Source organism: Sphingomonas psychrolutea (genome assembly GCF_014636175.1).
GTDB lineage: Bacteria > Pseudomonadota > Alphaproteobacteria > Sphingomonadales > Sphingomonadaceae > Sphingomonas > Sphingomonas psychrolutea.
Window position 1 is genome coordinate 1 of sequence record NZ_BMDW01000014.1, and the last position, 100,271, is coordinate 100,271.

General features: G+C 64.4%; 92 protein-coding genes, 1 tRNA gene and 3 pseudogenes. 47 read left to right on the forward strand and 49 right to left on the reverse strand.

Annotation, left to right across the window (positions count from 1 at the left end):
* Positions 1-303: 303 nt before the first annotated feature.
* On the forward strand, positions 304-2,757 hold the full coding sequence (locus IEV62_RS11785; protein ID WP_188447701.1) for an AAA family ATPase: 2,454 nt from the start codon (positions 304-306) through the stop codon (positions 2,755-2,757).
* 1,294 nt (positions 2,758-4,051) lie between these two features.
* Here IEV62_RS11785 and istB read toward each other — a convergent pair.
* The 8 genes and pseudogenes from istB to IEV62_RS11825 form a co-directional block, all read right to left on the reverse strand.
* Positions 4,052-4,912: an IS21-like element helper ATPase IstB gene (istB, locus tag IEV62_RS11790; protein WP_188447703.1), complete on the reverse strand. Its 861-nt coding sequence runs from the start codon at positions 4,910-4,912 to the stop codon at positions 4,052-4,054.
* Positions 4,909-6,398 (reverse strand): annotated as a pseudogene (gene istA / locus IEV62_RS11795) (IS21 family transposase). Before istA ends, istB begins: the two are co-directional and overlap by 4 nt.
* A gap of 449 nt (positions 6,399-6,847) precedes the next feature.
* Positions 6,848-6,923, reverse strand: a tRNA-Lys gene (locus IEV62_RS11800).
* A 124-nt stretch (positions 6,924-7,047) separates the two neighbouring features.
* Positions 7,048-8,175, reverse strand: coding sequence for a rod shape-determining protein RodA (rodA, locus tag IEV62_RS11805; protein WP_188447705.1), 1,128 nt, complete (start codon positions 8,173-8,175; stop codon positions 7,048-7,050).
* Positions 8,172-10,274 (reverse strand): penicillin-binding protein 2, encoded by a 2,103-nt coding sequence (mrdA, locus tag IEV62_RS11810; RefSeq protein WP_188447708.1) that lies wholly within the window; start codon positions 10,272-10,274, stop codon positions 8,172-8,174. The genes rodA and mrdA overlap by 4 nt, the downstream gene beginning before the upstream one ends.
* Positions 10,271-10,780 carry a rod shape-determining protein MreD gene (gene mreD, locus IEV62_RS11815; protein WP_188447710.1) on the reverse strand — a complete coding sequence of 170 codons (510 nt, stop codon included), beginning with the start codon at positions 10,778-10,780 and terminating at the stop codon, positions 10,271-10,273. The genes mrdA and mreD overlap by 4 nt, the downstream gene beginning before the upstream one ends.
* Positions 10,777-11,676 (reverse strand): rod shape-determining protein MreC, encoded by a 900-nt coding sequence (locus IEV62_RS11820; protein WP_188447712.1) that lies wholly within the window; start codon positions 11,674-11,676, stop codon positions 10,777-10,779. Before IEV62_RS11820 ends, mreD begins: the two co-directional genes overlap by 4 nt.
* A gap of 137 nt (positions 11,677-11,813) precedes the next feature.
* Positions 11,814-12,860 carry a rod shape-determining protein gene (locus tag IEV62_RS11825; protein ID WP_188447714.1) on the reverse strand — a complete coding sequence of 349 codons (1,047 nt, stop codon included), beginning with the start codon at positions 12,858-12,860 and terminating at the stop codon, positions 11,814-11,816.
* A gap of 158 nt (positions 12,861-13,018) precedes the next feature.
* On the opposite strand from IEV62_RS11825, the gene mutL reads away from it, so the two are divergent.
* Positions 13,019-14,848, forward strand: a complete 1,830-nt coding sequence (mutL, locus tag IEV62_RS11830) for a DNA mismatch repair endonuclease MutL (RefSeq protein ID WP_188447716.1) — start codon at positions 13,019-13,021, stop codon at positions 14,846-14,848.
* A 331-nt stretch (positions 14,849-15,179) separates the two neighbouring features.
* On the opposite strand, the gene rplI is transcribed toward mutL, so the two are convergent.
* The 4 genes from rplI to IEV62_RS11850 all read right to left on the reverse strand — a co-directional run bounded on the left by rplI (position 15,180) and on the right by IEV62_RS11850 (position 17,023).
* The gene (rplI, locus tag IEV62_RS11835; protein WP_188447717.1) at positions 15,180-15,785 is read right to left on the reverse strand and encodes a 50S ribosomal protein L9; all 606 of its coding nucleotides are present in this window, start codon (positions 15,783-15,785) and stop codon (positions 15,180-15,182) included.
* A gap of 12 nt (positions 15,786-15,797) precedes the next feature.
* Positions 15,798-16,022 (reverse strand): 30S ribosomal protein S18, encoded by a 225-nt coding sequence (rpsR, locus tag IEV62_RS11840; RefSeq protein WP_010186331.1) that lies wholly within the window; start codon positions 16,020-16,022, stop codon positions 15,798-15,800.
* Positions 16,023-16,035: 13 nt separating this feature from the next.
* Positions 16,036-16,470, reverse strand: a complete 435-nt coding sequence (gene rpsF, locus IEV62_RS11845) for a 30S ribosomal protein S6 (RefSeq protein ID WP_188447719.1) — start codon at positions 16,468-16,470, stop codon at positions 16,036-16,038.
* Positions 16,471-16,648: 178 nt separating this feature from the next.
* Complete coding sequence (locus IEV62_RS11850) at positions 16,649-17,023, reverse strand: RcnB family protein (RefSeq protein WP_188447721.1); 375 nt, start codon at positions 17,021-17,023, stop codon at positions 16,649-16,651.
* Between the two features lie 185 nt (positions 17,024-17,208).
* Here IEV62_RS11850 and fabD point away from each other — a divergent pair, with 185 nt between their 5' ends.
* From fabD to mltG, 6 genes and pseudogenes are all read left to right on the forward strand, one after another.
* Positions 17,209-18,144, forward strand: coding sequence for an ACP S-malonyltransferase (gene fabD, locus IEV62_RS11855; protein ID WP_188447723.1), 936 nt, complete (start codon positions 17,209-17,211; stop codon positions 18,142-18,144).
* 42 nt (positions 18,145-18,186) lie between these two features.
* Positions 18,187-18,606, forward strand: a pseudogene (locus tag IEV62_RS11860) (GxxExxY protein).
* A gap of 11 nt (positions 18,607-18,617) precedes the next feature.
* Complete coding sequence (fabG, locus tag IEV62_RS11865) at positions 18,618-19,355, forward strand: 3-oxoacyl-[acyl-carrier-protein] reductase (protein ID WP_188447725.1); 738 nt, start codon at positions 18,618-18,620, stop codon at positions 19,353-19,355.
* 94 nt (positions 19,356-19,449) lie between these two features.
* On the forward strand, positions 19,450-19,686 hold the full coding sequence (locus IEV62_RS11870) for an acyl carrier protein (RefSeq protein WP_010186338.1): 237 nt from the start codon (positions 19,450-19,452) through the stop codon (positions 19,684-19,686).
* A gap of 144 nt (positions 19,687-19,830) precedes the next feature.
* Positions 19,831-21,090 (forward strand): beta-ketoacyl-ACP synthase II, encoded by a 1,260-nt coding sequence (fabF, locus tag IEV62_RS11875; RefSeq protein ID WP_188447727.1) that lies wholly within the window; start codon positions 19,831-19,833, stop codon positions 21,088-21,090.
* 141 nt (positions 21,091-21,231) lie between these two features.
* On the forward strand, positions 21,232-22,197 hold the full coding sequence (gene mltG, locus IEV62_RS11880; RefSeq protein ID WP_188447729.1) for an endolytic transglycosylase MltG: 966 nt from the start codon (positions 21,232-21,234) through the stop codon (positions 22,195-22,197).
* Between the two features lie 27 nt (positions 22,198-22,224).
* Here the strand turns inward: mltG and eda are convergent, their stop codons facing one another.
* From eda to IEV62_RS11920, 8 genes are all read right to left on the reverse strand, one after another.
* Complete coding sequence (gene eda / locus IEV62_RS11885; RefSeq protein ID WP_188447731.1) at positions 22,225-22,833, reverse strand: bifunctional 4-hydroxy-2-oxoglutarate aldolase/2-dehydro-3-deoxy-phosphogluconate aldolase; 609 nt, start codon at positions 22,831-22,833, stop codon at positions 22,225-22,227.
* A complete protein-coding gene (gene glk / locus IEV62_RS11890; protein ID WP_188447733.1) occupies positions 22,830-23,798 on the reverse strand; it encodes a glucokinase in 969 nt (322 codons plus the stop codon). The genes eda and glk overlap by 4 nt, the downstream gene beginning before the upstream one ends.
* A gap of 139 nt (positions 23,799-23,937) precedes the next feature.
* The gene (gene edd, locus IEV62_RS11895) at positions 23,938-25,761 is read right to left on the reverse strand and encodes a phosphogluconate dehydratase (protein ID WP_188447734.1); all 1,824 of its coding nucleotides are present in this window, start codon (positions 25,759-25,761) and stop codon (positions 23,938-23,940) included.
* A gap of 112 nt (positions 25,762-25,873) precedes the next feature.
* Positions 25,874-26,593 carry a 6-phosphogluconolactonase gene (gene pgl / locus IEV62_RS11900; protein ID WP_188447736.1) on the reverse strand — a complete coding sequence of 240 codons (720 nt, stop codon included), beginning with the start codon at positions 26,591-26,593 and terminating at the stop codon, positions 25,874-25,876.
* A gap of 107 nt (positions 26,594-26,700) precedes the next feature.
* On the reverse strand, positions 26,701-28,167 hold the full coding sequence (gene zwf / locus IEV62_RS11905) for a glucose-6-phosphate dehydrogenase (protein ID WP_188447738.1): 1,467 nt from the start codon (positions 28,165-28,167) through the stop codon (positions 26,701-26,703).
* A 70-nt stretch (positions 28,168-28,237) separates the two neighbouring features.
* On the reverse strand, positions 28,238-29,167 hold the full coding sequence (gene argC, locus IEV62_RS11910; protein ID WP_188447740.1) for an N-acetyl-gamma-glutamyl-phosphate reductase: 930 nt from the start codon (positions 29,165-29,167) through the stop codon (positions 28,238-28,240).
* Positions 29,164-29,466, reverse strand: coding sequence for an SH3 domain-containing protein (locus IEV62_RS11915; RefSeq protein WP_229733077.1), 303 nt, complete (start codon positions 29,464-29,466; stop codon positions 29,164-29,166). Before IEV62_RS11915 ends, argC begins: the two co-directional genes overlap by 4 nt.
* A 10-nt stretch (positions 29,467-29,476) precedes the next feature.
* Positions 29,477-29,824 carry a MarR family transcriptional regulator gene (locus IEV62_RS11920; protein ID WP_229733079.1) on the reverse strand — a complete coding sequence of 116 codons (348 nt, stop codon included), beginning with the start codon at positions 29,822-29,824 and terminating at the stop codon, positions 29,477-29,479.
* 238 nt (positions 29,825-30,062) lie between these two features.
* Between IEV62_RS11920 and secG the strand changes: the two genes are divergently transcribed.
* The 3 genes from secG (at position 30,063) to IEV62_RS11935 (ending at position 32,514) form a co-directional block, all read left to right on the forward strand.
* Complete coding sequence (gene secG / locus IEV62_RS11925; RefSeq protein ID WP_188447861.1) at positions 30,063-30,464, forward strand: preprotein translocase subunit SecG; 402 nt, start codon at positions 30,063-30,065, stop codon at positions 30,462-30,464.
* A gap of 95 nt (positions 30,465-30,559) precedes the next feature.
* The gene (pyrG, locus tag IEV62_RS11930) at positions 30,560-32,194 is read left to right on the forward strand and encodes a CTP synthase (protein WP_188447744.1); all 1,635 of its coding nucleotides are present in this window, start codon (positions 30,560-30,562) and stop codon (positions 32,192-32,194) included.
* A 101-nt stretch (positions 32,195-32,295) separates the two neighbouring features.
* The gene (locus IEV62_RS11935) at positions 32,296-32,514 is read left to right on the forward strand and encodes a hypothetical protein (RefSeq protein ID WP_188447746.1); all 219 of its coding nucleotides are present in this window, start codon (positions 32,296-32,298) and stop codon (positions 32,512-32,514) included.
* 39 nt (positions 32,515-32,553) lie between these two features.
* On the opposite strand, the gene IEV62_RS11940 is transcribed toward IEV62_RS11935, so the two are convergent.
* Positions 32,554-33,024 carry an Hsp20 family protein gene (locus IEV62_RS11940; RefSeq protein WP_188447748.1) on the reverse strand — a complete coding sequence of 157 codons (471 nt, stop codon included), beginning with the start codon at positions 33,022-33,024 and terminating at the stop codon, positions 32,554-32,556.
* 261 nt (positions 33,025-33,285) lie between these two features.
* Here IEV62_RS11940 and IEV62_RS11945 point away from each other — a divergent pair, with 261 nt between their 5' ends.
* From IEV62_RS11945 to IEV62_RS11980, 8 genes are all read left to right on the forward strand, one after another.
* Positions 33,286-35,709, forward strand: a complete 2,424-nt coding sequence (locus IEV62_RS11945) for a TonB-dependent receptor (RefSeq protein ID WP_188447750.1) — start codon at positions 33,286-33,288, stop codon at positions 35,707-35,709.
* A gap of 502 nt (positions 35,710-36,211) precedes the next feature.
* A complete protein-coding gene (locus IEV62_RS11950) occupies positions 36,212-37,462 on the forward strand; it encodes a lipoprotein-releasing ABC transporter permease subunit (RefSeq protein WP_188447752.1) in 1,251 nt (416 codons plus the stop codon).
* On the forward strand, positions 37,455-38,129 hold the full coding sequence (locus IEV62_RS11955; RefSeq protein WP_373868590.1) for an ABC transporter ATP-binding protein: 675 nt from the start codon (positions 37,455-37,457) through the stop codon (positions 38,127-38,129). Before IEV62_RS11950 ends, IEV62_RS11955 begins: the two co-directional genes overlap by 8 nt.
* Positions 38,126-38,716 carry a GNAT family N-acetyltransferase gene (locus IEV62_RS11960; protein WP_188447753.1) on the forward strand — a complete coding sequence of 197 codons (591 nt, stop codon included), beginning with the start codon at positions 38,126-38,128 and terminating at the stop codon, positions 38,714-38,716. The genes IEV62_RS11955 and IEV62_RS11960 overlap by 4 nt, the downstream gene beginning before the upstream one ends.
* A gap of 11 nt (positions 38,717-38,727) precedes the next feature.
* Complete coding sequence (locus IEV62_RS11965; RefSeq protein ID WP_229733081.1) at positions 38,728-39,207, forward strand: glutathione peroxidase; 480 nt, start codon at positions 38,728-38,730, stop codon at positions 39,205-39,207.
* Between the two features lie 57 nt (positions 39,208-39,264).
* On the forward strand, positions 39,265-39,564 hold the full coding sequence (locus tag IEV62_RS11970) for a GIY-YIG nuclease family protein (RefSeq protein WP_188447867.1): 300 nt from the start codon (positions 39,265-39,267) through the stop codon (positions 39,562-39,564).
* A 127-nt stretch (positions 39,565-39,691) separates the two neighbouring features.
* Positions 39,692-43,351 (forward strand): DNA polymerase III subunit alpha, encoded by a 3,660-nt coding sequence (dnaE, locus tag IEV62_RS11975; protein ID WP_188447755.1) that lies wholly within the window; start codon positions 39,692-39,694, stop codon positions 43,349-43,351.
* Between the two features lie 44 nt (positions 43,352-43,395).
* Entirely contained in the window at positions 43,396-44,979 is a 1,584-nt protein-coding gene (locus tag IEV62_RS11980; RefSeq protein WP_188447757.1) for a long-chain fatty acid--CoA ligase, read from the forward strand.
* A gap of 9 nt (positions 44,980-44,988) precedes the next feature.
* Here the strand turns inward: IEV62_RS11980 and IEV62_RS11985 are convergent, their stop codons facing one another.
* Both IEV62_RS11985 and IEV62_RS11990 read right to left on the reverse strand, forming a co-directional pair.
* Positions 44,989-45,282 (reverse strand): DUF167 domain-containing protein, encoded by a 294-nt coding sequence (locus IEV62_RS11985; RefSeq protein ID WP_188447759.1) that lies wholly within the window; start codon positions 45,280-45,282, stop codon positions 44,989-44,991.
* A 72-nt stretch (positions 45,283-45,354) separates the two neighbouring features.
* Positions 45,355-46,428, reverse strand: a complete 1,074-nt coding sequence (locus IEV62_RS11990) for a PA0069 family radical SAM protein (protein ID WP_188447761.1) — start codon at positions 46,426-46,428, stop codon at positions 45,355-45,357.
* A 57-nt stretch (positions 46,429-46,485) separates the two neighbouring features.
* Here IEV62_RS11990 and IEV62_RS11995 point away from each other — a divergent pair, with 57 nt between their 5' ends.
* On the forward strand, positions 46,486-46,824 hold the full coding sequence (locus tag IEV62_RS11995; protein ID WP_188447763.1) for a VOC family protein: 339 nt from the start codon (positions 46,486-46,488) through the stop codon (positions 46,822-46,824).
* A 9-nt stretch (positions 46,825-46,833) separates the two neighbouring features.
* On the opposite strand, the gene IEV62_RS12000 is transcribed toward IEV62_RS11995, so the two are convergent.
* Genes IEV62_RS12000 through IEV62_RS12015 form a run of 4 tightly spaced genes read right to left on the reverse strand, consistent with a single transcriptional unit; the run spans position 46,834 to position 50,220 of the window.
* On the reverse strand, positions 46,834-47,166 hold the full coding sequence (locus IEV62_RS12000; protein ID WP_188447765.1) for a hypothetical protein: 333 nt from the start codon (positions 47,164-47,166) through the stop codon (positions 46,834-46,836).
* Positions 47,163-47,690 carry a molybdenum cofactor biosynthesis protein B gene (gene moaB / locus IEV62_RS12005; RefSeq protein WP_188447766.1) on the reverse strand — a complete coding sequence of 176 codons (528 nt, stop codon included), beginning with the start codon at positions 47,688-47,690 and terminating at the stop codon, positions 47,163-47,165. The genes IEV62_RS12000 and moaB overlap by 4 nt, the downstream gene beginning before the upstream one ends.
* Before the next feature lie 5 nt (positions 47,691-47,695).
* Positions 47,696-49,471, reverse strand: a complete 1,776-nt coding sequence (locus IEV62_RS12010; RefSeq protein WP_188447768.1) for a lytic transglycosylase domain-containing protein — start codon at positions 49,469-49,471, stop codon at positions 47,696-47,698.
* A complete protein-coding gene (locus IEV62_RS12015) occupies positions 49,468-50,220 on the reverse strand; it encodes a uracil-DNA glycosylase (RefSeq protein WP_188447770.1) in 753 nt (250 codons plus the stop codon). Before IEV62_RS12015 ends, IEV62_RS12010 begins: the two co-directional genes overlap by 4 nt.
* A 159-nt stretch (positions 50,221-50,379) precedes the next feature.
* Between IEV62_RS12015 and IEV62_RS12020 the strand changes: the two genes are divergently transcribed.
* The 6 genes from IEV62_RS12020 (at position 50,380) to IEV62_RS12045 (ending at position 58,084) form a co-directional block, all read left to right on the forward strand.
* The gene (locus tag IEV62_RS12020; protein WP_188447772.1) at positions 50,380-52,032 is read left to right on the forward strand and encodes an electron transfer flavoprotein-ubiquinone oxidoreductase; all 1,653 of its coding nucleotides are present in this window, start codon (positions 50,380-50,382) and stop codon (positions 52,030-52,032) included.
* Between the two features lie 210 nt (positions 52,033-52,242).
* On the forward strand, positions 52,243-53,067 hold the full coding sequence (locus tag IEV62_RS12025) for a 4-(cytidine 5'-diphospho)-2-C-methyl-D-erythritol kinase (RefSeq protein ID WP_188447774.1): 825 nt from the start codon (positions 52,243-52,245) through the stop codon (positions 53,065-53,067).
* A 275-nt stretch (positions 53,068-53,342) separates the two neighbouring features.
* Complete coding sequence (gene ilvD, locus IEV62_RS12030) at positions 53,343-55,064, forward strand: dihydroxy-acid dehydratase (RefSeq protein ID WP_188447776.1); 1,722 nt, start codon at positions 53,343-53,345, stop codon at positions 55,062-55,064.
* Entirely contained in the window at positions 55,051-55,449 is a 399-nt protein-coding gene (locus tag IEV62_RS12035) for a hypothetical protein (RefSeq protein ID WP_308510976.1), read from the forward strand. Before ilvD ends, IEV62_RS12035 begins: the two co-directional genes overlap by 14 nt.
* Positions 55,446-56,906, forward strand: a complete 1,461-nt coding sequence (locus IEV62_RS12040) for an NAD(P)H-hydrate epimerase (protein WP_188447780.1) — start codon at positions 55,446-55,448, stop codon at positions 56,904-56,906. Before IEV62_RS12035 ends, IEV62_RS12040 begins: the two co-directional genes overlap by 4 nt.
* Positions 56,903-58,084 carry a class I SAM-dependent RNA methyltransferase gene (locus tag IEV62_RS12045; RefSeq protein WP_188447782.1) on the forward strand — a complete coding sequence of 394 codons (1,182 nt, stop codon included), beginning with the start codon at positions 56,903-56,905 and terminating at the stop codon, positions 58,082-58,084. The genes IEV62_RS12040 and IEV62_RS12045 overlap by 4 nt, the downstream gene beginning before the upstream one ends.
* Before the next feature lie 103 nt (positions 58,085-58,187).
* Here IEV62_RS12045 and truA read toward each other — a convergent pair whose 3' ends face one another.
* Positions 58,188-58,937: a tRNA pseudouridine(38-40) synthase TruA gene (gene truA / locus IEV62_RS12050; protein WP_188447784.1), complete on the reverse strand. Its 750-nt coding sequence runs from the start codon at positions 58,935-58,937 to the stop codon at positions 58,188-58,190.
* The gene (fmt, locus tag IEV62_RS12055) at positions 58,934-59,878 is read right to left on the reverse strand and encodes a methionyl-tRNA formyltransferase (RefSeq protein WP_188447786.1); all 945 of its coding nucleotides are present in this window, start codon (positions 59,876-59,878) and stop codon (positions 58,934-58,936) included. The genes truA and fmt overlap by 4 nt, the downstream gene beginning before the upstream one ends.
* 181 nt (positions 59,879-60,059) lie before the next feature.
* On the opposite strand from fmt, the gene recR reads away from it, so the two are divergent.
* The 3 genes from recR to IEV62_RS12070 all read left to right on the forward strand — a co-directional run bounded on the left by recR (position 60,060) and on the right by IEV62_RS12070 (position 61,899).
* Positions 60,060-60,656 (forward strand): recombination mediator RecR, encoded by a 597-nt coding sequence (gene recR, locus IEV62_RS12060; RefSeq protein ID WP_188447788.1) that lies wholly within the window; start codon positions 60,060-60,062, stop codon positions 60,654-60,656.
* A gap of 273 nt (positions 60,657-60,929) precedes the next feature.
* The gene (def, locus tag IEV62_RS12065) at positions 60,930-61,460 is read left to right on the forward strand and encodes a peptide deformylase (protein ID WP_188447790.1); all 531 of its coding nucleotides are present in this window, start codon (positions 60,930-60,932) and stop codon (positions 61,458-61,460) included.
* Between the two features lie 148 nt (positions 61,461-61,608).
* Positions 61,609-61,899, forward strand: a complete 291-nt coding sequence (locus tag IEV62_RS12070) for a hypothetical protein (protein ID WP_188447792.1) — start codon at positions 61,609-61,611, stop codon at positions 61,897-61,899.
* A gap of 33 nt (positions 61,900-61,932) precedes the next feature.
* On the opposite strand, the gene IEV62_RS12075 is transcribed toward IEV62_RS12070, so the two are convergent.
* Positions 61,933-63,594, reverse strand: coding sequence for a formate--tetrahydrofolate ligase (locus IEV62_RS12075; protein WP_188447794.1), 1,662 nt, complete (start codon positions 63,592-63,594; stop codon positions 61,933-61,935).
* A 202-nt stretch (positions 63,595-63,796) separates the two neighbouring features.
* On the opposite strand from IEV62_RS12075, the gene IEV62_RS12080 reads away from it, so the two are divergent.
* Positions 63,797-65,269, forward strand: coding sequence for a DNA recombination protein RmuC (locus tag IEV62_RS12080; protein WP_188447796.1), 1,473 nt, complete (start codon positions 63,797-63,799; stop codon positions 65,267-65,269).
* Positions 65,270-65,455: 186 nt separating this feature from the next.
* Here IEV62_RS12080 and IEV62_RS12085 read toward each other — a convergent pair whose 3' ends face one another.
* The 7 genes from IEV62_RS12085 to IEV62_RS12115 form a co-directional block, all read right to left on the reverse strand.
* Entirely contained in the window at positions 65,456-66,250 is a 795-nt protein-coding gene (locus tag IEV62_RS12085; protein ID WP_188447798.1) for a TrmH family RNA methyltransferase, read from the reverse strand.
* Between the two features lie 126 nt (positions 66,251-66,376).
* Entirely contained in the window at positions 66,377-66,661 is a 285-nt protein-coding gene (locus tag IEV62_RS12090) for an HPr family phosphocarrier protein (RefSeq protein WP_188447800.1), read from the reverse strand.
* Positions 66,661-67,068: a PTS sugar transporter subunit IIA gene (locus IEV62_RS12095; protein ID WP_188447802.1), complete on the reverse strand. Its 408-nt coding sequence runs from the start codon at positions 67,066-67,068 to the stop codon at positions 66,661-66,663. Before IEV62_RS12095 ends, IEV62_RS12090 begins: the two co-directional genes overlap by 1 nt.
* 13 nt (positions 67,069-67,081) lie before the next feature.
* Positions 67,082-68,035 carry an RNase adapter RapZ gene (rapZ, locus tag IEV62_RS12100; protein ID WP_188447803.1) on the reverse strand — a complete coding sequence of 318 codons (954 nt, stop codon included), beginning with the start codon at positions 68,033-68,035 and terminating at the stop codon, positions 67,082-67,084.
* Entirely contained in the window at positions 68,032-68,457 is a 426-nt protein-coding gene (locus tag IEV62_RS12105) for an HPr kinase/phosphorylase (RefSeq protein ID WP_188447806.1), read from the reverse strand. Before IEV62_RS12105 ends, rapZ begins: the two co-directional genes overlap by 4 nt.
* Positions 68,454-70,082, reverse strand: coding sequence for a sensor histidine kinase (locus tag IEV62_RS12110; RefSeq protein WP_188447808.1), 1,629 nt, complete (start codon positions 70,080-70,082; stop codon positions 68,454-68,456). Before IEV62_RS12110 ends, IEV62_RS12105 begins: the two co-directional genes overlap by 4 nt.
* On the reverse strand, positions 70,051-70,758 hold the full coding sequence (locus tag IEV62_RS12115) for a response regulator transcription factor (protein WP_188447810.1): 708 nt from the start codon (positions 70,756-70,758) through the stop codon (positions 70,051-70,053). The genes IEV62_RS12110 and IEV62_RS12115 overlap by 32 nt, the downstream gene beginning before the upstream one ends.
* Positions 70,759-70,927: 169 nt before the next feature.
* On the opposite strand from IEV62_RS12115, the gene IEV62_RS12120 reads away from it, so the two are divergent.
* From IEV62_RS12120 to IEV62_RS12130, 3 genes are read left to right on the forward strand one after another with little or no spacing between them, the layout of a single operon-like run.
* The gene (locus tag IEV62_RS12120) at positions 70,928-72,535 is read left to right on the forward strand and encodes a phosphoenolpyruvate carboxykinase (protein WP_188447812.1); all 1,608 of its coding nucleotides are present in this window, start codon (positions 70,928-70,930) and stop codon (positions 72,533-72,535) included.
* 56 nt (positions 72,536-72,591) lie between these two features.
* Positions 72,592-73,059: a hypothetical protein gene (locus IEV62_RS12125; RefSeq protein ID WP_188447814.1), complete on the forward strand. Its 468-nt coding sequence runs from the start codon at positions 72,592-72,594 to the stop codon at positions 73,057-73,059.
* 37 nt (positions 73,060-73,096) lie between these two features.
* Positions 73,097-73,411 (forward strand): hypothetical protein, encoded by a 315-nt coding sequence (locus IEV62_RS12130; RefSeq protein ID WP_188447816.1) that lies wholly within the window; start codon positions 73,097-73,099, stop codon positions 73,409-73,411.
* 18 nt (positions 73,412-73,429) lie between these two features.
* On the opposite strand, the gene IEV62_RS12135 is transcribed toward IEV62_RS12130, so the two are convergent.
* Together IEV62_RS12135 and IEV62_RS12140 are read right to left on the reverse strand one after the other, a co-directional pair.
* Complete coding sequence (locus IEV62_RS12135) at positions 73,430-73,879, reverse strand: NfeD family protein (protein WP_188447818.1); 450 nt, start codon at positions 73,877-73,879, stop codon at positions 73,430-73,432.
* On the reverse strand, positions 73,876-74,850 hold the full coding sequence (locus IEV62_RS12140) for an SPFH domain-containing protein (RefSeq protein WP_188447819.1): 975 nt from the start codon (positions 74,848-74,850) through the stop codon (positions 73,876-73,878). Before IEV62_RS12140 ends, IEV62_RS12135 begins: the two co-directional genes overlap by 4 nt.
* 446 nt (positions 74,851-75,296) lie before the next feature.
* Here IEV62_RS12140 and guaB point away from each other — a divergent pair, with 446 nt between their 5' ends.
* The 3 genes from guaB to IEV62_RS12155 all read left to right on the forward strand — a co-directional run bounded on the left by guaB (position 75,297) and on the right by IEV62_RS12155 (position 78,601).
* Positions 75,297-76,754: an IMP dehydrogenase gene (guaB, locus tag IEV62_RS12145; protein WP_188447821.1), complete on the forward strand. Its 1,458-nt coding sequence runs from the start codon at positions 75,297-75,299 to the stop codon at positions 76,752-76,754.
* Between the two features lie 133 nt (positions 76,755-76,887).
* A complete protein-coding gene (locus IEV62_RS12150; protein ID WP_188447823.1) occupies positions 76,888-78,060 on the forward strand; it encodes an RsmB/NOP family class I SAM-dependent RNA methyltransferase in 1,173 nt (390 codons plus the stop codon).
* 34 nt (positions 78,061-78,094) lie between these two features.
* Positions 78,095-78,601: a tetratricopeptide repeat protein gene (locus IEV62_RS12155; RefSeq protein ID WP_188447825.1), complete on the forward strand. Its 507-nt coding sequence runs from the start codon at positions 78,095-78,097 to the stop codon at positions 78,599-78,601.
* Here IEV62_RS12155 and rsmA read toward each other — a convergent pair.
* From rsmA to IEV62_RS12175, 4 genes are all read right to left on the reverse strand, one after another.
* A complete protein-coding gene (rsmA, locus tag IEV62_RS12160; protein WP_188447827.1) occupies positions 78,598-79,437 on the reverse strand; it encodes a 16S rRNA (adenine(1518)-N(6)/adenine(1519)-N(6))-dimethyltransferase RsmA in 840 nt (279 codons plus the stop codon). The two genes, IEV62_RS12155 and rsmA, sit on opposite strands and share 4 nt — an antisense overlap.
* Positions 79,434-80,432: a 4-hydroxythreonine-4-phosphate dehydrogenase PdxA gene (gene pdxA, locus IEV62_RS12165; RefSeq protein WP_188447829.1), complete on the reverse strand. Its 999-nt coding sequence runs from the start codon at positions 80,430-80,432 to the stop codon at positions 79,434-79,436. Before pdxA ends, rsmA begins: the two co-directional genes overlap by 4 nt.
* Positions 80,433-80,439: 7 nt before the next feature.
* Positions 80,440-81,765, reverse strand: coding sequence for a peptidylprolyl isomerase (locus tag IEV62_RS12170; RefSeq protein WP_188447869.1), 1,326 nt, complete (start codon positions 81,763-81,765; stop codon positions 80,440-80,442).
* A 137-nt stretch (positions 81,766-81,902) separates the two neighbouring features.
* On the reverse strand, positions 81,903-84,137 hold the full coding sequence (locus IEV62_RS12175; RefSeq protein WP_373868592.1) for an LPS-assembly protein LptD: 2,235 nt from the start codon (positions 84,135-84,137) through the stop codon (positions 81,903-81,905).
* 215 nt (positions 84,138-84,352) lie between these two features.
* Between IEV62_RS12175 and IEV62_RS12180 the strand changes: the two genes are divergently transcribed.
* From IEV62_RS12180 to IEV62_RS12195, 4 genes are all read left to right on the forward strand, one after another.
* A complete protein-coding gene (locus tag IEV62_RS12180; RefSeq protein WP_188447833.1) occupies positions 84,353-85,825 on the forward strand; it encodes a leucyl aminopeptidase in 1,473 nt (490 codons plus the stop codon).
* Between the two features lie 52 nt (positions 85,826-85,877).
* Entirely contained in the window at positions 85,878-86,318 is a 441-nt protein-coding gene (locus tag IEV62_RS12185; RefSeq protein WP_188447835.1) for a DNA polymerase III subunit chi, read from the forward strand.
* A gap of 78 nt (positions 86,319-86,396) precedes the next feature.
* A complete protein-coding gene (ndk, locus tag IEV62_RS12190; protein WP_188447837.1) occupies positions 86,397-86,819 on the forward strand; it encodes a nucleoside-diphosphate kinase in 423 nt (140 codons plus the stop codon).
* Positions 86,812-87,339, forward strand: coding sequence for a GNAT family N-acetyltransferase (locus tag IEV62_RS12195; protein WP_188447839.1), 528 nt, complete (start codon positions 86,812-86,814; stop codon positions 87,337-87,339). Before ndk ends, IEV62_RS12195 begins: the two co-directional genes overlap by 8 nt.
* Here IEV62_RS12195 and IEV62_RS12200 read toward each other — a convergent pair.
* The 4 genes from IEV62_RS12200 to purM form a co-directional block, all read right to left on the reverse strand.
* Positions 87,336-88,001, reverse strand: a complete 666-nt coding sequence (locus tag IEV62_RS12200; protein ID WP_188447841.1) for a phage holin family protein — start codon at positions 87,999-88,001, stop codon at positions 87,336-87,338. The two genes, IEV62_RS12195 and IEV62_RS12200, sit on opposite strands and share 4 nt — an antisense overlap.
* Entirely contained in the window at positions 87,998-88,387 is a 390-nt protein-coding gene (locus IEV62_RS12205) for an MmcQ/YjbR family DNA-binding protein (protein WP_188447843.1), read from the reverse strand. Before IEV62_RS12205 ends, IEV62_RS12200 begins: the two co-directional genes overlap by 4 nt.
* Positions 88,384-88,893, reverse strand: a complete 510-nt coding sequence (gene purN / locus IEV62_RS12210; RefSeq protein ID WP_188447871.1) for a phosphoribosylglycinamide formyltransferase — start codon at positions 88,891-88,893, stop codon at positions 88,384-88,386. The genes IEV62_RS12205 and purN overlap by 4 nt, the downstream gene beginning before the upstream one ends.
* Before the next feature lie 180 nt (positions 88,894-89,073).
* Positions 89,074-90,183: a phosphoribosylformylglycinamidine cyclo-ligase gene (gene purM, locus IEV62_RS12215; protein ID WP_188447874.1), complete on the reverse strand. Its 1,110-nt coding sequence runs from the start codon at positions 90,181-90,183 to the stop codon at positions 89,074-89,076.
* A gap of 62 nt (positions 90,184-90,245) precedes the next feature.
* Between purM and IEV62_RS12220 the strand changes: the two genes are divergently transcribed.
* The 5 genes from IEV62_RS12220 to IEV62_RS12240 are packed head-to-tail and all read left to right on the forward strand — an operon-like array spanning position 90,246 to position 96,094.
* Positions 90,246-91,514 (forward strand): heavy-metal-associated domain-containing protein, encoded by a 1,269-nt coding sequence (locus tag IEV62_RS12220; RefSeq protein ID WP_188447844.1) that lies wholly within the window; start codon positions 90,246-90,248, stop codon positions 91,512-91,514.
* Between the two features lie 19 nt (positions 91,515-91,533).
* Positions 91,534-92,157, forward strand: coding sequence for an HdaA/DnaA family protein (locus IEV62_RS12225; protein ID WP_188447846.1), 624 nt, complete (start codon positions 91,534-91,536; stop codon positions 92,155-92,157).
* Entirely contained in the window at positions 92,154-94,331 is a 2,178-nt protein-coding gene (locus IEV62_RS12230; protein ID WP_188447848.1) for an RNA degradosome polyphosphate kinase, read from the forward strand. The genes IEV62_RS12225 and IEV62_RS12230 overlap by 4 nt, the downstream gene beginning before the upstream one ends.
* A gap of 7 nt (positions 94,332-94,338) precedes the next feature.
* Complete coding sequence (locus tag IEV62_RS12235; RefSeq protein WP_188447850.1) at positions 94,339-95,835, forward strand: Ppx/GppA family phosphatase; 1,497 nt, start codon at positions 94,339-94,341, stop codon at positions 95,833-95,835.
* A gap of 1 nt (position 95,836) precedes the next feature.
* The gene (locus IEV62_RS12240) at positions 95,837-96,094 is read left to right on the forward strand and encodes a hypothetical protein (RefSeq protein WP_188447852.1); all 258 of its coding nucleotides are present in this window, start codon (positions 95,837-95,839) and stop codon (positions 96,092-96,094) included.
* A 3-nt stretch (positions 96,095-96,097) separates the two neighbouring features.
* Here the strand turns inward: IEV62_RS12240 and rnd are convergent, their stop codons facing one another.
* On the reverse strand, positions 96,098-97,273 hold the full coding sequence (gene rnd, locus IEV62_RS12245) for a ribonuclease D (protein WP_188447854.1): 1,176 nt from the start codon (positions 97,271-97,273) through the stop codon (positions 96,098-96,100).
* A 172-nt stretch (positions 97,274-97,445) separates the two neighbouring features.
* On the opposite strand from rnd, the gene aspS reads away from it, so the two are divergent.
* Together aspS and IEV62_RS12255 are read left to right on the forward strand one after the other, a co-directional pair.
* Positions 97,446-99,239 carry an aspartate--tRNA ligase gene (gene aspS, locus IEV62_RS12250; protein ID WP_188447875.1) on the forward strand — a complete coding sequence of 598 codons (1,794 nt, stop codon included), beginning with the start codon at positions 97,446-97,448 and terminating at the stop codon, positions 99,237-99,239.
* Between the two features lie 112 nt (positions 99,240-99,351).
* Complete coding sequence (locus tag IEV62_RS12255) at positions 99,352-100,125, forward strand: polyphosphate kinase 2 family protein (RefSeq protein ID WP_188447857.1); 774 nt, start codon at positions 99,352-99,354, stop codon at positions 100,123-100,125.
* Between the two features lie 12 nt (positions 100,126-100,137).
* Here IEV62_RS12255 and IEV62_RS12260 read toward each other — a convergent pair.
* Positions 100,138-100,271 (reverse strand): annotated as a pseudogene (locus tag IEV62_RS12260) (IS630 family transposase); the annotation flags it as partial.

A 100,271-nucleotide genomic window follows, 5' to 3' on the forward strand; every position in this document is an offset into this window, starting at 1 on the left:
CTGAATCGCTTCTCCGAAATAGGAACACCGGTGACCGTCCGCCTCTCATAACATCTTCAAGTAAAAGCGCGGTTATGCTCTCGCGACGTTATGCAACAAAGCCATGCGACAGTCACAGCTTACAAACACAATTGGCGCTGCCCTCTACGTAGGCCTTGCAGCATCTACACTGGAAAAGCTCAGAGTTACCGGTGCCGGACCGCGATATCGCAAATTGGGTCGCGCCGTTCGATATCATTTTAGTGACCTAGACAATTGGGTTGACGCTCGCTCAATTGCGAGCACGTCACAATGTGTGAAGTCGTGCTAGCCGACCATGCGGCGCCGACTGCCGCTGCGGAGCCGCAACCGATCGATACGTCGGAGATGAGAGAGCTGGTCGTAAGTCATTTTACCCCGTCATCTGGTCGGCTTGGGAAAATCCGCGGCTTGGACACGAACGGCGAGCTCCGTAAAGCAACACACGGATTCCTTTACGACGGCGTCGTCGAGCGTAAGCGTTTTAGCTCGGTTCGCGAGTTCGCTGAATTCGCGAACAACCTTCCGGCTGGTCAGGCTATCGGGTTCGGCTTGGTCGATGGCGTTAGCGCGAATATCGTCACTTCTGCCGCCAAGAGCCTTTTGCCCGACGACGCGGCGATCGTATCGAGAACGAAACGATATTTTCAGTATAGGTCCGTGCCGGGCGTTTTAACGATCGACTACGATCCCAGGCCCGATCAGCAGCCATTCACGCCGGTTGAGCTTGTCGGTATTCTGAGGTCCTCAGTGCCGGAGCTCCGGCAGGTGGCGATCGCGGGGAAGTCGTCGTCCTCAGCCTATCTTTTTGGGCCGGACGGCCAAACGCTCGTTGGGGCGGCGGGCTTTCACCTCTCCGTTCCGGTTGCGGATGCCTCACTGATTCCGCAACTCGGCGCGATTATCCAAGACCGCCTTTGGTTAAATGGCCACGGTTACGCAAAAATCACTTGTGCGGGAACGATCAAGTTGTGCACGCCCATCGATGGATCGGTCCTCTCTCCAGAACGGATATTTTTCACTCGAGCAATGTGTGAAGATGGAGTCACGCAGCGTCTGCCCGACATCGATTATTTCCCTGGCGCTTTCGATGAGGTCCTCGAACGCGAAGGGTTCCTCGAAAGGTTGCCCCGCTTGACGGCCGAGGAGCAAGGCGCCGTCACCCTTCTGAAAAATGCGGCAAGCCATGAGGCTGCGCCAGAAGCGCGCGAGATAAGGAGGCAGTGGGCTGAAGGACAAGCAGATCTCCGCTTAAAGCTTGCGGCTGATCGAGGCGAACCAATAAATCGTGCGGACGTCCTCACAGAGATACTCATGTCAGCCGGTTCCGCTCTCCCCAAAGATCTGGTTTTATACCCACAGGGGCATGCGCCCATCACAGCGTGGGAGGTCTATTCTGATCCTGAGCGATGGGCCGCGGCGCGTTTTGCGGATCCCTTCGAACCTGATTATGGCGACGATCCGCGGATTGCCTGCGCCGTGTTCGATTCGGGTGAGCCGTACATTTACAGCCATGCCCACGGCGGCTCCAGTTACTTCTTTAGAACGGAGAGCGAGTGGGTTTCCGGCGCCGACGCGTTCTTTCCGCTGGCTCAAAGTCGGCGGCGGTTCGAGGCTGTGCCGGCGTCTGAATTTGCGGAGGGTCATCCAGCGCGGTGGTTAGTGAAGGGATTGCTTCCAGACGCCGCGCTTGCCGTAATTTATGGTGCGCCCGCCTCCGGGAAGTCATTTTTTGCCCTAGACGTTGTATGTAGCATTGCGCTCGGTGCCGAGTGGAACACGCGAAAGGTCGTCCAGACGACGGTGGTCTATATTTGCGCCGAAGGCGCGATGGGATTTCGGAAGCGAATTCGCGCTTACGAGCAACGGTTTGAAGTGAAGTTGGGGGAGCGGCTCCGAATCATCGGCGATCAACCTGATTTGCTTGGTGACCGCGACGTAACTGGTTTGATCGCTGAATTGGTAAGAGTCGAGCCAAGAGTAATCGTCATCGACACGCTGGCACAGGTCATGCCGGGGGGCGATGAAAATAGTGCGGTCGATATGGGAAAGGTATTGAAGCGCTGTCGCGAAATTCAAGCTGCGACGCAGGCTACTGTAGTCCTTATTCATCATGCCGGAAAGGACGCAACCCGTGGTCCCCGAGGTTGGTCTGGTCTTTTAGCGGCGGCTGATGCGGTAATCGAGGTATCTCGTTGTGCAGTCGGCAACGAGGCAAAAATCTCAAAAATGAAAGACGGCGAGGATAGCCTGACTTTTCCGTTTCAGCTTATTTCTGAATCCTTGGGGATGGACGAGGATGGCGATCCAATTACGAGCTGTACTGTTTCCTATAATCAGGTAGCAGATGGGGGCATTAGAAAGAGCCCACAGCCAGTCGGCGCGAATCAAATCGCACTGTATTGTGCTATCCATAAGCTATCCGAGCGCCGAAAACGGGTCACCGTTACCGAGGCTATAGAGAAGGCATGCGAGTCCGTCCCATACGATCGTGGAAATGATAAGACAAAATCCAAGCGAGATCAGCGGCGCGATCGTTTAATGAGGGCCATGGAGACGATGATCGTCCGGAATGTCCTATCGCTAGAGGGCGATAATATCGCCATTGCTGCTGCACCACACGCTTCATTGTCGGCATTTGAAGCAAATGAAGCGCCTACCACGGTTGCTTCAGCTGCTTCACCACCCCTTAGGGGTGAAGCTGGTGAAGCGTCTGGCTCACCGACCGCATTGACGTAAAGTTCGTTCTTGACGCCCCCACGCTTATCGTCGGGTGTACGATTTGGTGGATCGATAGGGGGTAGGGCCCAGGTCTGCTGTCGACCTTCGGTGCAGGTCGAGCAGAGCGTCGGAGATCCGGGCGCTAGCGGAGTGCGCCGGTCATTTTGGTGATTTTGGGGCGTGACGCAGCGTTGGCAGCATCTGCGCAATCCCGAACTCAAGAAAGCGAATTCAACATCACATAGCATTAACAGACGTCGTGGGTGATCCGAGCTGCAACACGATCTCGCCTGCGCGGGCGCGCAGGCGCACACGTACCGGTCGGGAAATTGCCCTGGCATCTGCTGGAAGCTGTATTTGCCTGGGTCACTTTTTAGGTGCGGGGCGGCGCCCGACGACAGCAATCCAAAGTGCGCAGCATCGGTCGACGAGGGAAATTGCAGAGCGATCTCGCGCGCGCTCGTACACGCGCGCGCGTACTGATGTCGAAACTGTTGTGGCTCGATGTCGTCGGTTGAATGCAGTTTTCGCGTCGCAGCTCACAGTCACTCCGGAAAGAATGCCGACCCCACAAATCCGGTGCTGTGCTCAGCACATGCAGATTCGACATTTTTGCAGTTAAGAGAACGCACTGGTTCGCCGACGACGGCCGCCGGTATGGTGATTAGAGCGTCGTGCCGTTAATTTGACCCATATCCTGCTGCCTTGAAGTAGTTTTGGCATTCGCTGGGAAGACACCCCCGACACATCAACAACGGGACGCAGGAGCGCGGCGAATGACGCTTTGTCTTAGCAATGGTGATCACCCGGACATCCGGGAGCATCGACGAGTTTTCCGTGGCGGCGGATACTGTGCAAGTTTTCCGCTCGAAAGCGCCTGGGAAAGGTCACCCGCAAATGCGGATCTTGTGGTTGCTGTGGCCTGGGATATTGGCCCTGGCAGCGAAAGGCGCGATGGCTATTTCATCCAGCGGCGCCGGTCGAAGACTTGGCCCTGGGCTCTCTGGGCTTACGTTTTCGATGACAACTGGGAAAGGTGGAGCTGGGTGCTGCGGGCAACGCCCAATTCGGCCTACACCGATGCCGCGACGGCTGGGCGCTCGCTTCTCGAGGCTTCATGGGCGTGGGAACGAGAGCAGTGGCAAACTGGACAGTTTGACGAGGTCGGATTCGCAGGACTCCTCACAGATTGTCAACGCCGGTCGGATTCCAGGCCAGCGGGGCGGAGTAAAAGCAGGCCATTGTTGATGCGGGCCTGACGATATGAAGAGGGCCCCGATCGGGGCCCTCTTCATATCGTTGTCGTCGTCGATCAGGCGGTGGTGATCTCGCCGGTTTCGGGGTCGATGATCTCAGTGGCCTGGTTTTGCTCCGCCCTGGCGGCGGAGCGTCGGCGCCCGGCGGACTCCTTCAGCCGGTAGCTATCGCCATTCATCGTCAGGATGCTGACGTGGTGGGTGAGCCGGTCGAGCAGCGCGCCGGTGAGCCGCTCGCTTCCCAGCACCTGGGTCCAGTCCTCGAACGGCAGGTTGGAGGTGACGATAGTGGAGCCACGCTCATATCTTTGGGAGAACACCTCGAACAGCAGCTCGGCGCCCGTGGGCGACAGCGGCACATAGCCAAGCTCGTCGATGATCAGCAGCTTCACCGCGGCAAGGTCGCGCTGCATTTTCAGCAGGCGGCGTTCGTCGCGCGCTTCCAGCAGCTGGCTGACCAGCGCGGCCGCGGTCGTGAACGTCACGGTAAAGCCCTTCTGGCAGGCAGCCAGACCGAAGGCGAGCGCGACATGCGTCTTGCCCGTGCCGCTGTTGCCCAGCGCGATGATGTTCTCGCGCCGCAGGACATACTCACAGCGGGCAAGCTCCAGGACGAGCATCTTGTTGAGGCTCGGGATGGCGGTAAACTCGAACGTGTCGAAGCTCTTCACCGCCGGGAACCGTGCCGCCCTGATACGCCGCTCGATCGTGCGCCGTTCGCGGTCGATCAGCTCGAGCTCGATAAGCCGCAACAGATAGCGCGGGTGATCGGTGCCATCGCGCGCGCACTCGCGGGCCACCTTGTCATACTCGCGCAGCACGGTGGGCAGCTTCAACTGCTTGAGGTGATGGGCCAGCAGCACCTGCGGCGTGCCGCTCATCGTGCCGCCCGGCATCGTATCGGGTGCGCCGCTCATGCCGCCAGCACCGCATAATCGGCGGCCGAGGTCGTCTTCACCGCCGTTCGCGGCAGGTGCGGATACGCCGCCAGGTCGAGCCGGGCGGGTCGCCGCTCGATGCGCGCCAGCGCGATCAGCTTGATCGCATCGAACCCGACCGCACCGATCTGGATCGCATGGGTCACCGCGCCCGTGACGACGTCGAGCGGCAGCGCCTCCAGCAGGCGCAGCTACCCAAGATAAACTCACGCTTGCCCCGGTTGCCCATCCGAGCTTCGAGCAGGTGTCGCAGGTGCTGGAACACATCCGGCAACGCCCAGCCCTGCAACGCTGCGGCTTGGTCGAGCGCGCCGGGCTTGGTCTCGATCAACGCCAGATAGTGGAGCGGGTTGGCGACGAACACGCCCTCGCCATAGCACCGCTGGTGGCGAGCGATCTCCTTGCCGCCGCACAGGATCACCACCTCGGCGACGAAGCCCTTCACCACCACGTCCTGGAAGCCGTAAGCGGTCGGCACCGAGTAGTCGTTGGTCCGATAGCGCACGAGCGCCATCGACGAGACCCGCCCGCTGCGCTTCTCGCAGGGCTCCAACGGCACCGCCGGCAGCGGCCGCAGCGCTGCGTGATCGGCCACCAGCCGCTCGCCGATCGTCTCGGCATGGCGGCCGGCATGATCGCGCTGTCGAGCGCGGCAGCGCTCTTCCAGCATGGCGTTCAGATCGTCGAAGCTGGCAGCGTGCGGGACCGGCACCATGAAGTTGGCGCGCGAGAACTTGACCAGCCCTTCGACCTTGCCCTTGTCGTTGCCCTTGGCCGGTCGCGCGAACCGATCGCGGAACAGGTAGTGGCTGCACAACTCGGTGAAGGCACGCGTGCGTTCGCGCCTCCCGTCGCCCAGGATCTTTGCCACCGCGATCGTCGTGTTGTCGTACAGGATCGATAGCGGCACGCCGCCGAAGAACGCGAACGCCGACACATGCCCGTCGAGGAACGCCTCCGTCGTCTCGCGCGGATAGGCCTTCACAAAGCAGGCATCCGACTGCGGCAGGTCCATGCACAGGAAGTGGATCTTCTGGCGCACCCCGCCGATCACGCCGACCGCCTCGCCAAAATCTACCTGCGCATGGCCCGGCGGGTGTGCCAGCGGCACGAACGTCTCGCGGCCGCGCGCCCGGCAAAGCCGGACATGATCCTTCACCACGGTATATCCGCCGGCAAAGCCATGCTCGTCGCGCAGCCGTTCGAAGATCCGCTTGGCCGTATGCCGCTGCTTCACAGGCGCTGTCCGGTCAGCCTCCAGGATCGCATCGATCACCGGCAGCAGCGGCCCCAGCTTCGGCTTCGCCGCCGGTTCCTTGCGCGTATATCCCGGTGGCAGCGAGAACCGGCACATCTTGGCCACCGTCTCTCGGTTGAGCCCGAAAACCCGCGCCGCCTCGCGACGGCTGTGGCCCTCCACGAACACGAAGCGCCGAACGGCGGCATAACTCTCCACCCCAAACATCCCCGGCCGCTCCCAAAAGAAGCAACCTTACCAACGGCTGGATTTTACTCCGCCACGCTCAGCACCGCGCCGGCGTTCCGATGGCCTGCTTTGTCACCGGCGCTTCCACCATGGTCAGCCGATATCCGCGCCGCTGAAAATTGATCAAGCCCCCGATGCAGCGGCGCTGCGCTGGCACAACGAGCACTGCTATCGGGGGTGACGGTCAACCAATCCGCGCCTTCGCGGTCTTTCGAAACACCACCCCGCCAATACCGTTTATGGCCTGCACCAGGGTCAGCACCTCGGTCTGGCTGATGGGCGGGGGGAGTCGCAGTCACCGTCCTTCCGCCGGACGGTTAGCACCACCTTCCCCGGGGCGGTGCAATGCCGTGCTTACAAGGTGCTTATATGCGAGCGCGAGCCCAATTATCCCGACTCATAATTGGCCACTAAGTCACTGAGAATTATGGTGGACGCACTTGGGCTCGAACCAAGGACCCGCTGATTAAGAGTCAGCTGCTCTACCAACTGAGCTATGCGTCCGAGTCCCGGCGATCTGGCGAGGCGCGTGGTGGCGCGACCGCTGCGGGAGGCGGTCGGTTAGCAGCGTAGCGGCCCGATGCAAACCCTTTTTTCATGTCCCCGCCCAAAATCGGTGCGTGCTGCGTTACCAGCGCGTCGTCTGGCGGTTGCTGCGGTCGATTGACATCAGGATCCCAAGGCACAGCATGAAGGTCATCTGGCTCGACCCGCCATTGCTGATCAGCGGCAGCGGCACGCCGACTACGGGCGCCATGCCCATCACCATCGCCATGTTGATCGAGACATAATAAAAAATCGTCGCGGCCAGGCCCGCCGCGGTCAGGCGGGCGAAGCGCGATTGCGCTTGCAGCGCGGCCGCCAGGCCCCATTGCACAATCACGAAGAAGGCGAGGATCAGCAGCACGCCGCCGATCAAGCCCCATTCCTCCATCATCGTCGCGAGCGCAAAGTCGGTATGGCCTTCAGGCAGGTAATCCAGATGGCTTTGCGTGCCGTTCAGAAACCCCTTGCCGAAGATGCCGCCCGATCCGATCGCGATCTTGGACTGGCTGATATGGTACCCAATCCCGAGCGGATCGCTTTCGGGATCAAGGAAGACCAGAATGCGGTTTTTTTGATACCCGTGCAGCACGAAATTGATCGCAAGCGGGATCGCCGCGCCCAACGCCAGCGCGCCGCCGATGAAGAGGCGGAGCGGGACGCCCGCCAGAAACATTACGGTCACCCCGCCAATCGTGATCATTAACGCGGTGCCGAGATCGGGTTGCTTCATCACCAACGCTGCGGGCAACAGGATCAGCAGCGCGGCAGGCCAGATCGCGCCGAAGCGTCGTGTCTCATTGGGCGGCAGCAGGTCGTAAAACTTCGCGCAGGCAAGCACGATGCACGGCTTCATCAGTTCCGATGGCTGCAACCGGATAAACCCGACGTCGAGCCAGCGTTGTCCGCCGCCACGCACCGCGCCGACCAATTCGACCAGCACGAGCATCACGCACAGGATGCCATAAGCAGGCAGCGCGATCTGGCCCCACGTCTCTTCGCGGATGCGTGACAGCGCGATCGCGCCGGCCAGCAAGACGAAGAAGCGAATACCCTGCGAAAGCGCCCAGGGCCGAATATTCCCACCCGCCGCCGAATAAAGCACGAGCAGGTCGAAACAGCCGATCGCCAGCACCAGCAGCAGGATCTTCCACGGAAGCTGTGCGAGGGGCGCAGGCACGAAGGCAAGCCCATTGGCGGGACGCGTGCTCATTGCGGATCGGTTTCGGTCGAGCCGTCTTCGGCAACGGTATTGCCGGGGGCGGCGGAATTGGCGAGCGCTTCGGACGCGGCGACATCGGCCGCGGTGGCGGCGCGGACGGCGGGTGCGTCGGTTGGCGCGGTTGCGCCGAGTTCGGTCTGGGCCCCGATCGCGAGCGGTGGCGCACCCGCGGCGACGCGATAGGCGGCGCTCTCGGCCGCCATCCGCGTCTTGATGTCGCCGCCCCAGGTCGGCTCAGCCTCGGCGAGCGACGCCAGCGCGCGGTCCTTGTCGAACAGATAGGTCATGATGTCGCGGGCGATCGCCGGAGTGTCGAGGTTGCGAACGGTATGCCCGCCATGTTCGAGCACCACGGCGATCGCGTAGCGCGGGTTATCGTGCGGTGCGAAGCCCTGGAACAGCGCGTGATCGCGCAACTTGAAGGGGAGCGCGCCGTTCTTGAGCACGCCGCCGGCCCGCTCGCTCATCGTGATCCGGCGAACCTGCGCGGTTCCGGTCTTCCCCGCGAGCGCGATACCCGGTGTCAGCATCCGCGCAGCGCCGCCCGTTCCCCCGCCATTGACGACGCCCCACATCGCTTCGTGGATGAGGGCGAGGTGATCGGGCTGTACCGCCAGCGCCGGGGCAGGGTGAACATGATCGGCCAGGATACGCGGCTGTAGTCCGCGGCCGGATGCAAGACGCGCGGCCATCACCCCAAGTTGCAGCGGGTTGGTCAGGACATAGCCTTGCCCGATCGACGCGTTGAGTGAATCCGCGACGGTCCAGGACGTCTGATACTTGCGTTGCTTCCACGCGCTGTCGGGTACGGTGCCGAAGCGTTGGCTGGAAAAGGGTAGGTCGAATTTCTGCCCCAACCCGAGCGCGCGTGCGACGGGCGCCACATTATCGTAGCCGAGCCGTCGCACCATTTCATAAAAATAGATGTCGCAGCTCTGCATGATCGCGTTTTTGAGGTCGAGCGAACCGTGGCCGCGTTTTTGGTGACAGTGGAAGATGCCGGTGCCTACACGCAATGCGCCCGAGCAGAACACGCGCTCGTCCGCGCTCACCCCGGCGTGTAGCAAGGCCAAGCCATTCATCGGTTTCACGGTCGAGCCCGGGGGATACAGACCTTGCAGAACCTTGTTCATCAGCGGAACATGGTCGTTATCCGACAGCATCTTCCATTCGAGATGGCTGATCCCGTCGGAGAAGCTGTTGGGATCATAGGCCGGCATCGATACCATCGCGAGCATCTCGCCGGTGCGGCAATCGAGCACCACGACCGATCCGGATTGCGTGCCGAGCCGCCGCGCGGCGTAATCCTGCAGGCCAATGTCGATGGTGAGCCGCGCATTGGCGCCGGGTTCGTCGGGCTTGGTCGCGAGTTCGGCAACGATCTTGCCACGCGCGGTTACTTCGACGCGCTTTTGCCCCGCGACCCCGCGCAACGTGTGTTCGAGCGTCTTTTCGAGGCCATCCTTGCCGAGCTTGAAGCCCGGCGTCACCATCAGCGGGTCGCGGGTCTGCTTGAACTGTTCGGCCGACGCAGCGCCGACATAACCGGTCAGGTGCGCGACTGCGGCACCCGTCGGGTAACTGCGCGAAAAACCGCGTGTGGGCGCAACGCCGGGCAATTCGGGCAAGCGCACGCTGACTGCGGCGAAACGCTCCCAATCGAGGTTCTGGGCGACCTGTACCGGCTGGAAACCCGCGGCATTCTCCAGATCGGTGACGATCCGGTCCATTTGTTCGGGCGGCAGTTGCAGGATTTCGCGCAGCAGCCCAAGCACCCGGCCCTTATTTTCCAGCCGATCGGGGATGATGTCGACGCGGAAATCGGTACGGTTGTTGGCAATCGGCGTGCCATGCCGATCAACGATCCAGCCACGCCGCGGCGGAACGGGCGTGGTGTTGACGCGGTTGCTTTCGGACTTCAGCGTATATTGCGCGTTCTCGACGATCGAGAGCCAGCCCATCCGTCCCGCAAGCGCCAGCCCGAACACGCCTTGTGCCGCGCCCAGCGCGACCGCGCGCCGTGAGAAGCTGTAGCTTTGCGACGCTTCGGTCACCATGCGCTGCGATTGCCCGAAGATCGGCCGGTTCATGCCTCCTCCTCATCGCCGGCCAACATGGCGCAGAGGCGCGCGGCAAGCGGGAAAAGGAGGACTGAAATCGCGATCTGGAGTAGTAACACCGTATCGACATGCGCGTCGATCGGCGTCGCGACCAAGCGTCCGAGGATCAGGCAAAAGCCGATCGAGCCCGCGGCAACCAGCCAGTCCTGCCAGAACGTGCGATAAACCACGCGCTGGTCGATCAAGTCGATCATGAAGAAGCACAGCGTCCAGAACAGCATCGCGCTGCCCAGCGGCTGTCCAGAGACCAGGTCGTCGAACAGGCCAAGCGGTAGCGGCGCCCAGACGCGCAGGCTTTCCGACCGGGTCAGTCGCCAACCAAGCAGCATCAGCAAGCCGAAGGGTGGAAGGATCTGCACGCTCGCAATCAGCGGCCATAGCGTCAGTGCGGAGCCTGCCATGACCGACAATGTCGGGACGAAGCGCGCAAAACTACGGTCGGGCGCCTCGTCGAAAGGTCCGCGGACCGCCCTCACGGCGCTGGCTTGCTGGCAGGTGGCGTCGCTGATGACGTCGGCGTCGGCGGCGGCGGCGGCAGGAAGGCGCGTTGGACAAGCGCGTAGTCGACCGTGTCGGGCTGCGCGAAGCTGCGCCCGATCGCTGCATCGCGACCACGCCGGATAATCCGCGCGACGGGCACGTTGGGCGAATAGATCCCGCCGATCCCCGAGGTGACGAAGACATCGCCCGGCCCGAAATCGGTGGTTGCGAAGGCGACCGACTTTACGTCGAGCAGCCCGTCGCCGCGCCCGGTGGCGAGCGCTGGCATACCGTCGCGCGTGCGGCGGACCGGCACGACGCTTTCCGGATCGGTCAGCAGCAGCACGCGCGCGCTGTTCGGCCCGGTTTCGAGAACGCGCCCGATCAACCCTTCGGGGCCGCGCACCGGCTGCCCCTGCGCGACGCCTTGCCACGATCCCGCGTTGAGCACCGCAAAGCGACGCGTACTGGAGGCCGAGGAACTGACCAAGCGCGCCGCGACGACTGGCTCCGCGATCCGTTCGCGTACGCGCAGCAGCGCCAGCAAGCGATGATTGTCGTACGATAGCGAACGCGCGCGCATGAACAGCGCATGCTGATCGGCAAGCTGTTTACGCAGCGCCGCATTCTGATCGCGCACCGCGAGATAGTCACCGATCCCGCCAGGGATCGAGCCGAACCAGCGCCCGACGCCGGAAACGCCCGAGGAGACAGGCGTGGTCACCTCACCGACGCTCGCGCGGAGCGTAGCGAAAGCGGGCGGGTCGAGCGTCGAGAGCGCGAGGAGGACCGCAGCGACGAGCGAGCCCGCCACCGCGATAACATATCCCAAAAAGAGGCTATATTGCGCCCGCCGCGAAAAACCCGGGCGCCGAGTGCGAGGCGGCGCCATTTTACCCCCATCCAATAGCCCGAGGGCCGCCAAAACGTATCGTCGCTTTACGCGATGTAGAGCGGGCTGAGTAGAGGGGAACCCCGCTGTTTCAGCCCGCTGGTCGTGTCATTTCAGTGCGCCGGGCACGGTTTGCATTACGCGCTGTGCAAGACGCCGCGGAACACCGGATCTTCGAGCGCGCGACCGGTGCCGAGCGCGACGCACGTCAGCGGATCGTCGGCGATCGTCACCGGCAGGCCTGTCTCGTCACGCAGCACTTCGTCGATGCCCTTCAGCAATGCGCCACCGCCGGTCAGCACGATGCCCTGATCGACGATGTCCGCCGCCAGTTCTGGCGCGGTGTTTTCGAGCGCGATGCGGACGCCCTCGACAATCTGTCCGACCGGCTCGCTCAGCGCTTCGGCGATCTGGCCCTGGTTGATCTGGATTTCCTTGGGCACGCCGTTGACCAGATCGCGCCCCTTGACGTTGATCGTCAGGCCGATGCCGTCGGCCGGTGGCTTGGCGACGCCGACTTCCTGCTTGATCCGCTCGGCCGTGGCATCGCCGATCAGCAAATTGTGGTTGCGGCGGACATAGGAGACGATCGCTTCGTCCATCTTGTCACCACCGACACGCACTGACGTGGTGTACGCAAGGCCGCGCAACGACAACACCGCGACTTCGGTCGTGCCGCCGCCGATATCGACCACCATCGACCCGATCGGCTCGGTCACGGGCATGTCGGCACCGATCGCGGCGGCCATCGGCTCTTCGATCAGCCAGACCTGGCTGGCACCGGCGTTCGACGCGGCATCGCGGATCGCGCGGCGCTCGACCGAGGTCGAGCCCGAGGGCACGCAAATCACGATTTGCGGCCAGCGCATGAAGCGGCGTTGCCCGCCATGCACCTTGTGGATGAAATGCTTGATCATTTGCTCGGCGACATCGATGTCGGCGATGACGCCGTCGCGAAGCGGGCGGATCGCCTGGATGCTGTCGGGGGTCTTGCCCATCATCAATTTGGCGTCGTCGCCGACTGCCTTGACGCGCTTGACGCCATTCAGCGTCTCGACCGCGACGACCGAAGGTTCATTGAGCACGATGCCCTTGCCGCGCAGATAGACGACGGTGTTGGCGGTGCCGAGATCGATCGCCATGTCATGGGAAGAAAAGCGGAAGAGATTCGAGAAAAAGCCCATGGATCGTTCCGTTTCGCGCCGGACTTGAATGTCGCCGACAGGTCGCACAATGCCCGTTCGTCGCTTACATCCGGGGCTTTCAGGGCGGGAAAACCACGCTCTGATACTCGGTTGAATGCGGGTCGCGGGATGCCCTCGCTTGGGCTAGAGAAAAACGCATGTCAATACGCCGCCTGCCCGAACATCTCGTCAATCGTATCGCCGCCGGTGAAGTGGTCGAACGGCCCGCCAGCGCGTTGAAGGAACTTGTCGAAAACGCGATCGACGCCGGTTCGACGCGCATAGCGGTCAGGCTGGCCGGTGGCGGAACCGATTTGGTCGAAGTGACCGATGATGGCTGTGGCATGACACCGTCCGACATGGCGCTCGCGCTCGAGCGACATGCCACCTCGAAGCTGCCCGACGAGGCAATCGAAAACGTCGCAACGCTCGGATTTCGCGGCGAGGCGTTGCCCTCGATCGCGAGCGTGGCGCGGATGACGCTGGAAAGCCGGCCGCTTGGGCAACAGGGCTGGGCGCGGGTGGTCGACAATGGCGTGCTGGTGTCCGAGGGTCCCGCTGCGATTCCGCCCGGTACGCGCGTGCGGGTCGAGGCGCTGTTCGAGCGCGTGCCGGCGCGGCGTAAGTTCCTGCGCTCGCCGCGCAGCGAATTCGCGGCGTGCATCGATGTCGTGAAGCGGCTGGCGATGGCGCGGCCTGATATCGGCTTTTCGGTCGAGCATGATGGGCGGCGGTCGCTCGGCGTGACCGGCGGCGAAAGTTTGCCCGACCGCGTCGCGGCGCTGACCGATCGCGGGCTGATCGACAATGGCGTCGGCGTGGATTTCGTGCGCGAGGGGATCGGGCTGGGCGGGATCGCAGGTTTACCGACGTTCAATCGCGGCGTGGCCGATCACCAATATCTGTTCGTCAACGGGCGGCCGGTGAAGGATCGGCTGCTGATCGGCGCCATCCGCGGCGCTTATGCTGAAATGATGCCGCGCGACCGCCATGCCGTGGTGGCGCTGTTCCTCGACGTGCCGCCGGACGCGGTCGATGTGAACGTCCATCCTGCGAAGACCGAAGTGCGCTTCCGCGATCCGGCTTTGGTACGCGGGTTGATCGTCAGTGGCTTGCGCCGCGCGCTGGATGAAGCGGGGCATCGCTCGCAACATGCGCCGAAGGAAGCGATGGCGGCGTGGACTTCCGATCTAAGCCCCTCCCCTTCAGGGGAGGGGTTGGGGGTGGGGCCTCTCCGCGAACTCGACCTAGGGTATGTCGCACGGCCCCACCCCAACCCCTCCCCTGAAGGGGAGGGGCTAGCCCTCGATCGGCGCTCCTACGCCCTCAACGACCGCCGCACTTTCTTCACGCCACCGCCGCAAGCGCGCGCCGAACCCGCATACGCGCCCCCGCCGGAAACGACCGATTACCCGCTCGGCGTCGCGCGCGGACAGGTCGCCAAGACCTATATCGTCGCCGAAAGCCCCGACGGCCTGATCCTTGTCGATCAACACGCGGCGCACGAACGCCTCGTGCTCGAGCGGATGCGCAAGGCGATGGCGAACGGCGGCGTTGCATCGCAGGCGCTGCTGCTCCCCGAAGTGGTCGAACTCGATGAACCGGCGTGCGACCGGCTCGAAGCACGCGCCGCCGAACTGAGCGAATTCGGGCTCGACCTCGATCGCTTCGGCCCGCGCGCGATGCTGGTGCGCGGCGTACCGGCGCTATTGGGGCAGGGCGACGTGATCGGCCTCGTCACCGATCTCGCCGACGAACTCGCCGCCTTCGACGAAGCGCTCTCGCTGAAGGAGCGGCTCGACCATGTTGCGGCGACGATGGCGTGCCACGGCTCCGTGCGGGCGGGGCGGGTGTTATCGGTCGCCGAGATGAACGCGCTGCTCCGCGAAATGGAGGTCACCCCGCACTCGGGGCAATGCAATCACGGTCGCCCGACCTGGGTGAAGCTGGCGCATGGCGATATCGAGAAGCTGTTCGGACGCCGCTGAAGCTTCCACCTTGGTTAAGCTGGAACAGCATGTCGTAACGCTTCACCGCTAAAATAAAACGACTCATCGTATTGAAAGCATTTGGGCGCATACGCATTTGGGGGTCAGAGGTTCTGATCTTCAGACCCACAAAACAAAGCGACCGCAACAATGTCCAAGGTTCTTCCCGTTTTCCTCGCCCTCATCCCGTTCGCGGCCTTGGTGAGCGCGTGCGTGGTGACCGGGTAACAACGCTCCGCTCCAGCCCCCCAATCCCCGGGGCGGAGACACACGAAAAGGGCCGCCCGGATCACTCCGGGCGGCCCTTTTACGGGATAGCGAGCGGTAACGCTCAGGCTTGGGCTGGTGCCTCGGCCTGATTGTCGTCGCTGCTGACTTCAGCAGTCGCGCCCGGCTCGGCATTCGGATCGTACGCTTCGACGAAGCCTGCCTCGTCCTTCTCGAACAACGCTTCCATGACGTTGACGCCATCGGCCTGCATCTTCGCCTCTTCGGGCGAGCGTGCGATGTTGACCTTGATCGTCACCGAAACTTCCGGATGCAGCGACACCTTGATGTCGTACACGCCGATCGCCTTGATCGGCTTGTTGAGCACGATCGCCGACTTCGAGACCTTGTGACCCTCGGCCTCCAGCATTTCGATCAGATCGCGCACTGCGACCGAACCATAGAGCTGGCCGGTGTTCGACGACTGACGGATCAGCGTCAGCGTAATGCCGTCGATCGTCTTGGCTTCGATCTCGGCATGGCCGCGACGTTCCGCATTCTCAGCGACGATCGTCTCGCGGTTCTTTTCGAAGACCTTGCGGTTGGCTTCGTTGGAGCGAAGCGCCTTCTTGTTCGGCAGCAGGAAGTTACGGGCGAACCCGTCCTTCACCTTGACGACATCGCCAATGTTGCCGAGCTTTTCGACACGCTCCAGCAGGATGATATCCATGGGGTGCGCTCCTTACTTAACGATGTAGGGCAGCAAGCCCAGATGGCGCGAACGCTTGATCGCCTGGGCGAGCTCGCGCTGCTTCTTGCCGCTCACCGAGGTGATGCGGCTCGGGACGATCTTGCCACGCTCGGACACGAAGCCCTGCAGCAGACGGACGTCCTTATAGTCGATCCGGGGGGCATCCTTGGCCGAAAACGGGCAGGACTTGCGACGGCGGAAAAATGGGCGTGCCATGGTCTATAGCTCCTTATTCGCCGTCAAAGCTGCGACGCGGGCGATCTTCGCGATCACCGCGGTCCGGGCGATCGCCACGGCCTTCACGGCCGCCTTCGCGATCACCACGACGCTCACGGTCGCGGTCCGACTTGCGCATCATGACGCTCGGGCCTTCTTCCGAAGCGTCGATCTTGACGGTCATGTAACGAATGATGTCTTCGTTGATCTGAACCTGGCGCTCCAGCTCTGCGATCACGCTGCCGGGGGCATCGATCTCGAGCATCACGTAATGCGCCTTGCGGTTCTTCGCGATCTTATAGGCGAGGCTGCGCAGGCCCCAATTCTCGGTCTTGACGACGCGGCCGTCATTCCCGTTGATGATTCCGGCGGCCATTTCGGCCAGTGCGTCCACTTGCGCTTGTGCCAGATCCTGGCGCGCAAGGAACACGTGCTCGTATAGAGCCATGTTGCTTTCTTTCATTCTTGGCCGATCGCTGACGCCCGCACCATGCGAAACGCCCCTCCGGCTATCGTCTTCCGCTGAAATAGCGACCGGGGCGGAAAGCGTGTGCTTCCCACCCCGATGGCAGTTCCCTTAGCGAAATCCAGGCAGAAGGCAAGCCTGCCGCCCGAACTGGCGCGTCTTAATTGAACGCGCCGCCCAGCACCGCGCCGATCAGGCCGCCGGTGAGTGCCACGAGCACCGCGTCATTCCCCGAGCGGACCCAATGATAGCCACGCGGCGGAGCGTAGAGGCGACGACCGCGATACTGCCGCCAATCGCGGATTTCCTGATAGTTTTGCGCATAGCGACGGTCGAAACGCTGGCCCTTGTTCCAGCGGCGCTGCTGGTTGGGACGCGTGACGGTGCGCTTGGTGACGACGGTGCGGCCGTTGGGCTGCTGCCGGATGACCGTCGTCTGGCGATCGTTGCGATCGTTGCGATTTTGTTGCGCCTCGGCGGCGATCGGGCTGGCGATGGCCGCCGTCGCAAGCAATGCGATGAAAAGTTTCTTCACGGTTCAAATCCTTATGAAACGGCGCCAAGCTCCCGGCGTCGAACCCTATTTGGGGTGCGATTGTCGCACACCCGTACCGGGCTAAACACAAAAGGGTCGCAAAGTGTCCCGGTCGGGTCGGTCCCGTTCAGGTTGACGGCATGCATTGCCCGCGCCTAACCGCCGCGCCGAAGGAGTTTCAGCGGATGCGTGCGTTCATCTTTCCCGGGCAGGGAAGTCAGTCGGTCGGTATGGGCAAGGCGCTTGCCGCCGCGAGCCCGGTCGCGCGAGCGGTGTTTCAGGAAGTCGACGATGCGCTCGGTCAGCATTTGTTTCGTCTGATGACCGAGGGGCCCGAGGACGAACTCGAGCTGACCGAAAATGCCCAGCCGGCGATTATGGCGAATGCGATCGCGACGCTCAGGGTGCTCGAACAGGAAGGCGGCGTGCGGCTGGCCGACACGGCGGACTATGTCGCGGGCCATTCGCTCGGCGAATATACCGCCTTGTGTGCAGCGGGCGCGATCGATCTGGCGACGACGGCGCGGCTGTTAAAGCATCGTGGCCTTGCGATGCAGAAGGCGGTGCCGGTCGGGATCGGCGCGATGGCGGTGCTGCTGGGCGCTGACCTCGCCAAGGCGCGGGCAATTGCCGAGGCGGCCGCGGACGGCGAGACGTGTACCGTCGCCAATGACAATGATCCGTCGCAAGTCGTGATCTCGGGCCATCGCGGCGCGATCGAGCGCGCGGTCGCGCTTGCCAAGGACATGGGCGCCAAGCGCGCGCTCATGTTGCAGGTCTCCGCACCGTTCCACTGCCCGCTGATGCAGCCCGCCGCCGATGCCATGGAAAAGGCGCTGGCGGAGGCGCGGATCGACGCGCCTTTGGTTCCGCTTTTCGCCAATGTTACGGCGGCGCCGGTTGCCGACGCTGACACGATCCGCCGCCTGCTGGTCGAACAGGTCACCGGCATCGTCCGCTGGCGCGAGTCGGTGCTGGCGCTGCACGCGGCGGGGGTCGACCGCTTCGTCGAATTCGGCGGCAAGGTGCTAACCCCGATGGTAAAGCGCATCGCCCCCGATGCCACGGGGATGAGCGTCGTCACGATGGACGACGTCGAGGCTTTGGTTAAGGTGCTCTAAGAAGGGATTGGTCACGCGGAGACGCGGAGACGCGGAGAAGAAGTGAAAGATATAGACGAGATCAGCGGGGACGTGCTCGACTTGGCGTTGCGCTTGCATCGCGATCTCGGGCCCGGGCTGCTCGAAAGCGTCTATGAAATGGTTATGGCGGGAAAATTATCCGCGCTCGGCTATGAGGTAGCGCGCCAGCGCGCCGTAGACGTCGAGTTCGAGGGTATGCGATTCGACGCTGCGTTTAGGATCGACTTGCTCGTCGACCAGCGACTCCTCGTCGAAATCTAGTCAGTGGAGCGTTTCAACATCGCGCATGCGAAGCAGCTTTTGACGTATCTGCGACTGACACGGCAGCCCGTCGGGCTGCTGATCAACTTCGGAGGCGCGACGCTGAAGGAGGGAGTGCGACGGATCGTCAACGATCACCACTCCTCCGCGTCTCCGCGTCTCCGCGTGAATCAAATTTGATGGAGAATAGCATGTTCGACCTAACAGGCATGACCGCGCTGGTGACGGGCGCTTCGGGGGGGATCGGGTCGGCGATCGCCCAGGCGTTGGCGGCGCAGGGCGCGCGGTTGGCGGTTTCGGGGTCGAACCTCGCCAAGCTGGAGGCATTTCGCGACGGTCTCGGTGGCGATCATGTGGCGCTGCCGTGCGATCTTTCCGACGGTGCTGCGGTCGATGCGCTCGTGCCCACCGCGGTCGAGGCGCTCGGCAAGATCGATATCCTCATCAACAATGGCGGCATCACGCGCGACAATCTCGTCATGCGGATGAAGGATGAGGAATGGGATGCGGTGATCCGCGTCAATCTCGAGGCCGCGTTCCGCTTGGCGCGTGCCGCCGCGCGCCCGATGATGAAGGCGCGCTTTGGCCGGATCGTCTCGATCACGTCCGTTGTCGGCACGACCGGTAACCCCGGCCAGGCCAATTACGCCGCATCGAAGGGCGCGCTGACCGCGATGTCCAAGGCGCTGGCACAGGAACTCGCCAGTCGCGGGATCACGGTCAATTGCGTGGCACCCGGCTTCATCGCCTCGCCAATGACCGATGGCTTGCCCGACGCGCAAAAGGACGCGCTCAATGCGCGGATCCCGATGGGCAAAATGGGCGAGGGCGCTGACATCGGCGCGGCTGTCGTCTATCTGGCAAGCCGCGAAGCGGGATACGTCACCGGCCAGACCTTGCACGTCAATGGCGGGATGGCGATGATCTGAGCGCCGATTTGATCTGCCCTACTTGCAAGCCCCCCACGCCCGTTCTACGTGCGTTCAGGAATTCCCAAAACCCCCATCATAGAGGGACGATACAATGAGCGAGACCGCAGACCGCGTTAAGAAAATCGTTGTCGAGCATCTCGGCGTAGAAGCCGACAAGGTGACCGAGGACGCAAGCTTCATCGACGATCTGGGCGCAGACAGCCTCGACATTGTCGAGCTGGTGATGGCGTTCGAGGAGGAATTCGAAGTCGAAATCCCCGACGATGCCGCCGAAAAGATCACGACCGTGAAGGACGCCATCACCTTCATCGACGAGCATAAGAGCTGAGCATTCCGCTTTTGGTTGGGGCATTGGCATAGCCCCACGGCTGAACACATAGAACGGCTCCCCGTCCCAGGCAAAGACCGGGGGCAGGGGGCCGTTCCCATTTTACCCGCGTTTTATCGAAGACGTACAGAAACGGAGATCGCCATGCGGCGTGTTGTCGTAACCGGATTGGGCCTCGTGACGCCGCTTGGCGCCGATGTGGAGACCGCTTGGGCGAACCTTCTCGCATCCAAGTCGGGGGCGGGCACGATCACGCGCTTCGACGCGACCGATTATAAGTGTCGGATCGCTTGCGAAGTGAAGCCGGCCGATCATCCCTATGGCTTCGATCCGAACAAGCGCGTCGACCACAAGGTCCAGCGCCAAGTCGATCCGTTCATCATTTACGGCATCGATGCGGCGGGTCAGGCGCTCGAAGATGCCGGACTGCTCGATATGACGCAGGAGCAGAAATATCGCGCCGGGTGCTCGATCGGGGCCGGCATTGGCGGTCTGCCGGGGATCGCGTCCGAATCGATCGTGCTGCATGAAAAGGGCCCGAGCCGCGTCTCGCCGCATTTCGTGCATGGCCGTCTGATCAACCTGATCACCGGTCAGGTGCAAATCAAATACGGGCTGATGGGCCCCAACCACGCGGTCGTCACCGCCTGTTCGACCGGTGCACATTCGATCGGTGACGCGGCGCGGATGATCGCAATGGACGATGCCGACGTGATGCTGGCGGGCGGTTCCGAGGGCGCGATTTGCCCCCTGGGCATTGCCGGTTTTGCGCAGGCGCGCGCGCTGTCGACCCATTTCAACGACACGCCTGAACGCGGCAGCCGCCCGTATGACAAGGACCGCGACGGCTTTGTGATGGGCGAGGGCGCTGGCGTCGTCTGCCTTGAGGAATATGAGCACGCCAAGGCGCGCGGCGCGAAGATTTACGCCGAAGTCATCGGTTATGGCCTGTCGGGCGATGCCTATCACGTCACCGCGCCACACCCGGAGGGATCGGGCGCGTTCCGCTCGATGGAAATGGCGATGAAGAAGTCGGGGCTTCAGCTCGGCGACATCGACTATATCAATGCACACGGCACCTCGACTCCGCTTGGCGACGAACTCGAGCTGAACGCGGTCCGGCGTTTGTTCGGCAATGCGATCGGCACGCTGTCGATGAGCTCGACCAAGTCGGCGATCGGGCATTTGCTCGGCGGCGCGGGCGCGGTCGAGAGCATTTTTTGCATCCTGGCGATGCGCGATCAGGTCGTACCGCCGACGCTCAACCTCGATAACCCCAGCGACAATTGCGCGGGCGTCGATCTGGTGCCGCACGTCGCCAAGAAGCGCTCGGTCAAGGCGGTGCTCAACAATTCGTTTGGCTTTGGCGGCACCAATGCCAGCCTCGTCATGAAAGCGATGTGATGACTGGGCCGCGACTCCCCTCTTGCTTCCCCGGCGAACGCCGGGGCCCAGTTGCGCCTGTCGATGTGATTGAGTGCAGCGTTTTCCAATCTGTGCTGCGATACTGGGCCCCGGCCTCCGCCGGGGAAGGAAATTAGGTTAGTGCGCAAGCTCGGCTGCCTCGGTCTGATCCTGGGTCTCGCGGTCATCGCGGGGGCGTTTTTCGTCGTCCAGATGTGGGGTGGTCGCGGCCCGCTGGCGCATCCGATCAGCGTCGCGATCGCGCCCGGCAGCAGCCTGGCCAGCGCATCGGTGCAGCTGGAAAAGGCGGGGGCGATTTCCTCGGCCAGCAATTTCCGGATGTTCGCGAAGGTGTTCGGCTCCGACGCGCCGATCAAGGCCGGCGAATATCGCATCCCGGCGCATCTGAGCCAGGCCGACATTCTGAAAGTCCTGCAAGGCACCAAGACGATCCAGCGCTTCGTGACCATTCCCGAGGGCTGGGCATCGGTGCAAGTGAAGGACGCGATCGACAAGACGACCGGCTTGACCGGAACGATCTCAGTCCCGGCCGAGGGCAGCATCCTCCCCGACAGCTACGCATTCCAGCGCGGCGATACGCGCGCGTTCATCGTCAAGCGCATGCAAAGCGTGATGACGCGCTACCTCGCCAAGGCCTGGGCAAAGCGCCAGCCCGGCATCGCGGTGACGACGCCCGAACAAGCGCTGATCCTCGCCTCGATCGTTGAGAAGGAAACCGGTAAGCCGAGCGAGCGCGCAATGGTGGCGGCGGTCTATTCCAACCGGCTGAAGCAGGGGATGAAGCTGCAGGCCGACCCGACGATTCTCTATCCCCACACCGCCGGCCGCGCGCTCGGTCGCCGCATTCCGGGGCCGTGGGTGAGCGAGGTCAACGAATACAATACCTATGCAATGGTCGGCCTGCCCAAGGGCCCGATCTGCAATCCGGGTCGCGCGAGTATCGATGCGGTGCTCGATCCGGCGAAGACCAATGCGCTGTATTTCGTGGCGGATGGGTCGGGCGGGCACGTGTTCGCGGACACGCTGGAGCAGCATAACGCGAATGTCGCGAAATGGCGGGCATATCGGGCGGCTAACGGGATTTAGCTTTCCCTCTCCCACAGAGAGAGGGAATTAAGCGCGCAGCTCGCTCGCCGCGCGCGCCAACGCCTCGACCTCCGCCATACTCGCGCCCTTCGGCGTCACCCAGCTTCCGCCAACGCACAACACGGGAACGAACCCAAGCCATTCCGGCGCGCTTGCCTCGGTGATGCCGCCGGTCGGGCAGAAGCGGCACTGGTAGAACGGCGCGGCCAGCGCCTTCAGTGCCTTCAACCCGCCATTCGCCTCGGCCGGGAAGAATTTGAAATGGGCAAGGCCCAGATCGAGCCCCAACATGATGTCCGCCGCATTGGCGATGCCGGGGAGGAACGGCACGCCGCTCGCGATGATCGGCTGTGCGAGGCGCTCGGTCAGGCCCGGCGAGACGATGAACTCGGCACCCGCATCCATGGCGGCTGCGAACTGTTCCGGGTTCACCACCGTGCCCGCCCCCACGATCGCGCCGGGGACCTTTTTCATCTCGCGGATCGCGTCGAGCGCAGCCGGCGTGCGCAGTGTCACTTCGAGCACCTTGAGGCCGCCCGCGACGAGCGCCTCGGCGAGCGGTCGTGCGGTCGCGGCATCGTCGATCACGAGCACGGGGATGACCGCGCTGGTGCGCATGATCTGTTCGATACTCATCGGGCATGTTCCTGTGCAAACGCCGCCGCCGCGCCGAACAGGCCGGGTTGCGGGTGCGTGATGATCTTGACGGGCACCGACTTCATCAGCCCCTGAAAGCGCCCCTTGGCGGTGAAGCGCTGTTCGAACCCCGATTGCAGCAAGCGATCTTTCAGCCGCAGCCCAAGCCCACCGGCAATCACCACCGCATTCGGCCCGTGCGCCAGCGCCAGATCGCCCGCCACAGCGCCAAGCGCCAGACAGAAACGGTCGAGCGCGGCGAGTGCGAGGCTGTCGCCGCCCTCGAGCGCCAGCGTCCAGATCGCCTTGTCGTCGATCTGCTGGATCGCGCGGCCCTCGATTTCGGCGAGCGTCTGGTAGATCGCGACGATCCCGGGGCCAGCGACCACGCGCTCCATCGAGACGCGCGTAAACGTCTTGCGCAGCCGCTTGAGCAAAGCATCCTCGATCCCATCGAGCGGTGCAAAATCCTGATGCCCGCCTTCGGTTTCAATCACATGATAGCCGTCTTTCACCCGCAGCACCTGTGCGACGCCCAGACCCGTGCCGGGGCCGCAGACGGTGATCGATCCGCTTTGCGGCAGCGCCACGTCAGGGCCGCAGACATGCGTAAAATGCTCGGGCGCGACTTGCGCCACGGCATGGCCGATCGCGCCGAAATCGTTGATCAGCACATAGCTGTCGACGTTCAATCGCTCCGGGATCAGCGCGGGGCGGATGATCCACGGATTGTTGGTCATCTTGATCAGCTCGCCACCGATCGGGGAGGCGATCCCGATCGCGGCGGCGCGGGGCAGGGGGGTGCCCACGTGCTGCCCGAACGCCTCCCAGGCGGTCTGCAAGCTTGCATATTCGGCGGTCTTGAGCGTGACCGGCTCGCCAAGCGAGACGACACAGCCCTCGGCCACCTCGGCCAGCGCGAAGCGCGCGTGCGTGCCGCCAAGATCTACTGAAACTAACTGCATGGAAACTCCGCTGCTTCCACCCCGGCGAAAGCCGGGGCGCAGTTGCGAGACATGCGGGGGGATGCACAGCGCGCGGGAACGACAATCTTCGCTACTGGGCCCCGGCCTTCGCCGGGGTGGAGCACATTGTGAGACATACTCACCACCCCATGCCCGTCAGCAATGGCGAGGCACCGCGTTCGGCTTCATTGGCATTTGCGCGGAACAGCCCGAACAACTCGCGGCCCATGCCTTCGGCCTCGGGCGGCGCGGTGGCGGGGGTGCGCGCCGCCCATTCCGCCGGATCGACCCGCGCGAACAGGTCGCCCGCGGCGGCATCGAGCCGAATCACATCGCCATCACGCACGCGCGACAGCGGTCCGTCACCCAAGGCTTCAGGCGAGCAATGGATTGCGGCGGGTACCTTGCCGCTCGCCCCCGACATGCGCCCGTCGGTGACGAGCGCGACCCGGAAGCCGCGATTTTGCAGAACGCCGAGCGCTGGCGTGAGCTTGTGCAATTCGGGCATGCCATTGGCGCGCGGGCCCTGAAAGCGCATCACCACGACGACATCACGGTCGAGCTCGCCCGCCTGGAACGCGGCGAGGACGGCAGCTTGGTCCTGAAAGACGCGCGCCGGCGCTTCGATCGTCCAGCGATCGCGCTCGACCGCCGAGACCTTGATGCAGGCGCGGCCGAGATTGCCGGTAAGGATGCGAACCCCCCCCTCGGGCGCGAAGGGTGCGGCTGGCGCGCGGAGGATCGTATCGTCGCCGCTCGCGCCGGGATCGACCCAGGCAAGCGCTTCGGAGTCATCGAGCACCGGCTTGCGCCCGTAATCAGTCATATCCTCCCCGGCGACCGTCAGCAGATCGCGGTGCAACAGTCCGGCATCGGCGAGTTCGCGGATCACGAAGGCCATCCCGCCCGCCTGCTCGAACCCGTTCACGTCGGCCGAGCCATTGGGATAGACTCGCGCAATCAGCGGGATTGCCTTGGACAGACGGTCGAAATCCTCCCAGTCGATCACGATCCCCGCGCACGCCGCGATGGCGGGCAGATGGAGCAAATGATTGGTCGATCCGCCGGTCGCGAGCAGACCGATTGCCGCGTTCACGATTGCCTTCTCATCGACGCACAGCCCGAGCGGGCGATAGCAATCCCCACTCCAGCCGATTTGCGGCAAGCGGTGCACTGCGGCGCGCGTCAATTCCTGCCGCAACTTGGTGCCGGGGTTGACGAAGGCAGCGCCGGGCATGTGCAGCCCCATCATTTCCATCATCATCTGATTGGAATTGGCAGTGCCGTAAAAGGTGCAGGTGCCCTTGGAATGATACGCGCCGATCTCGGCCTCGAGCAGCGCCTCGCGGCCGACTTTGCCCTCGGCAAACGCCTCGCGCACCGCGACCTTGGCCTTGTTGGCGAGGCCCGAGGGCATTGGCCCGGCGGGGATGAACACCATCGGCAAATGCCCGAAACGCAGCGCACCCATCAGCAAGCCCGGTACGATCTTGTCGCAAATGCCGAGCAACGCCGCGCCCTCGAACATGCCGTGGCTGAGCGCGATGGCGGTCGAGAGCGCGATCGTATCACGGCTGAACAGCGACAGCTCCATCCCGGCATAGCCTTGCGTGACACCGTCGCACATCGCCGGCACGCCGCCCGCGACTTGCGCGGTCGCCCCCGCTTCACGCGCCCACACCTTCATCTGCTCGGGATAGCGATAGTAAGGCGCATGCGCCGAGAGCATGTCGTTATACGAGGTGACGATCCCGATATTCATCGCCTTGCCGCTGGTCAGCGTCGGGCGGTCCTCCTCGGTCCCGGCATAGGCGTGTGCGGCATTCGCGCAGCCCATCGCCGGGCGCGCGATATGCGTGTCGCGCGCGCGACCGATCAGCGCGAGATAGGCATCGCGCGTGGGCTTCGACCGGGTGATGATCCGGTCGGTGACCGCGGCGATTTCTGGGTGGAGGGCGGTCATTTCGCTACTTCGTCACCCCGGCCTTGTGCCGGGGTCCACCGAGCAACGCAGCGGGCGTTTTGGTGAAGCGTGGACCCCGGAACAAGTCCGGGGTGACGAAAAGCGGGGCGCATCACTCCGCCGCCCAGTGGATATCCACCGGCAGTTCGGCATCCGCCAGCACGCGCCCGATCGGATATTTCGACGACGGTCCCTGTTTGATCGCGTCCTCGATCACCTTTTTCTTGGCGTCGCCGATGACCGCAATGATCAGCGCGCGTGCGGAGATCATCGCCTCGCGGCTGAGCGTTACGCGAGCGACCGGCGCGTCCTTGGGCATCGGATCGGGCATCACGCCCAAGGCGCGGCGCTCCTTCGGGCCGGACAGCGCTTCGTCGTAATCGGGGCCGGGAAAGATCGATCCGGTATGGCCGTCGGCGCCGACGCCGAGCAGACACAGATCGAGCGGCCAGTGCAGATCCTGCATCAACGCATCGGCGGAGCGGCCCGCAGCCTTGTAATCGGCCGTCGCGTTAGGGACGATCGGCTTGACGCGCGCGCCCTTGGGCAGGAACGCCTTAGCGATCATCGTGACGTTTGACAGCGGATCGCCCAGCGGCACGATCCGTTCATCGACGGGGACAATCGTCACGCGCTTCCAGTCGTGCTTGGCGGCGGCCAGCTTGGCATAGATCGGGATCGGCGTCTTGCCGCCCGAAAGCGCGATCACCGCCGCGCCGCGCGCATCGATCGCGCTGTCGATGATAAAGCCGATATCGCCCGCGACGGCCGCCGCCATCTCGTCGGCATTCTCATAATCCCACCATTCGATTTCACGGTCGTCGTCGCTCATAAAAACCTCATTCCGTCACCCCGGACTTGTTCCGGGGTCCACTTTTCAATCGCACACAACGCCTGTGAGGCGCGGTGGACCCCGGAACAAGTCCGGGGTGACGAGCGCTAGTCGTCCTGCCAGGTCACCCCGTCACGTTCGGTCAGCGCGATCGCCGCACTTGGCCCCCAGCTGCCCGAGGCGTAATTCTTGGGCTTCATGTCGTTCGCCACCCAACCGGCGCGGATCGCGTCGATCCACATCCATTGCGCCTCGACCTCGTCGCGCCGCACGAACAGCGTTTGATCGCCTTCGATGAGATCGAGCAGCAACCGCTCATACGCGATACGGCGCGGCTTTCCGGCGAATTCGGCATCGAGACTGAGATTCAGCGGCACTTCGCGCAAGCGAATCCCGTCGCGGTCGAGGCCCGGCTCCTTCGCCATCATCAGCATCTGGACATATTCCTCGGGCTGCAGCCGTATTACCAGCACGTTGGGCTGGAGCAGTCCGCCGCGATTCGAAAACATCGAATGCGGCACGGGCTTGAACTGGATCGCAATTTCGCTCCGCCGGGTCGTCATGCGCTTGCCGGTGCGCAGGTAGAAGGGCACGCCCTGCCACCGCCAATTGTCGACATGCGCCTTGATCGCGACGAACGTCTCGGTGGTGGAAGGCTTGCCGAGTTCATCGATATAGCCTTTGACGATCTCGCCCCCGCTCGCGCCAGCGGCATATTGGCCGGTCACCGACATAAGCGGCGCGTCGGCGGGTTCGATCGTGCGGAGCGACCGGAACACCTTGGCTTTCTCGTCGCGAATCGCGGTGCCGTCGAAGCGCGCGGGCGGCTCCATCGCGATCAGCGCGAGCAACTGCAGCATATGGTTGGCGACCATGTCGCGCAAAGCGCCGGCACCGTCATAATACGCCGCGCGCTCCTCGAGCCCGACCGTCTCCGAAATCGTGATCTGGATGTTGTCGATCCCGCGCGCATTCCACACCGGCTCGAAGAAACTGTTGCCGAACCGCAGCGCAAGAATGTTCTGCACCGTTTCCTTGCCGAGATAATGGTCGATCCGGAAGGTGCGATCCTCCGAAAAGGCCGAGGCAACGGTGTCATTGATCTCGCGGCTCGAGGCAAGATCGTAGCCGAGCGGTTTCTCCAGCCCGATCCGCACCGTCGCACCGGCAAGCCCCGCCGAATCGAGCCCACGGATCACCGCTTCGAACAGCGATGGTGCGGTCGACAGGAAGATCGCGAGGCCGCCCGACACATCTCCCACTTTTTCGGCGAGTTGCTGGTAATGCGTCAGGTCGGTCGCATCGAGCGACTGATACTGCAACCGCTCCAAAAAGCTTTTCGCGGCCTTCTCGTCCTTGCGGTCAGCCGGCAGAAATTCGTCGAGCGCGGCCTTCGCAAACTTGCGATAGCTCGCATCGCTATGCTCGGAGCGGGCGGTGCCGGTGATCGTCAGCCCTTCGGGCAATAATCCATCGGCGTGCAAGCCATAGAGCGAGGGCAGCAGCATGCGCTGTGCAAGGTCTCCGGTCGCGCCGAACAGCAACAGCTTGGCGACGGGCGTGCGAACATGCATTGCGAAGCGACCTCCTGGGGAAGGGGTTCCCTAATCACGCAGACACGCGCCGCCAAGGTGAATACGTAAGCTAAAGCGTTAAACCGGCAACGGGATCGAACCCGGCCATGATATTCAGGTTCTGCACCGCCGCGCCAGCGGCACCCTTGCCGAGATTGTCGAGCGTGGCGATCAAGCGGGCCTGCCCCGTATCGGCGTTGCCGCACACGCGCAGCGTCAGCCGATCGGTTCCGGCATCGTCCTCGATCCGCGCCACTGTGTCTTCGCCGGAGCCGATGCGGATTACCTTGCTGTCGACATAGGCCTCGCGCAGCACCGCTTCGCACACGTGCAAGGTCGGGCGACGCGTGAACATGTGCAGCGGCAGCCCGATTTCGACGATCATGCCGCGATAGGTGTTGGCGACCGAGGGCATGAAGATGGGCGGATGTTCGAGCCGGGCGTGCTTCTGCATCTCGGGCACATGCTTGTGCGCGAGGCCCAGCGCATAAGCGTGCGCCGCTGGGGGTGGATTGACGCCTTCAAAGTCCGCAATCATCGTCTTTCCGCCGCCCGAATAGCCCGACACGGCATTTACGCTGACCGCCCAATCGACCGGCACCAGCCCCGCACGCACCAATGGCCGGATCAACGCCAGAAACCCGGTCGGATAGCAGCCGGGATTGCTCACCCGCTTCGCCTCAGCGACGGCGGCGCTCTGGAACGGCTCGAGTTCGGGGAAACCGTACGTCCAGCCATCCGTCGTGCGGTGCGCGGTCGATGCGTCGATCACGCGCGTGCGATCGTTGGCAATCAGCGCGACCGCCTCGCGCGCAGCATCGTCGGGCAGGCACAGAATCACGAAATCGCTGTCGTTGAGCGCTTCAGCGCGCGCCGCCGGATCCTTGCGCCGCGAATCGTCGAGTTCGATCAGCGATACGTCGGTGCGCCCTGCCAAACGCTCGCGGATTTCGAGTCCGGTGGTTCCCGCCGCCCCGTCGATGAAGAGCGAGACGCTCATGCGCTCGGCCAGGACAAGGCATCTGCATCGACATAGCCGACCAGATCATGCGCGGGGGAGCGGCCCCAGGCGCGGCCTTTCACGAATTCGAGCACTTCGAAAACCTCGCCGATCGCGAGGTCGGCCAGATCGCCGGATTGCAAGTCCACCCCCGTCCGCAAAGGGGTCGCCGAAACGACAACCCGTTGAACCGATGCCGCATAATGCGGCGCAAAGACGCGATCCGCGAGGCGGATGTCGGCGAGATCGCGCCGCACGGCGTTGTGCAGCGGGTCCAGCGGGACCGAGGCTCCCCGCAACGCGAAGCTGTTACGCGGCGGCGCTGCGGACGGCGCGAGCGGGAGCGCGTCCGTTGGTCGATTGTGGCGTGCTGTCGCCGATGAACTGTCCGAAGTCGTCAAGAAACTCTGCCCCCTCGGCGGTACGCGCGACGAAGATGTTGCGCTTGTCGTTGTCGTCGCGTTGACGGCGCAGATAGCCCAGGGTGCCGAGCCTGTTCAAGGCGCGCGTGACAACCGGTTTCGAGACGTTGAGCATCGCAGCCAATCCGCGCACCGTATGCGGCCCGGGTTTGAGATAGACGACGAGCAGTAAGGCCATTTGGCGGTTGGTAAGATCGGGTTCCCCCGAACGAACGTAATCGACGAGCGTTCGCATCCATTCGGAAAGGGCATGATCGGAGGTTAAAGCCACGGTAAATGTCCGCAAATAACTCGGCACATCCCCACAATCGGGGATCTTCCTCAAGCCCTAACGCGCCGAATGCCATCAGGTTTCAATACGGTGTCGAAATGTCGGGGCGAACCGGCGGATGTCCGCAGCGGTTGATCGGACGCGGCACCTCGCCTATGTGCCCGGCTTCGCTGCACGCAGCATCAAGGATTCAGCCCGCTTCATGTTCCTTTTCCAGTTCCTCCTCGTCGTCCATGCCGTCATTGCGGCCGCGCTCGTCGGCGTCATCCTCGTGCAGAAGTCCGAAGGCGGCGGGCTCGGCATGGGCGGGAGCCCGTCGGGACTGATGTCCGCGCGCGGCGCAGCCGATTTCCTGACGCGCGCCACATCGATCCTTGGGGCGTCGTTCATCGCGCTCAGCATCGTGCTGGCGGTATTGGCGGCGCAGGGACGCAGCACCAAGATCGACACATCGCTCGCGCGGGGCGCTTCAACCACGGCGCCGGCGCTGCCCGCGCCGGCGGGTGATCCAAATGCCGCGCCGTTTGCGGCCGGCGCGCAAAGCGCGTTGCAGAACCAGGCGGCACCGCCCGCCGATAACAATACCGTCCCGCTCGCCCAATAAGCCGTTCGCGGTCCGCCGAGGCCGCGCAGTTTTCCACAATCGCCGGAGTCGCGCGCTTGCCGTGCCACCCCGCTTGACGCTAGGCCTTTGCTCCCATGGCGCGGTTCATTTTCATCACCGGCGGCGTGGTTTCCTCGCTCGGCAAGGGTCTTATGGCGGCGAGCCTCGCGGCGTTGCTGCAAGCGCGCGGCTATCGCGTGCGAATTCGCAAGTTCGATCCGTATCTTAACGTCGATCCCGGCACGATGTCGCCGTACCAGCACGGCGAAGTCTATGTCACCGACGACGGGGCGGAGACCGATCTTGATCTCGGCCACTACGAACGCTTCACCGGCGTCGCATCGCGCCAGTCGGACAATGTCACCTCGGGCCGGATCTATCAGCAAATCATCACGCGCGAACGGCGTGGCGATTATCTCGGCGCAACGGTGCAGGTCATCCCGCACGTGACCGACGCCATCAAGGAATTCGCGCAGGCGCAGACCGAGGATCTCGATTTCGTACTATGCGAAATCGGCGGGACGGTCGGCGATATCGAATCGCTCCCCTTCATCGAAGCGATCCGCCAGCTGCGCAATGATCTCGGTCGCGGCAATTCGGTCAGCATCCACGTCACGTTGGTGCCCTACATCGCTGCGGCGGGCGAGCTGAAGACCAAGCCGACGCAGCATTCGGTCCGCGAACTCGCCGCCTTGGGCGTACAGCCGGATGTGCTGGTGTGCCGCTGCGAACAGCCCTTGCCTGAAAGTGACCGCGCCAAGATCGCCTTGTTCTGCAACGTGGCCAAGGAAGCGGTCATCCCGGCGCTCGATGCCAAGAGCATCTACGCGGTCCCGGTGCAATATCATCAGGAGGGGTTGGACGACGCCGTCCTCAACGCCTTCGGCATCCTGCCCGGCAGCGCGCCCGACTTAACACGCTGGACCGACATTATGGACCGGCTGACCAATCCCGAGGGTGAAGTGACGATCGGCGTCGTTGGCAAATATGTCGGACTGCAGGACGCATACAAGTCGCTCAACGAAGCGCTCGTCCATGGCGGCATCGCCAACCGCGTGAAGGTCAACATCGAATGGATCGATGCCGAACTGTTCGAGGCCGACGATGCCGATATCGCCGCGCGACTCGAGCCGATGCATGCGATCCTCGTCCCCGGTGCCTTTGGTGAGCGTGGTGCCGAGGGCAAGATCGCCAGCGTCCGCTTCGCGCGTGAACGCGATATTCCGTATTTTGGCATCTGTTTCGGGATGCAGATGGCGTGCGTCGAGGGCGCGCGCGATCTCGCTGGGATCGCGGCGGCATCCTCCACCGAGTTCGGCCCGACCGCGGAACCGGTCGTCGGCATGATCACCGAATGGATGTCGGCCGAAGGCGTCCAGACGCGCGAAGCCGGCGGCGATCTCGGCGGGACGATGCGGCTCGGCGCCTATCCCGCCACGCTCGACGGCAATTCGGTCGTCTCCAGCATCTACGGCGGCACTGACATCTCCGAACGCCATCGTCATCGCTACGAGGTCAACACCGCGTATCGCGAAGCGCTGGAAAAGGGCGGCCTGGTGTTCAGCGGCATGTCACCAGACGGGATGCTTCCGGAAATCGTCGAGCGGCCCGACCATCCCTGGTTTGTCGGCGTGCAATTTCATCCGGAATTGAAGAGCAAGCCGTTCGACCCGCACCCGCTCTTCGCGAGCTTTATCGGGGCGGCGGTGCGGCAGTCTCGACTCGTCTGACACGCGACGAATCGACAAGTTGCGAAGAACACACGGAATGATCCGTTTGTGCACTCGGCCCGAATATGGGACAATCGCTCCTCCTATTTGAGGCGTGTAGCGTGGAAGAAAAGCCGGTCCAGGACCAAGCGAGCGATGTGGAATCAGGTGACAATGCCGTCCACATGCAGGGACCTGCGGATGTCGACGTATCGCTGACACCGCGAGCCGCGCTTGAGACCGCGCGACGTCTTGGTGAGGCTGCGGTCGAATCGATCATAAATCATGCGATCGACGACCAAGAACTTAAAGCGGCAGGATTGACGCCGGATCGGAAATAAGGCCGCCCGGATGGCTCCGGGCGGCCCGATGCAGCGGTGCTACGCCGCCTGCGCTGCACCCTGATCCTCGACCGCGGCCAGCGGCGCGCCGGTCTTGATCGCGATCGTCTTGGGCTTCATCGCCTCGGGCACTTCGCGGACCAAATCGATGGTCAGCAGACCGTCGTTCAGCCGCGCATCCTCGACCCGCACGAAATCGGCGAGTTCGAAGCGGCGCTCGAAGCTGCGGTTGGCAATGCCGATATGCAGAAACGCCCCGGAGGTTTCGTCGCTCGCCTCCTTGCGGCCCTTCACCTGCAGCAGATTTTGCTGCGCGACGATCTCGATCTCGTCACGGGCAAAACCGGCGACCGCCAGCGTGATCCGGAAATGGTCGCCATTGAGCCGTTCAAGGTTGAACGGCGGATAATTGTCCGCGCTCGATTGGCGTGCGCTGGCCTCGAGCATGTCGAACAGCCGGTCGAACCCGACGGTCGAACGGCGATAGGGGGTCAAATCGAACTGACGCATTGATCGTCTCCTCATCAAGCGAGTTTGCATCTTCGGGCCAAGGTCCATTGAAGTGCGACCGGCCCGGTGCGGCCCATTGCGGCGCCACACGTCGCGAATTTGGTTCGTCTCGTCGTCGGTTCAAGGGGCGAAACCGCAGATTTTCGTTAGGCTAAAGCCGAACTTTCGGGCCCGAAAGATTCATCCCCCGTGATAATCCCCCTAATCGATAGGCATTATGCAGCGACTCGGGGAAGTGCCCCGGTACCCTAGGGGATCTTCATGCTCGCGCATTTGCCGCTCATCCTGCTCGCTCAAGCCACCACCACGCCCGCCCCCCCGCAACCGGCTCCCGCCGAACAGCCTGACGCAGGCCGGCTCGGCACCGCGCAACAAAGCGGTGGCGGCAGCGGTGACATCGTCGTGACCGCGCGGCGTCGCTCCGAAACGGTGCAGACCGTGCCGATCGCGATCTCGGTGCTCGGCGGGCAAGCGCTTGCCGATGTCGGCGCGTACAATGTCAACCGCATCACGCAGCTCCAACCGAGCTTGCAATTCTATTCGACCAACCCGCGCAATTCCGCCGCCAACATCCGCGGTCTCGGCGCGCCCTTTGGCCTCACCAACGACGGGATCGAACAGGGCGTCGGCATTTATGTCGATCAAGTCTATTACAGCCGGATCGCCTCTGCGACGTTCGATTTCACCGATACCGACCGGATCGAAATCCTGCGCGGGCCGCAGGGTACGCTCTACGGCAAGAATACGACGGCGGGCGCGATCAATATCTATACGCGCAAGGCGAATCTGACCGGGTTCGAGGGCCGGGTCGAACTCACCGGCGGCAATTACGGATTTTTTCAGGGGAAGGCGTCGGTCTCGGGTCCGCTGATCGACGACAAACTTGCGATCCGGCTGTCGACGTCGATCACTACGCGGCAAGGCACGATCTACAACACGCGGATCAACGAATTTCAGAACAGCCAGGACAATCAGAGTTTCCGCGGGCAGCTGCTATGGAAGCCGACCGACACGCTCGATCTGACGCTGTACGGTGATTACAACGCGCAGAATCCACGCTGCTGCGTGCAATATTACGTCCGCACCGGCGCGACGCAGCGCCCGCTCAGCCGGCAATATGCCGCGCTGGCGGCGGCCTTCGGCTATAGCGTACCCTCGACCAACGCGTTTGACCGCGTCACCGATCTCGACACCGTCCCGCTCGCCAAGCAGAAGCTTGGCGGCACCTCGCTCGTCGCCAATCTCGATCTCGGCGCTGCCACGCTGACCTCGGTCACCGCCTATCGCTTCTGGGATTGGGTGCCGAGCAGCGATCGCGATTTCATCGGGCTCCCGGTCACGACCGTCTCCGCCAACCCGTCGCAGCAAAGCCAGTTCAGCCAGGAACTGCGGATCGCCTCGAACGGCAAACACACGTTTGATTACGTCGCGGGTGCCTTCTATTTCTATCAGAAGATCGATACGCAAGGCCTGCAAGTCCAGGGTTCGGCGGCGAGCCGTTTCCTGCTCAATCCGACCAGCGCCAATGCCAGCAATCCGGCGGTGTTGAACGGGCTGACCGCCGTCAACACGATCGGCTTCACCAACACCAGCGCCGCCGTGTTCGGCAAACTGACCTGGCATGCGAGCGACGCGTTCCAGATCGCGGGCGGCCTGCGTGTCAATTATGACAAGAAGGACGGATCGTACGTTTCGGTCGTGACGACGGGCGCCGGCAGCGCAACGCTCAACAGCGACCAGCGCGGCGTGCTCGCTCCGCAAAGCTACGCGCCGCAATTCGACAAATGGAACGTTTCAGGCGACATCACCGCCGCCTACACCCTTACGCGCGATATTCATGCCTATGCGACCTATGCGCGCAGCTATAAATCGGGCGGGATCAATCTGTCGGGCTTGCCGCTCGACGGCGCGAACAACCCGATCCTGTCGGCGGCGACGGTCAAGCCGGAACAGGTCAATCACTATGAGCTGGGGCTGAAGACGCAGTTCTTCGACCGTCGCGCCACCGTCAATTTCGCGGCGTTCTGGACCGACATCTCGGATTACCAGGCGACCGTCACCAATGGCCAGCTCGGCGTGCTGCGCGGCTATCTCGCCAATGCCGGCAAGGTCCGCACGCGCGGGATTGAGATCGACTCGGCCTTCCGCCCGACCTCGCGGTTCAGTCTGTACGCCAACGGTGCCTTTACCGATGCCAAATACGTCAAGTTCGTCGACGCGCCATGCCCACCCGAACTGTCCGGCGGCACCACCGCGGCCGCCGGGCAGACGCCGAGCGCGGCGGGGACCGCCGGCGGGATCAGCCCGCAAAATTGCGATATCTCGGGGCAGCGCTTGCCCGGCGTTTCGAAATGGGCGTTTTCGTACGGCGCGGAATATGACATTCCGCTGCGGATCGCGGGTACCGACGGGCAAATCTATCTCGGCTACGATGGCAGCTATCGCTCGAAATTCTCGTCCAATCCGTCGCCTTCGGCTTATACCAATATCGATGGCTATGCGCTGAGCAACTTCCGGCTTGGTTTCAAGACGAAGGACAGCTTCAACGTCTTCGGCTGGGTGCGCAATGCGTTCGACCAGGATTATTACGAGGTGCTGGCGATCCAGTCGGGCAGCACCGGGCTGGTCGTCGGGCAACCGGCTGATCCGCGCACCTACGGGCTGACGGTGAGTAAATCGTTCTAATTCCCTCTCCCATTGGGAGAGGGAGGGAGGAGCGAAGCGACGGAAGGGTGAGGGCAGGGGGACATCGAAACGCCGGTGCTGCCCTCACCCAACCCTCTCCCACAGGGAGAGGGTTATAAGCGCCGGTCGGCAAAGCCGCCGTCGGCCGGATCGCTGGCGCGTCCGCCGTCCGGTTTGGGCAATCTGCGGCGCAGACCGGCGCGCAGCGTGCGCGCCTTCGCCCAAATGCAAACGTCCGGGCCGTTTCCGACCCGGACGCCTGCGTGACGATCGCTCGTCAGCCCCCATCTCGCTCTCGCGACCAGCCTGTGAAGGCGGCGCTGAAAGCAATCCCCGAACCACGGCCGTTGCCTGTGTGTCAGTGACAAAAGCGTTAAGTCTGAGTGCGCGGCTTGTCATGAGGAATATGGCCGGAGCGAGCCGATTACGGCGCTGCTGTGGCGATTGCGCAACACGCGGGCAACAGTTGCCAGCGCTGCAGCCGCCGCTTAAGGCGCGAGGCATGTTCCTGTCCCGCTATGAACGCATGATCGCCCGGCGCTATCTCCTGCCCGGCAAGGGCGAGGCGTTCATCCTGATCGTTGCCGCCTTCAGCCTGGGCGCCGTGACACTCGGCGTCTTCGCGCTTGTCGTGACGATGAGCGTGATGAACGGCTTCCGCGCCGAATTGTTCGACAAGATCGTCGGCCTCAACGGCCATGCCGTGGTGCAGGCTTACGGCGGTCAAATGCGCGATTGGCGCGATATCGTCAAACTGTCCGAGGCGACAAAGGGGGTGACGAGCGCGACCCCGCTGATCGAACAACCGCTGATGACCACCTATAACGGACGGGTCGAGGGCGTGTTGCTCCGCGGGATGCGCGTCGCCGATATTTGCACCAACAAGACGATCGGCAGCAAAGTGGTGATGGGTTCGCTCGCCTCGCTGACCCCGGGCAGCGGGCGGATCGCGATTGGATCGGGCCTTGCCGATTCGCTCGGCGCGGTCGTCGGCAGCCAGATTTCGCTGATCAGCCCGCAAGGCCAGACGACGCCGTTCGGCACCGTCCCCCGGATCGTGCAATATACCGTCGGCGCGATCTTCACGATCGGCGTGTCGGATTACGACAAGATCTACGTCATCATGCCGATGGAGGACGCGCAGACGCTGCTGATGCTCGGCGATTCGGTCGGCATGGTCGAATTGCAGACTACTGACCCCGACCGCGTCGGCCAAATCCTCGCGCCGCTGTCCGACAAGATCGGCAACCGCGGTGTGGTGCAGGACTGGCGGATGATGAACGCGCAATTGTTCGAGGCGCTGAGCGTCGAGCGGGTGGTGATGTTCTGCCTGCTCAGCCTGATCATCCTGGTGGCGGCATTCAACATCGCTTCTTCGCTGATCATGCTGGTGCGCGCCAAGACTCGCGACATCGCGATCCTGCGCACGATGGGCGCGTCGCGCAACGGGTTGCTGCGCATCTTCATGACCGTCGGCACGACGATCGGCTCGCTCGGCATCGTGCTCGGCCTGCTCCTCGCCGGCATCGCGCTCACCTTCCGGCAAGGCGTGGTCGATCTCATCCAGCGGATCAGCGGACAGAATATCTGGGACCCGCAAGTGCGCTTCCTGACCGAACTCCCCGCCAAGACCAACCCGGTCGAAGTGGTGGCGATCGTCCTCATCGCTTTGCTGCTGACCTTCCTTGCCACGCTCTACCCCGCGTTCAAGGCAGCGAGCACCGATCCGGTTCAGGTGCTGCGCTATGATTGATTCTGTTCTCGACGTTGCGGGCCTGACGCGCAGCTTCAGCCAGGGCGGCGAGACGATCGAAGTGCTGCGCGGGGTCAATCTCCACGTCGGTCCGGGCGAGATCGTCGCCTTGCTCGGCCCCTCGGGCTCGGGCAAATCGACGCTGCTGCAAGCCGTCGGCTTGCTCGAAGGCGGGTTTGGCGGATCGATCAAGATCGACGGCGAAGAGGCCGCGCGGCTCGATTCCGACGGGCGCACACGGGTGCGGCGCGACAAACTTGGCTTTGTGTATCAATTCCACCATTTGCTGCCCGATTTTAACGCAAGCGAGAATGTCGAACTCCCGCTGCTGATCCGCGACGCGACCCGCGCACAAGCGAAGGACCGGGCGGGGGAGTTGCTCACCGCACTCGGCCTCGGCCACCGCCTGACGCACCGCCCGAGCCAGTTGTCGGGCGGCGAACAGCAACGCGTCGCGGTCGCCCGCGCGCTCGCCAATCGCCCCGCGCTGGTGCTGGCGGATGAGCCGACCGGCAATCTCGACGAGGCGACCGCCGACGTGGTCCTCGCCGAATTTCTGCGATTGGTGCGCGGCGAAGGCTCGGCTGCGTTGATCGCGACGCATAACGAGCGAATGGCCTTGAAAATGGACCGTGTCGTGCGGTTGCACGAGGGGCGGCTCGCGTGAGCGCGTGGGAGGTGCAGCCAACGCTCGTCGGCCAGCACGTCACTCTCCGCCCGCTCGTCCTCGCCGACCGCGACGCGCTGATCGCAGCGGCGGCGGACGGTGGGTTGACCGAACTCTTCTTCACCAACGTATCGGGCCTGTCCGACCCCGATGCCTTCATGGCGGCAACCTTCAAGGAACGCGATTTCGGGCGGGCGATGCCGTTTGCGGTCGAGACGCCGGAGGGCATGCTCGTCGGCCTGACCCGCTACATGCGGATGAGCGCGGTGCATAAGCGGCTCGAGATCGGCGGGACGTTCTATGCCAAGTCGGTGCAGCGCAGCGGCGTCAATACCGAGGCCAAGTTGCTGCTGCTGACCCAGGCGTTCGAGGTGATGGGCTGCAACGCGGTGCAGATCCGCACCGACTGGTTCAACAAACGCTCGCAAGCCGCGATCGAACGCCTCGGCGCCAAGCGCGACGGGGTGCTGCGGAACCATCAGGTGATGGATGGCCGGGTGCGCGATATTGTGGTGTATTCGATCATCGCCAGCGAATGGCCGGGGGTGCGGCAGAATTTGCGCTTCCTGCTGTCGCGCCACGATTAGGGGGAACAAACATGACCACGATCACCGATCTGACCGTCAAGGCCGCCGACGGCACCCCCGTCGACCTTTCCACCTATGCCGGCAAGGTGCTGCTGATCGTCAACACCGCCTCCAAATGCGGCTTCACCCCGCAATATGAGGGGCTTGAGGCGCTGCACCGCACGTTTGCCGGGCAGCCGTTCGAAGTGCTCGGCTTCCCGTGCAACCAGTTCGGCGCGCAGGAACCGGGAGATGCCGCAGAAATCGCCACTTTCTGCTCGCTCACCTATGACGTGACCTTCCCGGTCTTCGCCAAGGTCGACGTCAACGGATCAAACGCCGATCCGTTGTTCGTGGAATTGAAGAAGCAGGCCCCGGGTTTCCTCGGCACCGAGGGGATCAAGTGGAACTTCACCAAATTCCTGGTCGGCAAGGACGGCAAGGTGGTCGAGCGGTATGCGCCGACGACCAAGCCTGCGGAGATCGAAGCGGATATCGCGAAACTGCTGTAGTCGGCACCTCGTCACCCCGGGCTTGACCCGGGGTCCCGCTCTTTCGATACTATAATGATGGGACGCGAGCGACAAGGCGGCTGGGTCTACATCATGACCGATCGTTATCGTGGCACAATGTATGTGGGTGTGACCGCGCATCTTGCCGCGAGGGTGCATCAGCATCGCTCCGGAGACGGTTCCGATTTTTGCGCACGCTACGGCTTGGTCCGATTGGTCTGGGCTGAGCGCGGTGACGACATCGTGTCGTGTATCGAGCAGGAGAAGCGTCTCAAGCGCTGGCGTCGGCAGTGGAAGTTCGAGCTGATCGAGCGCGGCAATCCGGACTGGCGCGACCTGTTCGATCTATTGGTTTGACGGCGGAAGCGGGACCCCGGCTCAAGGCCGGGGTGACGACGGCGTCAGTCGCAGCCGGCTGAAGAACGTCCCGAGCGCCACCATATGCCGCCTTCCCGAATCGCGTCCGCCACCCCATAGTCCCACGATGTCCCATTCCGGTTTCGTGCCCCTCCGCATCTTTTCATCTTACACCATGCTCGATGGCGCGATCGAGCCCAAAGCCATCGCAAAACGCGCGCAGGAGCTGGGTTTTCCGGCTGCCGCGTTGACCGATCGCAACGGTCTGTATGCGGCGATGGCGTTCTCTGATGCGGCGCGCGCGGCCGGGGTGCAGCCGGTGATCGGCACGATGCTGGGCGTATGTCGTCCCGACATGCCTGAGGCGGCGACGCCGGTGCTCGACTGGATCGCGCTCTATGCGCAGGACGAGGCGGGGTATCAAAACCTCTGCGCGCTCGTGTCGATGGCGCATCTCGGCCGTCCGCTCGATCTCGCCCCGCATGTCGACTTTGCAGCGCTCGCCGGGCGCACCGAAGGCCTGATCGCGCTGACTGCGGGGCGCGAAGGCGGCCTCGCGCGGCTGTTCGCCGAGGATCAGCCCGACCGCGCGCTGGCCTATGCCGACCGGTTGCAGGCGTTGTTCCCGGACCGGCTCTATATCGAACTGACGCGCCGCCTCGACGAGATCGAGGGCAAGGCCGAGGGCGCGCTGCTCGATCTGGCGTACGACCGCGATCTGCCGCTGGTCGCGACCAATCCGTGCTGTTTTGCCGAGGAGGATTTCAGCGAAGCGCATGATGCGCTGCTGTGCATCGCAAATTCGACCTATATCGCCAGCGAAGACCGCCCACGCAGCTCGCCCGATGCGTGGATGAAGCCCGCCAAGACGATGCGCGACCTGTTCGCGGATTTGCCCGAGGCGATCGCCAACACGCTGGTCGTCGCGCAACGCTGCGGCGTCGCGGCACCCAAACGCGCGCCGATTTTGCCAAGTCTCGCGGGCGATCCGACGGCGGAGGCGGCCAAGTTGCGCGCGGATGCGCATGCGGGGCTTGAGCGGCGGCTGGCGCGGATTGCGGAACTGTCTTCTTCGTCCCCCTCCCGCTCGCGAGTTTCAGGTCGGTCAGTCTCCCAGACTGACCTGAACGATGCGGGGCATCGTTCACCTGAAACTGGGCTAGGGGAGGGCAGTGCCGCGAGCGCGACGCCCAGTCTTACAGCCCCTCCCCCAACCCCTCCCGCAAGCGGGAGGGAAGAAGAACATCAAGACTGGCGCACCCCCTACCGCACCCGCCTCGATTTCGAACTCGATGTCATCATCCAGATGGGCTTCCCCGGCTATTTCCTGATCGTCGCCGATTTTATCAAATGGGCGAAGGACCATGATATTCCGGTCGGCCCGGGCCGTGGTTCGGGCGCTGGCTCGGTCGTCGCGTGGTCGCTGACGATTACCGATCTCGATCCGATGAAATTGGGGCTGCTGTTCGAACGCTTCCTCAACCCGGAACGCGTGTCGATGCCCGATTTCGATATCGATTTCTGTGAAACGCGGCGCGGCGAGGTCATCCGCTACGTCCAGGCGAAATACGGCACCGATCAGGTCGCGCAGATCATCACCTTCGGGAAATTGAAGGCGCGCGCGGTGTTGAAGGACACCGGCCGCGTGCTGCAAATGGGCTATGGCCAGATCGACCGGTTGGCCAAACTGATCCCCAATCACCCGACCGACCCATGGACGCTCAAACGCGCAATCGACGGCGTGTCGGAGCTGCACAGCGAATATAAGACTAATAGCGGCGTGCGCCATTTGCTCGATCTGGCGATGAAGCTGGAGGGGCTGCCGCGCCACAGCTCGACTCACGCCGCGGGCGTGGTGATCGGCGATCGTCCGCTCGCTGAACTGGTGCCGCTCTACCGCGATCCGCGCTCGGACATGCCCGTCACGCAATTCGACATGAAATATGTCGAAGGCGCGGGGCTGGTGAAGTTCGATTTTCTCGGGCTCAAGACGCTGTCGGTGCTCAAGAAAGCGCTCGATATGCTCGCCAGCCGCGGCGTGGTGATCGATCTCGACGCGCTCGAATGGGATGATGAGGGCGTCTACAAGCTGTTGCAAAGCGGCAATACGGTCGGCGTGTTCCAGGTTGAATCCGAGGGCATGCGCCGCACCTTGTCGGCGGTGAAGCCGACCGTGTTCGAGGATATCATCGCGCTTGGCGCGTTGTACCGGCCGGGGCCGATGGATAACATCCCGATGTTCGGCCGGCGCAAGAACGGGCAAGAGGACATCCTCTATCCGCATCCCTTGCTCGAAGGGATCCTGGCCGAGACCTACGGCATCTTCGTCTATCAGGAACAGGTGATGCAGGCGGCGCAGGTGCTCGCCGGCTTCACCTTGGGCGGTGCCGATTTGCTCCGCCGCGCAATGGGCAAGAAGGTCAAGTCCGAGATGGACGCACAACGCGCCGGCTTCGTTGAGGGCTGTCGCACCGTCAACGGGATTCCAGACGCAAAGGCCAACGAACTGTTCGACTTGATCGACAAGTTCGCCGGCTACGGCTTCAATAAATCGCACGCGGCGGCCTATGCGCTGCTGACGTATCAGACGGCGTGGCTCAAGGCGCACCACCCGCACGAATTCTATGCCGCCTCGATGTGTTTCGATTCGGGCCTGACCGACAAGCTCGGCGTGTTCGTCGATGATATGCGGCGGCTCGACGTTGCGATCCTGCCGCCCGATCTCAACCGCAGCGCGGCCGATTTTTCGGTCGAGACAACGTCCGACGGTTTGGCCGTGCGCTATGCGCTCGCCGCGCTCAAATCGGTGGGGGAAGGGGCGATGGAGAAACTCGTCGCCGAACGCGAGGCGAATGGGCGCTTCACCTCGATCGACGATCTCGCCCGCCGCGTCGATCCGCGGATGATGAACAAGCGTCAGCTCGAAACGCTCGCGGCGGCGGGGGCGTTCGATGCGCTCGACGACAATCGCGCCGGGATTTTTGCGTGCGCCGAGACGATCCTCGCGACCGCCGCGCGGATCACCGAGCAGAAGACGAGCGGGCAGGGCGGCCTGTTTGGCACGCCCGAGGCCGCCGAACCGCCGATCAAGCTGCCGGCGTCGGCCCTCTGGACGATGGCGCAGCGGATGGAGCAGGAGCGCGAGGCGTTCGGCTTTTACTTCTCGGCGCATCCGGTCGACCGACATAGCCATCTCGCCAAGCTCCACGGCGCGCGCAGTTTCGCCACCTTGGGTGAGCTCAACATTCCTGACGATGGCAGCCGCGCCGGGGCGACGATGGCGGCGTTGGTCGAGGATGCGAAGTGGCGCACTTCGGCGCGCGGGAAACGCTATCTGATGGCGACGCTGTCCGATCCGTCGGGCCAATTCGTCGCGACCTGTTTCGACGATGCGGTCGCCGCTGATCTGGAAGAAGCGGCGCGCAACGGCGGGTGTGGACTGGTCACGGTCGAACTCGACCGGCGTCCGGGTGAGGAAACGCCGCGCGTTACGGTCAAGCGGATCCAGCCGTTCGAAGCGCTCGCCAGCAACGCGCGGTTCTGTATTGAGCTACGCGTGGAGACGCCCGCCGCGATGGCGGCGCTCGGCGCGATGCTCGCCGATACGCGCGGGGCACGCGGCGAAGTGTGGGCGACGGTGCCGATCGCTCCTGCCAAAACCGCGCGAATTCTGCTCGGGCGGGACTTTCTGCTCGACGGGGAGCTTGCCGCGCGGATCGAAGCCTTGCAGGGTGTTTCGAACGTAGTGTTGAGAACCGCCGAGGCGCGGCTCGCACTGGTGGGATAGCAAAACCTGCTCCCCTCCCGCAAGCGGGAGGGGAGAAGACGGTAATGCTCGGCGGAATGCAGGATTTCGAATTGCGGGTGCCGCGGCTACTCGATCATGCCGCGCGTGAGCATGGCGCGCGTGAAATCGTCACCTATTGGGCGGACGCGACCGAGACTCGCACCGATTGGGCTGGGATCGCACGCGATGCCCGAAAATTGGCGCAGGCGTTCGAACGGCTCGGGCTGAAGCCCGGCGACCGCGTCGCCACGCTGGCGATGAACCACAGCCGCCATCTCGTCGCCTGGTATGGCGCGATCGGCATGGGCGGGGTGATCCACACGATCAACCCGCGCCTGTTCGACGAGCAACTCGTCTATATCGCCAACCATGCCGAAGACCGCGTGCTGTTGTACGATAAACAGTTCCAGCCGCTGGTCGACCGGTTGAAATCGCAATGGACCAGCATCGACCATTATGTGTGTTTCGATGACGGTCAGTTTGAAGATTTGATCGCGGCCGAAAGCGGAGACTATGCTTGGGTCGAGGGACCCGAGCGCGATCCGTGCATGCTGTGCTATACCAGCGGGACGACGGGCAACCCCAAGGGCGTGCTCTACGAACACCGCTCGACCGTGATCCACGCGATGGCCGAAGTCGCGCCGTGGATCTTCAACCTCAGCCCAAGCGCGGTGGTGCTCCCCGTGGTGCCGATGTTCCACGCCGCATCCTGGGGGCTGCCCTTCGCCTGCGCGCTGTCGGGCGCGAAATGCGTCTATGCGCAAGTCAACGATGCGGCGGTGCTGTGCCGCTTGATGAACCAGGAAAAGGTCACGCATACCGCCGGGGTGCCGACCGTGTGGCTCGCGATGTTCGGCCATATCGATGCAACCGGCGAAGTGCCGCGCTTCCTCGAACAGGTCACGATCGGTGGATCGGCCGCGCCGCGCGCGATGATCGAGCGGATCATGGGCATGGGTGTCACCGTCAAGCATTTGTGGGGCATGACCGAGACCTCGCCGATCGGCACCGCTGGCTTCCCGCCGCCGCATTGGGGCGAGATGACGCATGAAGCGCAGCTCGACCATGTCGGCAAGCAAGGCCAGATCCCGTTCGGCATCGAGCTGCAAGTGGTCAATGACGACGACGTCGTGCTGCCGCGCGACGGGCTAAGCTCCGGTCGCCTGCAAGTGCGCGGGCCATGGGTGGTGAAGCGCTATTTCCGTGCCGAAGCCGATGCGGTCGATGCCGATCAATGGTTCGATACCGGCGACGTGGCGGTACTCCACACCGATGGCACGATGCAGATTACCGACCGCGCCAAAGACGTCATCAAATCGGGCGGCGAGTGGATTTCCTCGGTCGATCTGGAAAATGCCGCAATCGGCTGTCCCGGCGTCGCCGAGGCGGCGGCGATCGGCATCTATCACCCCAAATGGGACGAGCGGCCGTTGCTGATCGTGGTGCGCAAGCCCGGAAGCGCGGTGACGCCGGCTGAGATCACCGCGCATCTGAGCCAGCATGTCGCCAAATGGTGGCTGCCCGAGGAGATCGTGTTCGTCGAAGATTTGCCCCACACCGCGACCGGCAAACTATTGAAGACCGAGCTGCGCGCGCGCTTCAAGGATCATGTCCTCGCGGCGGCCTGACCGGCGGCGTTAGCGCGCGATATGGATGACCTTGTCGCGCGCCGTCGCCCCGCGCACCAGGGTGAGCGCGGAGCGCGGGCAACCCAGCGCCTTGACGAGCAAGGCCAGCACTGCGTCATTAGCCTTGCCATCCTCCGGCGTCACGGTCGTCCGCACGTTCACCACGCCGGGCGCGCCCATGGCAGGCAGGCGGATCGCGTTCGTCCCCGCATTGGGGGTCGCGCGGATCGTCAAATGCCCGTGCGCGTCGATCAAGCGTTCGAGATCATCGCGCGGCGGCATAGTGTGCTTGATGCGGCTCATGCCCGCTGCCCTAGCAAAAGCTCGGTCCGACTCCGAGTCACGCTGCGCCGTCGTCTGCCCGGGCGCGATCCCTCAGCCAAACAACTCCCCCTGTGGCCCTTCGGGTGGCCGGAACAGGTCGCTACGCAAGACGATGCGCTCGCGGTTCAGCCCATGTTTACGGCACGCGATCTGAAAGCGTGTCCGGAGTAAATCCGCCCACGGCCCGCTGCCGCGCATCCGGGTGAAGAAGCCCGGATCATTGTCGCGCCCGTCGCGGATCGCGCCGATGATCGCCATGACCTTGCCCGCACGATCGGGAAAATGCGCGTCGAGCCAGGCGCGGAACAGCGGTGCCACCTCCCACGGCAACCGCACCGGGATAAACGAGACCGAGCGCGCGCCGGCCTCGGCCGCGCGTTCGACCAGATGTTCAATCTCGTGATCGGTGATGGCGGGGATCACCGGTGCGATCGAAACGTGCGTCGGAATCCCCGCTGCCACCAGCTTGCGCACCGCCGCCAGCCGGCGTTCGGGCGTGGGCGCGCGCGGTTCGAGCGTCATGGCGATGCGCGGATCGAGCGACGTGATCGACAGCGCAACTGCCGCGAGCCCCTTTGCCGCCATCGCGGCGAGCAGATCGATATCATGCAAGACGCGGTCGGATTTCGTCGTGATCGTCAGCGGATGGTCGGTATCGCTGAGCACCTCGATACAGCCGCGCGTGATGCGCCATTCGGCCTCGATCGGCTGATACGGATCGGTATTGGTGCCAAACGCGATCGGTTGCGCACTATACCCACGCTTGGCGAGCTCAGCACGAAGCAGGGCCGGGGCATCGGGTTTGGCGAACAACTTGCTCTCGAAATCGAGCCCCGGCGACAGATCGTGAAACGCATGCGTGGGCCGCGCAAAGCAATAGATGCAGCCATGCTCGCACCCGCGATACGGGTTGATCGACCGGTCGAAGCCGATGTCGGGCGATGTGTTGCGACTGATGATCGTCCGCGCGCGCTCAACCGTCACGCTGGTGCGCAAGCGCGGCGGCGCGCCGTCGATCCCGGCCTGATCGTCGAGCCAGTCGCCATCCGCGGTGCGTTCGGGCAGATTGAAGCGGTTGCTCTCGCGGTTGAGCGTCGCGCCGCGCTGGGGGCGTTTATCGGCCATTGACAGGCATTACCGGATTTGTGAGAACGTAACAAGAACAATTGGCGGGAGCGATCAATGGCGCGGCTGAATTATCTGGAACTTCCGGTCAGCGACGTCGCGGCGTCGAAGGCATTTTATGCCGCGGCGTTCGACTTCGGTTTTACAGATTTCGGACCGGACTATAGCGCGACGACGTCGGGCGACACCGATCTCGGATTGAATGGCGATCAGAGCCAGTGGACCGCACAAGTGCTTCCGGTGATCGAAGTAGACGATCTCGAGGCGGTAGAAGCGAAGGTCCGGGCGGCAGGCGGTGACATCACGGTACCGATCTTTGCCTTCCCCGGCGGACGGCGCTTTCATTTCCTCGATGTGGCCGGACATGAACTGGCGGCGATGCAAACCGAGGGATGATCGCCGCAGTTACCGGTGCGAGTCGAGATAGGCGCGAGCGTCGTGCGCGGTCGCACAATTCCGGCGTTGGTGCTCGCACGCGCGTTCGAGCGCCTCGACCACCTTGCGCTGCTCGTCGAGAACGTACGGGTCGGCAATGACCGACGGCGAGAAGACATTGCGGACTAGCGGTTTTGTCGATGCGCGGGCCATGCCGGGAGCTCGCTTCGCCGGCTCTGCGGTGGTGGCGTGTTGCTGCCCCAACAGAATGCCGGCGTAGAACAGGGTCACCCCGCCAAGAACGACCAGGCAGCCGACGATCCAGCGACGACCCGCGTGGAGCACCGGCTGGTCATGCGTCACCGCTCCCGCAACCGCGGCATCAGTTCGACGAAGTTGCAGGGCTTGTGGCGGCTATCGAGCTGGCTCGCCAATATGCCGTCCCACCCGTCTTTCACCGCGCCGGTCGATCCGGGCAGCGCGAAAATATAGGTACCGCGCGTGACGCAGGCACACGCGCGGGATTGCACGGTCGACGTGCCAATCGTCTGGAAGCTGAGCCAGCGGAACAGCTCGCCGAAGCCGGGAATCATTTTGTCGGCGACCTGTTCGATCGCTTCGGGCGTCACGTCGCGCCCGGTCACACCGGTGCCGCCGGTGGTGATGATGCAGTCGATCTCAGGGTCGTCGATCCAGCGATGCAGCGTCGCGACGATCAGCGCCACCTCGTCGCGCACGATCTCGCGCGCCGCCAGCACATGCCCCGCCGCAGTCAACCGTGCGACGAGCGTGTCGCCCGAGCGATCCTCGGCCAGCCCCCGCGTGTCGGACACGGTCAACACTGCGATCCGCACCGGAAGGAATACGGCGCTCTCGTCAATCGGCACGATGCTCAGTTCACGCTGGCAAGCGATTGTCCGCGCGAATGCGAGGTCAGCCGCACCGAAGTCGGCCCGGCGAGCCCCGGAAAGCGCGGCCACAGCCCTTGCGACAGGGCCGCACGGCTGACCGAGGCGGGCTTGCCGGTCTGCGCTTCATAGACCCAATAATTGCGCAACACGGTGGTGACGTAGCCGCGCGTTTCCCAATAGGGGATCGACTCGATGTACAGCAACGGATCGCCGCCATCGCGCGCAACCGCATTCCACGCCTCGACCGGCCCCGGCCCGGCATTGTAGGCCGCGATCACCTTGGGCAGCAGGCCGTCGGTGCAATGCTGGTCGCGCAATTGCTCGAGATAGCTTTGCCCGACCTCGAAATTGGTGCCGGGCCGCGACAAGGCACTGCGATCGAAGCTGCGGCCCTGCTTACGCGCGATGTCGGTCGCGGCGCGCGGCATCACCTGCATCAGGCCATACGCCCCGGCCGGGCTCACGACATCGGTGCGAAAGCGCGATTCCTGCAGTGTGTGCGCGAACACCAATGCCTTGTCGACGCGCCAGCCGCCATCGGGGGTCCAGTTTGGCGCGGGGAAGCGCGCCTCGATCGGCGGCGTCGCGCCAACCGGGCCGTTATGCGACAGCCACACCTGCGTGCTCGGCAAGTCGAGCGCCGCGGTCAGCCGGACGAGCGCCGGATATTCTGCCGGATCGCCGATCCGCGCCTGTTGCTTGATCACTTCGTCGGCCAGCGCATTTTCGTCGATTTCGGCGAGCGCTGCCGCGACACGGATATTCGGGCGGCGCGCGAGCGTCTGCCAGTCGCTTGTGGCCGATACCGCGATCGCACGCGTGACGGGTTCCTTAATTCCCAGCGCCTGACGCGCCAGCAGGCCGTAAAACGTCTCGCGATATTGTGCGGCGGTCTTGAGCCGCCCCTCGACCCGATCAGGCCGGGCGCACTGCATGTCGGCGCGCGCCGCCCAGTACAGGCCGGCCGCGCGCAAATCGGTGTCGCCGGCGCGCGCCGCGACCGATTCGAAGGCGGTGCCGGCTGCCGCGCAATCCTGTTGCCGCCACGCCGCCAGCGCGCCGACCCACACCGCTTCGACCGCGAAATCGCCCGTGCCGGTCCCGGCCTTGGCCGCCATCGCGCGGGCATTATTGTCGTCGCCGGCAAGGAAGTAGATCCACGCGATCTTGCGTTGCCACTCGGTAACCGATTCGGGCGAAAGCCCTTGCGTCGCTTCGAGCAAGGCCTGCGCTTCGCTCCCGCTATCGGCCTTGATGAAGGGCTGCATCTTCAACGCGAGTTCGACCGCAAGCATGTCGCCATTGCCAAAGCTTTTCGCGCGCTTGCGCGCCGGCGCACCGTCGATCCAGGTCAGCGCGCGCGCTTCGGGGAGCGGCGGCAAGCCAACCCCGCCGCGCGATGCGGCCATCGTCAGAATCTGCCGCGCCTGCGGCAGTTCGGGGGCCTCGGCGAGCAATTTGGCGAGTGGATCGAGCTCGGCCTTGGGCGATCCCTTGGCGGTGAGAAGTTCGGCGCGGGCGATTGCGTGGAGCGGCCCCGGCTTGAGCGCGGCGAGTTGCAATTGCGCATCCTGCCATTTTTGCGCGCGGATGCTGGCGAAGACCGCGCGATATCCGGCGCGCTGTTCGGGGTCGAGCTGCGCCGGAATGGTGTCGCGCGGCGCGGTCTGCGCCGAGGCTGGCGGTTCGCCCGCCGCCTGCGCGGCGACCGGCACGACCAACGATAAGGCGACCAGACCAGCGATTTTCAACGTCATGCGTGAAGTCCTGCGATCAGCATCTGTAAATCCTTCCACGCACGGGCCTTTTCGGCGGGGCGTTCGAGCAGCAGCCGCGGATGGAAACTGGCCACCACATCGACCGACACAGAGGTCTTCCCACATTCTAGGTTAATCGTCTGTAAACTTCCGCGCGCCCGCGCCACGTCCGTCCCGGTCACCGCACGGCTTGGCGCATTACCCAGTAAGAGCAAGCGTTTGGGCGCGACCAAGGCGACATGATGCCGCGCCACCTCGACCAGACGCGCCTCGATTTCCGGCGCGATCCGACCGCTGAGCGGTCGCATGCTGCACATCGGCGCGAGATAGACCGAATCGCGGTTGCGCCCGATCGCGGCGAGCATGCGATCGAACAGCCGTCCGGCCGCACCGCTCAGCAACACGCCCGAGTCGCAATCTTCGCGATCCGGCAGATCGACGAGGATCATAATGTCGGCGGCCGGATCACCGGTCGCGGCAATCGGCGTGCCCGCCCATCCTGCCTCGGGCGCATCGGGACCACACCGCCAAGCAACGAACGCGGCAAGCGTGTCGGGCAGCGGCACTACCAGGATTTCCGCTACGGCTTGCGCGCCACTGCGCCGCCGGGGTGGTTCGGGGGGAGGGGGTGGTACAGCGGTCCAATCGCGCGGCACCTCGTCGATCAGCGTATCAACGCCTGCGTCGCGCCACCATTCGAGCGCACTCGCCGCGGCCCATTGCCACTCGATATTCTGGTCAGCCCCCATATCTCTCTTTAGCTAGCATGTTGACGCCAAGGTCAATTCGCTGGCACGCGCAGATGGACAGGACGTGCCGCGCACGCGACGAGCAAGCGCACGCGGCGTCCCCGATGGAGACGAGACGTGAGCAGCTATGAATCTGGGGGTGAAAACCACCGTGAGTCCATGCCCTATGACGTTGTCATCGTGGGTGCGGGCCCGGCCGGCCTTTCGGCGGCAATCCGGCTGAAACAGATGGCCGCAGCGAAAGACGCGGAGATTTCGGTCTGCGTGCTCGAAAAGGGCTCCGAAGTCGGCGCGCATATCCTGTCGGGCGCGGTGATCGATCCGAAGTCGCTCGACGAACTGATCCCCGATTGGCGCGACCCCAATCGTCCAGGCGGGGCCTGCGCGCTCGCCGAGGTTCCGGTGACCGAGAATCTGCATTGGGTCCTGACACCCAAGGGCAAGTTCACGCTGCCGCATTTCATCACGCCGCCGTTCATGCACAATAAGGGCACCTATACCGGCAGCCTCGGCAATCTGTGCCGCTGGCTCGCGACGCAGGCAGAGGAGCTGGGCGTCGAGATCTTCCCGGGCTTCGCTGCCGCCGAGATCCTCTACAATGACGACGGCAGCGTGAAGGGCGTCGCGACCGGCGATATGGGCGTGGCGCGTGACGGTACGCACAAGCCCGATTATACGCCGGGGCTCGAAATCCACGCCAAATATACCTTCCTCGCCGAAGGCGTGCGCGGCCATCTGACCAAGCAGCTGATCCGCACCTTCGATCTCGCCAAGGATGCGCAGCCGCAAGTCTATGGCATCGGGATTAAGGAATTGTGGGACATCGATCCCGCGCTGCATCACCCCGGCCGCGTCATCCACACGCAAGGGTGGCCGCTCGGCGCCGATGCCAATGGCGGATCGTGGCTGTATCATCAGGCCAATGGGCAAGTCAGTCTCGGCTTCGTGACGTGGCTCAATTATTCGAACCCGCATTTGTCGCCGTTCCATGAAATGCAGCGCTGGAAGACGCATCCCGAGATCGCGTCGATCCTGAAGGGCGGCAAGCGCGTGTCGTATGGCGCGCGCGCGATCAATGACGGCGGGTTGCAGTCGATTCCGAAGCTGGTGTTCCCGGGCGGTGCCTTGATCGGTTGTTCGGCGGGCTTCCTCAACGTGCCGCGCCTCAAGGGCACGCACGGCGCGATGAAATCGGGCATCATGGCCGCCGAAGCCGCCGCCGACGCGATCCTGGCGCAGCGCCAGCACGACGAGCTCGCCGCCTATCCCCAGGCGTTCGAGGCATCGTGGCTGTACAAGGAGCTGTCGATCGTTCGCAACGTCGTGCCGTTGGTCAAGCAGTTCGGCGAGGTGATCGGCACGGTGCTTTCGGGCATCGTTATGTGGCTCGAATATTTCGGGCTGAAAATGCCCTTCACGATGAAGCACCATCCCGATCATGAAAGCCTCCGGCGGAAGGATCAGGTCGCCAAGATCGCCTATCCCAAGCCCGACGGCGTGCTGACCTTCGACCGACTTTCCTCGGTGTTCATCTCGAACACCAATCATGAGGAGGATCAGCCAGTCCATTTGACGCTGAAGGACCCGGATGTTCCGGTGACTTACAATTTGCCGATGTATGACGAGCCAGCGCAGCGCTATTGCCCGGCGGGCGTGTACGAGATTGTCGGCGAGGAAACCGGCGACCCGAAGTTCGTGATCAACGCGCAGAATTGCGTCCATTGCAAGACGTGCGACATCAAGGACCCGACGCAGAACATCAATTGGGTGGTGCCCGAAGGTGGGGGTGGCCCCAATTATCCCAACATGTAGCGCGATGCATCACCCCGCTCCGCCCTTCCCCGGCGAAGGCCGGGGCCCAGTCGCCGAGGTTGCTGCAATGAAGCGCTGTCTTCGCCAACACGCCGGTCACCTCTGGGCCAGTGAAGGGTTGAACATGCCCCGCATGTTCAAGGATCGTCCGGGGGACGATCCGACCCTTCACTCCTTCGCCGGGAAAGCGTTTTTTGGAAGGCGCGCCCAATGATCACCGAACTCGCCCCCGCCAAGATCAACCTCGCGCTCCACGTCCGCGCGCGCCGCGCGGATGGCTATCACGAGCTCGAAACGCTGTTCGCGTTCGTCGTGGACGGCGACACGGTGACGCTCGCGCCCGGCCCATTGTCACTCGCCATCACCGGCCCGTTCGCCGCCGGGCTAAGCGGCGAGGGCGACAACCTCATCCTTCGCGCCGCCCGTGCCTTTGCGACGGCGTTCAGCCTGCCCGAAATCGGTGCCTTCACCCTCGACAAGCACCTCCCCGTGGCGTCGGGCATCGGCGGGGGCTCGGCCGATGCGGCGGCAGCGCTGCGCGCGCTGGCCAAGGCCAATGCGATTCGGCTCGACGATCCGCGCCTGTTCGACCTCGCCGCCGCGCTCGGGTCGGATGTCCCGGCCTGCCTGCTTGGCCGGACCGCGTTGGGGGAGGGGCGGGGCGAACGGCTCCATCCGCTCGACGGGCCGGTTGGTATGCCGACGCTGCTCGTCAATCCCGGCGTCGCGGTGTCGACCGCCGCGGTGTTCAAGGGCTGGGACGGTGTCGACCGCGGGGCGATGCCCGATGGCGACGCGTTGTCGCTGGCGCTTGCCGGGCGCAACGATCTGGAAGCCCCCGCGCGCCGCCTCGCGCCTGTGATCGACGACGTGTTGACGGAGCTGGGCGGGGGTAACCCGATCCTCGCGCGCATGTCCGGGTCGGGCGCCACCTGCTTCGCACTCTATGCCAGCGCGGCCGATCGCGCCGCCGCAGCCGCGCGAATCCGCGCTGCGCAGCCCAGCTGGTGGTGTCTCGAAACGCGACTCGCGTAACACTTTCGCGTCCCACCGCGGGACGATCGATCGGCGAACTTCCCCAGATACCGCGGGAAACTCCCATTGGCCCCGGTCTTGCTGTGTTCAATCCGAACGAGTCCGCCGCCCCCAGCGGAGCGCTCGCCGGTGGTCCACGGTCCCCTCGTGCGCCATCCAAGCTGCGGGACGGTGGGGGGAACTTCGCCGTCCCTACGCTTCCGCACCGCACCGATTGCCGGCAAAATCGCAACAGACTTGCGTCGAATCATCGATTGGCGACATAGGCTGTCGCCATGACCAACCGCTTCGACAAATCCCGCTTGCCCAGCCGCCACGTGTCGGTCGGCCCCGAACGCGCTCCGCACCGCAGCTATTATTACGCGATGGGCCTGACCGAGGAGGAAATCGGCCGCCCGTTCGTCGCGCTCGCCAGCGCCGGGAATGACAGCGCGCCGTGCAACACGCTGCTCGATGTACAAGCCGATGCGGCGCGCGGTGGCGTGATCCAGAACGGCGGCATGCCGCGCCGCTTCAACACGATCACCGTCACCGACGGCATCGCGATGGGGCATCAGGGGATGAAATCCTCGCTCGTCAGCCGTGAGGTGATCGCCGATTCGGTCGAGCTGTCTGTGCGCGGGCATTGCTATGATGCGCTGGTCGGCTTTGCCGGATGCGACAAATCGCTACCCGGCATGATGATGGCGATGCTGCGGCTCAATATCCCGAGCATCTTCGTTTATGGCGGATCGATCCTGCCCGGTCGCTACGAGGATAAGGACATTACCGTCGTCGACGTGTTCGAAATGGTCGGACGCTTTGCGGCGGGGACGTGCCCGATCAGCGAATTGCACGAGATGGAAAAGGTCGCTTGTCCCGGTCACGGCGCGTGCGGCGGACAATTCACCGCCAACACCATGGCGTGCGTCGGCGAGGCGATCGGATTATCGCTGCCGAACAGCAACATGGTGCCCGCTCCTTATTCGACGCGCGAACAGATTGCGGTCGCGGCGGGCTATCAAGTGATGGAATTGCTCGAACGCAACATCCGCCCGCGCGACATTTGCACCCGCGCCGCCTTCGTCAACGCCGCGCGCGTGGTCGCGGCGACCGGTGGATCGACTAATGCCGCGCTGCATCTGCCCGCCATGGCGAGCGAAGCGGGGATCGAATTCGATCTGTTCGACGTTGCCGAGGCGTTCAAATCGACGCCGTACATCGCCGATCTCAAACCCGGCGGCCAATATGTCGCGAAGGACATGTATGAAGCGGGCGGCGTCTACATGCTGATGAAGACGATGCTCGGCGGCGGTTTCCTCGACGGCAATTGCCTGACCGTCACCGGCAAGACGCTCGGCGAGAATATCGATCAAGTCACCTGGAACCCCGATCAAAAGGTCATTTACGACGTCAAAACGCCGATCAGCTCGACCGGTGGCGTCGTCGGCTTGCGCGGGTCGCTCGCACCCGATGGCGCGATCGTCAAGGTCGCCGGGATGCACCGCCTCCAATTCACCGGCCCGGCGCGCGTGTTCGATTGCGAGGAGGATTGCTTCGCCGCAGTCGAGGCGCGTTCGATCAACGAAGGCGAAGTGATCGTCATCCGCTATGAAGGCCCCAAAGGCGGCCCCGGCATGCGCGAGATGCTCTCGACCACCGCCGCGCTCTACGGCCTCGGCCTCGGCGAGAAGGTCGCGCTGATCACCGACGGACGCTTTTCGGGCGCGACGCGCGGCTTTTGCATCGGCCATGTCGGGCCCGAGGCGGCCGATGGCGGGCCGATTGCGCTGATCGAGGATGGCGACACGATCCGGATCGATGCCGAGGCCGGGACGATCGACCTCGACGTGCCCGAGGACGTCCTCGCCGTGCGCCGCGCCGCATGGACGCATCGGACGAACGATTACCAGTCGGGCGCGCTGTGGCGCTATTCCCAGACGGTCGGCCCCGCCTATAAGGGCGCGGTCACGCATCCGGGAGCAGCGGCCGAAACTCATGTCTATGCGGATATTTAGCGCGGTCCTGCTGCTTGCCCTCGCGGCATGCGGAGAACAGCGCACCGACACAGCGACGCTCGCCAAGGTCGAGGCCGAACAGCGCAAGACGCAGGATGACAGCGGCAACATCGTCTGCGCGCAGCGCGGATCGAACGATTTTGCGCGCACCTGCACGATCGATCGCGCCGATAGCGATGCCGGGCTGCTTCTGACCGTGCGCCACCCCGACGGGGCGTTCCACCGCTTGCTGGTGACGAAAGACGGGCGCGGTGTGATCGCCGCCGATGGCGCGGAGCGCGCGACGGTCACCATCATCGGCACGGGCGAGATCGAAGTCGCGCTCGGCGGCGACCGCTACCGCCTGCCCGCCACCGTCAAGGGCAAGCCTGCGAAAGCGTCATGACGCCGATCGAAGGACAGCCGATCCTGACCGCCGCCCAGATGCGCGCGGCGGAAGATCGCGCAATTGCCGATGGGGCGAGCGTCGAGAGCCTGATGGACCGCGCAGGGGCTGGCGTGGCGGAGGCGGTGCGGCGATTGGCGGCGGGAAGCCCGGTTCTGGTGCTGTGCGGGCCGGGGAATAACGGCGGCGACGGCTATGTCGCGGCGCGGGTGCTGCGCCAGAATGGAGTTGAGGTGCGCGTCGGGGCGCTGGGGGAGCCTAAGACCGAGGCAGCCAGTGCCGCGCGGGCGGCGTGGGCCGGGGCGGTTGAGCGTTTCCCCGACGCGCCGCTCGAACAGCACGATATCAGTCCGGTCGTCGTGGAGGCGGTGTTCGGCACGGGCCTGTCCCGCCCGCTTGACGACGACGTTGCGCGGACCATCAACGCGCTGGTCCAATGCGCGCGCCTGTCCGTCGCGGTCGATCTTCCGAGCGGCGTCGACACCGACACTGGTGCCGAACTTAATCCGCTTTCACTGCCGCACTACAGCCTGACGCTCGCGCTCGGCGCACTCAAACCCGCGCATGTCCTGCAACCCGCGGCCAGCGTGTGCGGGGCGGTCCGGCTGCTCGATATCGGGCTTGGGCTCGATCACATCGGATCGCCGCGCGAGAACGTCAGTGCAGACCAAGTGATTGCGCGCCCCCCGCTATTCGCGCTGCAAGCCGCAGACCACAAATATAGTCGCGGTATGGTCGTGGTGATCGGCGGCGCGATGCCTGGCGCGGCGGCGCTAGCGGTCCAATCGGCGATGCGCGCCGGGGCGGGCTACGGCCTGCTGTTCGCCGAACCGGGGACCGCGATGCCCCATGCCGTCGTCCAGCGCGACTGGTCTCCCCAAGCGCTGACCGCAGCTATCGCCGGTAAACCCAAGGTCGGGATCGTGATCGGGCCAGGCCTCGGTCGGGACGACGCTGCCGTAGCGAAGCTCGATGCCGCCATTGCGTCCGAAAGGCCGATCGTGATCGACGGCGATGCGCTGCACTTGCTTGAGGAGCGCCACTTCGCGATCTTCCGGCACCGCGCGACAATCGTTGATCGCGACCGGCGCGTGTTCCTCACGCCCCATGCGGGTGAGTTCAAGGCGCTGTTCGGTGCGTGGACCGGCTCAAAGATCGCGGCGGCGCGCGCCGCCGCGCGCCATTCCGGGGCCACGGTTGTCTTCAAGGGGCCTGACACCGTCATCGCGCACCCCAACGGACACACCAACGTCGCGCTGGCGGGTAGCCCGTGGTTGTCCACGGCGGGCACCGGCGATGTGCTGGCAGGGATTTTGGGTGCGACGCTGTTCAGCGCACCCTTTGGTGCGGCAGAAGCCGCCGTCTGGATGCACGCCGAGGCCGCGCGTCGCCTCGGCGGGGCATTCATCGCCGACGATCTTGCGCGCGAACTCTCCGCCGTGCGAGCCTCGCGATGAGCGACCTCATCGTCCGCGTCGCCGCGCGCGGCGAAGGCGTGACCGCCGACGGCCGCCACGCCGCCTTCGCCGCGCCCGGCGACACGCTGACTCCCGAAAACATCGTCCTCCCCGGCCCGCACCAACAGGCGCCGCCATGCCGCCACTTCCCGCAATGCGGCGGGTGTCAGCTTCAGCATCTCGATGACGAGAGCTATGCCGCCTTTCTCACTGACCGTATCACCGGCGCGCTCGCCGCACAGGGCGTCGCTGCGCCGATCCGCCCGCCCGCGCTCTCGCCACCCCGCACGCGCCGCCGCGCCGCGCTCCAAGCCGAGTCCAAGGGCGGGGCAGTCACGCTCGGTTTCAGCGAGGGCGCGAGCCACAATATCGTCGATTTGCGCGACTGCTGGATCCTGACGCCGGCGTTGTTCGCCGTCATCGCGCCCTTGCGCAAACTGCTCGCGCGCGTGCTCAAGGGCCGCGCGCGCATCCATCTCACCGAGATCGACCAGGGCGTCGACGTGCTGATCGAGGGCAAGATCGCCGACGGCTTGGCGGCAATCGAGGCGGTAACCGCCTTCTGCCTAGCCAACCAGATCGCGCGGCTGGCGATCGACGACGGGATCGGCCCCGAAACACGCTGGGAGCCCGACGGCGTGACGATCACCCTTGGCGGCGTCGCGGTGCCATTCCCCGCGGGGTCGTTCCTGCAAGCGACGCGGGAAGGCGAGGGCGCCCTTGTGGCAGCAGTAAAGGAAGCGGTCGGGGGCGCAACCGTCTGCGCCGACCTGTTCGCTGGCCTTGGCACCTTCGCACTGTCGCTGCCGGGCAAGGTCTATGCGGCCGAAGCGGGGCGCGACGTGGTCCTGGCGCTGCAGGCCGGGGCCGCACGCGCCGGGCGCGCGGTGTTCGCCGAACATCGCGACCTGTTCCGCCGTCCGCTGACCGCGGCCGAATGCGACCGGTTCCACGCGATCATCCTCGATCCGCCGCGCGCCGGGGCGAAGGAGCAAATTTCGCAACTGGCGGCCTCGAACGTGCCGATCATTGCTTATGTATCGTGCAATCCCAGCAGCTTCGCGCGCGATACGGATATTCTGTGTAAAGGCGGATACACGCTCGATTGGGTCCAGCCGGTCGGCCAATTCCGCTGGTCAACGCATGTCGAACTTGCCGGACGTTTCCGCCGAACTTGATCGACTCTGCCGCGTCAACGAAGACGAACTCGCACGAAGACACAAAGCAAGAAGTTTAAACGCTACTTCTTCGTGTCTTAGTGTCTTTGTGCGAGATCATTTTTCACGCAGGATCAGGATAATCCGCCCGCAGGAAATACAACCCATCCGGCGGGGCATTTAGCCCCAACGCCGCCCGGTCACGCGCCGCCAGCGCCTTGGCCATATCGTCGGGCGACCATTTGCCTTGCCCGACCAGTGACAGGCACCCGACCATCGATCGCACCTGATGATGCAGGAACGACCGCGCCGAGGCGAACACGCTGATCCGCTCGCCCTCCGCAACGACATCGAGCCGGTCGAGCGTGCGCAGCGGGCTATCGGCCTGGCAATGTGCCGAACGAAACGTCGTGAAGTCATGCCGCCCGACCAGCCGCGCCGCGCCCGCCGCCATCGCCGCCGCATCCAGCGGCACCGCGACCCGCCACGCCAGCCCTCGCTCCCAGGTGAGCGGCGCACGGCGCGTGACGATGCGATATTCGTAATGCCGGGCGACGCACGAAAACCGCGCATGCCACGCCTCGGATACGATCTCGCAGCCGATAATCGCGACCGGATCGGGCCGCAGCTTCGCGTTGAGCGCTTCCATCAGCCGGAACGGCGTCAGCGCCCGTTCGATATCGACATGCGCGCGCATCCCCAGCGCATGCACCCCGGCATCGGTCCGCCCGGCGGCCTGCACCGCGACGCCTTCGCCGGTAATCGCATGGACGGCGCGTTCGATCGCAGCCTGCACGCTCGGCCCGTTGTCCTGCCGCTGCCAGCCGACGAACGGGCGGCCGTCATATTCGATGCTCAGCGCAAAGCGCGTCAAAGCTGCGTTCCGGCTGGGATCGGGAAGCCGCGCAGGAGGTCGGCCGTCGTCATGACGCCGCGCCCCGCGCGTTGCAGCAGCGTGGGCCGGATCGCGCCGGTCCCGCAGGAAATTAGCAGCACTTCATCCACAACCCTTCCCCGGCGAAGGCCGGGGCCCAGTTGCGGGCCGCCCATTACTGGGCCCCGGCCATCGCCGGGGAAGGATTGAGCCGCAAGCACCTTCACCCGCTCTCCCGCCACCTCGAAAAACGCCCCCGGCACCGGATTGAACGCACATACCTGCCGCTCGACCGCCTCGGCGCTTTGCGAGAAATCGAGCCGCGCCTCGGCCTTGTCGATCTTCGCGGCATAGGTGACGCCCTCCTCGGGCTGCACCTCGGGCAGATACCCGTCGAAGTCCGCCAGCACCTGCACCATCAACCGCGCGCCCATCGCGCTCAATTCGTCGGTCAACACCCCGGCCGTCTTGCTCGCAATCGGCGTCGCCTCGCGCAACAGCACCGGCCCGGTATCCAGCCCCGCCTCCATTTGCATGATGCAAACCCCCGTCTCGGCATCCCCGGCCAGGATCGCGCGCTGGATCGGCGCCGCGCCACGCCAGCGCGGCAGCAGCGAGGCGTGGACGTTGAGGCACCCGCGCACCGGCGCCTCCAGCACCGCGCGCGGCAGGATCAGGCCATAAGCCGCGACCACCGCGATATCCGCTGCGAAAGCGGCGAATTCCGCCTGTGCCTCTGGGTCGCGCAGCGTGAGCGGCGTACGCACGGCAACCCCCAGCGCGTCGGCGCGCGCCTGCACCGGCGATGGCGTCAACGCCTTGCCGCGCCCGGCACGGCGCGGTGGCTGGCTGTATGACGCCACGACGTCATGCCCGGCATCGACGAGCGCCTGCAGCACCGGCACCGAAAAGTCGGGCGTCCCCATGAAGATGATTTTCATGGGGGAGGCTTTGCGATTCGAGCGGCACAAAAACAACCCCGTTCCCGTCATCCCGGCCTTGTGCCGGGATCCACCGTGCCGCTTGCTCCGTCGGCAGATATCGAGGGCCGCCTTGGCGGCGCCGTGGACCCCGGCACAAGGCCGGGGTGACGAATGGTGTAGGGTCGCCTATCTCTGCCTTATGGCCTCTCCCGAAATCGAAGCGCTCACCACCGCGCTCGCCCGGCTCCCCGGTCTCGGCCCAAGGTCGGCGCGGCGTGCGGTGCTGCATTTGCTCAAGAAGCGCGAGGCGGCGCTGGGGCCGTTGCTCAACGCGTTGATGGCGGTCGAAGAACGGCTCTCAACCTGCTCGATATGCGGCAATATCGATACGACCAACCCGTGTGGCGTGTGCGCCGACCCGCGCCGCGACGCCCGCGCGCTGTGCGTGGTGGAGGAAGTGGCCGATTTATGGGCGCTCGACCGCTCGCGGCTGTTTCCGGGGCGCTTCCATGTGCTGGGCGGTCGGCTGTCGGCGCTGGAGGGCGTACGGCCCGAGGATCTTGCGATCGATTCGCTGGTGCGACGCATATCGGAGGGTGGAATCGACGAGGTCGTGCTGGCGATGAACGCGACGCTCGAAGGCCAGACCACCGCGCATTACATCGCCGAGCGGATCGAGCGCTTCCCGGTGCGGATCACGCAACTCGCGCACGGCCTGCCGGTGGGAGGTGAGCTCGATTATCTGGACGAGGGGACTTTGGCGCAGGCGCTGCGCGCGCGGCAGCCGGTGAGTTAAGGTTGGTTCGCGCGGAGACGCGGAGGTCGCGGAGAAGAAGGTAGCAGGGGTTCTCCTGCCGCGCAGCGGCTCTTTCAAAGCGGTAGCCGCAATCTCTCCGTTGCCCGCCAACGCGGGCGATCTCCCCAAACGAACCACCTCCGCGTCCTCCGCGCCTCCGCGCGAACCAACCTTCTTCGTCTCTTCGCGGCCTTCGCGTCTTTCGCGCCCTTCGCGTGAACCCCTTCTTCTTCAAACCTTGACGCGCCCGCCGCGCTTTCCTAGCTCGCAACCATGGCTGTCCTAGAAATCCTCGAAGTCCCGCACCCCGGCCTCCGCGCCGTCGCCAAGCCCGTTGCTGTGGTGGATGATTCGGTGCGCAAGATCGTCGCCGACATGTTCGACACAATGTACGATGCGCGCGGCATCGGCTTGGCGGCTACGCAAGTCGCGATCGAGCAGCGCATCGTCGTGATCGATCTGCAGGAAACAGTGGGGGAAGGTGAAGACGCCAAGGCCGTCCGCACCCCGCTGGTCTATATCAACCCCGAGCTGATCTCGGTCAGCGATGAAACCAATTTTTACAGCGAAGGCTGTCTCTCGATCCCCGAGCAATATGCCGAGGTCGAACGCCCCGCCGCCTGCCGCGCGCGCTGGCTCGACGAACAGGGCGAAGCGCATGAAGGCGATTTCGACGGCCTGCTCGCCACCGCCCTGCAGCACGAGATCGACCATCTGAACGGCGTGCTGTTCATCGACCACATCTCGAAGCTCAAGCGCGACATGCTGCTCAAGAAGCTGACGAAGATGCGTAAGGCGGCTTAAAGGCCGGGTGTTTACTGTTTCCACCGTCACCCCGGCCTTGTGCCGGGGTCCACCGTGCCGCAATGGCTAGCTTATAATTATATCGTCGCACCAAGCCGCCTGGTGGACCCCGGCACAAGGCCGGGGTGACGAAGTAGGAGAGCACATTGTGGACGAGGATGCTCTATTCACCGCCATTTGCGACTTTCGAGGCGGGACGTACATCTCGCAGATCGCTGCAAAAGATATCGAGCGAGCAGTCCGCGCTTGGGCCGATCGTATCGAACAATCAAAAGACATCCCTGACGCTTCGACCGAGATTGCAAACGATGCGCGCTTCCATCTCGATCAGCTGGATATTCAGCCGACCGCTATCAGCGGTTTCGCAAATGTCTGGTGCATTTCGGGTTTGGCTGATGGCGATCAGGTTCTCGTGAATTTCGTTCAGACTGCCCGATGATCCGCTCGCGCAAAGTACCACTTTGCGCGAAACTCAAAACAACCCCTCGATCTCCCCCCGAGCCCCAAACCGAATCCCCTCCGCCGCCGGCACGCGCGGTAATCCCGGCATCGTCATGATCTCCCCGCAGATCGCCACCACGAACCCCGCGCCAGCGCTGAGGCGCACCTCGCGCACCGACACGACATGCCCCGTCGGCGCGCCGAGCTTGGCCGGGTCGGTCGAGAAGCTGTACTGCGTCTTGGCCATGCACACCGGCAAATGCCCGAACCCCGCCGCCTCGAACCGCGCGAGCTGCGCCAGCACCGACGGATCGGCAACCACTTCCTCGGCGCGGTAGATGCGCCTCGCGATCGCATTGATCTTGTCGAACAACGACAGATCATCGGCATAAAGCGGCGCGAAGTGCGACGGCGCATCGGCCAGCGCCGCAACCTTCTCCGCCAGCTCGACCGCGCCCGCGCCACCATCGGCCCAATGCGAGCATAGCACCGCCTCGCACCCCTGCGCGGCGGCGATCTCTTGGATCACCGCGATTTCCTCCGCCGTATCGCCGTCGAAGCGGTTGATCGCCACCACGACGCCCACGCCGAAACTCCGCACATTCTCGATATGCCGCGCCAGATTGACGCCACCGCGCCGCACCGCCTCGGCATCGGGCGCGCCGAGATCGGCCTTGGCGACACCCCCGTTCATCTTCAGCGCGCGCACCGTCGCGACAATCACCGCCGCCGCCGGCTTTAATCCGGCCTGGCGGCATTTGATGTCGAAGAACTTCTCCGCCCCCAGGTCCGCCCCAAACCCCGCCTCGGTCACGACATAGTCCGCCAGCCCCAAAGCGGCGCGCGTCGCGATTACCGAATTGCAGCCATGCGCGATATTGGCGAACGGTCCGCCATGAACGAACGCCGGCGTGCCCTCCAAGGTCTGGACGAGATTGGGCTTGATCGCCTGCGCGAGCAGCACCGCCATCGCGCCATCGGCCTTGAGATCGCGCGCCGTCACCGGCTGTTTGTCGCGCGAATACGCCACCACAATCCGCCCGAGCCTTGCCTCCAGGTCGTGCAGGTCGCTCGCCAGGCACAGGATCGCCATCACCTCGGAGGCAACCGTAATGTCGAACCCGCTCTCACGCGGGAAACCGTTGGCCGGCCCGCCGAGCGACTGCGCGATGTCGCGCAAAGCCCGGTCGTTCATGTCGAGCACGCGCCGCCACACGATCCGCCGCACATCGATGTCGAGCGCATTGCCCCAATGGACATGGTTGTCGATCATCGCCGCGAGCAAATTGTGCGCCGAGGTGATCGCATGGAAATCGCCGGTGAAATGGAGGTTGATATCCTCCATCGGCACGACTTGCGCGTAACCCCCGCCGGTCGCCCCGCCCTTGGTGCCGAAGCACGGGCCGAGGCTCGGTTCGCGCAAGGCGAGCATCGTTTTCCGCCCGGTGCGGTTGAGCGCATCGGCGAGACCGACCGAGGTGGTCGACTTGCCCTCTCCGGCTGGCGTCGGGTTGATCGCGGTGACCAGGATCAACTTGCCCTGCTGGGTCGGCGCGGGGACGGCGGATAGGTCGATCTTTGCCTTGAAATGCCCATACGGTTCGACCGCTTCGGGCGGGATCCCCGCGCTGGCGGCGATGACACCAATCGGTTGCAAAGTGGCGGCGCGCGAGATTTCGATGTCGGTCAGCATGGCGACAGTCCTAACCGCTGGCCGCCCCACGACAAGCGCGCCGCGTCTTTTTTCCTCTGTCCTACGGTCGCCGTTCGAATTATGTTCCCCTGATGGAAAACCGCGCTCCGCACCCCTTCGCTTCGTCCCGCATTTCTGCTCGCTTCGTCGCGCGTGTAGTTCGACAGGGCGGCACCTTCGTTACCTTTGGCGAGTCCAAGTAATGGAGTTGCTGCTTGCTGCCCTGGTCGCGCTCGTCCTCGGCCTCGCACTCGGCTGGTTCCTCGGCGGGCGCGGCGCAGCGCAGGCGCGCGCCGATGCGGCCGCCCGCGAGGCCGATTTCAAGCGCGCGATCGTCGATCTTGCGGGCGCCGAGGAACGCGCGAAGGCCGCCGAACAACTCCGCGTCGATCTCGCCACTATCCGCGACGAACGCGATGTCGCGCGGCTGGAGAACACCGCGCTCAAGACGCACAGTTCGGCATTCGAAACCCGCCTCGCCGAGGTGCGCGCGACGGACGAGGCGCGGCTGAAGATGGTGCGCGAAACGCAGGAGGCGCGGATCGCCGAGTTGCTCCACGCCAAAGAAGTGCTTGCGACGCAATTCGCCGAAGTCTCGAACAAATTGCTGAGCGAGGCGCAGGAAAGCTTCCTCAAACGCGCTGACGAGCGCTTCCGCCAATCGGAGGAAACCGCAGGTCAGAACCTCAAATCGATGCTCCAGCCGGTCAGCGACCGCTTGCTGAAGTACGAGCAAGCCGTGACCGCCGTCGAAAGCGAGCGCAAGGGCGCGTTCAGCGAGCTCAAGGGCCAGATCGAGGCGATGCGGATCGGGCAGGAGAAGGTCTCGACCGAGGCCGCGAAGCTGGTCAATTCGCTGCGCAACGCGCCAAAATCGCGCGGGCGCTGGGGCGAGCAGCAGCTCAAGAACGTGCTCGAAAGCTGTGGCCTTGCCGAACATACCGATTTCCAGACCGAGGTCTCGGTGTCGGGCGGCGACGAGGGCGGGCGATTGCGCCCGGATGCGATCATCACCATCCCCGGCGGGCGCAGTCTAATCATCGACGCCAAGGTGTCTTTGAACGCCTATCAGGATGCGTTCGGTGCAGTCGACGAGGGCGAACGCGCCGTCGGCCTTGCCGCGCACGCCGCCTCGATGCGCGCGCATATCAACGGGCTCGGCAACAAAGCCTATTGGAGCCAGTTCGCCGACGCGCCCGATTATGTCATCATGTTCGTCCCCGGCGAACATTTCCTCGCGGCAGCACTCGAACACGATCATGAATTGTGGAATTACGCCTTCGAAAAGCGCGTGCTGCTCGCGACGCCGACCAATCTGGTGGCGATCGCCCGCACCGTCGCCTCGGTGTGGCGGCAGGAACGTCTTGCTAAAGAGGCACGGCAGATCGGCGAGCTCGGCAAGGAGCTGTACGACCGACTCGCCAAGGCGGCGGGCGATTTGCGCAAGGTCGGCGGCGGGCTGACCAGCGCGGTCAACAATTACAATGCCTTCGTCTCGTCTTTTGAGAGTCGAGCGCTGGTGACGGCCCGCAAGTTTCGAGATTTGAACATCGAAACCGGCGCGCGCGAGATCGAGGACGTGCCGCCGGTTGAAGCGTTGGCGCGGTACGGGGAGGTGGTGCCGTTGATCGAGGCACCGGCCCAAGAGGCGGCTGAAGCAGGAGAGTTGAAATGATCCGCGCTGAAGCGAAATCGGTCGTCACGCTGGCGATCGCCTGGAGCATGACGGTTGCCTCTGCCTTAGCGGCATCGCCGCAGAACGCTGCGATCTGGTCGAACCCGTGATTACGAGGATCGAACGCGATCTCGCCGGGGATAAGCGGCACGTCTATTGCGGCATGTCGACGACCGAGACGCTCCTTTACTCGCGCCCAAGCACTTCATATGCCATCACCGCCGTCGCCACCGCCGCATTCAAGCTATCCGCCTTGCCCAGCATCGGGATCTTGACCAGCACATCGCACTGCGCGGCATAGCCGTCGGGCATGCCCTGCGCTTCATTCCCGGTGAGCAGGAAGGTCGGCGCGGTGTAGCTCGCGGTGCGATATCCGGTTTCGGTATCGAGGCTCAGCCCGACCAATTGCCCCGGCCCGCTGCGCAGCCAGGGCAGAAACTCGGCCCATTCGCATTGTACGACCGGCACGGTGAACAACGCCCCCATGCTCGCGCGCACCGCCTCAACCGAGAAGGGATCGACGCACTCGCCGATCAGGATCAGCGCGCCCGCGCCAACCGCATCGCCGGTGCGCAGGATCGTGCCGAGATTACCCGGATCGCGCAGCCGCTCGGCGACCAGCCAGATGCTCGCGCTATAACGATCGAGACTGTCGAGCGTGCGGGTGAATTCGGCAAACACGCCTACCACGGCCTGCGGATTGTCCTTGCCCGACAATTTGGAAAGGATGTCGGGCACCGTCTCGATCGCCTCGCCCCCCGCCGCCTCGACCGCGGCGACGAGCGCGAGCACCAGCGGATGTGCCGCGCTGTCGCGCGCGAAGAACAGATATTGCGGAATTCGCCCCGCCTCGCGCGCCTCGGTCAGGATGCGGAGCCCCTCGGCAAGGAACAGCCCTTCCTCGCGGCGGTGCCGCTTCTCGCGCAAGCTGCGGATGCGTTTGATGAGCGGGTTGGAGAAAGCGGTGATTTCGCGGGGCATTTACTTCTTCTTCCTCCCCTCCCGCTTGCGGGAGGGGATCGAGGGGTGGGCGCGCGCTATCGACCGGGTGCACCGTTGAGAGCGCGCGCCCACCCCCAACCCCTCCCGCAAGCGGGAGGGGGGATCTTAGTCTTCCCCAAACTTCGCCTCGACCAGCGCATATAGCGCTCCGACCACCGCCTCGGCATGCTCGCCCTCGGCCGAGATCGTGATTGTATCACCCATCGCCGCGCCAAGCATCATCAGCCCCATGATCGATGTACCGGTGACCGACCCGGCGCCTTCCTTTTCGACCTGCACTTCGCACGGCTGCGTCGCCGCCAGCGTCACGAACTTCGCGCTCGCCCGTGCATGCAGCCCGCGCTTGTTGGTAATGAGCACGCGCCGTTCGACCTTGGGCAACACCGACATCAAGCGGCAGCCTCGCCCAGCACTTCGGAGGCGACCGAAATGTATTTCCGTCCGGCCTCGCGCGCGGCGGCGACGGCATCGACGATCTTCATCTTCTTGCGCGCCGATTCGAGTCGGATCAGCATCGGCAAATTGATCCCCGCAATAACTTCGATCCGCCCGCGCTCCATCAGCGAGATGGCGAGGTTGGAAGGGGTCCCGCCGAACAGATCGGTCAGCAAGATCACCCCGCGCCCGTCATCGACTCGCGCGATCGCCGCTGCAATGTCGTTGCGGCGCGCCTCCATATCGTCCTCGGGGCCGATATTGACCGTCGCCACGCGCTCCTGCTTGCCGACGACATGCTCCATCGCGGTGACGAATTCGTCGGCCAGCCGACCATGCGTCACGAGAACCAGCCCGATCATCGTTCCGCCCACATCATGTAGCTTGCGCCCCATCGTCATCTGTCTTGTCGGTTATCTCGTCCTGCACCCCCTCCAATGAGTCCTGAGGTGCGGCGGCGAGATCGCGGTGCGAGACCGTGGGCGAAAATCCCGCGTCGCGCAACCGGGCTGCGACGCGCTCTGTGACATGGACCGAACGGTGTCTCCCTCCGGTACAGCCAAACGCGACGGTCACATAGGATTTCCCCTCGGCCCTGTAGCGCGGGAGCAACAGTAACAGCAGCGACTCGATCTGCCCGACCGCCGCTTCATACGCCTGGTCCTCTGCGATATAGGCCGAGACATCCGCGTCCAGCCCCGTGCCGGGCCGCAGTTCGGGCACCCAATGCGGATTGCGCAGGAAGCGCATGTCGAACACCAAATCGGCATTGCGCGGAAGCCCGCGCGAAAAACCAAACGAGGTGACCGAAAGCGTGGGCTTGCCCAGACCCTCGCCCGAAAACGTCGCGCGAATTTGCTGGGCGAGCGCGTTTGCGGTCAAATCGGTCGTGTCGATCAGCCGGTTCGCCCAACGCCGGATCGGCGCGAGCAATTCGCGTTCGCGCGCGATGCCGTCCGCCGCCGGTCGGTCAAGCGCCAGCGGATGCCGCCGCCGCGTCTCGGAGTAGCGCCGCTCGAGTTCGCCGCCGGCGCAATCGAGGAACAAAGTGCCGACATCATGACCGTGCTGCTCGCGGAGTTGCTTGATCCGCTGGACGATTCGCTCGGGATCGAAGTCGCGGGTGCGCGCGCCGATGCCCAGCGCGAGCGGTTGGCGCGAACGCTCGGCGCCCTCCGGCAAGGGCGCGCTCAACAGCCGGTCGAGCAGCAAAAGCGGCAAATTATCGACGACTTCCCAGCCGAGATCCTCAAGCGTGCGCAACACGGTCGATTTTCCAGCGCCCGACATGCCTGTGACGAGCAAGATGTCCTTGGGGTCGCGCTTCATGGTTGCATTGTAGCGCGGCGCAGCGCCAATTCCACCTTGATTGCCGCCGATCCTTCAAAGGCATCGAGCGCCACCATCGGCACGGGAAGGCCGGCGATGACGTGAGTGGCGGAGCCCGGCGGCATCCGCTCGACGGCCCCGCCGAGTCTAACCACCAACGCGACGGGTATATCGGTCACCTGCACCACCTCGACGATGCCGACACCGCGCACTTCGATCTTACCCGCGATCATCGCCGGCGCCGCCGCCAGCAGGCGACCGTCGATCACCGTGAGTTCGGTCTGATCGTCGCTGATCAACCGCGCACCACGATCGATCAGCTGCAGCGCGAGATCGGACTTCCCCGCGCCCGAAGGCCCGGTCAGCAACACGCCGTGTGCCCCGATCGCCACCGAGGTCGCGTGCAGTCGCAGCGGGGTCACCGTGCGTTTTCCATCGGCATGCGGATCACGAAGCGCGCGCCCGCTGCGCCATCCGCTCGCGCGGTCGCCACGATACTCCCCTGATGCGCCTCAACGATCGTGCGCGCGATCGCGAGGCCGAGCCCCGAATGCTTGCCGAAGGCCTCTCCCGCCGGGCGCAGCGATTGGAAGCGCCGGAACACTTGTTCGCGCGCGGCCTCGGGCACGCCTGGCCCCTGATCCTCGATCGCCACGACGACGACGTCATGGTCGCACGTCGCGGACAGCAGGATCAGCCCGCCATCGGGGGAGAAGGACACCGCATTCTCGATCAAATTTTCGAGCACCCGCTCCAACCGCGCGCCTTCGCCCGGCACGATCAGCGGCAGGTCGGTGCGGCGGTCGAACTGCAGCCGCACGCCGCGCTCCACCCCGCGCGCCTCGCGACTGGCGATCAGCGCGGCGATCATCGCACCCAGATCGACCGGCTCGAACTTGGTCCGGCTGAGCTGCGCGTCGAGCCGTGAAGCCTCGGCAATGTCGGTGATCAACCGGTCGAGCCGCTGCACATCGTCCCGCACAATGGCGAGCAACCGCGCCTGCAACGTCGGGTCCTTGACCGTCGTCATCCCTTCGACCGCCGAGCGCAACGAGGCGAGCGGGTTCTTCATTTCGTGCGTTACATCGGCGGCGAACGCCTCGATCGCATCGATCCGCGCGCGCAAAGCGAGGCTCATGTCGGACAAAGCGCGCGCCAGCATCCCGATTTCGTCGCGACGCTCGGGCAAGCGCGGCACGACGACTTCGCGCGCCCGCCCGACCCGCACGCGCACCGCGGCGCGCGCCAGCTTGCGCAGCGGCTGAACGATCGTGCGGGCAAGGAACAGCGACAACAGTACTGAGGCGATCGACACAACCAGCAGCACAACACCGAGCCGGTAACGCTCGAGCCGCACCGTCTGCGTTATTTCGCGCGCGTTGATCGTCGTCATCACGACTCCAGCCCCGGGGCCCCTAATGGGAAGGGGAGAGGCCGCGGTGATGATCGGCGTGCGGTCTGGTGCGCGCCATACCGTCGCGGCCACGGTCGGCGTATCGCGGGCGGTGCGAATGTCCGGCCAGTCGCGCCCTTCATAATGCTCGCGATAGAGCGGCGCACGCGGCGTGCCGACGACGGTGTCGATCCCCGCATCGAGGAAGCGCGCCGCGGCTTGCCGCCAATCTTGCTTGTCGGGATCCTGCAGGACGACATTGCGCAAGCCCAGCCGCCGCGTGTCGATCACTGGCTTGCCCGTTTCATCAAAGACTCGCACCCGCGCGCCCATGTCGCGCGCCAGCCGTAGCGCGAGGTCGGCCCGCCGGTCCTCCGGCACCGACACCAGCGCCTCGGCGATCAGCCGCGCCTCGCGGATCGATTGCGCCACGCGTCCATCGACGATCCGGCTACGATACGAATCGAGATAGAAAAACCCGCCCGCCAGCAGCGCGAGCGCAAATACGTTGACGAACAAGATCCGCGGCGTGAGCGAGACACGCGCCGACCAGCGCAGCGAGAGTGCGCGCGCATCCTCGTCGCCGCGCTCCACGCCGTCGCCCCCCACGGCACCGCCGCCGTCATTCCTCGGAGAATCGATACCCGGCTCCATATAATGTTTCTATGGCATCGAATGCCGGGTCGATCTGCCGGAACTTGCGGCGGACGCGTTTGATGTGGCTGTCGATCGTGCGGTCATCGACATAGATGTCGTCGTGATAGGCGGCATCCATCAACTGGTTGCGCGTCTTCACGATGCCGGGGCGCTGCGCCAGCGTTTCGAGGATGAGGAATTCGGTGACGGTCAGCACCACCGTCGCGCCGCCCCATGTGACGCGGTGCCGCGCGGTATCCATCGCCAGTCGTCCGCGCACGAGCGCGGTGTCGGCGGCCGCTTCGTCAGCTCCCGCACCGCCCGCCGCGACTTCGGTCCGCCGCAGGATCGCGCGAATTCGCGCGATCAGCAGCCGCTGCGAAAAGGGTTTGGCGATATAATCGTCCGCCCCCATCGCGAGGCCGAGCGCCTCGTCGAGCTCGTCATCCTTCGAGGTGAGGAAGATCACCGGCACCATGCTCTTCTCACGAAGCCGCCGCAGCAGTTCGAGCCCGTCCATCCGCGGCATCTTGATATCGAGGATCGCGATGTCGGGGGGATTGTCGATCAGCGCCTTGAGCGCTGTCTCGCCATCCGAATAGAGCCGCGTAACGAACCCCTCGGCTTGCAGCGCGATCGACACCGAGGTGAGGATATTGCGGTCGTCGTCGACCAAAGCGATCGTTGCCGTCATCGGCCGGGACATTCCTTATCGTTCAAGCGTAGCGCCTAATCCATTACGCGGGCGCGCTCAATGCAAGCTGAACGGACGCTGTTTGACCGCAGCCTATGCCCTCGATATGCGCACGGCATACGTATGCGGAGCGAAATGGCCCGCGTGATAGTCCAGGAGAGACACTTCCGTGAGCGACCGCATCCCCACCGCCGGCCTTGAAGCACAAGGCATCGAAACCCGCGCCAACCTGCACTGGAACCTCGTTACAGCGCGGTTGATCCAGTCAGCGATTTCACGCGGCGAAGGTAAATTATCGGCTGACGGCCCACTCGTCGTTGAAACCGGCGTGCATACCGGGCGCTCGGCGCAGGACAAGTTCATCGTTCGCGATGCCGAAACCGAAAGCACCGTGTGGTGGGGCAAAAGCAACAAGGCGATGTCGCCGGAACATTTTGCGGTGCTCAAGGCCGATTTCCTGTCCGCGCTGAAGGACAAGGATGATCTGTTCGTGCAGGATCTGTTCGGCGGGTCGCAGCCCGAACACCGCGTCAACGTGCGTGTCATCAATGAACTCGCCTGGCATAACAGCTTCATCCGCACGATGCTGGTCCGGCCCGAGGAAGCGCAATTGCGGAGCTTCGTCCCCGAATACACGATCATCGATTTGCCGAGCTTCCGGGCCGATCCGGCGCGCCACGGGTGCCGCAGCGAAACGATCATTGCGGTCAATTTCACTGACCGGCTGATCCTGATCGGCGGCACCAAATATGCCGGCGAGATGAAGAAGTCGGTGTTCAGCCTGCTCAACTATCTGCTGCCGCCGACCGGCGTGATGCCGATGCATTGCTCGGCGAACATGGGGCCGGATGGCGACACCGCCGTCTTTTTCGGCCTGTCGGGCACCGGCAAGACGACGCTCTCCGCCGATGCCAGCCGCACGCTCATCGGCGATGACGAGCATGGCTGGTCCGACACGGCGGTCTTCAATTTCGAAGGCGGCTGCTATGCCAAGATGATCCGGCTGTCGGCCGATGCCGAACCCGAAATCTTCGCCACGACCAAGCGCTTTGGTACGATCCTCGAAAATGTCGTGATGGACCATGTCACGCGCGTGCTCGATCTCGACGACGCGAGCCTGGCCGAGAACAGCCGAGGTGCGTACCCGATCGACTTCATCCCCAATGCGTCCGAGCACAATATGGGGCCGGTGCCGCGCAACATGATCTTCCTGACGGCGGATGCGTACGGCATCCTCCCGCCGATCTCGAAGCTTACCCCCGATCAGGCGATGTACCATTTCCTCTCGGGCTACACCGCGCGTGTCGCCGGGACCGAGATCGGCGTGACCGAACCCGACGCGACCTTCTCGACCTGCTTCGGCGCGCCATTCATGGCGCGGCATCCGTCGGTCTATGGCAATTTGCTCAAGGAACGGATCGCCAAGGGTGGGGTCGATTGCTGGCTGGTCAATACCGGCTGGACCGGCGGCAAATACGGCGTTGGCCGCCGTATGCCGATCAAGGCGACGCGCGCTTTGCTCAACGCAGCGCTCGACGGCAGCCTGAAGGCCGCCGAATTCCGCACCGACCCGAATTTCGGATTCAAGGTGCCGGTGTCGGTGCCGGGTGTCGACACCAGCATCCTCGATCCGCGCGAAACCTGGGCCGACAAGGACGCGTATGATGCGACTGCGGCAAAGCTGGTCGATCAGTTCGTCGAGAATTTCGCGCAATTTGCCGACCATGTCGATGAAGGCGTGCGACAATCCGCGCCAAAGGTCCACGCTCCGGCCTGATCCCACCGCCTTCGGGATCGGGCAAAACCTCACCTGATCCCGAGGAAACCCGTTCGATGTCCGAATCCGAACTCCCGACTGCACCGCGCCTGTTCCCCGACGATGCTGCCATCCGGCGCATCGGGGAAGGCTTGCTCGCCCGGACGTTGCCGCGCGCCGACTGGACGCATGAGGCGCACCTCGCCGCGACGACGTGGCTGGTGCGCGATCGGCGCGATATCGACGTCGAGCGCGATATCGCCGCGATCATCTCCTCTTATAATGTGGCGGTCGGCGGTGTGAACGATGATGCCGGCGGCTATCACGACACAATCACGCGCGCCTATCTCGCCGGGGTGCGCGCGCACGTTGCGATGCGCGACGCGGCGGAACCGCTGGTCGATTGCGTCAACGCGCTGCTGGCGTCGCCCGCCGGATCGCGCGATTGGCCGCTGCGCTGCTACAGCCGCGCCTTGCTCTTTTCGGTCCCGGCGCGGCGCGGTTTCGTACCCCCCGATCTCGCGCCATTGCCGGTGCCGTGCTAACGTTTCGGCTCCGGGACCAACCGAAAAGGAATGGCAGATGGGATTGCTCGACGGATTGCTCGCCCAAGTCACTGAAAATGTCGACGTAAAGAACCTTGCCGCCAAGGTTGGCCTGACCCCCGAACAAATCGAATCGGCGGTCCAGGCGCTCGCCCAGGCGCACCCCGCGCCCGGTGACACGGTGGCAACCGCCGCCGCGAGCACCGGCCTGTCGGCGGAAACGCTGCAACAGATCGTCGCGCATATCGGCGGCGAAGGCGCGCTCGCCAGTTTTGCGTCGCTGCTCGGCCAACAAGGCGGCGTGCTCGGCCAGCTCGGCGGCTTGGCAGAGGGCTTTTTCGGGAAGAAGTAAGCGCGCCGCGCGGGAGCGTCAGGCGGGCTCGACTCGCAGGACGCTGCCGTTCGCACCGATAATCCGCACGATCGTGCCGACCCCGGCATCGGGGCCGGTCGCGCTCCACGCGCCGTCGCCGACCGTCACGCGGCCTTCACCACCGATGATCGCGTCGCACACTTCGACGCGCTTGCCGATCAGCCGAGCGGCGCGATCATTGAGCAATGGGTCGGCGGAGGCGTGCTTGCTCCCGCGATACCAGCGCCATCCCAGCGCAACCGCGCCGCCGGTCAATATGGCGAAGATCACCGCCTGTAGCAGGATGGGCAATCCGGGAAGGAGCAGCGCAATCAGGCCCGTCGCGGCGGCCCCGACGCCCAGGAAGATGAGGAAGAACCCCGGCAACACCATCTCGGCCATGAGCAGCACGAGCGCCGTAGCGAGCCACAGAGCGCCGATGCTCCAGTCGATCCCGAACGCGCTCATTGCGCGCCACCCCCCTCGAATGGCCCACGCGGACGCACCGGCGGGGGGGCGGGCGGCGCGAGGCCGTCGCGGAACGCATCCTTGGCCAGCTCACCGATCCCGCCGAGCGTCCCCATCAACTGCGTCGCCTCGACCGGGAACAGAATTGTCTTGGCGTTGGGCGATGTCGCGAACAGCCCGATCGCCTCGACATATTTCTGCGCGATGAAATAGTTGATCGCCTGAACGCTGCCGCCGGCGATCGCGTCCGACACAACCTTGGTCGCAGTCGCCTCGGCTTCGGCCGAGCGCTCGCGCGCCTCGGCGTCACGGAACGCGGCTTCGCGGCGGCCCTCGGCCTCGAGGATCTGCGCTTGCTTCAGGCCCTCGGCGCGATTGATCTCATTCTGCCGCGCCGCCTCGGATTCGAGGATCGTCGCGCGCTTCTCGCGTTCGGCCTTCATTTGCCGCGTCATCGCGTTGACGATGTCGGCGGGCGGGCGAATGTCCTTCAGCTCGACCCGCGTCACCTTGACGCCCCACGCCTCGGTCGCATGGTCGATCACCGCGAGCAGCCGCCCGTTAATCTCGTCGCGCTTCGACAGCAATTCGTCGAGGTCCATCGACCCCATCACGGTGCGCAAATTGGTCGTGGTGAGCTGCATGATCGCGAGGTACAGGTCGCTCACCTCATACGCCGCCTTGGCCGCATCGAGCACCTGGAAGAACACGACACCGTCGACTGCGACCATCGCATTGTCCTTGGTGATGATCTCCTGCCCCGGAATGTCGAGCACTTGCTCCATCATGTTCACCTTGCGCCCGATCTGGTCGAAGATCGGGATGATGAAGGTCAGGCCGGGCTGTGCCACCGCCGTGAATTTGCCGAAGCGTTCGATCGTATATTGATACCCTTGGCGGACGACCTTCATGCCAAGCGCGAGATACAGCAGCACGAGGAAGACGAGCAGACCGGCGAGAAGGAAGGCCATGGGAAACTCCCGGCGCCCGCGGGGGCGGGCGCGATGGGAGGGGTTTAGCAGATTGGGGGCGGTGGGGTAGGGGGCGAACTGTGTCTGATGCCGGATATGTCCTACACACCGCGCCCATGGTATCCTCGCGCTCGCTCTTTGAACCTGCTGGCTTCTGCTGCCGACAACCTTCTTGCCCCTTCCCTCTGTGGGAGGGGATGGGGGCTCTCCGCAAATCCGATGCTGGAGGCTGAGGAAAGCCCCCGAACACCCCGCGATGATGCGACTCTGTGTGACTTTAAGACCGCAACCACCCCGACACCGGGCCGCGATGCAACCGCTTTTACCCCTAACTTTCCCCTAACCTTCCGCACTGCACAACACCCCCCCACACCCCTAGCGCCAAACCGCCCGGTTGTTTACATGGACCGCCACGACTCGCCCCTCACCCGCGAAAGACGGCACCCATGGACATTCGCCTCGGCCTCACTTTCGACGATGTTCTGCTCGTGCCCGCAGAGTCCGACATCGTGCCGAGCCAGACCAACACCGCGACGCGCGTCACGCGCGGGATTGCGCTCGATATTCCGGTGCTGTCCTCGGCGATGGATACGGTGACCGAGGCCGATATGGCGATCGTCATGGCGCAATTGGGCGGCATCGGCGTGCTGCATCGCAATCTCGAAATCGACGAACAGGTCGCCGCGGTGCGCGCGGTCAAGCGGTTCGAAAGCGGCATGGTCGTCAATCCGATCACGATCGCGCCGTCGGCCACGCTGGCCGATGCGCAGGGGCTGATGCTGCGCCACCGGATCAGCGGCATTCCGGTGGTCGAGGCCGATGGCAAGCTCGTCGGCATCCTCACCAATCGCGACGTGCGATTCGCCGAAAACCCGCATCAGCCCGTGTCCGAGCTGATGACACACGAGAATCTCGCGACCGTGTCGGCCGGCGTCGGCAAGGAGGAAGCGCGCCGCTTGCTGCATCAGCGCCGGATCGAAAAACTGCTGGTGGTGGACGAACAGTATCGTTGCGTTGGCCTGATCACGGTGAAGGACATCGAAAAGGCCGTTACCTACCCCAATGCCACCAAGGACGGAGCGGGTCGCTTGCGCGTGGCGGCGGCGACCACGGTCGGCGACAAGGGCTTTGCGCGGACCGAGGCGCTGGTCGATGCCGAGCTCGATCTCGTCGTGATCGATACCGCGCATGGCCATAACAAAGACGTCGCGCGCGCGGTCGAGCGGGTAAAGAAGCTGAGCAATTCGGTGCAGGTCATCGCCGGCAACGTCGCCACCGCCGAGGCGACGCGCGCGCTAATCGACGCGGGCGCGGACGGGATCAAGGTCGGGATCGGGCCAGGCTCGATCTGCACGACGCGCGTGGTGGCCGGTGTCGGCGTGCCGCAGTTAACCGCGGTGATGGACTGTGCTGAGATCGGACAGAAGCACGGCGTGCCGGTGATCGCCGATGGGGGCTTACGCACCTCGGGCGATCTCGCCAAGGCGCTCGCGGCGGGCGCATCGGCTTGTATGATCGGCTCGTTGCTTGCCGGGACCGAGGAAGCGCCGGGTGAGACTTTCCTGTTCCAGGGCCGCGCGTATAAATCCTATCGCGGCATGGGCTCGGTCGGCGCGATGGGCCGCGGTTCGGCCGACCGCTATTTTCAGGGCGACATCAAGGATCAGATGAAGCTGGTGCCCGAGGGGATTGAGGGCCAGGTCGCGTTCAAGGGCCCGGCGCGCGACGTGATCCACCAGCTCGTCGGCGGTATCCGGGCGGCGATGGGCTATACCGGGTCGGCGACGATCGAGGATTTGCAAGCGCGCGCGCGGTTCGTGCAGATCACCGGCGCGGGGCTCAAGGAAAGCCATGTCCACGACGTCGACATCACGCGCGAAGCACCGAATTACCCGACAAGATAACCCTTATCCCTCTCCCCTTTGGAGGAGAGGGCCAGGGAGAGGGGGGACATTTCAGCAGTCGTCGCCCTCGGTAATGCAGTACAGCCCCTCTCCCCGACCCTCTCCCCTGAAGGGGAGAGGGGGAAAGAAGACTATGACCCCATCCGCCAGAACCCAAGCCGCGATCGAGCTCCTCGATCAGATCATTGCCGCCGCACGCGATTCGGGGGCCGCCGCCGATACGCTGATCGCGCGCTACTTCGCTACCCGCCGCTACGCCGGATCGAAAGACCGGCGTGCGGTGCGCGACCTCGTCTATGCTGCGATCCGTGCGGTCGGGGAGCGCCCGCCGACGGGACGCAGCGCCATGCTAGCCTTGGCTGCAAGCGATGCTGAGGTCGCCGCGACTTTCGACGGCGTCGGCCACGGTCCCGCGCCGATCGGAAAGAAGGAAGTCACGGCCGCCACCGGGATCGCGCCACGCTGGATCATCGATCGGCTGTACGGCTCCGATCTCGACGAGGCGGACTGCGCCGCCTTGATCGACCGCGCGCCGCTGGATGTGCGGATCAACCGCGCGATCGACGAGGTCATCGCGATCGAGGGGGCCGAACCGATTGCCGGATTGGCCGACGGGCTCCGGCTGCCATCGGGCACACAAGTGGAAAACCTCCCCGCCTACAATCACGGCGCGATCGAAGTGCAGGATGCCGGCAGCCAGATCGTCACGCTCGCCGCGCGCGCGCAACCGGGTCAACGGATCGTCGACCTGTGCGCGGGTGCCGGCGGCAAGACGCTGGCGCTGGCGGCGGTGATGCGCGGGGAGGGCGTCGTGCTGGCGACCGATACCGATCGCAACCGTCTGTCGCGCCTTGCCCCGCGTGCCGAACGCGCGCGCGCCGGGATCATTGAGAGCCGCCTGATCAATCCGGGGCGCGAACTCGAAATGCTCGACGATTGGATCGGCAGCGCCGATTGCGTGCTGATCGACGCGCCATGCTCCGGCACCGGCACATGGCGGCGCAATCCCGAGGCGCGCTGGCGGCTCACCCCCGACCGGATCGAACGGCTGGTCGAGACGCAGCGCAAGGTGCTTGAGGTCGGCGCCGCGCTGGTCAAGCCGGGCGGGGCGTTGGTCTATATCGTCTGCTCGCTGCTCGACGAGGAGGGCGCGGGCCAGGTCGCCACGTTCCTTGCCGCCAATCCCGGCTGGCGCGCGCAATCGCTCGATTTGCCCGCCGGACGTCGGCACGGCCCCGGCACGCGCCTCACTCCGGCGCACGACGCGACCGACGGCTTTTTTGTCGCGCGCTTGCATCACGCGTGATAGCGTCTCACCTGTGTCGAAACTGGAGTATCTCATGCGCTATACGTCTGTCGCCGTCGCTGCTGCGCTGACGCTGCTGACCATTGGCACAGCGGTGCAGGGCCAACGCGGCGATCCGGCAGTCGATGCGCGCTCGCTCGCGCTGCTCGCCAAGGGACGCGCGCTGCAGGCGGCGGGCAATTTCGAAGCGGCGACCGATACGCTCGAAACCGCGGTAACGGTCGATCCGCGCAACCGTGAGGCTTTTGTCGTGCTCGCCCAGGTCGCGCAAAGTCGCGGCCTGCCGGGCAAGGCGATCCGGCTGTATCGTGAAGCGCTGTCGCTCGATCCCAATGACCTCGTGGCGCTGCGCGGTCAGGGCGAGGCCTTGGTCGCCAAGGGCGCCGTGTCGCGCGCCAAGGACAATCTCGCCCGGATCCGGACCGTTTGCGGTAAGCGCGCGTGCCCCGAGGTTGCCGCTTTATCGGCGTCGATTGCCAAGGGACCGCCAGTCGTAACCGCTTCCGCGACAATCCCGGCTACCGCGCCGAAGAAAGACTAACCAAGCGCACGGGCGAGCGCGACGAACTCGGCGACGCTGACGGTCTCGGCGCGCCGGGTCGGGTCGATCCCGACTTGCTCCAATGCGGCCAACGCACCGTTCACGCTTTTCAGGCTTTGCCGCAACATCTTGCGCCGCTGCCCAAAGGCGGCTGCGGTCAGCCGTTCGAGCGTTGCGAAGCGGACGTCCTCGGGCGCTTCGCAGGGCACGATATGCACGACCGCCGACATCACCTTGGGCGGTGGCGTGAAAGCGGAGCGGTGGACCGGCATCGCCAGCACCGCGCGTGAGCGCCACTGCGCGAGCACCGCGAGCCGGCCGTAAGCCTCGCCATCGGTCGGCGCGACGATCCGGTCAGCCACTTCGCGCTGGAACATCAGGGTCAGGCTTTCCCACCACGGTGCCCATTCCGCCGACAGCCAGCGAACCAGCAAAGCGGTGCCGATATTATACGGTAGATTGGAGGCGATGTGCGGCTTCGCGTCAAACAGCGGCGCAGCATCGATCTCCAGCGCGTCGCCCTCGATCACGCGCAGCTTGCCCGGAAAGGCTTCGCCCAATTCTGCCAGCGCCGGAATACAGCGCCGGTCGCGCTCGATCGCCGTGACGCGCGCGCCAGCGGCAAGCAGCGCGCGCGTGAGACCGCCCGGACCTGGCCCAATTTCGAGGACTTCGGCATCGCGCAAATCACCGGGGATCCGTGCGATCCGCGCAAGCAATTGCGCATCGAGCAGAAAGTTCTGCCCCAAGGCCTTGCTCGCATTCAGGCCGTAGCGCGCGATCACCTCGCGCAAGGGCGGCAGGTCGGGCGGTGTCGCCGTCGCGGGTGCGCTCACGCGTCGTCAGCAGCGGCGCGACGTTCGGTCGCTTCGCCCGCCATGCGGATTGCCGCGATCATCGCGCCAGGTTCGGCAAGGTTCTTGCCCGCAATATTGAACGCGGTGCCATGATCGGGCGAGGTCCGTACGATCGGCAGGCCGAGCGTGATGTTGACGCCATCGTCGAAATACAGCGTCTTTAGCGGCACCAAAGCCTGATCGTGATAACAGCACATCGCCGCGTCATAGGTCGCGCGCGCGCGCGGGTGGAACATCGTGTCGGCGGCGAACGGTCCGGTCGCGTCGATCCCCTCGGCGCGGAGTTGCGCAATCGCGGGGGCGATCACGTCGATCTCCTCGCGCCCGATCGCGCCGCTTTCCCCCGCGTGCGGGTTGAACCCGGCAAAGGCGATCCGCGGCGCGAGAATTCCGAAATTGCGCATCAGCCCGCGGGCGGTGGCGCGGCCCTTGGCGACGAGCAAGTCGATCGACAGCAAGCCGCTCACCGCGGAAAGCGGCACGTGAGTCGTCATTGGCACCACGCGCAAATCCGGCCCGGCCAGCATCATCACCGCATTTTCCCCGGCAATGCCGCAGCGCTCTGCAACGAATTCAGTCTGTCCGGGATAGGTGAAACCGATCTGGTAGAGCTGTGCCTTAGAAACCGGGCCAGTCACCAGTGCCCGCGCCGCGCCCGACCGGGCCAGCCCGGCTGCGAGTTCCAGAGCGCGCAGCGCGCAGCGCGCGCCCTCGACATCGGGTACCCCTGGCACGATCTCGCCGCCATCCTCGACGGTCAGAACAGGCAGCGCCGTCTCGAACACGCCATTGGCGGCATCGGGATGGTTGATCGCGCAGATCGGCCCATTCCATACCGCGGCGATCGCGCGCGCATCCCCCGTGGCGAAGAAGGGCGGCAAGCCTGCCTCGACCCTCAGCGCCCACGCCTTGGCAATGATCTCCGGGCCGATCCCCGCCGGGTCTCCCATCGATATGGCAAGCGGGGCGAGCATCCGGGGATCAGCGATATTCGACGATCGCGTCGCGCCGCAAATCGCGCAGCAATTGGTTTGCGCGCAAATTGGTGCGCTGATTTTCCATCTGGCCGCGCATTTGCTCCATGCCGGGCACATTGCCACCGCGTGCCTCGTCGCGACCGCACAAGACCAGCGTGCGAATCCCGTCCTTGACCGATCCGAACGGCGGGCTGGCCTCACCGACCTGCAGTTTCAGCATGATGTCGCGCAGCGCGCCGGGCAGCGCCTTGACCTGCACCGAGGCGTTATCGACGACTTCCGCGCCCAGCGTCGCGGCAACCTTCGCCACTTCACCGCAGCCGCGAATCGCTTGCGTTGCTTTGGCGAATTCGGTGACGCGCACGTCGGCCTGCGTTTGCGAGATGCCCTCGGGGAAGCGCACGCTGACTTGCTTCAGCGTCAACGTCGCGTCGAGCGGATCGGCCACGCCAACCTTGCGGGTTTCGACGAGGTAGATGATCGAAAACCCGCCCGGCACTTCGATCGGGCCGGCGAGATGTTCGGGGGTCATCGACTTGATTGCTTCGACCAGCGCCGGTGGCAATTGCGACAATTGGGTCTCGCTCAACCAGTCGAGATCGCCCTCGGTCGCAGCGGTCGTCGCATTGGAAAAGCCACGCGCATAATAACCGAACGAGTCGTCGCCTTTTTCGCGCTTTTGGATCGACGTCATCATTTGCTTGGCTTGGTTGAAGACTTCCTGCGCGCGGTCGGCATCGGCCTTCAGATAGATTTCACGGACGTGATATTCGGTGGTGCCCTGAGCTTCGGTCAGCTTCTTGATGATCGCCTTTACTTCTTCGTCGCCGACATTCACGTCGACCTTGCGCCGCAGATATTTGTTCCACGAAAGCTCAGCCTCGATCTGCCGCTTCAGCGAGCGCTCCGACGAGCCGATCGAGCGTAAATATACGCGCATGTCGGTCGGGGTTTTGCCGAAATTGCGGGCTACGATCGAATCATAGGTCTTGGTGATTTCGTCGGGGGCGATCTTGACCTCGGCGGTCTTGGCCTGCTGAATTTGCAGCGTTTCGTCGATCAGCTGGCGTGTAATGAGCAATTTATATTGCGCCATTTCCGCCGGATTGAGCTTCAAGTCGCGCGCGGCCACCAGCAGCGCGACGCGCTGGTCGACATCGGTGCCGGTGATCACCGCGCCATTGACCAGCGCGGTTGGCTTGCGAATGTTAGGATCGACCTTTCCGAACACCTGAAGATTTTCCGGGATGTTGAGATTGCTCTTGGGCATCGCATCATCTGGCACGGTCTGCGCAAGCGATGCGCCGGTCAGCGAAACGAGCGCGGCCATCGCCACGCTCAGCCCCAGGGTGCGGCCGATACGAGCCGTCTTTGCAAAGTCAGTCTTCACGTAGTCAAAATCCCATCCCGCGCGGCCTGCACTTCGACCGGCCCGGGTCGAATGCAGCCCGCTGCCTGAACCAGTGCTTAGCGGCCAAGATTTTTGAACGCCAGTGTCAACAGGAAGCTGTTGCCGCTGCGCGCGTCACCGGTGTCCTGATAATCGCGCTTCCACGTCAGCCCAAGGCGGAGGCAATCGTCCTCATATTGCACCCCGAGCCGGTGGCGCACGGGATCGAAGCCGTCGGCCAGCATCAGCGGGTCTTCGCGGCGGTCGGTCAGATCGATCACGGTCGATCCGAACAGCGACCAGAATTTCGCAAATTGCACGCGCGCGCCGAGCCGGACCTCTTCGCGGTCCTGCAAATCCTCCAGCGTCGGGTCGATCTTGCGGTTGAGCCGCAGATAGCCAATCAGAACATAGCTGCTGCGCGATCCGATCGTCGCATCCAGCTCGTTACGGCGCAGGACCAGGGTGTCCTTGTCGAGCCGGTAGCGGTGCACCACCGACACGAAATCGTGATAGCGCAGCTCGGTTCGCCCAACGATGTCGGACATCCGGCGCGACAGGCCGGTTCCGTCGGGAAACAAGGTCGCGCGCGTGTTCAGGCGGTAGCTTTGGCCGACATTGGTGGTGAAGGCGAACCCCGGCACATCGACCGACCAGTCAAGTCCATAGGTAAACCGCGTTGAATCCTCGAACCGGTCATAGCCGGGGAAGCGGTTGAGCGAGAACAGGTTCGAATCCTCGAGATCGACCGCGCGCGCATCCTCATTCGGGACGGCAAGGTTGGTCGTCTGCGGCGCCGCGACGATCTGGAATCGCGGGGTCAGCCGCTGCGTGCCGCCGAGGAACGATCCGATCAGCGGCCATTTCACGTCGATTGCGACGGCGCCGATTGCGCGCGCGCTGATCCCTTCATTGCCGCGATAGCTCGCCACCGTCGTCGCCAGCGTATCGTTGGTGTTGTACACGTCGCCGCGGGCAAAGGCGGTGAAGGTCACTTCCTGCCCCCATGGGGTCAGCTTGCGCAAATCCCACTTCGCGCTGGCAAAAGCGCGTTGTGTATCTTGTCCGGCCGGACGCGAAATGGCGAGGCTGTTGGCCTGAAACTCGAACGTCCCGCCGAGCAAACCCTCTTTCACGCGCTTGCGAAAATCGATCTCGGGCAACGCGATCGGCTGCAGCCCCTGGCGGTCGCCGACCCGCAGCGTCTGCACATACCAGCCGGTGATTGCGAAATAGCTGTCACGATCGATTCGCTCGACGCTGGCGGTGGTACGCAAGCGATCATCAGTCGAAATGTCGTAACGCCGCAGGAACGTGCGGTCGGTCACCAGCCGCACCGAGGCGGTAGCGCTCCAGTTCGGGCTCAGCTGAAAACGCCCGACGCCGTCGAGATAGCCGCGAAAGTAATTGGGCGTGCCGGGCGGCGTCGGCGTCAGCAGATCGACGCTGCGCGGGCTCGCGGTCGCGTAACCCGCAATCTTGTACGAGCCGAGCGTGTTGAGCGCGCTATATTCGGCCTGCAGCATCGGCAGCACCGCGCTGTAAATGCGCGGCGTAATCGTCAGCCCGCGATTGGGCGCGAGCGCAAAATGATAGGGCTGCGCGAATTCGAAGCCGTTGACGCGACCGTATTTGAAATCCGGGCTGAGTAAGCCGTTATTGTTATCGCCGCCGATCGGGTTCGACAAAGCCGGCAACGGCAACGTTGGCAGCCCGAACAGATTGATCCGCGCGCCCTTATAATAAATCCGTCCGCGCTCGGGGCGATAGACCACGCGCACGGCGGTGATTTTCCACGACGGCTCCTTCGGGCATCCGTCCGATCCAGTCACCGCGCACGGGGTATAGGCCGCGTCGTCCAGCACCACCGTCTCGTCGAGCGACCGCGTGCCCTTGCGCGCCGCAAGCCGGCCGCCGCGCTCGAGCACGAGCAGCATATTGTCGACGACCCCGTCCTTCAGAGCGTCGCTCAGCTCGATCGAATCGCCATAGGCGGTGTCGCCGCCGGGATTGACCACCGCGATATTGCCGGTTGCGACCACCTTGCCGGTCTTGCGGTTCCAAATGACCTTGTCGGCGCGCAACCGATCCCCGCTGCGATACATGCGGACGTCGCCCGTCGCGGTCACGACGTCGTCATTCTGGTCATATTGCAGCGCACTGGCGGTGAATTGCACTTGATCGCCGCCCGCGCTCGGCGTTGCCGACGGGGGAGGAGGCGGCGTGGTGCGCGTCTGCAGATCCTGCGCCGATGCCTGAGTGGCGATCAGCACGAGCGGCGATACGGCCGTGGCAAGGAGGAAAGCACGCATCACGTCGGAACAATACCCTGGCGCAAAAAGGCCCGGAACACTCGCCCGATGCCGCTGATCTGTCCTGCCCTATCGCATCGCTGCCCGGATGCTGCAATCGTGCTGCACCAAAATGCGTGTCGCCGTGCTTTGCACGCGGCGTCCTTTGCCAGCACGGCCCGGGCGTCCTACATAGCCGCGACTCATCCCTATTTTGTCGCAACCGAGGCTTCCCCATGCAGATCGATCTTTCCAGCGGTGCGCCCGCGCCGAGCGCAGCCATCGCCTTTCTCGTCGAAAAGGACGGCCTGGCGCGGCTTGCGACCGGTCTGATCGATGCCGCCGCGCTCGATCTGGTAAAGGCGGCGGCGCGCGCCAGCCGGTTCGAAGGCGAGACGGCAGCCGTGGTCGAGACGTTCGTGGCCGACCCGGCAGGCGTCCGTCGGGTCCTGTTGCTCGGCACCGGAGCCGGCGGCGAGGGCGATTTCGAGCGCGCCGGCGGGGCGCTGACCGCGCGGCTGCTGACCTCCGGCGTCGAAAGCGTCAGCGTCGATTTTGCGAATGCTGCGGCGACGCCAAAGGCCGCTGCACGGTTTGCCGCTGCGGCTGCGCAACGCGGCTGGCGGCATGACATTTACCGCACCAAAATGTCGGAAAAGGCCAAGCCGACGCTTACGTCGGTTGTGCTGCACGCAACGCCCGACGGCACCGCTGCTGCCTGGAGCACGCAAAAGGCCCTGACCGAAGGGCTTGAGCTTACCCGGACCCTGGTGGCCGAACCGCCAAATGTGATCTACCCCGAAACCTTCGTCGCCAAGGTGCTGGCCGAAGTCGCGGGACTCGGGCTCGAAGTCACTGTGCTCGGTGAAGCGGAAATGCGCGAACTCGGCATGGGCGCGTTGCTCGGCGTATCGCAAGGGTCTGCCAAGGACGCACGCTTGCTCGCGCTGAAGTGGAGCGGAGCAGGGGCGGGCGATCCCGACCTGGCCTTGGTCGGCAAGGGCGTCACCTTCGATACCGGCGGCATTTCGCTGAAGCCTGGCCCCGGCATGGAAGACATGAAGTGGGACATGGGCGGTGCGGGTGCCGTGGTCGGTGCGATGAAGGCGCTGGCACTGCGCAAGGCCAAGGCCAACGTCATCGGCGTGTGCGGCCTGGTCGAAAACATGCCTGATGGCGATGCGATCCGCCCCGGCGACATCCTCACCTCGATGTCGGGGCAGACGATCGAAATCCTCAATACCGATGCCGAGGGTCGGCTTGTGCTGTGCGATGCGATTACTTGGGTCCAGCGGACGCATCGGCCCAAGACGATCGTCGACCTCGCCACGCTCACCGGCGCGATCATCATCAGCCTCGGCAACGAACATGCCGGTTGCTTCGCCAATGACGATACGTTGGCCGATCAACTGCTCGCAGCGGGCAAGGCGTCGGGCGACCATCTGTGGCGCTTCCCGCTCAGCGATGCGTACAACAAGCTGATCGACAGCCCGATCGCCGACATGAAGAATGTCGGTCCGCGCGGCGGCGGATCGATCACCGCGGCGCAATTCATCCAGCGCTTCGTCGATACCGGCGTGAAATGGGCGCATCTCGATATTGCCGGCATGGTCTGGGCCGACAAGCCCGGCGCCACCTTCGACAAGGGCGCCACCGGGTTCGGCGTGCGGCTGCTCGACCGGTTCGTCTCGGACAATTTCGAAGGCTAAGCGAAATTCCCCTCCCGCTTGCGGGAGGGGCTAGGGGAGGGGATGTCGCGCGGTGCAAGTCGATTTCTATCACCTGACCCAGCAACCACTCGACCGCGTCCTCACCCGCATCGCCGAACGCGTTGTGGAGGGCGGCGGTCGGTTGCTCGTCGTCACCAATGGCGAAGAACAGCGCGTCGCGATCGACCGCTTGCTCTGGACTTACACCCCGGAAAGCTTCCTGGCCCACGCCCTTGCCGGCGGGGAAGGGGACCAGGCCCAACCGATCCTGATTGCCGCCGACCCTGCCCCGGCCAACGCTGCGCGCAACATCGCGCTCGCCGATGGGGTGTGGCGCGACGAAGCGCTCACCTTCGAGCGCGCCTTCCACTTCTTCGATGCCGACCGCATCGCCGAGGCCCGCATCGCATGGAAATCCTTAGCGGAACGCGACGGAATCGAACGTCGCTATTGGAAGCAGAACGATGCCGGCCGCTGGGAACAAGCAGCCTGAGGGTTGCATCGGCGCGACGCGCCGACTAGGGAGCCGCAACTTCCGACATCCGTTTCACATTACAGGAGCTTCACGGTCATGGCCGCGAACCGTACGTTTTCGATCATCAAGCCCGACGCCACGCGTCGCAACCTGACGGGCGCCGTCACCAAGATGCTCGAGGAAGCCGGCCTGCGCGTCGTCGCCTCGAAGCGCATCCACATGACGCGCGATCAGGCCGAGGGCTTTTATGCTGTCCACCGTGAGCGCCCGTTCTTCGGCGAGCTGGTCGAATTTATGATTTCGGGCCCGGTCATCGTGCAAGTTCTCGAAGGCGACAACGCGATGCAGCGTAACCGCGACATCATGGGCGCAACCAACCCGGCCAATGCCGAGCCCGGCACGATCCGCAAGGAACTCGCCGAATCGATCGAGGCGAACACCGTCCACGGTTCGGACAGCGACGAGAATGCCGCGATCGAAATCGCCTATTTCTTCAAGCCTGAAGAAATCGTTGGCTGATCCGGTCTGGCGGCTGCGCAGCGCGGGGGCGGCGGATGCCGATGCCCTCGCGCTGGTCGCGTCCGCCAGCTTTCTGGAAACCTATGCCGGGTCGCTCGACGGCGCCGACATGGTGGCGCATTGCCTTGCCAACAACACGCGCGAGAAATTCGCGGCATGGGCGAGCGATCCGCAGAGCGCGGTGACGCTCGCCGAAGCGGTGCCCGGCTATGCGCCACTGGGCTACACCGTTCTGACGTCGGTCGATCTGCCGATCGAACCCCGCGAGGGTGATATCGAGCTTCGCCGCATCTACACGATGGGTCGGTTGCACGGGACTGGCGCAGGCCCGGCGCTGATGGCGCAGGCGCTGTCCGATGCCGCGCGACTGGGCAAAGATCGTGTCGTGCTGGGCGTCTGGGGTGAAAACCACCGCGCGCAGCGCTTTTACGAACGCCAAGGATTCACCGTGATCGGCACGCGACAATTCAAGGTCGGCAGCGTGGTGCACGACGATTTGGTTTACGCGCGCGGCGTCTAACCTTTCGGCCGCTCCGCCGCCCAGACCGCGTCGAGCCGCTTCTGATCGCCGCCCAGTTCGTGCAGCCGTAAGCTTTCGAGCTTCAGCGTCCGCCCGAGCGGAAACCCGCCTTCGGTCTTCCACCCGATATCGTAAATCCCCCGCGTGGTGCGCGGCGTGTCCCCATCCCAATAGCTCAACACGATCAGCACGGGCAGACGCCCGCTGCGCCGATCGGTCGCTTTGAGCAAGGCGTGGTCGAACCAGCCACGGTCGATACTGTCCGCGACCGTGTCCTTGCTGCCGATGCCGAGTTCAGTCGGGAAGGTCACTGTCGCATCGCGGATCGCGTGGCGCTCGTCATGCTGGAGCATCAAAGCGGCGCCGTTTGCCGTCGCCACGGCACGCACATCGAAGCGTGCGCTTTCGCGCTCGGCCTTGGCCGAGGCAATCTGCTTATCCGCCGTTTCCTCGCGGCGGTCGCTCCAATTGAGATAGAGGCCGAGCAAGGCGATGATCAGCCCCGCGACCGCAATGAATTCGCCGAGGTTGATCCAGCGGCGGCGCGTTGCGGCGGCCTCGGCCTTGGCGACCGCCTCGGTGGCGGCAACTTGCAACGCGGGGTCGGGCGCGGGTGCCGGTTCCGGCGCAGGTTCGGTTGGTACGATCGGTTCGTCGCTCATCGTCCACCAGCCTCCAAAAGGCGCCGCGGCGCGACCAGTTCCCAACTGATCGCGATCCGGTCGCCGACGCGGTCCCAATCGACATCGTCCCGGTCGAGCCGCATCGCGACCCAGCCCGACGGCCCCATATAAGGCGGGCTGTAGTAACAGTCCGGGTCCAGTTCGATCAGCAGCGCTTGCTCGTCGCGGCCTGTCGTCTTGACGATCACGATCGTCTCGCCGTCGCCGTGATGGTTGTGCCAGAAATAGGCGAAGAACTTGCCCCCCTTTGTCGTTCCGCTGATGAAGAATCCCGGCGAGCCGTGCGACAGGCGCTCGGCCGTCTCCGGAAGCGCCAGCGCCAGCGCACGGACCTTGGCGAGGACGATTTCCGGATCGGGACTCATCGCGCGCAAAACTCTGCCAGAACGCGGGGATAAAGGCGATGCTCCGCCTCCAGCACTCGCGCCGCGAGCGTATCGGGCGTGTCGCCGGGGAGGATCGGCACCTCTGCTTGCCCCAGCACTTCGCCGCCATCCAGTTCCTCGGTCACGACATGGACTGAGCAACCCGCGACCGCGTCACCGGCGTCGATCGCGCGGGCGTGGGTGTCGAGGCCTTTGTATTTCGGCAGGAGCGAGGGGTGGATGTTGATGATCTTGCCGCGCCAACGCGCGACGAAATCGTCTGACAGCAGCCGCATGTAACCAGCGAGCGCGATGATTTGGACGCCGGCATCGCGGAGCGCGCGGTCGATCGCAGCTTCATAATCGCCCTTTAGCATTCCCTTTGGCGATTGAACGAAGGTCGCGATGCCATGCTCGCGTGCCCAGCCGATCCCGGCGGCTTCGGGTTTGTCCGAGGCGACGAGGGCGATCTCGTAGCCGCTGGCCCGTTCGACCAGCGCCATCATGTTAGAGCCGCGGCCGGAAATCAGGATGCCGACCTTTTTTAGAGGGGACGTCACCTAACACCTTCCCCGGCGAAGGCCGGGGCCCAGTTGCGCAGGTCTTTGTGATCGATCGCAGCACCAGCCAGGGCAACGCGCGCGACTGGGCCCCGGCCTTTGCCGGGGAAGCGGCCAGCGGGAAACCTATCCATGAACATGCGTCGCCGACCAGGCACCGCGCCCGCCCCAAATCTCGTCGGACCCGGAAACGGTACACCCGCGCTCCCCCGCGTCGATCTTTCCAATCGCGAACACCGTCTCGCCCGCGGCCTCCAGCGCAGCGGTCACCGCCTCGACCCGGTCGGCCGTAACCACCGCAACCATCCCGATCCCGCAATTGAAGGTCCGCGCCATCTCCTCGGGCTCGATATTGCCCTGCGCTTGCAGGAACGCCATCAGACGCGGCTGCGGCCACACATCGGCATCGATGTGCGCGTGGCACCCCTCGGGCAGGACGCGCGGGATGTTTTCCAGCAACCCGCCCCCGGTAATATGCGCCAGCCCCTTGATCGCGCCATCCGCCAGCACCGATAGCAACGCCTTCACATAGATCCGCGTCGGCGCCATCAGCGCGTCGATCAGCAGCACGTCGGCATCGAACAGCGCCGGACGATCGAGCTTCCACCCCTTGTCCGCCGCTAAGCGTCGCACCAGCGAAAAACCGTTCGAATGCACCCCCGACGATGCCAGCCCGAGAATGACATCCCCCGCCGCGATATCGCGCCCGGTCAGCACCCGGTCGCGCTCGACCGCGCCGACGCAAAAGCCCGCCAGATCGTAATCGTCCGCCGCATACATCCCCGGCATCTCCGCCGTCTCGCCCCCGATGAGTGCGCAGCCGGCCTGACGGCAGCCCTCGGCGATCGAGGCGATCACGCGCTCGGCCACCGCCGGATCGATCTTCGCGGTCGCGTAATAATCGAGAAAGAAGAGTGGCTCAGCGCCCTGCACGATCAGATCGTTGGCGCACATCGCGACCAGGTCGATCCCGACTCCGTCATGCCGGTTATGCTCGATCGCAAGCTTCAGCTTGGTGCCGACCCCGTCATTGGCGGCGACCAGCAACGGATCGACAAAGCCCGCCGCCTTTAAGTCGAAAAACCCGCCAAAGCCGCCGAGTTCGGCGTCCGCACCCGAGCGCCGCGTCGACTTTGCGAGCGGCCCGATCGCGCGCACCAGCGCATTGCCCGCTGCTATTGAGACGCCCGCCTGGGCGTAAGTGTACGGCTCATTGCCGGGTTTCGTATCGCTCATCATCGTCGCGTAGCCATATCCTGCTTGGATTTCCACGCCTCCTTCGCCAAAAGGGCGCCGCCATGCCAATCCGCCGCTATTCTCGTGTCTTCGAATTCGCCGCTGCGCTCGCGCTTGCCGCGACGGGTGGGCTGGTGATCGCCCAAGTCGACGATCCCGATCAGGGGCTTGCCGCAGCGGATAGTTCGGGAAGCTTCGAGGTCGGCGGAGTCGATGTTGATGTGACCGGCAAGTCGGCCGATGCCGCGCGCTTTGCCGGATGGCGAATCGCGCAGCGCAAGGGCTGGCAATTGCTTGCGCAACGACTCGGCGTCACCGGAGCGACGCTGTCCGACGGCGCGCTCGACGGCGTGGTCTCGGGAATCGTGGTCGAGAATGAACAGATCGGCCCAAATCGCTATATCGCCCGGCTCGGCATCTTTTTCAGTCGCGCCAAGGCGGGCGCGATCCTCGGTGTGCCGGTCGGCGCGACGCGCTCCGCGCCGATGCTGACGATCCCAATCGAAGTCGGTGGCGGCACCGCGACGGGATTCGAACGCAAGACCGCGTGGGTTGAGGCCTGGACGCGCTATCGCACCGGCAACAGCGCGATCGACTATGTCCGCCCGAGCGGCACCGGTGCGGACGGGATGTTGCTCAATCTGGGCCAGACCGCACGGCCCGGGCGTGGCTGGTGGCGAGTCGTGCTCGATCAATATGGCGCCAACGACATTCTGGTGCCGAAGGTCACGCTGCGCCGCGAATGGCCCGGCGGACCGATCATTGGCCAGTTCGAGGCACGGCATGGACCCGACAACCGGCTGCTGACGCAATTCTCGCTCCGCGTTGATCGCGGCGACGCGCTCGCGGTGCTGCTCGATGCCGGGGTCAAGCGAATCGATGACAGCTATCAGGCGGCGTTGCGCGCGGGCATGCTGGCGGGCGATCCGAGCCTCACCTTCGTCGCGCCGGTTGCCACCCCGACACCGACCGACACCCCGACCGGTGTGGTCCCGGTCGATCTCGGGATCGACGGCGCAACACCCCCCGGCGGGACCGGCTCGGTTATCACGGTGCAAGTCGATACGCCGACTGCATCCTCGGTCACTTCCACCGAAAACGCGTTGAAAGTGGTGCCCGGAGTCCGCTCGGCGGTGACGACCAGCCTCGCGATCGGGGGTGTGTCGGTGCTGCGCGTTGCGTTCGATGGCGATCCGACGGTGCTGCGCAGCGCGCTCGAAGCGCGTGGTTGGAGCGTTGGGGCAAGCGGGTCGACGCTGCGCATCCGCCGCTCGGGTCAGCCCAGCCAAGGCGGGCAGGCACCACCGCCCGCCGACAATTCGACCGGCTGACATGGTACAACCAGCGCAAATGGCCCTCCCGTTCGATTGGCCAGCCGATCCGCGCGACGACGAATTCCTGATCGGCCCGTCGAATCAGCGTGCGGTGCAGCAGCTCGAGCGCTGGAGCACGTGGCCGGTCATGGCGGTGCTCGTCACTGGCCCGCGCAAATCAGGGCGCAGCCTGCTCGCGCGGATTTTCGCGGCGAAGACGGGTGGTGGGCTGATCGACGATGCCGAGCGGCAGAATGAAACGACGATCTTCCACGCCTGGAACCGCGCGCAAGAGGAGCGTCGCCCGGTGGTGATCGTCGCCGATGCGCCGCCGCCGGAATGGGCGATCAAGCTGCCCGACCTGCGCTCGCGCCTCACCGCCAGCCCGATCGTCCGGATCGGCGATCCCGACGAAACGCTCATGCGCGCGATCTTCGAACGGCAGTTCCTGCGCCGCGGAATCGATGCGCGTCCGGAAGTGATCCAATGGCTGGTCGTGCGCGTGGAACGCACACATGTCGCGTTGCTCCGTGCGGTCGATCTGCTCGATCAGGCGGTGCTCGAACGCCACAAACGCTTGTCGATTCCGCTCGCGCGCGCCACATTGGAGGAGGCTGGGCTGATCCCCGGACGAGCCCCCGAATCGACGGAAACCGCATGACCCGCCCCGCCCATCTCGCCAGTATGGACATCGATGACGACCCGTTCGCGGGCAGCGAGGGGAGCGATCGCTATTTCAACCGCGAGCTGTCGTGGCTCGCCTTCAACCGGCGTGTGCTGGAGGAAGCGTGCAACCCCGCACATCCCTTGCTCGAACGCGTTCGCTTCCTCTCGATTTCGGGGTCGAACCTCGACGAATTCTTCATGGTGCGCGTCGCTGGCCTGAAGGGGCAGCAGCTGCAGGACGTTGCCCGTCTGTCAAACGATGGCCTTACCTCGGGCCAGCAACTCGCCGCGATCGTCGCTGAGGCTGATGCGCTGGTGACGAGTCAACGCGACGTGTGGCGCGATCTGCGCCGTCAGCTCGCCGAAACCGGCATCGCGGTGCTCAGTTCGCGGACAATCGACGAGGCCTTGTCGCCCGAGGATCTGCGCTGGCTCGAAACGCAATTTCGCGAGCAAATCTTTCCGATTTTGACCCCGCAGGCGCTCGACCCCGCGCATCCCTTTCCGTTCATGCCAAATAAGGGGCTGGCGGTGATGTTCGACCTCGTCCGCATGTCGGACGACCAGCCGATTCGCGAACTTGTCATGCTGCCGGCACAAATGCCGCGGTTCGTCCGCTTGCCCGGCGAAAAGGCCCGATATGTCGCGGTCGAATCGCTCGTGAAACGCTTCGCGTCGCTCGTTTTCCCCGGCTACCGTGTGGTCGGCGCGGCTGAGTTTCGCGTCCTGCGCGACAGCGATATCGAGATCGAAGAAGAAGCCGAGGATCTCGTCCGCTACTTCGCCAATGCGATCAAGCGCCGTCGGCGCGGCCGCGTCATCCGGCTCGAGCTCGAAAGTGGGATGCCGCAGGTTCTCGGCGCTGTTTTGCGCGCCGAATTGGGCGGATCAGACTGTTTCGTCACCGAAAGCGGCGCGTTCCTGGGTGTGGGGGATTTGGAATCGATCGTCGATGAAGATCGCCCTGATCTGAAATTTACCCCCTTCTCGCCGCGCTTCCCCGAAAGGATCCGCGAATTCGGCGGGGATTGCTTCGCCGCGATCAGTGCGAAGGACATTGTCGTCCATCACCCGTACGAAACCTTCGACGTGGTGCTCGCCTTCCTCAAACAAGCCGCCGCCGACCCCGATGTCGTGGCGATCAAGCAGACGCTGTACCGTGCAGGCAAGCAGCCTGCCGTTATCAACGCGCTGATCGCCGCCGCCGAGGCCGGAAAATCGGTCACCGCCGTGGTCGAATTGAAAGCGCGCTTCGACGAGGAGCAGAATTTGCTATGGGCCGCCTCGCTCGAACGCGCCGGCGTGCAAGTGGTGTACGGCTTCATCGACTGGAAAACCCACGCCAAGGTGTCGATGGTGGTGCGGCGCGAGGCGGGGCAATATCGCACCTACTGCCATTTCGGGACGGGCAATTATCACCCGATCACCGCCAAAGTGTATACCGACCTCAGCTTTTTCACCGCCGACCCGCGGCTGGGGCGCGATGCGGCGCAGATGTTCAATTACATCACCGGCTATGTCGAGCCCGAGAATATGGCGTTGATCAGCCTCAGCCCGCGTGATCTGCGCCCGCGCCTGATGCGGTTGATCGATGACGAAATCGCCAATGCGCGCGCCGGAAAGCCTGGCGCGATCTGGGCCAAGATGAATTCAGTGGTCGATCCCGCCGTAATCGAAAAACTGTATGAGGCCAGCGCGGCGGGGGTCGAGATCGACTTGATCATCCGCGGCATTTGTTGCCTCAAGCCGGGCGTGCCCGGCCTGTCCGAGAATATCCGCGTCAAATCGGTAATCGGCCGGTTTCTGGAACACAGTCGCATCTGGTGTTTCGGCAATGGCAAGGCGCTGCCCAATGACGGGGCAAAAGTGTTTATTTCCTCGGCCGATTGGATGCAGCGCAATTTCGACCGGCGAATCGAATATATGCTGCCGATCGAGAACAAGACCGTGCATCAGCAAATCCTCGATCAAGTGATGGTCGCCAATTTGATCGACAATGAACAAAGCTGGGATTTGCAGGCGGATGGATCGTATGTGCGAGTCGAACCCGGCGACCGACCGTTCAACCTGCACCGCTATTTCATGACCAACCCATCGCTGTCGGGGCGCGGTGCCTCGCTTGCGGCGAGCGGATCGGTACCGAAACTCTCACTACGCAACCGGCGGTGATCGCCTGATGGCGACGCTCCTGTTCCGTAAGCCTAAGCCCGAGACAGTGGCGGAGCCGCGCACCGGCATTATCGACATCGGCTCTAACTCGATCCGCTTGGTTGTTTATCAGGGGCCCGAGCGGCTCCCCGCGATCCTGTTCAACGAGAAGGTCATGGCCGGGCTCGGGCGCGGCCTCGCCGAGACCGGCGCGATCACCGCGTCCGCGCTTGATGTCGCGTCCGATGCGCTCGCGCGCTTCGCCGCGGTCGCGCGTGAGATGGAGGTGACGCGGCTGCGTACCGTCGCCACCGCTGCCGTGCGCGATGCCTCGAACGGCAAAGTCCTGCTCAACACGGCGCGCGACCTCGCGCTCGACGTCGAATTGCTCTCGGGCGAGCAGGAAGCCACTGCTGCCGGATATGGCGTACTCTCGGCCATCCCGCACGCGGATGGCATTGTCGGCGATCTCGGCGGCGGCAGCCTCGAACTGATCCGGGTGCGTGGCGGCAAGGTCCATGAACGCGTATCCTTTCCGCTCGGCGTGCTGCGGATCGCGGCGGTGCGCGCGAAGGGGCAGGGCGCGCTTCAACGTACCGTCGCAAAGTCGCTGCAGGAGGCTGGCTGGTTGCGCAAAGGGGAGGGGCTTCCGCTCTATCTCGTCGGCGGATCGTGGCGCGCGCTCGCGCGGCTCGACATGCATCTCGGGCAATATCCGCTGCCGGTGATCCACCAATATGCGATGTCGGCTGATGCGATCGCGCGGATGGGGCGCACGATCAGCCACGTCAACAAGGCCTGGCTGCGCGCGATCCCCGGCCTGTCGGCGGCACGATCGGCCAATTTAGGCGACGCGACCGCGCTGCTGACGGTCTTGCTCAAGCATCTTGGCAGCGACACCACGATCGTCTCGGCGTTCGGACTGCGCGAGGGGCTGCTCTACGGCGCGCTCGATCCTGCGGTGCGCGCGCAGGACCCTTTGATCGTCGCGACGCGCGACGAAGGCCGCCGCCACGGGCGCTTTGCCGAGCATGGCGATTTGCTCGACGGCTGGATCGCGCCGCTGTTCACCCGCGATGAACCCGAAATGGCGCGGCTCCGGCTCGCGGCGTGCCTGCTCGCCGATGTCGGCTGGCGCGCCAACCCCGAATTTCGCGCCGAACGCGGCGTCGAGGTCGCGCTCCACGGCAATTGGGTAGCGATCGACGCCCGCGGCCGGGCGTTGGTCGCGCAGGCGCTCTACACCAGCCTCGGCGGCGGTATCGAGACGCCCGAGCCGCTGGGCGTGCTCGCCAGCCCGGCAGACCTGAAGCGCGCGGTCCATTGGGGCTTGGCGATGCGGCTGGGGCAGCGGATGAGCGGGGGCCTTGCCGGGCCGCTGCAACGCTCGTCGCTCGCGGATGACGGGATAACGCTGACGCTGCATGTCAGCCCCACCGACCTTGCGCTGTATAGCGAGACAGTCGAACGGCGGCACGCATCGCTGGCGACCGCGCTCGGGCGCAAAGCGCTGATTACTGGTTAGGATGGCGCGCAAGCACTACCTCACCGCCACCTTGCCCGACGGCTATGTCAAGACGATCGGCCCGACCGCGACCGCCTTCACGCACTATTGGCGGATCGTCGCGACGCTCGAAAACGGCAAGACCGAGGTGTTCTGGGGTCACACCAAATCGCCCGCCGACGCCAAACGCAAACGCGCGGCCGCGGTCGAAGCGGCGACGAGTCGCGGGTGGAAAAGCTATGTCTTCGAGATTGCCGATCTCACCCGAACCGACGCGTAGTGTTCAGGTGACATCCTCTGTCCGCGTCATCTTCATCTTGCCGTTCACCACCGCAAACGCCAGCCGCCCCTCGACCAGGTCGAGCGCATCACGGCCGAATTGTTCGAAGCGCCACCCCTCGAGGATCGACAGCCCGCTGCGCTGACCCGCCGCCAGCGCATCGATGTCGTCGGCGCGCGCCAGCAAGCGCGCAGCGACGTCGATTTCCTTCGACCGGATTTTGAGCAGCAGCTTGAGCAAATCGGCGACCAGCGCGCCGTCCTTGCCCATGCCCGGCTTGCGGTCGTCGCGCGAGGGCATTTCCTCCGCCGTCATCGGCGTCGCCCCCTCCAGCGCTTGCATCAGCCGCGCGCCAATGTCGTTCTGCGCCCAGGTTGCCGATAGGCCGCGGACCTTGGCAAGATCGGCTTGCCGCTTCGGCGCATGTCCGGCCAGATCGGCGATCGTCTCATCCTTGACGATCCGCCCGCGTGGCAAATCCTTGCCGCGCGCCTCAAGCTCGCGCCACCGCGCAAGTGCCTTCAGGCGACCGAGCACTTCGGGCTTGCGGCTCGGCACCTTGATCCGCCGCCATGCTTCTTCGGGATCGTTGGCATAATTCTTGGGGTCGCCGAGCCGCTCCATCTCTTGGTCGAGCCACGCGCCGCGCCCGGTCCGGCGCAGTTTCTCGAGCATCTGCGGGAAGATCTCGGCAAGATGCGTCACGTCGCCGATCGCATATTCGATTTGCCGCGCATCGAGTGGTCGCCTGGACCAATCGGTAAAGCGCGCGCCCTTGTCGATCGTGAAGCCGAGATAGGCATCAACCAGATTGGAATAGCCGACCTGTTCGCCTTGCCCCAGCGCCATCGCCGCGATTTGCGTATCGAACAGCGGGTGCGGAGTCGTGCCGGTGAGGTTGTAGACGATTTCGAGATCCTGCCCGCCGGCATGAAACACTTTCAGCACGTCGGGATTGTTGACCATCAATTGCAGCAGCGGGGTCATGTCGAGCCCCGGTGCGAGCGGATCGATCGCCGCTGCCTCGTTCACATCGGCAATCTGGATCAGGCAGAGTTCGGGCCAAAAGGTGTTCTCGCGCATGAACTCGGTGTCGATGCAGACGAAATCGGCCTGCGACAATCGCGTACACAAATTGGCAAGAGTGGCGCTGTCGGTGATGAGGGGGTGGATATGCATCTCGACCCCATAGCGAGGGTCACGCGGGTTGACAAAGGCGAGTTGGAAGGTGAGGTGCCGCGCCATCCCTTGGCCGTTCCCCGGCGAAAGCCGGGGTCCAGAGTTTCGAGCGCTGCGTGTGTGGCTCTGGACCCCGGCTTCCGCCGGGGAACGATGACGTGAGTTGAACACCATGCACGCCTATCGCACCCATACTTGCGCCCAGCTCCGCGCCGCCGATGTCGGTACCTCGGTCAAGCTCAGCGGCTGGATCCACCGCAAGCGTGACCACGGCAATTTGCTGTTCGTCGATGTGCGCGATCATTACGGCATTACCCAGATCGTCACCGACAGCGACAGCCCGACGCACGCCGTGCTCGACAAATTGCGCGCCGAGTCGGTCGTGACGATCATCGGCGATGTCGTCGCGCGCTCGCCCGAGACGGTGAATGCGAACTTGCCCTCGGGCGAAATTGAAATCCGCGCGCGCGACGTGGTCGTACAATCGGCGGCGAACGAATTGCCGATGCCGGTGTTCGGCGAGCAGGAATATCCCGAGGATATCCGCCTGCGCTATCGCTTCCTCGATTTGCGACGCGAGCGGCTCCACGCCAACATCCTGCTGCGCTCGAACGTCATTTCCTCGCTGCGCCAGCGCATGATCGGGCAGGGCTTCACCGAATTCCAGACCCCGATCCTGACCGCGAGCAGCCCCGAGGGCGCGCGCGATTATCTCGTACCGAGCCGCGTCCACCCCGGCAAATTCTACGCGCTCCCGCAAGCGCCGCAGATGTTCAAGCAATTGCTGATGGTCGCGGGCTTCGACCGCTATTTCCAGATCGCACCCTGCTTCCGCGACGAAGATGCGCGCGCCGACCGCTCGCCCGGTGAATTCTACCAGCTCGATTTCGAAATGAGCTTCGTCACGCAAGACGACGTCTTCGCCGCGATCGAGCCGGTGCTGCACGGCGTGTTTGAGGAATATGCCGATTGGCAGGGCAAGGGCCGCACGGTTTCGGCGCTGCCATTCAAGCGTATCCCGTACCGCGAATCGATGCTGAAATACGGCAATGACAAGCCCGATCTGCGTAATCCGATCGAGATCACCGACGTGTCCGAGCATTTCAAAGGCTCAGGCTTTGGCCGCTTTGCGTCGATGGTCGAGGGCGGCGATGTCGTCCGCGCGATCCCGGCCCCCGGCACCGCCGAGAAGAGCCGCAAATTCTTCGATGAGATGAACTCGTGGGCGCAATCGGAGGGCTTCCCAGGCTTGGGCTATGCGACGCAGAAGGACGGCGTGTTCGGCGGCCCGATCGCCAACAATCACGGGCAGGAGGGGATGCAGGCGATCGCCGCCGCACTCGGCCTCGGCCCCAATGACGGCATCTTCTTCTCGGCTGGCAAGGAAGCGCAAGCCGCCAAGCTCGCCGGGCTGGCACGCACGCGCGTCGCGGATCAGCTCGGCCTGATCGATGACAAGCGTTTCGAATTCTGCTGGATCGTCGATTTCCCGATGTTCGAATATGACGAGGACGCCAAGAAGGTCGATTTCAGCCACAACCCGTTCAGCATGCCGCAGGGCGAAATGCACGCGCTGGAAACGATGGACCCGCTCGACATCCTCGCCTTCCAATACGACATCGTCTGCAACGGGATCGAATTGTCGTCGGGCGCGATCCGCAACCACAAGCCCGAGATCATGTACAAGGCGTTCGAGATTGCAGGCTACACACAAGCCGATGTCGACCGCGATTTCGCGGGCATGATCAACGCGTTCAAATGCGGCGCGCCGCCGCACGGTGGTTCCGCGCCGGGTGTCGACCGGATCGTGATGCTGCTGGCGGACGAACCCAACATCCGCGAGGTCATCACCTTCCCAATGACGCAAAAGGCAGAGGATCTGATGATGGGAGCACCCAATTTCGCGACGCCCAAGCAGTTGAAGGAACTCAATCTGCGGTCGACCGCCGAGGCTCTCAAAAGTTAAGCCATTCCGTCACCCCGGCCTTGTGCCGGGGTCCACCGTCCCGCAAACGCTACACGGACAGGCTTGCGGCCCGGTGGATGCCGGAACAAGTCCGGCATGATGGGTTGGTGCGATGACGCTTGAACTTTCCGACTACGAAACAGGCAAAAAGTACCCCGGCGATTACGACGCAGATCTTGCCGCGTTGCAAGAACGCCTCGCGCACATCCAGGTCGCGCATATCGTCCACAAGAAACGCGCGCTGGTGCTGTTCGAGGGCTGGGATGCGGCGGGGAAGGGCGGCATCATCCAGCGGCTCTGCGCCGAATGGGACCCGCGCAATTTCGAAGTCTGGCCGATCAAGGCCCCGACGCAGGACGAACTCGACCGGCATTTTCTGTGGCGCTTCTGGCAGAAACTGCCAGCGTGCGGCGATATCGCGGTGTTCGATCGTAGCTGGTACGGGCGCGTGCTGGTCGAACGCGTGGAGGGCTATGCTACCGAAACCGAGTGGAAGCGCGGCTATGACGAGATCAACGAATTCGAAGCGCAGCAAGCCGATTCGGGGACGACGATCGTCAAGCTGTTCGTCCATGTGACGCAGAAACAGCAGGACAAACGCCTGCAAGACCGGCTCGAACACCCGTGGAAACGCTGGAAGACCGGGGCGGAGGATTACCGCAACCGCGAAAAGCGCGCCGCCTATCTCGATGTCATGCACGACATGTTCAAACGCACCGACACGCGCTGGGCGCCGTGGGTGGTGATCGATGGCAATGATAAGAAAGCCGGCCGCATCGCCGCGCTGACCGCGATTGCCGAGCGATTGGAGGCGCATGTCGACATGACGCCGCCAGCGCTCGACCCGCAGGTAGAAAAAATCGCGCGGGACGCTTTGGGACTCTAGAGTCTGATCCATTTATGTTGAAGCGTAGCCGGAGTTTCTGGGATAGTTGGCGCATTCCTGAGGCGGGAAAGCGTCGAGCAAGGTGCCGATGCGTTTCCAGGTCGTTTCGACGGAGCGCTCGGCGGCCTTTCGGAGTAGGATCTTGA

What these genes read in the sequence shown, in the direction of transcription:
- istB (WP_188447703.1), bottom strand. Translation starts at nt 4,912, where the DNA reads ATGAGCGGCGCACCCGATACGATGCCGGGCGGCACGATGAGCGGCACG.
- rodA (WP_188447705.1), bottom strand. Translation starts at nt 8,175, where the DNA reads ATGAGCACGCGTCCCGCCAATGGGCTTGCCTTCGTGCCTGCGCCCCTC.
- mrdA (WP_188447708.1), bottom strand. Translation starts at nt 10,274, where the DNA reads ATGAACCGGCCGATCTTCGGGCAATCGCAGCGCATGGTGACCGAAGCG.
- IEV62_RS11820 (WP_188447712.1), bottom strand. Translation starts at nt 11,676, where the DNA reads ATGGCGCCGCCTCGCACTCGGCGCCCGGGTTTTTCGCGGCGGGCGCAA.
- IEV62_RS11825 (WP_188447714.1), bottom strand. Translation starts at nt 12,860, where the DNA reads ATGGGCTTTTTCTCGAATCTCTTCCGCTTTTCTTCCCATGACATGGCG.
- mutL (WP_188447716.1), top strand. Translation starts at nt 13,019, where the DNA reads ATGTCAATACGCCGCCTGCCCGAACATCTCGTCAATCGTATCGCCGCC.
- rplI (WP_188447717.1), bottom strand. Translation starts at nt 15,785, where the DNA reads ATGGATATCATCCTGCTGGAGCGTGTCGAAAAGCTCGGCAACATTGGC.
- rpsR (WP_010186331.1), bottom strand. Translation starts at nt 16,022, where the DNA reads ATGGCACGCCCATTTTTCCGCCGTCGCAAGTCCTGCCCGTTTTCGGCC.
- rpsF (WP_188447719.1), bottom strand. Translation starts at nt 16,470, where the DNA reads ATGGCTCTATACGAGCACGTGTTCCTTGCGCGCCAGGATCTGGCACAA.
- fabD (WP_188447723.1), top strand. Translation starts at nt 17,209, where the DNA reads ATGCGTGCGTTCATCTTTCCCGGGCAGGGAAGTCAGTCGGTCGGTATG.
- fabG (WP_188447725.1), top strand. Translation starts at nt 18,618, where the DNA reads ATGTTCGACCTAACAGGCATGACCGCGCTGGTGACGGGCGCTTCGGGG.
- IEV62_RS11870 (WP_010186338.1), top strand. Translation starts at nt 19,450, where the DNA reads ATGAGCGAGACCGCAGACCGCGTTAAGAAAATCGTTGTCGAGCATCTC.
- fabF (WP_188447727.1), top strand. Translation starts at nt 19,831, where the DNA reads ATGCGGCGTGTTGTCGTAACCGGATTGGGCCTCGTGACGCCGCTTGGC.
- eda (WP_188447731.1), bottom strand. Translation starts at nt 22,833, where the DNA reads ATGAGTATCGAACAGATCATGCGCACCAGCGCGGTCATCCCCGTGCTC.
- glk (WP_188447733.1), bottom strand. Translation starts at nt 23,798, where the DNA reads ATGCAGTTAGTTTCAGTAGATCTTGGCGGCACGCACGCGCGCTTCGCG.
- edd (WP_188447734.1), bottom strand. Translation starts at nt 25,761, where the DNA reads ATGACCGCCCTCCACCCAGAAATCGCCGCGGTCACCGACCGGATCATC.
- pgl (WP_188447736.1), bottom strand. Translation starts at nt 26,593, where the DNA reads ATGAGCGACGACGACCGTGAAATCGAATGGTGGGATTATGAGAATGCC.
- zwf (WP_188447738.1), bottom strand. Translation starts at nt 28,167, where the DNA reads ATGCATGTTCGCACGCCCGTCGCCAAGCTGTTGCTGTTCGGCGCGACC.
- argC (WP_188447740.1), bottom strand. Translation starts at nt 29,167, where the DNA reads ATGAGCGTCTCGCTCTTCATCGACGGGGCGGCGGGAACCACCGGACTC.
- IEV62_RS11920 (WP_229733079.1), bottom strand. Translation starts at nt 29,824, where the DNA reads ATGCGAACGCTCGTCGATTACGTTCGTTCGGGGGAACCCGATCTTACC.
- secG (WP_188447861.1), top strand. Translation starts at nt 30,063, where the DNA reads ATGTTCCTTTTCCAGTTCCTCCTCGTCGTCCATGCCGTCATTGCGGCC.
- pyrG (WP_188447744.1), top strand. Translation starts at nt 30,560, where the DNA reads ATGGCGCGGTTCATTTTCATCACCGGCGGCGTGGTTTCCTCGCTCGGC.
- IEV62_RS11940 (WP_188447748.1), bottom strand. Translation starts at nt 33,024, where the DNA reads ATGCGTCAGTTCGATTTGACCCCCTATCGCCGTTCGACCGTCGGGTTC.
- IEV62_RS11945 (WP_188447750.1), top strand. Translation starts at nt 33,286, where the DNA reads ATGCTCGCGCATTTGCCGCTCATCCTGCTCGCTCAAGCCACCACCACG.
- IEV62_RS11950 (WP_188447752.1), top strand. Translation starts at nt 36,212, where the DNA reads ATGTTCCTGTCCCGCTATGAACGCATGATCGCCCGGCGCTATCTCCTG.
- IEV62_RS11955 (WP_373868590.1), top strand. Translation starts at nt 37,455, where the DNA reads ATGATTGATTCTGTTCTCGACGTTGCGGGCCTGACGCGCAGCTTCAGC.
- IEV62_RS11965 (WP_229733081.1), top strand. Translation starts at nt 38,728, where the DNA reads ATGACCACGATCACCGATCTGACCGTCAAGGCCGCCGACGGCACCCCC.
- IEV62_RS11970 (WP_188447867.1), top strand. Translation starts at nt 39,265, where the DNA reads ATGGGACGCGAGCGACAAGGCGGCTGGGTCTACATCATGACCGATCGT.
- dnaE (WP_188447755.1), top strand. Translation starts at nt 39,692, where the DNA reads ATGTCCCATTCCGGTTTCGTGCCCCTCCGCATCTTTTCATCTTACACC.
- IEV62_RS11980 (WP_188447757.1), top strand. Translation starts at nt 43,396, where the DNA reads ATGCTCGGCGGAATGCAGGATTTCGAATTGCGGGTGCCGCGGCTACTC.
- IEV62_RS11985 (WP_188447759.1), bottom strand. Translation starts at nt 45,282, where the DNA reads ATGAGCCGCATCAAGCACACTATGCCGCCGCGCGATGATCTCGAACGC.
- IEV62_RS11990 (WP_188447761.1), bottom strand. Translation starts at nt 46,428, where the DNA reads ATGGCCGATAAACGCCCCCAGCGCGGCGCGACGCTCAACCGCGAGAGC.
- IEV62_RS11995 (WP_188447763.1), top strand. Translation starts at nt 46,486, where the DNA reads ATGGCGCGGCTGAATTATCTGGAACTTCCGGTCAGCGACGTCGCGGCG.
- IEV62_RS12010 (WP_188447768.1), bottom strand. Translation starts at nt 49,471, where the DNA reads ATGACGTTGAAAATCGCTGGTCTGGTCGCCTTATCGTTGGTCGTGCCG.
- IEV62_RS12015 (WP_188447770.1), bottom strand. Translation starts at nt 50,220, where the DNA reads ATGGGGGCTGACCAGAATATCGAGTGGCAATGGGCCGCGGCGAGTGCG.
- IEV62_RS12020 (WP_188447772.1), top strand. Translation starts at nt 50,380, where the DNA reads ATGCCCTATGACGTTGTCATCGTGGGTGCGGGCCCGGCCGGCCTTTCG.
- IEV62_RS12025 (WP_188447774.1), top strand. Translation starts at nt 52,243, where the DNA reads ATGATCACCGAACTCGCCCCCGCCAAGATCAACCTCGCGCTCCACGTC.
- ilvD (WP_188447776.1), top strand. Translation starts at nt 53,343, where the DNA reads ATGACCAACCGCTTCGACAAATCCCGCTTGCCCAGCCGCCACGTGTCG.
- IEV62_RS12035 (WP_308510976.1), top strand. Translation starts at nt 55,051, where the DNA reads ATGCGGATATTTAGCGCGGTCCTGCTGCTTGCCCTCGCGGCATGCGGA.
- IEV62_RS12040 (WP_188447780.1), top strand. Translation starts at nt 55,446, where the DNA reads ATGACGCCGATCGAAGGACAGCCGATCCTGACCGCCGCCCAGATGCGC.
- IEV62_RS12045 (WP_188447782.1), top strand. Translation starts at nt 56,903, where the DNA reads ATGAGCGACCTCATCGTCCGCGTCGCCGCGCGCGGCGAAGGCGTGACC.
- fmt (WP_188447786.1), bottom strand. Translation starts at nt 59,878, where the DNA reads ATGAAAATCATCTTCATGGGGACGCCCGACTTTTCGGTGCCGGTGCTG.
- recR (WP_188447788.1), top strand. Translation starts at nt 60,060, where the DNA reads ATGGCCTCTCCCGAAATCGAAGCGCTCACCACCGCGCTCGCCCGGCTC.
- def (WP_188447790.1), top strand. Translation starts at nt 60,930, where the DNA reads ATGGCTGTCCTAGAAATCCTCGAAGTCCCGCACCCCGGCCTCCGCGCC.
- IEV62_RS12075 (WP_188447794.1), bottom strand. Translation starts at nt 63,594, where the DNA reads ATGCTGACCGACATCGAAATCTCGCGCGCCGCCACTTTGCAACCGATT.
- IEV62_RS12080 (WP_188447796.1), top strand. Translation starts at nt 63,797, where the DNA reads ATGGAGTTGCTGCTTGCTGCCCTGGTCGCGCTCGTCCTCGGCCTCGCA.
- IEV62_RS12085 (WP_188447798.1), bottom strand. Translation starts at nt 66,250, where the DNA reads ATGCCCCGCGAAATCACCGCTTTCTCCAACCCGCTCATCAAACGCATC.
- IEV62_RS12090 (WP_188447800.1), bottom strand. Translation starts at nt 66,661, where the DNA reads ATGTCGGTGTTGCCCAAGGTCGAACGGCGCGTGCTCATTACCAACAAG.
- IEV62_RS12095 (WP_188447802.1), bottom strand. Translation starts at nt 67,068, where the DNA reads ATGATCGGGCTGGTTCTCGTGACGCATGGTCGGCTGGCCGACGAATTC.
- rapZ (WP_188447803.1), bottom strand. Translation starts at nt 68,035, where the DNA reads ATGAAGCGCGACCCCAAGGACATCTTGCTCGTCACAGGCATGTCGGGC.
- IEV62_RS12110 (WP_188447808.1), bottom strand. Translation starts at nt 70,082, where the DNA reads ATGGAGCCGGGTATCGATTCTCCGAGGAATGACGGCGGCGGTGCCGTG.
- IEV62_RS12115 (WP_188447810.1), bottom strand. Translation starts at nt 70,758, where the DNA reads ATGACGGCAACGATCGCTTTGGTCGACGACGACCGCAATATCCTCACC.
- IEV62_RS12125 (WP_188447814.1), top strand. Translation starts at nt 72,592, where the DNA reads ATGTCCGAATCCGAACTCCCGACTGCACCGCGCCTGTTCCCCGACGAT.
- IEV62_RS12130 (WP_188447816.1), top strand. Translation starts at nt 73,097, where the DNA reads ATGGGATTGCTCGACGGATTGCTCGCCCAAGTCACTGAAAATGTCGAC.
- IEV62_RS12135 (WP_188447818.1), bottom strand. Translation starts at nt 73,879, where the DNA reads ATGAGCGCGTTCGGGATCGACTGGAGCATCGGCGCTCTGTGGCTCGCT.
- IEV62_RS12140 (WP_188447819.1), bottom strand. Translation starts at nt 74,850, where the DNA reads ATGGCCTTCCTTCTCGCCGGTCTGCTCGTCTTCCTCGTGCTGCTGTAT.
- guaB (WP_188447821.1), top strand. Translation starts at nt 75,297, where the DNA reads ATGGACATTCGCCTCGGCCTCACTTTCGACGATGTTCTGCTCGTGCCC.
- IEV62_RS12150 (WP_188447823.1), top strand. Translation starts at nt 76,888, where the DNA reads ATGACCCCATCCGCCAGAACCCAAGCCGCGATCGAGCTCCTCGATCAG.
- IEV62_RS12155 (WP_188447825.1), top strand. Translation starts at nt 78,095, where the DNA reads ATGCGCTATACGTCTGTCGCCGTCGCTGCTGCGCTGACGCTGCTGACC.
- pdxA (WP_188447829.1), bottom strand. Translation starts at nt 80,432, where the DNA reads ATGCTCGCCCCGCTTGCCATATCGATGGGAGACCCGGCGGGGATCGGC.
- IEV62_RS12170 (WP_188447869.1), bottom strand. Translation starts at nt 81,765, where the DNA reads ATGGCCGCGCTCGTTTCGCTGACCGGCGCATCGCTTGCGCAGACCGTG.
- IEV62_RS12175 (WP_373868592.1), bottom strand. Translation starts at nt 84,137, where the DNA reads ATGCGTGCTTTCCTCCTTGCCACGGCCGTATCGCCGCTCGTGCTGATC.
- IEV62_RS12180 (WP_188447833.1), top strand. Translation starts at nt 84,353, where the DNA reads ATGCAGATCGATCTTTCCAGCGGTGCGCCCGCGCCGAGCGCAGCCATC.
- ndk (WP_188447837.1), top strand. Translation starts at nt 86,397, where the DNA reads ATGGCCGCGAACCGTACGTTTTCGATCATCAAGCCCGACGCCACGCGT.
- IEV62_RS12200 (WP_188447841.1), bottom strand. Translation starts at nt 88,001, where the DNA reads ATGAGCGACGAACCGATCGTACCAACCGAACCTGCGCCGGAACCGGCA.
- IEV62_RS12205 (WP_188447843.1), bottom strand. Translation starts at nt 88,387, where the DNA reads ATGAGTCCCGATCCGGAAATCGTCCTCGCCAAGGTCCGTGCGCTGGCG.
- purN (WP_188447871.1), bottom strand. Translation starts at nt 88,893, where the DNA reads ATGATGGCGCTGGTCGAACGGGCCAGCGGCTACGAGATCGCCCTCGTC.
- purM (WP_188447874.1), bottom strand. Translation starts at nt 90,183, where the DNA reads ATGAGCGATACGAAACCCGGCAATGAGCCGTACACTTACGCCCAGGCG.
- IEV62_RS12220 (WP_188447844.1), top strand. Translation starts at nt 90,246, where the DNA reads ATGCCAATCCGCCGCTATTCTCGTGTCTTCGAATTCGCCGCTGCGCTC.
- IEV62_RS12225 (WP_188447846.1), top strand. Translation starts at nt 91,534, where the DNA reads ATGGCCCTCCCGTTCGATTGGCCAGCCGATCCGCGCGACGACGAATTC.
- IEV62_RS12230 (WP_188447848.1), top strand. Translation starts at nt 92,154, where the DNA reads ATGACCCGCCCCGCCCATCTCGCCAGTATGGACATCGATGACGACCCG.
- IEV62_RS12235 (WP_188447850.1), top strand. Translation starts at nt 94,339, where the DNA reads ATGGCGACGCTCCTGTTCCGTAAGCCTAAGCCCGAGACAGTGGCGGAG.
- IEV62_RS12240 (WP_188447852.1), top strand. Translation starts at nt 95,837, where the DNA reads ATGGCGCGCAAGCACTACCTCACCGCCACCTTGCCCGACGGCTATGTC.
- rnd (WP_188447854.1), bottom strand. Translation starts at nt 97,273, where the DNA reads ATGCATATCCACCCCCTCATCACCGACAGCGCCACTCTTGCCAATTTG.
- aspS (WP_188447875.1), top strand. Translation starts at nt 97,446, where the DNA reads ATGCACGCCTATCGCACCCATACTTGCGCCCAGCTCCGCGCCGCCGAT.
- IEV62_RS12255 (WP_188447857.1), top strand. Translation starts at nt 99,352, where the DNA reads ATGACGCTTGAACTTTCCGACTACGAAACAGGCAAAAAGTACCCCGGC.